A 109,357-nucleotide genomic window follows, 5' to 3' on the forward strand; every position below is an offset into this window, starting at 1 on the left:
TCCACCGTCTTCTTGGCATCGAGCTTTTTGGCATCGACCAGCTTCTGGATCATGCCCAGGTTGACGATGGCAAAATCCTTGCCGAAGATATTGTTGAAGCCGCGCTTCGGAATGCGCATGTGGAGCGGCATCTGGCCGCCCTCGAAGCCGTTGATCGCGACGCCGCTGCGGGCCTTCTGGCCCTTCTGGCCGCGCCCGGCGGTCTTGCCCTTGCCCGAGCCGATACCGCGGCCGACCCGCATCCGGCCCTTGCGGGCACCGGCGTTGTCACGAAGTTCGTTAAGCTTGATCGTCATTTTGCACTCGCTTTCGCTTTGTTCGCGCTGGGAACCGCCCTGTCCGTTTGGGACTAGTCCGGTTCGATTTCACTCGACGGTTGAAAGCCGGGGTACGCCCCGGCCTTGTCCATCACGATGGCCTGGGCGACATAGCCCCGACCGTCGACGCAGGTGATCGACGGGCTGCCGTGAAGTTGCCACCCCCGGTTGAGCAGCCCTTCGACGCGCGCACAAAAGGCGGCGTCATCGGGACCGGTCAACAGGCGGTAGAGCTTCATTCAGCCCTCGACGACTTCCACCATGTGCGGCAGCTTGCGGATCATGCCGCGCACTTCCGGGGTGTCGACCAGTTCGACCTCGCGGTGCATCTTGCCGAGGCCAAGCCCCGTCAGGATGGCGCGCTGGCTCTTGGGACGACGGATCGGCGAACCGATCTGGCGGATCTTGATCTTCTTGTCGGCCATCGTCTTACTCCGTCACCGCCGCGGCTTCCGCCTCGGCCGCACGGTCGGATGCACCGCCGCGCTTGATCAGATCCGACACCTTCTTGCCGCGACGCTGCGCGACCGACTTGGGGCTGGTCTGTTCGCCGAGCGCCTCGAAGGTCGCGCGGATCATGTTATAGGGGTTCGAGGTGCCGTTCGACTTGGTCACCACGTCGGCAACGCCGAGCGATTCGAACACGGCGCGCATCGGACCACCGGCGATGATGCCGGTCCCGGCGGGCGCCGAACGAACGGTGACCAGACCGGCGCCAAAATGACCGCGGCCATCATGGTGCAGCGTGCGGCCGTCGCGCAGCGGAACGCGGATCATCGACTTCTTAGCCGCCGCAGTCGCCTTCGAAATGGCTTCGGGCACTTCGCGCGCCTTGCCATGACCGAAACCGGCGCGGCCCTTGCCGTCGCCGACGACGACGAGCGCGGCGAAACCGAAGCGCTTGCCGCCCTTCACCGTTTTCGACACGCGGTTGATGTGGACGAGCTTTTCGATCAGCTCTTCGCCGCCGTCCTCGTCGCGCGGGCGACGGTCGTCGCGGCGACCACGGCCACCGTCACGTCCGCCACGTCCGCCGTCGCGACCGCCGCCACGGCCGCGGCGCGGCGCCTGGCCCTCGGTGGCTGCCTCGGGGGCGCCTTCGGCGTTCTGAATTTCGTCTGCCATGATTAGAACTCCAATCCGCCTTCGCGTGCCGCGTCGGCCAGCGCCTTGATGCGCCCGTGGAACAGGAAACCGCCGCGGTCGAACACGACCTGCGTCACGCCCGCTTTCTTGGCGGCAGCGGCAAGGCGCTTGCCAACGTCAGCCGCAGCTGCCGTGGTCGCGCCGGTCTTGCCACGAACATCCTTGTCGAGCGTCGAAGCCGAAGCGAGCGTCTGCCCGGCCGCATCGTCGATAAGCTGCGCATAGATGTGGCGGCCCGAACGGTGAACCGACAGACGCGGACGCCCGGCGGCGCGCTGGCGAAGGGCGGTACGGACGCGCTGGCGGCGTTTTTCGAATTGGGTAAGATGTGCCATGGCTTACTTCTTCTTGCCTTCTTTGCGGAAGATGTACTCGCCGCGATATTTGATGCCCTTGCCCTTATAGGGCTCCGGCTTGCGCCAGCGGCGGATTTCCGCCGCGACCTGGCCGACCTGCTGCTTGTCGATGCCGCTGATCTCGATCGTCGTATTGTCCGGCGTCTTGATCTCGATGCCTTCGGGCACCGCGAAATCGACATCATGGCTGTAGCCGAGCTGCAGCTTGAGCGTCTTGCCCTGCGAGTTGGCACGATAGCCGACACCGGTGATTTCGAGCACCTTGGTGAAGCCTTCGGTCACGCCGGTGACCAAATTCTGCACCAGCGTGCGCTGCATGCCCCAAAAGGCGCGTGCTTCACGCGTGTCATTCGCGGGCTGCACCGAGATGCTGCCGTCGCCGACTTCATATTTGATGTTGTCGGCGAGCGGCATCGCGAGCGTGCCCTTCGGGCCCTTAACCGACAGCTGGCCGCCGTCGATCGCGGCGGTGACGCCGCTGGGGATCTCCACAGCCTTTTTACCAATGCGCGACATCAGAACACCTCCGCCAGCACTTCGCCGCCGACATTATGCTCGCGGGCTTCGGCATCCGACAGGACACCGCGCGGGGTCGACACGATGGTGATGCCCAGGCCGTTGCGCACGATCGGCAGCTCTTTCGAGCCCGAATAGATGCGGCGGCCCGGCTTGGACACGCGGGCCACGTGGCGGATCGCCGGCTGGCCTTCGAAATATTTGAGCTCGATGCGGATGCCCTTGTGTTGGCCCTTCGCGCCCAGCGCTTCTTCGCTGTAGCCGCGGATATAGCCTTCGCGCTGGAGGACGTCGAGCACACGGACGCGCAGCGTCGAGGCGGGCGTCAGGACGCTGTCCTTCTTCGCCTGCTGGCCGTTGCGGATGCGGGTGAGCATATCACCCAGGGGATCGGTCATTGCCATCTTCTAGTCCCTTACCAGCTCGACTTCACAACACCGGGGATCAGGCCCTTGTTGGCCAGATCGCGGAGCTGGATACGGCACAGCCGGAATTTGCGATAATAAGCGCGCGGGCGCCCCGTCAGCTCGCACCGGTTGCGGATGCGGGTCGGGTTGCCGTTGCGCGGGATTTCCGCCATCTTCAGACGCGCGATCAGACGCTCGCTCTCGTCGAGCGAGCTATCCGCCGCAATCGCCTTCAGCTTCGCATAACGGCCGGCATATTTCTTCACCAGCTGCTTGCGACGCTCGTTCTTGTTTACCGAACTCAGTTTCGCCATGACTTAAGTTCTCTTTCCTTCTTGAAAGAGCCTGCCTGGTCCCTTGCGGGAATCAGGCGGCTTCCTTTTCCTGCGCTTCGATCGGGAAGGGGAAGCCGAACAGCTTGAGCAGTTCGCGGGCCTCTTCGTCGGTGCGAGCGGTGGTGGTGACGATCACGTCCATGCCGCGCACCTGGTCGATGCGGTCATAGTTGATCTCGGGGAAGATGATCTGCTCTTTCAGGCCCATGGCATAGTTGCCACGGCCGTCGAAGCTGGTCGCCGACACGCCGCGAAAGTCGCGGATGCGCGGCATGGCGATCGTGATCAGCCGGTCGAGAAATTCATACATGCGTTCGCGGCGCAGGGTGACCTTGCAACCGATCGGCATGCCTTCGCGCAGCTTGAACTGGGCGATCGACTTCTTGGCCTTGGTCACGACGGGCTTCTGACCGGCGATGAGTTCCATCTCGGCAGCGGCCGCTTCGACCTTCTTCTTGTCCTGCGTGGCTTCGCCGACGCCCATGTTGAGCACGATCTTTTCGATCTTCGGCACTTCCATCGCATTTTTGTAACCGAATTTCTCGGTCATCGCCTTGACGATCACATCGTCATAGCGCTTGCGCATGCGCGGGGTGTAGTTGTCAGCCATTGATCGTCTCCCCGGACTTCACGGCCACGCGGACCTTCTTGCCGTCCTTGGTTTCAAAGCGCACGCGCGTCGGCTTGCCGCTTTTCGGGTCGGCCAGTGCGACCTTGCTCGCGAACAGCGGCGCTTCCTTGCGTTCGAGACCGCCCTGCGGGTTCTGCTGGGTCGGCTTGCGGTGGCGGGTGATGACGTTGACGCCCGCGACGACGACTTTACCGTCCTTCGGCAGCGCCTGCGTCACTTCGCCGGTCTTGCCCTTGTCCTTGCCGGACAGGACGACGACGGTGTCACCCTTCTTGATCTTGCTCGCCATGGTCAGAGCACCTCCGGCGCCAGGCTGATGATCTTCATATAGCCGCGGCCGCGCAGTTCGCGGACGACGGGGCCGAAGATACGGGTGCCGATCGGCTCTTCATTCTTGTTGACGAGCACGGCGGCGTTGCTGTCGAAACGGATCACCGACCCGTCGGCGCGGCGCACGTCCTTGGCGGTGCGGACGATGACGGCGCGATGCACGTCGCCCTTCTTCACCTTGCCGCGCGGCTGGGCTTCCTTGATCGACACGACGATCACGTCGCCCACGCCGGCGGTGCGACGCTTCGATCCGCCCAGCACCTTGATGCACTGGACGCGCTTGGCACCGCTGTTGTCAGCGACTTCCAATTGTGACTGCATCTGAATCATCGATGCACTTCCTTCTTGTTTGGCCTACCGGGATGCCCCGGCGGTTCCGTGAAACTCAGCTCAGGCGTCAGCAGCCGTTTCGGGCTTGCTGTGGGTGTCGACCTTGTCGAGCACCTTCCACGTCTTCAGCTTCGAAATGGGCTTCGTTTCCTCGATGCGGACGGTTTCGCCGGCCTTGACGGCATTGTCCTCATCATGGGCGTGATACTTCTTCGAACGGCGGATGATCTTGCCGTACAGCGGGTGCTTCACCTTGCGTTCGACTTTCACCACAACGGTCTTGTCGCCCTTGTCGGACACCACCGTACCGGTCAGAATGCGCTTCGGCATCGACAGTCTCCTTATTTCGCGGCCGAGCGCGCGCGCTCGGTCTGCTGCGTCTTGATGCGCGCGATCGAGCGGCGCACTTCCTTGACGCGTGACGCTTTTTCAAGCTGGCCGGTGGCCGCCTGGAAACGGAGGTTGAACGCCTCGCGCTTCAGTTCGCCAAGCTGTTCGGCGAGCTGGTCGTCGGTCTTGGCCTTGAAATCTTCGGTCTTGGCCATGTCCTTAACCCTCCAGGTGCGAGGTGTCGCCGAGGCGGGCGATCACCTTGGTCTTGATCGGAAGCTTCATCGCGGCGCGTTCGAACGCCAGCGCGGCCACGGGGCCGGGAACGCCGTCGAGTTCGAACAGGATGCGACCCGGCTTCACCCGCGCGGCCCAATATTCCGGCGAACCCTTGCCCTTGCCCATACGGACTTCGGCCGGCTTCGACGACACGGGGACGTCGGGGAAGATGCGGATCCACAAACGGCCCTGACGCTTGATCGCACGGCTGATCGCACGGCGCGCCGCTTCGATCTGGCGTGCGGTAATGCGCTCGGGTTCCATCGCCTTCAGCCCGTAGGAGCCGAAGTTCAGGCTGGTCCCACCCTTGGCATTGCCATGGATGCGGCCCTTGAAAGCCTTGCGAAACTTGGTTTTCTTCGGTTGCAACATGTCCGTTGTCCTTAGCGGCGGTCTTCACGAGCCGGACGCACGCCGGTCGTCTGTGCGTCGAGCATCAGACGGTCGGTCGCCATCGGGTCGTGGCCCAGAATCTCGCCCTTGAAGATCCACACCTTGATCCCGCACACGCCATAGGCGGTGTGCGCGGTCGATTCGGCATAATCGACATTGGCGCGCAGCGTGTGCAGCGGCACCCGGCCTTCGCGATACCATTCGGTGCGCGCGATTTCCGCGCCGCCGAGACGGCCGGCGCAGTTGATGCGGATGCCTTCGGCGCCCAGACGCATCGCCGACTGCACCGCGCGCTTCATCGCACGGCGGAACGCGACGCGGCGTTCGAGCTGGTCGGCAATGCCCTGGCCGACGAGCTTGGCGTCAACCTCGGGCTTGCGGATTTCGACGATGTTCAGCGACACATCGCTGCCCGTCAGCTCGCCGAGCTTCTTGCGCAGCTTTTCGATGTCCGCGCCCTTCTTGCCGATGATGACGCCCGGACGGGCGGCATAAATCGACACGCGGCACAGCTTCGCCGGGCGTTCGATCACGACCTTCGAGATCGCTGCCTGCGGCAGGGTCTTGAACACAAACTGGCGGATTTTCAGATCCTCGACCAGCATGCGGCCATAGTCCTGGCCTTCGGCGAACCAGCGGCTGTCCCAGGTGCGGTTGACCTGCAGGCGCAGGCCGATCGGATTGCTCTTCTGGCCCATATTACGCCTCTTCTTCCTGTTCGCGCACAACGATGCGGATGCGGCTGAACGGCTTGACGATCCGGGTCGACTTGCCGCGGCCGCGGGCGTGCCAGCGCTTCATCGAGATCGACTTGCCGACGCTGGCTTCCTTGATGACCAGCGCGTCCACGTCGAGGTTGTGGTTGTTTTCCGCGTTGGCGACGGCGCTGGCGAGAACCTTGCGCACGTCGACAGCCATCGCCTTCTTCGAGAAAGCGAGGACGTTCATCGCGTCTTCGACCTTGCGACCGCGGATCAGCGCGGCGACGAGGTTCAGCTTCTGCGCCGAACCGCGAATCTGCGTGCCGACCGAGAGAGCCTCGTTATCCGCAACGCGGCGGGGGGATTTTGCCTTGCCCATTAGCGTTTGCCCTTCTTGTCGGCAGCGTGGCCGGGGAAGAAGCGCGTCGGCGCAAATTCACCCAGCTTCATGCCGACCATGTCTTCGTTGACCGACACCGGCACGAACTTGCGGCCGTTGTAGACGTTGAAGGTCAGCCCCACGAACTGCGGCAGGATGGTGGACCGGCGCGACCAGGTCTTGATCGGGGCAGAGCTGCCGCCGTCCTGGGCCGTTTCGGCTTTCTTGAGCAGATGGAGGTCCACGAACGGACCCTTCCAGACCGAGCGAGCCATGGCTTACCTCTTCTTCTTCGCGTGACGCGACCGGATGATCATCTTGTCGGTCGACTTGTTGTGGCGGGTACGGGCACCCTTGGTCGGCTTGCCCCACGGGGTCACCGGATGACGGCCACCCGATGTGCGGCCTTCACCACCACCATGCGGGTGATCGACCGGGTTCTTCGCAACACCGCGCGTCAGCGGACGCTTGCCGAGCCAGCGGCCGCGACCGGCCTTGCCAAGGTTGGTGTTCTGGTTGTCGGGGTTCGACACCGCACCGACCGTGCCCATGCACTCGCCGCGGATATAACGCTGTTCGCCCGAACCGAGACGCACGATGACGAGGCCGCGGTCACGACCGACGACCTGGGCATAGGTGCCAGCCGAACGGGCGATCTGGCCGCCCTTGCCCGGCTTCATCTCGATATTGTGGACGATCGTGCCGACCGGCATCTGCGACAATTCCATCGCATTGCCCGGCTTCACGTCGGTCTTTTTGCCCGCGACGATGGTGTCGCCGACCGCCAGACGCTGCGGCGCCAGAATATAGGCCTGCGTACCGTCTTCATATTTCACCAGCGCGATGAAAGCCGTGCGGTTGGGGTCATATTCCAGCCGCTCGACGGTGGCCGGCATGTCCCACTTGCGACGCTTGAAGTCGATGAAGCGGTACTTCTGCTTGTGGCCGCCGGCGATGCCGCGCGAGGTCACATGACCCTTGTTGTTGCGGCCACCGGTCTTGCGCTTGCCTTCGGTCAGCGCCTTGACGGGCTTGCCCTTCCACAGCGCCGACTTGTCGACGAGGATCAGGCCGCGCTGTCCGGGGCTGGTCGGATTATAGGATTTAAGTGCCATTGTTCCTGCCTCTTCCTACAATCAGACGCCGGTGGTGACGTCGATCGACTGGCCTTCGGCCAAGCGAACGATCGCCTTCTTCACGTCGCTGCGGGTGTAGGGCTTGCCCTTCCAGCGCTTGGTCTTGCCCTTGGTGACGAGCGTGTTCACGCCGATTACCTTGACATCGAACAGCGCCTCGACGGCGGCCTTGATGGCGGGCTTGGTCGCATCGTTCGCAACCTTGAACACCACCGCGTTATTTTCGCTGAGCAGCGTCGACTTTTCGGTGATCACCGGAGCCAGGATCACGTCATAGTGACGCGCATCGACGGTTTTTGCCTTAGCCATTGCAACGTGCCTCCAGCTTTTCGACCGCCGCGCGGGTCAGGACCAGCGTGTCGGCACGGATGATGTCATAGACATTGGCGCCGATCGCCGGCAGCGCATCGATGCCGACCAGATTGGCCGACGCCATCGCGAAGCTTTCGTGCACCGCGTCGCCGTCGATGAAGAGGGCGCGGTTGCCGAGGTCCATCTTGCCGAGCTTGCCGGCGAGCGCCTTGGTCTTCGCGTCCTTGATCTCGAGCGTGTCGAGAACGACGAGCTTGCCGCCCTTCGCCTTGTCGCTGAGCGCCATCTTCAGGCCGAGGGTGCGGATCTTCTTGTTCAGCGCGTGGCCAAAGGTGCGGGCACGCGGGCCGTGCGCCTTGCCACCGCCGATGAAGATCGGCGCCTTGCGGTCGCCGTGACGCGCGGTACCGCCGCCCTTCTGGCGACCGAACTTCTTGCCGGTGCGGGCGACGTCGCTGCGCTCGCGCGCGGCACGCGCCGGACCGCGGCGCTTTTCGAGCTGCCAGGCAACGACGCGGTGCAGGATGTCGGCACGGGCATCGACGCCGAACACATCGTCATTGAGATCGATGTCGGTGCCGGCTTTACCGTCGAGGGTTTGAACCTTGACCTTCATGATCAGGACTCCTGTGCGCCGTCGGTGGCCGCGGTGTCGACGACGGTTTCTTCGACCGGCGTTTCGACCGGCGCGTCAGCCGGGGCTTCGTTGGTGTTGGCCGCGCTCTTGATGCCCGCCGGATAGGGGGCATCGGGGTGACGCGGCAGCTTCACCGCATCGCGGACGAGCAGCCAGCCGCCCTTCGAGCCAGGGACCGAGCCCTTGACGAAGAGAAGGCCGCGCTCGGCGTCGGTGCGGACGATTTCGAGATTCTGCTGGGTGCGATTGCGCGCGCCCATGTGGCCGGCCATCTTCTTGTTCTTGAAGACGCGGCCCGGATCCTGGCGGTTACCGGTCGAACCATGCGCACGGTGGCTGATCGAAACACCGTGGGTCGCGCGCATACCGCCGAAACCCCAGCGCTTCATCGCACCGGCAAAGCCCTTGCCCTGCGTCACACCCTGGATGTCGACGATCTGGCCGGCGACGAAATGGTCGGCCGACAGTTCGGCGCCGACGTCGAGCGTCGCGTCGTCAGCGACGCGGAATTCGACGACCTTTGCCTTCGGTTCGACTTCGGCCTTGCCGAAAGCGCCACGCTGCGGCTTCGCAACATTCTTCGCCTTCGCCGAGCCGGCACCGAGCTGGACGGCCACATAGCCGTCGCGTTCCTGTTCGCGTACGGAGACGACCTGACAGCCTTCGAGGCTCAGGACGGTGACGGGCACGTGGCGGCCGTCGTCCTGAAACAGGCGGGTCATCCCCATTTTCTTCGCGATCACGCCAGTCCGCATGATCATACTCCTCAACAGAGGCCGGGCGGACCATTCCGCACGGCGTGTGGGACTCCCTCGGGGCAAACCCCGGTGGAAACCCTCCCAGCCCAAAATTTCGATGGTCGCCCCGTCCGGGCTGAGGTGCCGCCTTCCCGAAGGAGAGCGGCGAGACGGGGGACGCAGCCCGGTCTGTCTGTTTCCGAAGAAACAACCGGCGGTATCCACCCTATCGTCGGTCCGGATCGCTCCGGACAATGCAGCCACCGAAATGGCTGCCGATAGAGACCCCGACCTTCGCCGGGGCTGCGCTGGCTTAAGCCAGCTTGATTTCGACGTTCACGCCCGCGGCAAGGTCGAGCTTCATCAGCGCATCGACGGTCTGCGGGGTGGGCTGCACGATGTCGAGCAGCCGCTTGTGGGTACGCACCTCGAACTGCTCGCGCGACTTTTTGTCGATGTGCGGGCCGCGGTTCACGGTGAATTTTTCAATGCGCGTCGGCAGCGGGATCGGGCCGCGAATAAGCGCTCCGGTACGACGCGCCGTGTCGGCGATGTCGGTGGTGGCCTGATCGAGCACGCGGTGATCAAAGGCCTTCAGGCGAATGCGAATATTCTGCGTTTCCATGACTGTTCCAGTCGAATCCCGTCTGACGATGCGAAAGAGCCGAAATGGCCTGCTCCGACCTCCGCATGGAAGCCGGACCGGCCATTAAAAATCTTTAAGCTACGAGCCGCCCGAATCGCTTCCGAATCAGGCGGCTCGCGGCCCTATATTACTTTGTGATCGTCGCCACAACCCCTGCGCCGACCGTGCGGCCGCCTTCGCGAATGGCGAAGCGCAGACCCTGGTCCATCGCGATCGGGGCGATCAGCTTGACCGACAGCTGGACGTTGTCGCCCGGCATGACCATCTCGGTGCCCTCGGGGAGGATAACCTCGCCGGTGACGTCGGTGGTGCGGAAGTAGAACTGCGGACGATAGTTCGCAAAGAACGGCGTGTGACGGCCGCCTTCGTCCTTCGACAGGACGTACACTTCCGAAGTGAATTCGGTGTGCGGGGTGATCGAGCCGGGCTTCGCCAGAACCTGGCCACGCTCGACTTCTTCACGACCGACGCCGCGGATCAACGCACCGATGTTATCGCCGGCCTGGCCCTGGTCGAGCAGCTTGCGGAACATTTCGACGCCGGTGACGACGGTCTTCTTGGTGTCCTTGATGCCGACGATTTCGACTTCTTCACCCACCTTGACGATGCCGGTTTCGACGCGGCCGGTGACAACCGTACCACGACCCGAGATCGAGAACACGTCTTCGATCGGCATCAGGAAGGGCTTGTCGAGCGGACGTTCCGGCTGCGGGATCCATTCGTCGACGGCGGCCATCAGCTTCAGGATCGCGTCCTTGCCGATGTTGTCGTCGCGACCTTCGAGGGCGGCGAGCGCCGAACCCGGGATGATCGGAATATTGTCGCCGTCGAAATCGCGCTTCGACAGTTCTTCGCGGATTTCGAGCTCGACGAGTTCGAGAAGTTCGGGATCGTCCAGCTGGTCGACCTTGTTCAGGAAGACGACCATGGTCGGCACGCCAACCTGCTTGGCGAGCAGGATGTGCTCCTTGGTCTGCGGCATCGGGCCGTCAGCGGCCGACACCACCAGGATCGCGCCGTCCATCTGGGCGGCACCGGTGATCATGTTCTTCACATAGTCGGCGTGGCCCGGGCAGTCGACGTGCGCATAGTGGCGGCCTTCGGTTTCATATTCGACGTGCGCGGTCGAAATGGTGATGCCGCGCTCGCGCTCTTCCGGAGCCTTGTCGATGTTCGCGAAGTCAACGGCGGCGTTGCCCGCGACGTTTTCGGCGAGCACCTTGGTGATCGCTGCGGTCAGCGAGGTCTTGCCATGGTCGACGTGACCGATGGTGCCGATGTTGCAGTGCGGCTTGTTCCGCTCGAATTTAGCCTTTGCCATGTGTTTGAACCTTCTTGTTCGATGTTTGGTTGATCAGTTCCGGGCGGAGCCTACCTGAATCAGGCGCCGCCCTTAGAGGGTCTTGCCGCGCGGTGCAAGCCCGCGCGGTTTCAACCCTGTCAGGCCATCTTGGCCTTCACTTCTTCGGCGACGTTGTTCGGCACTTCTTCATAGTGCGAGAACTGCATCGAGTATTGCGCGCGGCCCTGGGTGAAGGACCGCAGCTGGTTGACGTAGCCGAACATATTGGCAAGCGGGACCATGGCTTCAACCACCTGGGCGTTGCCCCGGCTGTCGGTGCCCTGGATCTGGCCACGGCGGCTGTTGAGGTCGCCGATGACGTCGCCCATGAACTCCTCGGGAGTCACGACTTCGACCTTCATCACCGGTTCGAGCAGCTTGATGCCGGCCTTCGCCGCCACTTCGCGCATCGCCGCGCGGCCCGCAATTTCGAACGCCAGCGCCGAGGAGTCGACGTCGTGGTAGGCGCCGTCGGTCAGGCGGATTTCGAAGTCGATGATCGGGAAGCCGATCATGTGGCCGTTTTCGGCCGACTCGCGCATGCCCTTTTCGACCGACGGGATATATTCGCGCGGAATGTTGCCGCCCTTGATCTCGTCGATGAAGGTGATGCCCGAGCCGCGTTCGCCGGGGGCGACGCTGACCTTGACGCGGCCGAACTGGCCCGAGCCGCCCGACTGCTTTTTGTGGGTATAGTCGACATCGACCGGCTTCGCGAGCGATTCGCGGTACGCCACCTGCGGCGCGCCGACATTCGCTTCGACCTTGAACTCGCGCTTCATGCGATCGACGAGGATGTCGAGGTGAAGCTCGCCCATGCCCTTGATGATCGTCTGGCCCGATTCATGGTCGGTCGACACGCGGAACGAGGGATCTTCGGCAGCCAGACGGCTGAGCGCGATGCCCATCTTTTCCTGGTCGGCCTTGGTCTTCGGTTCGACCGACAGCTCGATCACCGGCTCGGGGAATTCCATCCGCTCGAGGATGATCGGCGCGTTGCTGGCGCAGAGGGTGTCCCCGGTGGTGGTTTCCTTGAGGCCCGCGAGCGCGACGATGTCGCCGGCGAACGCTTCCTCGATGTCTTCACGCGAGTTGGCGTGCATCAGGAGCATACGGCCGATCTTTTCCTTCTTGTCCTTGACCGAGTTCAGATAGCTGCCCTTGGTCAGGGTGCCCGAATAGATACGGGCGAAGGTGAGCGAACCGACGAACGGGTCGTTCATGATCTTGAACGCGAGCATCGACAGCGGCGCCGAATCGGCGGTCGCGCGCGAATCGGGTTCGTTGGTGTCGGGGTTGATGCCTTGGACGTCTTCGATGTCGAGCGGCGAGGGCAGATAGTCGACGACCGCGTCGAGCAAAGTCTGGACGCCCTTGTTCTTGAACGCCGAACCACACAGCACGGGGACGAACGCCTGATTCAGCGTACCCTTGCGGATCAGCGCCTTCAGCGTCGCGACGTCGGGAAGATTGCCTTCGAGATAGGCTTCCATCGCATCGTCGTCCTGTTCGACGGCGAGCTCGACGAGCTTTTCGCGATATTCGGCGGCCTTGTCGACGAGGTCGGCGGGAATTTCCTCATAGAAGAATTCGGCGCCGAGGCTTTCGTCCTTCCAGATGATCGCGCGCTCGTTGACGAGGTCGACGAGACCCTTGAAGTCCGATTCCGCGCCGATGGGGAGGTACAGGACCGCCGGAACCGCACCGAGGCGATCGATGATCGTCTGGACGCAATAATAGAAATTGGCGCCGGTGCGGTCGAGCTTGTTGATGAAGCACATCCGCGGAACTTTATACTTGTCCGCCTGACGCCACACGGTTTCCGACTGCGGCTCGACGCCGGCAACGCCGTCGAATGCAGCGACCGCGCCGTCGAGGACGCGCAGCGAGCGCTCGACTTCGATCGTGAAGTCGACGTGGCCGGGGGTGTCGATGATGTTCAGGCGATGTTCCGGACCCTGGCCTTCATCGGCCTTCCACAAACAGGTCGTCGCGGCCGACGTGATCGTGATGCCGCGTTCCTGCTCCTGCTCCATCCAGTCCATCGTCGCGGCGCCGTCATGGACTTCGCCGATCTTGTAGGACTTGCCGGTGTAATAGAGGATACGCTCGGTCGTCGTGGTCTTGCCGGCGTCGATGTGCGCCATGATACCGAAATTGCGATAGCGTTCGAGCGGATGGCTGCGTGCCATGGTCTTTTCCTTGGGCTTTGGGGGAGGCCGTTGCGGCCGCCCCCGATATAGGAAGTTTTGTTGCGATTGCGAGACGCCCCCGTAACACGGGGAGCGTCGCCGCAATTACCAGCGATAGTGGCTGAAAGCGCGGTTGGCTTCGGCCATGCGGTGCGTGTCTTCGCGCTTCTTCACCGCGTTGCCGCGGTTGTTCGACGCGTCGAGCAGCTCGCCCGACAGGCGCGCGGCCATCGTCGTTTCGCTGCGGTTGCGCGCGGCGGTGATGAGCCAGCGGATCGCGAGCGCCTGCGCACGATCGGGGCGGACTTCGACGGGAACCTGATAGGTCGCACCGCCGACGCGGCGGCTGCGCACTTCGATGTTCGGGCGGATGTTCGCCAGCGCTTCGTGGAACACGCCGAGCGGTTCCTTCTTCGCACGGGCTTCGACCGATTCGAGCGCACCGTAAACGATGTTTTCGGCGACCGACTTTTTCCCGTCCAGCATGACGCTGTTCATGAATTTCGACAGCACGACATCTCCGAAACGGGGATCGGGCAGGATTTCGCGGCGTTCAGGACGACGACGACGAGCCATGGGTAATTCCTTTTACAACAGCATCCCGGCGCATGGGCGGCTCGGGATGATCAAATAGCCGAAAAAGCGGTCCTTACTTCGGACGCTTCGCGCCGTATTTCGAACGGCTCTGCTTGCGGTCCTTCACACCCTGCGTATCGAGCACGCCGCGCAGGACGTGGTAACGCACACCGGGAAGGTCGCGGACACGGCCGCCGCGGATCAGCACGACGCTGTGTTCCTGGAGGTTGTGGCCTTCGCCGGGGATATAGGTGATGACTTCGCGGCTGTTGGTCAGGCGGACCTTGGCAACCTTGCGGAGCGCCGAGTTCGGCTTTTTCGGGGTCGTCGTATAGACACGGGTGCAAACGCCGCGCTTCTGCGGGTTTGCGTCCATCGCCGGGACCTTGGACTTCACCTTCTGGGGAGTCCGGCCCTTGCGGACCAGCTGGTTGATCGTGGGCATGAATGCTTCACCTTTATGTGTTCGCCCATCAAAGCGAACGGTTACTGTACCGCGGTGGATGAAGCATCGGTCCGAAATCCACGGAAATCCACGGAAAACGGGCAACCTTGTAACAGCAAAAGACCCCGGCAGATCAGGGCGATCTTCCGGAGGCTCCATCCGCGCCAGCAATGTTCAAGCGCTGTTGCAACCGGAAGAGGCGGTTAAGCGCCGCTTTCGATCGTCGCGGCCCCTAGCGGCGATTCCCCTGACGGTCAAGAGGCGGGCAAGATTGTTGCGCGACCGTCGCCGAGCTATCGGTGACCGATGGCCACCCTTCGTCACGCCAGCTTCGCGCCCCATGTCGCGCGCGACACCCGGCTGCTGATCCTCGGCAGCCTGCCCGGCGCGCGGTCGCTCGCCGAGCGCCAATATTATGCGCATCCGACAAACCAGTTCTGGCGGCTGGTCGGCGACGTGATCGGCCAGCCGCTCGCGGCGCTGTCCTATGACGACCGGCTGGCGGCGCTGCGCGCGGCGCGCGTCGGCCTGTGGGACGTGATCCGCACCGCCGAGCGGCACACAAGCAGCGACTCGCAGATCCGCGATGCCGAAGCGCACGACCTCGCCGCGCTGGTCGCCACCCTGCCCGACCTGCGTATGATCGCGTTCAACGGCGGCAAGGCTGCTGCGATCGGGCGGCGGCAATTGCCGATGCTGGATGGCGTCGATGTCATCGACCTGCCGTCGAGCAGCGCTGCGAATACGATCGGCTATGCGGGGAAATGGAAACAATGGCAGCGCTTGGCCGCGGCGCTGGACAACAACTGATCCTCCCTGTGGCGAAGCCATGGGGAGGTGGCAGCGCGAAGCGCTGACGGAGGGGCGACAACGCCAACGTCGCTGCCCCTCCACCACGCCCTGCGGGCGCGGTCCCCCTCCCCACGGCTTCGCCGCAGGGAGGATAATTTCAGTCAATCGACCACTTCCCCCCGCGCCATCACGAAATCGACCTTTTTCAGCACCCGCACATCGGCGAGCGGGTCGCTGGCGACGGCGATGATGTCGGCGCTCTTGCCCGGCGCGATGCTGCCGATCTGGTCCGACAGGCCGAGCAGGTCGGCGGCGTTCACCGTCGCGGCTTTCAGCGCCGCGACCGGGGTCATGCCGTGCTGGACCATCAGTTCGAATTCGTCGCCGTTGCGGCCGTGCTTCGATACCCCGGCATCGGTCCCAAACGCGATCTTCACCCCGCGCGGCACCAGCTGTTCCAGGCTCTTGCCGGTGATTTCGATCCGCCATTTGATCTTGGCCAGCACATCGGGCTCATAGGCGCCCGGGTTCGCGGCGATGCGTTCCTTGTACCCGTTCACGGTCGAGAGCGTCGGGACATAATAGGTTTTCGATTTCGCCCATTGGCTGATCGTCGCTTCGTCGAGGATCGTGCCATGTTCGATTGAATCGGCGCCCGCGGTCAGCGCGAGGCGGATGCCGTCGGCGCCATGCGCGTGAACCGCGACCTTTTTGCCGAACAGCCGCGCGGTTTCGACGATCGCCTGCGCTTCATCGTCGAACATCTGTTTGCCCAGCCCCGCCCCGATGCGGCTGTTGACCCCGCCGGTTGAGGCGAATTTGATCACGTCGGCACCGCGCCCGATTTGCAGCCGCACCGCGCGACGACAATCGTCGGCGCCGTTGCACGTATTGCCCGCGCCCGCAAAGAAGGGCCGCAGCTCGTCGCGATAGCCAAGCGAACCATCCATATGCCCCGCGCTGCCCGAAATGCTCGCGCCCGCATCGACGATGCGCGGCCCCTGTACCTTGCCCGCCAGAATCGCATCCCTGAGGGCAAGCGTCGCGCCGTCACCATCACCGAGATTCCGAACGGTAGTGAAACCGGCACGCAGCGTTTTCATCCCGTTGACCTCGGCATTGAACGCCTGCGCCGCGGGGCTGAGCGTCACATCCTCCAGCTGCCCGGCAATTCCGCCCGCGTCGCTGGTCAAATGGACATGGCTGTCGATCAGGCCGGGCAGGACATATTTGTCCCTGAGGTCGATCAGCGTCGCGCCCGCTTCGGCGGGCTGATGGCCGTCGGCGATGCTGACGATCTTGCCGCCCTCGACGACGATCGTCGACGGCCCGCGCACCGGCTTGCCGGGTTCGGCCAACAATTGCCCGGCGTGGATCACTGTGCGCGCGGGCGCCTGCGCGGCGAGCGGCGCGGCCAGCGCGGCGCCGAGCAGCGCGAGCGGAAGGCAATGGATCGGTTTCATTCTGGCATCCCCTGATTTGATGTCGGGGGCGGTTAAAGCCGATCAGAAGCCCATCGTAAAGCGCAGTGCCGCGCCCCGGTCGTCGGGCAAGGCGGCGATATGGCCGGGATCCTTGCGCCACCAGCTGTTGGCGACCAGGTCGCCGCCGAACAGCGGCACCGCATAGCTTGTCTCGACCACCAGTTCGCGGCCCGTCGGCGCAAGATTATAGCTGCGGCGACCAAAATCGGTGCGCCCGCTGGCATAGTCGTGCGCTACCGGCAGCATCAGGTCGATGCCGCCGCGCGCGACGCGCATCGGCTGGGCAAAGCGGAGCGCAGCGCGGTCGCCGGGACGAAGCAGCGCGGTCCTCGCGACGTCGAGCGAAAAGGCCGACGACCACAGCGTCCCGCCCGCAACCAGCCCGCCGCGATCGGGAAGCGTCCACATCTGGCGCCAGGCGCCCGACAGATTCCAGCCGTCCGCAAGCTCGATGCCGATGCTGGCATCACCGACCAGGCTGGTCGCGCCGCCGGAGCCGAAAACCGGGCCGAGGCGCGCGCCGAGCAAGCTGTCCGATTCGCGCAGCCAGCTGCCTCCGAGCGCGGCGCGCGCCGCACCGAAGCGGCCGTCCCACGCGGCGCCGATCCGTTGGTAGCGGCTGTCGCGACCCGAACGATAGCGCAGTACCGGATCGTCCTGCCAACGCGCACCCGACACCCAGCCATCCTCCATCAGCAGCGTGACATGATGGCCGCCCGCAACGCGACGGCGCAGCATCGCGGCGATCCCCGGCTGCGCGGCGAAACCCAGGCCTTCGTGGGCGCCATCGCCAATCAGCATCGCGTGGCCGCTGTCGCCGCGCTCGCCCGCCAGCAAGCCCCCCGTGCCGCGCCCGGCGGCAAAACCGATCCGCGTTTGCGCGTCGAGGCGCGTCACGACCGATGCGGCCAGCGTCCGCGCGCGCGCCGCATCGTGGAACGACAGGCCGGCCAGCGCATCGCCGCCGCCCGCCCCCGGCGCCGTCACAAGCGACAGCGCCGTCGCGCGGCTGGCGGCGCTTTGCTGGCGGACCAGCCCGCCGATCGCCCCCGACAACTTGAAATCGGGTCGGCGCAGTGCGAGCGACTGGCCGAAATCGACATTGAAGGCGCGGCCGAAGCCGTCGGTGACCAAGCCGGTCACCGTCCCCGCCCGGCCCGCCCCCGCATCACCCATCGGCCCGCCGAGCATTCCGAGCGCGCTGCCGAGATCGACCGCGGTCGCGGTGCCGGCGAGCGTCGTCGGGCCCATCGGCTGGAAAGCGCGCGCGATGTCGAGGATGCCGCGACCGAAGACCGCATCCTCGCCCGCCGTCCCGGCGTCGCGCGCCGATTGATAGAGGAGCTGGACGATCTGTGGGCTCGACAGGTTCGGAAACGCTTGCGCCAGCAACGCGACCGCGCCGGCGACCTGCGGGGCGGCAAAGCTTGTCCCGTTGAGCAGGAAAACAAAATTGCCCTGCGTTTTGAGCACCCCATTTTCATACGCGCAGCACACGCCTTCGCCCAGCGCCGACAGATAGGATGCCGAATAGGTACCGGCACGATTGCTGAAAGGCGAATTGGCGCCGTTCCTGTCGACCGACCCGACGATGATCACCAGCCCGCCCCCCGCATCGCGCATCCCCTGCGCAAAACGCCCCGGATTGTTCGGATCGTTGCCGTTCGCAGTCGTGTCGCCCTCGTTGCCCGCCGACAGGATGATGATCACCCCGGCGGCGGTCGCGCGCTGCACGGCGCTGCGCAATGTCGCGCCCGGCGGATCGTCGCCGCCGAGCGAGATGTTGACGACGCGCGCGCCCGCGGTGACCGCGCGATCGAGCGCGGCGGCGATGGCGCTGCCGGCGAATTGACAGCCGCTTTCCTCGGTGCCGGGATTCTCCGTCGCGCAACTGCCCGGCCGGTCGGCGCGCAGAACGAGCAGCCCGGCGTTATAGGCGATACCCATCGTCCCCGCGTCATTCTTTGCGCCCAGCAATACCTGCGCGACATTGGTGCCGTGATTGCCTTCACCGTTGATCCCGCGCGATCCCGCGACGTCAGCGGAGAAAGGCGAGATGCGCCCGGCAAATTCGGGGCTGTCCTCGTCGATTCCGTCGTCGATAACGCCCGCCAAAATCCCCTGCCCTGTCGCCCCCGCCTGATAAGCGGTGATCGCTCCATGGAAATTGACCCCGTCAGATCGCCGCACCTCCGCGGTGTTAAAATTGCCCGTCGGTGGCGGCGTAGGGGGTGGCGTCGGGGTTGGGGTCGGGGTCGGCGCGGGCGCCGACGGCGGCGCCGGGGTCGGCGAGGGCCGTGCCCCGCCTCCACCGCCGCAACCGGCGAGCAAGCTAGCGGTCAGGCCCAACAGAAGCGGCAGCGGGCGTTTCGCGATTCGCCGCTTGCTGCCGCGTTGACGCTTGTGGGTCATCACCTTCCCCTTGTCCCGATTGCTGCCTTGTAGCGCAGCGACGGTGACGACCATAGCGCTTTGCGGTTAATCGGTAGTTTGGCGGTGCGTCACTTTTCCGCCCGTCGCCGCGGCGGCAAGTCAGCCTTGCCGCCGCGCACCCCAGCCTTTATGCGGCGCCCCGCCATGTCCGTTTCGCTCGACCATATCGATTGCTGGATCTTCGATCTCGACAACACGCTCTATTCGCCCGACGCGCGGCTGTTCGACCTGATCGACGAGCGGATGGGCGCGTTCATCATGCGGTTGCTGGGTTGCGACGCGGCCCAAGCGCGGCGGGTGCAGAAGCAATATTTCCACGATCACGGCACGACCATGGCGGGGCTGATGCGCCACCACAGCGTCGATCCCGAGGATTTTCTGGTCGATGTGCATGATATCGCGCTCGACCGCATCGCGATCGATGCGCGGTTGCGCGACGCGCTGACCCGGCTTCCCGGTCGCCGGCTGGTCTTCACCAACGCCGACGCCGATTACGCGGCGCGCGTGCTCGATGCGCGCGGGATCGCCGACCTGTTCGACGGCATCTGCGACATAAGGATCACGCGCTACACGCCGAAGCCCGAGGCCGCCGCCTATGAGATGATGATCGCGCATCTGGGCGTCGATCCGGCGAAGAGCGTCTTCGTCGAGGACATGGCGCGCAACCTGACCCCGGCAAAAGCGCTGGGGATGACCACCGTGTGGCTGGACAACGGCAGCGAAAGCGGCCATCGCGACCACCTGCCGGATCATGTCGATTTTCATGTGCGCGACCTTGCCGACTGGCTCGACAGCTTGCCTGCACCCTGGGGGATTTCATGACGACCGACCTGCAAACGACGATCGACGCCGCGTGGGAAGCGCGCGACACGCTTGGCCTGACCACGGCCGGCGCGGTGCGCGACGCGGTCGAAACCGCGATCGAAGGGCTCGATGACGGCAGCCTGCGCGTAGCACAGCGCGATGCGGACGGGACATGGCAGGTCAACCAGTGGCTGAAAAAGGCGGTGCTGCTGTCGTTCCGGCTCAACGACATGGAATTGATCGACGGCGGTCCCGGCGGCGCGACCTGGTGGGACAAGGTGCCTTCGAAATTCGTTGGCTGGGGCGAAAACCGATTTCGCGATGCGGGTTTCCGTGCCGTGCCCGGATCGATCGTCCGCCGCGGCGCTTTCATCAGCAAGGGCGCTGTCCTGATGCCGAGCTTCGTCAACATCGGCGCTTATGTCGGCGAAGGGTCGATGGTCGACGCCTGGGCCACCGTCGGCAGCTGCGCGCAGATCGGCGCCAACGTCCATCTGTCGGGCGGCGCCGGGATCGGCGGGGTGCTCGAGCCGCTGCAGGCGGGCCCGGTGGTGATCGAGGACGGCGCGTTCATCGGCGCGCGTGCCGAAGTTGCCGAGGGCGTGATCGTGCGCGAGGGCGCGGTGCTGTCGATGGGTGTGTACCTCGGCGCATCGACCAAGATCATCGACCGCGCGACGGGCGAGGTGTTCATGGGCGAAGTCCCCGCCTATGCGGTCGTCGTCCCGGGATCGCTGCCGGGCAAGCCGCTGCCCGACGGGTCGCCCGGCCCGTCGCTGTACTGCGCGGTGATCGTCAAGCGCGTCGATGCGAAGACGCGCGCCAAGACCGGGATCAACGAGCTGCTGCGCGATTGATCGCGGGTCGGCGTGTCTGCTGATCGATCCTCGTACGCCGTTGGTGGATATTGTGACATAGTTCCGCGGCAGCGTCCCTTATGAAGGCGACAGCGCAATTTTGTTTTACTGCGCCAGTGCGGGGGGGGGTTATGCGGGCGATTGCCTGGAAACTGTCGGTCGGGATCGCGGCTGTCTGGGCCAGCGCACCGGCGCTGGCGAATGAAGAACCGATTGCGGCAGATTCCGCCGCACCGGCGACCGGTGGCCAGCGCTATACGCCCGCCGATTTTACCCGCTTTGCACCGCGGACCGCGCTCGACATGGTCGAGAAGGTGCCCGGGTTTGTCATCGTAACGGGCACCAACGGCGGCGATCGCGGGCTGGGGCAGGCGACGCAGAATGTCCTGATCAACGGCGAGCGGATCGCCAACAAATCAACCGATGCGCGCAGCGCGCTGCAGCGGATCGCCGCACCGCAAGTCGCCTATGTCGATATCGTCGACGGCGCGAGCCTGAACGTGCCGGGCCTGACCGGCCAGGTCGCCAATGTCGTGCTGGTCGCGGGCGCCGCGGCGGGCGGATTCCGGACCACGATCCGCTGGCAACCCGAATGGCGCCCGCGGCTGGAGAATAACTGGCTGAACGGCGAAATTTCGACCACCGGCAAGGTGTCGGGCACGCAGGTGACGCTGAGCCTGAAGAACGAAGCGAACCGGCAGGGCCATTGGGGCCCCGAACGACGGTTCGACAGCGACGGCAATCTGTCGTTCGTCCGCGACGAATTTGCGAGCTATTACGGCGACCGGCCGCGGCTGGCGCTGGCGCTGGCACGCACGACGCCGGGCGGCGACAAGTGGAACGTCAATCTGGGCGGCCAGCTACAGCAGATCGACCAGCGGGTCCGCGGTACGTCGGTGCAGCCCGGTACGGGGCAGGTGAACGAGGATTTCCGCTTTGCCGAGGACGAAGTCAATTACGACATCGGCGGCGACTATGAGCTGGGGCTTGGCAAGGGGCGGTTGAAGCTGATCGGCCTGTACCGGTTCGAACACAGCCCCTTTGTCGATACTTTCATCGTCGACCGCGCGGTCGGCGGGCGCAGCGGCGAACGGTTCAGGCAGACCGCCGACGAAAGCGAAGCCATCCTGCGCGGCGAATATGGCTGGCGGAGCGCGGGCGGCACCGACTGGCAGGTCGCGCTGGAAGGCGCGTACAACATCCTCGACGTCGATGCCGAGCTGGCGGTGCTCGATCCCGGCGGCAGCTTTCGGCCCGTCCTTTTCGGCGGCGAACGGACCAGGGTCGAGGAAAAACGCGGCGAAGCGTCGCTGACCTGGGGCCGGGCGCTCGCGCCCAATCTGACCGCGCAGATCAATCTGGGCGCCGAATATAGCGAGCTCGGCTCGTCGGGGCCGGGCGGGCTGACGCGCCGTTTCGTGCGGCCGAAAGGCAAGCTCGCATTGGCGTGGAAGGTCGCGCCGCGCACGACGATCAATTATCAGCTCCAGCGCCGCGTCGACCAGCTCAACTTTTATGATTTTGCGAGCTCGGTCGATGTCGCGAACGGGCAGGGCAATGACGGCAACGGGTTGCTGGTGCCCCCCATCCTCAACCGGACCGAACTGGAAGTGGTGCAGGACATGGGGGGATGGGGCAATGCGTCGATCGCCGCCGCCTATGCCTATGCCCAGGATCTGGTCGACCAGATCCCGCTGTCGCCGACCACCGAAGGACGCGGCAATCTGCCGCCCGCGCATCTGTACCGGATCAGTTCGAAGGCGACGCTGCTACTCGACCGGCTCGGGTGGAAGGGCGCGCGGATCAACAGCGACCTGACCTGGCGCCGCAATCGGGTGCGCGATCCGCTGACCGGCGCGTGGCGGAACCAGAGCCGCGGGCAGGAATATCTGGTCGACGTCAGCCTGCGCCACGATATTCCGGGGTCGCAGCTGGCGTGGAGCGCGGGATATTTCGACGAGCGCTACAGCGCCAATTTGCGGCTGGGCGCGATCGAAGAGGATTACACCGACGGCGCCTTTGTCACCGCCTTTGTCGAGCATAAGGATGTCGCGGGCTTCACCGTGAAGCTGTCGTACCGCAACCTGGCCGGGATGAAGGACGCGTTCGACCGCACGGTCTTTGTCGCGCGCCGCGACGGTCCGGTCGCATTCAGCGAAAGCCGGTTGCGCCGGTTCGGCCAGTACTTCCAGCTAACCGTGACAGGGACAATATAGGCATCGTCATTGCGAGCGAAGCGACGCAATCCAGGGCGGTTTACGCTACCCTGGATTGCCGCGTCGCCTGCGGCTCCTCGCAATGACGAAATCTGTTACCGTTCGCTGAGATAATAACGATCGCCCGGCGTCAGATCGTCGGCGAGATCATAGACGATGGGCTGGCCGGTCGGGATTTCGAGGCCGGTGATATCGGCGTCCGAAATGCCCGACAGATGCTTCACCAGCGCGCGCAGACTGTTGCCGTGCGCCGAGATCAGCACCGTTTTGCCCGCGGCGAGTTCGGGGACGATCGCGCTGCGGTAATAGGGCAGGACGCGCTCGATGGTGTCCTTCAGGCTTTCGGCCGCGGGAATTTCGATGCCGGCGTAGCGCGGATCGGTCGACAGATCCCATGGCGATCCGGCGTCGAGCGGCGGGGGCGGGATGTCGAAGCTGCGACGCCAGATCTTCACTTGGTCTTCGCCATGCTTGGCCGCGGTCTCGGCCTTGTCGAGCCCGGTCAGCCCGCCATAATGGCGTTCGTTGAGCCGCCAGTCCTTGGTGACGGGGAGCCACAACCGCCCCATCGCTTCCAGCGCGAGGTTCAGCGTCTTGATCGCGCGCGTCTGCACCGAGGTGAAACAGCTGTCGGGGGCGACGCCTTTCGCTTTCATCAGCTCGCCCGCGGCCCAGGCTTCGGCCACGCCCTTTTCGGTGACGTCGACATCCCACCAGCCGGTGAAGCGGTTTTCGAGGTTCCACTGCGACTGGCCGTGACGGATGAGGATGAGCTGCGGCATGTTTCGTCCTTCGGTTGGAGCGGATTTGCCGCCCCTTAACCCAGCTTTCGGGCAAAGGCCAACGTCCCCCTTGAAATGGTTTCAGGCGCCACCAAATCTTGGTCATCCGGCCGCCAAAACGGGGCCGGGTGGCGATCGCGGCGCGGTGCCGCGGTCCCTTTGCTTCGCTTGTTCAAAGGAAGGAATGACCCATGCGTAACAGCTTTGACTGGACCCCCTATCGCCGTTCGACCGTTGGTTTCGACCGCCTGTTCGACTTTCTGGAAACGAGCGGTTCGGGGGCCGAGAACTACCCGCCGTTCGATATCGAAAAGGTCGCCGACGATCATTTCCGGATCACCGTCGCGGTCGCGGGTTTCAAGAGCGACGAAATCGATATCACGGCGCAGCAGAACATGCTGACGGTCAGCGGCCGCAAGGCGCCGGCGCCGGAAGGCGAAGGACGCCAGCTGCTGTACAGCGGCATCGCGACGCGCGCGTTCGAGCGCCGCTTTCAGCTGGCCGACTTTGTGCGGGTGAGCGAGGCCGACCTGGCTGACGGCCTGCTGACGATCGATCTGGTGCGCGAAGTGCCCGAGGCGATGAAGCCGCACAAGATCGCGATCGGCGGCAGCGCGCAGCCGGTGATCGAAAACAAGAAAGCGGCCTGAGCGTCGCCCTGACCCGGATTGAAGACGGGTTTGCGCGGGGTCCGAAGTCCCTTTCGGACCCCGTTTTTGCGCCCGCCCTTTTCTCGGGTGTCAGATTTCGCGCGTCATGAAGCGGCTGAACGGATCGAACTTATAGCAGGCGAAGGGCGGGCAATCGGCGAAGCCATAGCGGCTGTACAGCGCGATCGCCGGTTCGAACGCCGCGCCCGATCCGGTTTCGAGGCTGAGCCGGCCGACACCGCGGTGCCGCGCTTCGGCAATGATATGGTCGAGCAGGCGCGCAGCAACGCCGCGGCGCAAAAAGGCGTCGGCGGTGCGCATCGACTTGATCTCGCCATGCGCCGGATCGAGCATCTTGAGCGCTCCGCATCCGGCGAGCCGGTCGCCCTCGTGGATCGACCAGAAGGTGACATCGGGGGCGTTGAGACCATCGAAGTCGAGGAAATGACAACTGCCCGCCGGTGAATTGGCGAGCATGCCTGCGAAATGCTGTTCGAGCAGCGCCCGGATCGCGGCGCCCGACAGATCGTCCTTGACGATCCGCCAGCCCCGTTCCCCGGCGCCCGCGGTCACAGCATCTGGTCCAGCGTCTGGAGGCAGGCGTGGGCGAGCAGTTTCGACCGCTCGGGCGACCAGCCGGCGACAGGATCGGGCAGGTCGTCATTGTCCTTGAATGGCATTTCGAGCGTCATCGACACCGCGCCGAACCGTTCGGCAAGCTGCGTCGTCGACATCGACAGATTGGCTTTTCCGGGCGCCGATTCAGCATAGCCGAGCGCGACCTGGAAATCGGGCGTGTTCACCGCCAGCGCCGCCTGGAACGCCTTATATTTGTCCATCTGTTCGGGCTTGAGCGACGGGATGCCTTCAAAACCCGCAAGGAATACCGCCGGAATCGCCTCGTCGCCGTGGACGTCCATCGCCCAGTCGACGCCCGTCTCGTCCATCGCACCCAGAACGCACAGCACTTCGGGACTGCGTTCGGCGGTCGGATTGTCCCATTCGCGGTTCAGGTTCACGCCGGCATAATTGGTGCGCAGATGGCCGCGGCACGATCCGTCGGGATTCATGTTCGGGACGATGTGGAACCGGCATTTCTTCAACAGCGATCGCGCGTGCGGATCGGCCGGATCGGTCAGCTTTTCCAGCGCGCCTTCCATCCACCATTCGGCCATGCTTTCGCCGGGATGCTGGCGCGCATAGAGCCAGACCTGGGTGTGGCCGCTACCCATTTCGAGGCAGTCGATCGGCTGCCCCTCGAGGCTCGTCCCGAGACAGCGATAGGTCACGCCGTCGCACTCGGCGACGCTGGCGACCAGATCGTGATGGCGCTCCATCGAATAGGGAGCAAAATAGGCGATCCACAGGATCGGGCTTTCGGCGGTGTGCCGGATCGTCAAGGTTCCTGCTTCATAGCTGGTGTCGAGGCGAAACCAGTTTTCGCGATCGAAACTGCCGCAGGCGGCATAGCCGGGCCAGCCGTCGGGATAGGCGGAGCGGTCGAGCCCGGTGATCGCCAGCTCGAGCGGGTCGCCGACGGCGCAGGCCACGCGAAAGTGGAACCACTGGAAAAAATCCGATTCGCGGTCCTTGCGAATCGACAGGCGGGCCGACGTGCCGTCGATCGCGTCGACGACGATATTGCCGCTGTCGAAGGCGGCGTTGATGGAGATTGTCATGGGACGCTGATAGTGCGTCCCGATTCGCCGGGAAAGTCCCTGAATAACGCTTCGGCCAATTTTGCCGCGGCCAGCGACGGCTGCGCGGCCGGTGCCTTGACCGGTACCGCGGTCAGCGCGCGACCTTCCCACAAGGCCTGGCCGCTCGCCGAATCGTCGATGCGGACCGCCAGCTGCAAGTCGGCCATCGCCTTGGGTCCGCCGCCTAGATTGATGCCGAGGCCAAGGCCGACCCCCGAACCATAGCTGCCGGTCGAACCGCCCACCCCGACCGACACCGGCGACCGCCGCGCAGCGCCGCGTTCCTCGCTGCGATCGAACGAGACGCGGACCAGCAACGGTGCGCGCTCGTTGGCGCCCGCCGCGACAAGGCCGAGCCGCTGCAACTGCTGATCCACCGCGGCGCGATAGCTGTTCCATTCAAGCGAGGGCATCGCCGCGCCAGGCCCGTCGAGGGGGGTGGTCGCAACGGCATAGCGCGTCCCTGGCGCCCAGCCTGGAACGGCGTTGTGGAAACGCGTCACCTCCACCGGGGGGACGGCAGTGGCGCAGCCACCCAGCGAAAGCGCCGCTGCAGCGAGCAGGGCGACGGAAAAAGGACGCGTCATCGCCCTATCATGCGCCACATAATATGGCTTGGCAATGAACGGGGTTTCGCGAACCCCGGTGGCCAAGCCGCCAAGGGGGATCGCGAACCGGTACCCGTCAACGATAGAAAATGTGATTGTCGATCTGCGCGATACGCGTCTTGCGCCAGTTCGGCGACACATAACGCGCGTGGAAGAACAGCGCCCCCGGCGCGTGATTGTTCCAGCTGCCGTCGCGGGCGATCTGGGCGATCGCAATCGCGTTCGACCATTGCGCGCCTTCGCGCACGGCGGGCATCCGCCCGCCGCGAACAAAGCTGAACTGGCTTTTCTGGTGGACCACGCCGCACAGGCTTTTCGGAAAACGACCCGACTGGGCGCGATTGATGACGACATGCGCGACGGCAAGCTGGCCAACGAGCGATTCGCCGCGCGATTCGAAATAGACCGCCCCGGCAAGGCAGCGCAGTTCGGGATCGAGCGTCGCGGGCCGCGGCGTTGCCGCCACCAGTTCGGCAAGCGATTCGGCGGTAACCGGTTCCGGCTTTTCATCTGCCGGCGGATTTTCCGCGCTGTCGAGATCAACAGGGTCGACGGGCGTTTCCGCCCCGGTCGATAGCTCCGCCGCTTCGTTTGCGACCGGCGCGTCGGCACCGGGAACGATCAACGCGGGGAGGCTGGCGTCGGCAGCCAGATCGCTGGCAAAGCCGGGTTCGGCCAGAAAAAGCATGGTTGCGGCAGTCATGCCGACGGCGGCCACGCTGGCACCATTCAAAATGCGACTCATAATGTCCGTCAAACGTGCGGCCGATAAACCGAACCTCTCAAAACAGGCGGGGGACTATCGTCCGGTACATCGCCTGCGGTCATCGTCCGACTGCGTGTCCACTCCGTTTCATCGGGGCATGGTGAAATCCATGCAACCCGCGGAACGACCTACGCGTTATCGAATGCGCGCCACTTATTGTGCGCTGCAACAGAGTCAAGTTAACGCAGCCCACTCCGCGACGAGTCGTGGCGCATCTGCGATATCCAGTTCAACGATCCACAGGTCGGGATCGGCCCTTTGCCGCCGTTCGCGATAGTTTGCGCGCGATTCACCATCGTCGGGGTCATCGGGACCGACTGCTTCCCAGACATAATCGCCGGTCGGCGAAAAACGCCGTTCGAGCAACGGGCCGGGCCGACCGCGTTCGGCGCATTGGACCAGGATCGATCCGGCATGGTCGTCGCCGCGGACCAGCACCGCAGCAAATCCCCCCGCCGCTTCGGTGCGGCGAATGAGCAGATCGACAAGAAAGCGACTGGTCAGCCGCGCCATAAGGATACTCCCTGTCGCGCAGCGATGGGGAGGTGGCAGCGGCAAGGCCGCTGACGGAGGGGCAAATGACGCGACGTTGCTGCCCCTCCACCATTCGCTTCGCGAACGGTCCCCCTCCCCATGCCTACGGCACAGGGAGGATTCAGATCATGCGCCGCAATGCCTTATCAGGCCGCGTCACGCGTTTCAGTATCGGCGAGCAGCGCATAAAGCGCTTCGTCATTCTTGGCGCCGCGCAGCCGTTCGGCCACCGCCTCGTTGCGCAACATGCGCGACACACCCGCCAGCGCCTTCAGATGATCGGCGCCGGCGTCGAGCGGCGACAGCAGGACAAAGAGCAGGTCGACCGGAAGACCGTCGACCGCGCTGAAGTCGATCGGCCGCGCGAGTTGCAGGAACAGCCCGCGGACCCCGGTCAAATCGGCCATCTTGGCATGCGGCAAGGCGATGCCGCGGCCGAAGCCGGTCGACCCCAGCCGTTCGCGTTCGAGCAGCGCTTCGCTGACCTCGCCCGCGTCGAGGCCGAGCGAGCGGCTGGCCAGATCGCCGACGAACGGAAACAGCGCCTTTTTCGAATCGATCTGGACGTGCGCGCGCACCGTGGCCGGATAGAGGAGGGAGGAAAGGTTCATGGGTCTGGTCAAATCTGTATAGCCGCCGGGCAAGCGGGCCGGGCGTTCCCGAACAATGTTTGCGGATCGGTTGAACCGGCGCCCCGCCGGACCGGCATCGGACGTGTTGGGCGCGGCCCTTATGCCGGTTGGCGGAGAAAATCCAGTCCTATCGTGGTTCGACCCAGCCGATCGTCCCGTCGTCGCGGCGATAGACCATGTTGTGCGACCCGGTCTTGCTGTTGACGAACAGCAGCGCGTTGGTGTTCCGAAGGTCGAGCATCATCACCGCGTCGGACACGCTGCTGGTCGGGATATCGACGCGCGTTTCGGCGATGATCGCGGGGGCATCGCCCGCCTCTTCCTCGCCGCCGCCGTCGAACACGATATAGCTCGCATTCTCCTCGATCTCGTCGACCGTCGGCGATGGCTGGGCGGGGCCGTTGTTGCGGTCCTTCAATCGCCGCATATAGCGCCTGAGCTGCTTTTCGATCCGTTCGGCGGCGCCTTCGAACGCGACATGCGCGTCCTGCGCCTGGCCGTGCCCTTTCAGTACCAGCCCCTGCATCACATGCGCGACGATGTCGCACTGGAAACTGTCGTGCGGACCCTTGCCAAAGGTCGCATGCGCACCGATCGCGCGCGAGAAATATTTGTCGGCAATCGCGTTCATCCGGTCCGCGACATGCGCCTGCAGCGCTTCGCCGGTTTCGATCTGGTGGCCAGAGACGCGGATTTCCATTTTTCTTCTCCTTCTTGGCCGGTGCGTGACGTCATGGGAGGGCCATCACACCGTATCGAGCCACAGCGGCTGGTTCAGCCCTGCGACAAATTGAGCGTGGCGCGCCAGTTCGGCGGCCGAGGCGACATGGGGCCGGGGTTCGCGAAACGGTCGGCCGGAACGCGCCGCCGTCGGGGGCGCAGCGCCGGGCGTCGCGGGACTGCCCGAGGCGGCAAGTCCCAGCCCGATCTGCCGCCCGCCGGTCATTTCGATATAAAGATGCGCGAGCAGTTCTGCGTCGAGCAACGCGCCATGTTTGACGCGGTGGCTGCGGTCGATGCCATAGCGCGTGCAGAGCGCGTCGAGGCTGTGCTTGGCGCCCGGATGGAGTTTGCGCGCCATCTGGACGGTGCAGCACATGCGCGCCATGTCGAGTGCGGGGCGGCCGATGCGCGCCAGTTCGGCGTTGACGAAGCCAAAGTCGAACGCGGCATTGTGCGCGATCAGCGGCGCGTCGCCGAAAAATTCGAGCAGCTCGTCGACGCGAGTCGCAAACAGCGGCTTGTCCGACAGAAACTGCGCCGACAGGCCATGTACCGCCTCGGCGGCAGCCGGCATGTCGCGTTCGGGGTTGAAATAGGCGTGAAAGGTGATGCCGGTTTCGCGGCGGTCGATCAGCTCGACACACCCGATTTCGACCAGCCTGTCCCCGCTTTTGGGGTCGAAACCCGTGGTCTCGGTATCGAAAATAATCTCGCGCATCGAACCGATAATCTGGACCCTAACGCGCGCGGAAACAAGAGGCGATGAAGCGAATCTGGCGGTGCGTCGCGCTTTTAGGTCGGCCCGTTTCGATGATGAAATCGGCGCGCGCGCGTTTGACGCGGTCGGGCACCTGCAGGCGGCGGATCGCCTTGAGCTTTGCGGCAGTCATGCCGGGGCGGCGCATCACCCGCTTGCGCTGCATCCAGGCGGGTGCCGAGGCGACCGCGATCGCGCCGACGCGCCGCCAGCCGCCCTTTTCGAACAGCAGCGGAATATCGAGCACGACGACATCGCGCGAGCGGTGCCGCGCCAGAAAGCGCTTCTGGGCGCGGAACACCGCCGGATGGACGATCGCCTCGAGCGCCGCCAGTTCGTGGGTGTTGCCGAGCACCAGCGCCCCCAGCTTTTGCCGGTCGACGCCCTCGGGGCCGGTCGTTCCGGGAAAACGCGCCTCGATCGCGGCGACCAGCGCGCCGCCCGGTCCCTGCAGCCGATGCACTTCGGCGTCGGCGTCGAATACCGGCACGCCTTCGGCCTGGAACATCGCCGCCGCGGTCGATTTACCCATGCCGATCGAGCCGGTCAGGCCAAGCAGGAAGGGGCGACGGAGCGGCAGGTGGGGGCGCTTGAAGTGACTCATGCAACCAGCAGCGCCCGCAATTCGTCGTCGCGCCCCTCCGGCGGCGACGCGCCGAAGAACAGTTCGAACGCGAGCGCCGCCTGACCGATCAGCATGTCGAACCCGTCGACGGTGTCGAGCCCACGCGCATCGGCGGTCTCGAGGAGGCCCGTCCGGAGCGGCGAATAGACAAGGTCATAGACGATCGCGTCGTCCGGGAGCGGCGACAGGTCGAGGTCGAGCGGCGGCTGGCCCTTCATGCCGAGGCTGCTCGAATTGACCAGCAGCGCGGCGGGAGGCAGCGGGGCATCGAGCGCCACGACCTCGCCTTTGAGGCCAAAGGTTGCAAGCAGGCCCATCGCTTTGAGCGGCGAGCGGTTGAGGATGGTAACATGGCCGACGCCAGCACGCGCCAGCGCAAACAACACCGCCCGCGCCGCGCCGCCCGCGCCGACGACCGCGACCGGCGCGCCTTCGAGGTCGAGTTCGGCCAGCGGAGCGTAGAATCCTGCCGCATCGGTGTTGGTTCCGATCACTGATCCGTCAGGCTGCCGCACGATCGTGTTCATCGCGCCGATCGTGCCGCGGATATCGCCGGGGTCATCGACCAGATCCATCACCGCAACCTTGTGCGGAATCGTGACGTTGCACCCGCGCCAGTCGGGATCGGCGCGACGCTGTTCGATATAGGCAGCCAGCGCGTCGGGCTTGATATGCGCGCGGCGATAATCGGCCGCGATGCCCAGCGCGTCGAGCCAGAATTTATGGATCAGCGGCGATTTCGAGTGCGAAATCGGATCGCCGATCACTTCGGCATAGGGCAGCGCGCTCATTGCGGCGCCAGCCCGGTGGTACGTAGCCACGCCAGCAAAGGCAGCATCGGCATGCCGATGATCGTCCAGGGATCGCCCTCGACCCGTTCGAACAATTGCACGCCCGCTCCCTCGATTTCATAACAGCCGACGGTCCAGCGGATGCTGTCCCAATTTTTGGCGACATAGGCGTTGATAAAGGCATCGGACAAGGGGCGCATCCACAGCTTCGCCTCGCCGATCGCGCGCCACATCGGGGCGCCATCGCGCGCCGCGACCGCCGCGCTGAACAAGCGGTGGCGCGTTCCCGCCATGCGGCGCAGATGGTCGGCCGCCTCTTCGGGGGTCGACGGCTTCGAAAGCATCGTGCCATCGTCGAGCGCGAGGGTCGAGTCGGCGCCGATCACCGTTACCCCGGGCAAGCGCGACGAGATTTTGACCGCCTTTGCCTCGGCCAGCGCGTCGGCAACGTTGCGCGCGCTCTGCCCCTCGGCCCGGAGCGCGGCGGTCAGTCCTTCCTCATCGACATGCGCAGCAGTGGTTTCGAATCTGAGCCCGGCGGCCCGCAGCATCGCGGCGCGGCCGCTGCTTTGCGAAGCGAGCAGCAAGGTCATGCGCTCGCCCGATCCTCGACCAGCTTGATCACTGCCGCGGCGGTTTCCTCGATCGAGCGGCGCGTTACGTCGATCACCGGCCAGCCATTGTCGGCGAACATCCGCCGCGCATAGGCAAGCTCGGCCTTCACGCGTTCGTCATCGACATAGCTCGTCTCGGGCGCCTGGTTGAGCGACAGCAGCCGGTTGCGCCGTACCTGGACGAGCCGGTCGAGCCCGGTCGTCAGCCCGACGACCATCGGGCGCTTGAGCCGGAACAAGGCGTCGGGCGGCGGCGATTCGGGGACGATCGGGATGTTGGCGGTCTTGAATCCGCGGTTGGCGAGATAGATGCTCGTCGGGGTTTTCGACGTCCGGGAGACGCCTGCCAGCACAATGTCGGCTTGCTCCCAATTTTCCCAACCGATGCCGTCGTCGTGCGCGACGGTAAATTGAATGGCTTCGACCCGCGCAAAATAAGCCGCATCGAGCTGGTGCTGGCGCCCCGGCCGCGCTTTCGCTTCCTGGCCGAGCATCCGTGACAGGGCGTCAGTCACCGCGTCGAGCGCGGGGACGAGCGGCAGGTTGAGCGCCCCGGCGCGGCGTTCGAGACTGACACGCAGGTCGCCGTTGACCAACGTGAACAGGATCATCCCCGGACTGGCCTGCACCTCGGCCATGATCCGGTCGAGGTGCGATTCCGATCGTACCATCGGCCAGAAATGGCGCACCACCTCGACATCGTCGAACTGCGCAATCGCCGCCTTGGCGATATTTTCGAGTGTCTCGCCCGTGGAGTCGGATATGAGATGAAGGTGAAGCCGGCCCATCACGGCACCATGGCGGGAAGCCGCTGAAAAAGGCAATCCCGGAACCGGTCGGCAATGTCAAAAAGGCGCTTGTGGATAAGTTTTGGACAAGCGCGGGGACGGAATCGGGAGGGAGGATTCATCCCCGAGGCTGCCGATTCCGCTCTATCCCTTGTCCACAGGGGAGAGAATTTATCCACAGGCTGTGAATTGCGGGCAAAGCGGGCAACGACTCTGCGGCATCGAACGCTGCCCGCGGAGTCAAGCTGTTGGCAAAAACGACGCTCGCGCCTAAAGCCGCGCTGTCCGCCGACCAACAAACCACCACAATTTTATTTAATATTATATTGAAGAGAGAAAGAGGGGCCGTGTGAAGGCGTCACCGAAGAGCTTGCTGGCAGTGCTGCACGGGGCGCGGCAGGAACACCCGCCCCTGTGGCTGATGCGTCAGGCCGGACGCTATCTCCCCGAATATCGCGCGCTGCGGGAGACCAAGGGCGGCTTCCTCGAGCTATGTTACGATCCCGAAGCTGCGGCAGAAGTCACCCTGCAGCCGATCCGGCGCTTCGGGTTCGACGGATCGATCCTCTTTTCCGACATTTTGATCGTTCCCCACGCATTGGGACAAGATTTGTGGTTCGAGGCGGGCGAAGGGCCGCGGCTCGCCCCGCCGCTCGTCGACAGCGCGCTCACTACGTTGCAGGCGGCGCCCGCACGGCTCGATCCCATCTATGCGACGGTGGCGCGCGTCGCGGCTTCGCTGCCTCGCGAAACCACCTTTCTGGGCTTTGCCGGCAGTCCGTGGACGGTTGCCACCTATATGGTGGCGGGGCAGGGGTCGAAGGATCAGGCGGCGGCGCGGCGGATGGCCTATGGCGATCCGGCAGCCTTCAAGGCGATCATCGATGCGATCGTCGATGTTACGGTAAATTACCTGGCGGGCCAGATCGAACATGGCGTCGACGCGGTGCAATTGTTCGACAGCTGGGCGGGCAGCCTTTCGCCCGCGCAATTCGAACGTTGGGTGATCGCGCCCAATGCCGAAATCGTCCGCCGTCTGAAGGCGATCCATCCCGATACCCCGGTGATCGGCTTTCCGAAGGGTGCGGGCGGCAAGCTGCGTGCCTATGCCGACGAAACCCGTGTCGATGCGATCGGGCTCGACGAAACGGTCGATCCGGGCTGGGCCGATGCCGCGCTCCCGCCGCATCTCCCGGTACAGGGCAACCTCGATCCGCTCGCGCTGGTCGCCGGCGGTGACGCACTCGACGCCGCGATCGACCGCATCCTTGCGGCTTTCCCCGCGCGTCCCCATATCTTCAATCTGGGTCATGGCATCGTGCCCGACACGCCGATTGCCCATGTCGAACATCTCATCAGGCGCGTTCGCGGCGGATAATCTATGGAACTGGCTGTTTCGAGTCTGGCGGGATTTCTGGGGGCGACGATGCTTTGGGTCAAAGCGGCGCATATCATTTTTGTCATCTTCTTGATGGCCGGATTGTTCATGATGCCGCGCTTTTTCGTCTATCATCACCAATGCCCGGTCGGGTCGGACGAAGACAAAAAGTGGATCGAGCGCGAGGACCGCTTGCGCCGGATCATCCTGAACCCGTCGCTGACGATCGTCTGGCTGCTCGGGCTGTTGCTCGCATTCAACGGCAATTATTGGGGCGAAACCTGGTTCATCGCCAAATTCATCCTCGTGCTCGCGCTGTCGGGCTATCACGGCTGGATGATCGGCTATTTCAAAAAGCTGCAGCAGGGGTTGCGGCCGCTGACCGAAAAGCAGCTCCGGCTGCTCAACGAGGTTCCCGGCGTCGCCGCGGCGATCATCGTCATCCTCGCGGTTGTTCGCCCCTGATCCTGCCCGGTTCGGGTCAGGCTGATTGACTTGACGCCGAGCGGGGGATAGGGGCCGTGGCAATCCCGCCAGTCGGGCGGCGCTTCCCCAGCGTCCGAGCTATCGCAAACGGTCGTCCCCCGACCGGATAGGCACCCCAGCGGTGCATCGAAACATGTTTGCTTTTTCCTGAATATCACCCGGAATCCATCCCATGCATCTTAAAGAACTCAAAACCAAAGCGCCCGCCCAGCTGGTCGAAATGGCCGAAGAACTGGGGGTCGAGGGCGCCTCGACGCTGCGCAAACAGGATCTGATGTTCTCGATCCTGAAAGAACTTGCCGAAGAGGGCGAGGAAATCATCGGATCGGGAACGATCGAGGTTTTGCCCGACTCGTTCGGCTTCCTGCGCTCGTCCGAAGCCAATTATCTCGCCGGTCCCGACGATATCTATGTCTCGCCGAACCAGGTCCGCAAATATGGCCTGCGCACCGGCGATACGGTCGAGGGCGAGATTCGCGCACCGAAGGACGGCGAGCGCTATTTCGCGCTGACCAAGCTGATCAGCGTCAATTTCGACGATCCCGATGTCGTTCGCCACCGCGTCAATTTCGACAACCTCACGCCGCTTTATCCGAACCAGAAGCTGTCGCTCGACACCGTCGATCCGACGGTCAAGGACAAGTCAGCACGCGTCATCGACCTCGTCAGCCCGCAGGGCAAGGGCCAGCGCGCGCTGATCGTCGCGCCGCCACGCACGGGCAAGACGGTGCTGCTGCAGAATATCGCCAAGGCGATCACCGACAACCACCCTGAGGTATATTTGATCGTCCTCCTCGTCGACGAACGCCCCGAGGAAGTCACCGATATGCAGCGCAGCGTGAAGGGCGAGGTCGTCTCCTCGACCTTCGACGAACCCGCGACGCGCCACGTCCAGGTCGCCGAAATGGTGATCGAAAAGGCCAAGCGCCTGGTGGAGCACAAGAAGGATGTCGTGATCCTGCTCGACTCGATCACGCGCCTCGGCCGTGCCTACAACACCGTCGTCCCCTCGTCGGGGAAGGTGCTGACCGGCGGTGTCGATGCCAATGCGCTCCAGCGCCCGAAGCGGTTCTTCGGCGCCGCACGCAACATCGAGGAAGGCGGGTCGCTGTCAATCATCGCCACCGCGCTGATCGATACCGGCAGCCGCATGGACGAGGTGATCTTCGAAGAGTTCAAGGGCACCGGCAACTCCGAAATCGTGCTCGACCGCAAGGTCGCCGACAAGCGCATCTTCCCGTCGCTCGACGTCGGCAAGTCGGGCACCCGCAAGGAAGAATTGCTGGTCGAAAAGGACAAGCTGTCGAAAATGTGGGTGCTGCGCCGGATTCTCATGCAGATGGGTACCGTCGACGCGATGGAATTCCTGCTCGACAAGATCAAGGATTCCAAGACAAACGAAGATTTCTTCGATTCGATGAACCAATAACGATAGTCGGCGTTCCGGCTTTTTGACGATGACGCCCGATATTCCCTTCCCTCTGCCAAAGCGGTGGCGATCGGGGGTCGGGCGATCGGGGACAATGGAAATGGAAATCCGGCGTGATTGATCTTCTTTCGGTCCTGGCCAGCGGCACCGCCGCGCAACCCATGGATCTTGGCGGCCTCAGCGGAATGTGGGGTCATATCGTCAACGATTTTTCGAACATCACCGAACCTTCGAACCTGAAGGCGTTTTTCCTGGTGATCGCGATCGACCTGTTGCTGGCGGCGGACAATGCCATCATCGTCGGCGCGCTCGCGGCCGGCCTGCCGCCCGACCAGCGCCGCAAGGTGATCATCATGGGTGTTCTCGCGGCATTGGTGCTGCGCATCGCCTTTGCGCTGGTCGTCGTCCAACTGATGAGCATCATCGGCCTGATCTTCATCGGTGGCCTGCTGCTGCTTTGGGTTGCGTTCAAGATGTGGCGCGAGCTGCGTCATGTCGGCGGCGTCCATTCGCCTGGATCGCCGGAGATCGGCGGCGACGAGCATTCGGGGCTCAAGCCCGCCAAGAGCTTCTGGGGCGCCGCTTGGGCGGTTGCGGTGGCCGACGTGTCGATGAGCCTCGACAATGTGCTCGCGGTCGCCGGCGCGGCGGGCGAGCATCCGGGCATCATGATCGTCGGGCTGGTCTTTGCCGTCGCGTTGATGGGTGTTGCGGCCAATTTCCTCGCGCGCCTGATCGAACGCTACAAGTGGCTCGCCTATCTGGGTTTGCTGCTGGTGCTCTATGTCGCGCTCAAGATGATGTACGACGGCTGGGTCAACCCCACCGTCGGCGTCGGAACGCTGTTCGGCTAGACAGGCATCGATAAACATTGCATCGTCGGTCCATGTCCGACGATGCAATGGTTCCCATTGCCCATGTACTGGGCCGCGGAGAAGCATTGACGGTGGCGGCCATGCTCGATGCTGCCGGGATCATCGTCCATCTTGGTGGAGAGCATTATACCAGCGTATCCCCGCATGTCCTCGCAATCGGTGGGTTCTGCCTGACGGTTCCGGCGTGGCAGCATCAGGATGCTTCCGAGGTTCTCGCAGAGATGCTGGCGGAACCGGACCCGCCGCCATCGTCATGGATACGCCGCGCGATCCTCCGGCTGGGGCTGGCGTGGGCAGGATCCGTTGCGATGATCTCCGCTCCGTGGGTCGCGATGACCGGTTTCACCGCGCTGATCCCTGTGCTTCTCTCGCCCTTGTTCCTGCTGACGGTTCCGGTGAATCCGCAGGGTCGTGGCGATTATTATCTATTCACAGCGCAAACCGACTGACGGCTTGAACCAGGGATGGGGCTGCCCATCTCCCTGATATGCCCCCACTTCACATGACCCGCGTCGCCGTCGGCTGTGCCGATTATCCGTCGCTCGCCGCGCGAATCGCTGCCTATGCGCGCGACGGCGAAGTCCGCTTCACGACGCGGTTCAGGCCGAAGCGCGCCGACGCGCTGGTCGGCGGCAGGCTGCACTTCATCGTCAAACATATGCTGGTCGGGCGGGTGGAAATTCTGCGCTTCGACGATCGCGACGACGGGCGGATCGATATCGTCTGCGTCGCCAATCTCGAGCGCGTGCATCCGATGCCGAAGCGCGCGCATCAGGGGTGGCGCTATTTGGCCGCTGCCGACGCGCCGCGCGCAATCGACGACAAGAGCGGTGTCGCCGACCTGCCGCCCGAACTTTATCGCGAACTCGCCGAGCTCAGTCTGATCTAGGCTTTACCGAAACAGCGTTTAGTCCGCCTGCGCGGCGAGCATCGCTGCCATTTTCTCCCAGACCTTGTTGATCGCCTTCAGCGGGCGGACCATCACCTTGAAATCCTCTATCTGGCCCGCGTCGTTCCAGCGGATGATGTCGACGCCATTGATCTGGATGCCATCGAGTTCGGTCTGAAACTCGAGCACGGCCTGATTACCGTCGACGATTTCGCGAAGGTACCGGAAATGGTCGCCGCCGAGGACTTGGCTGGCCGCGTGGAGGTAGGCGAAGACCTTGTCGCGGCCCTGTTGCGGCGTGTGGACGACCGGCGAATGAAATACGGCGTCGTCGGCGAGCAGGTCGCGGAGAGCCTGCGGATCGCCGCCGGCCGCCATATAGGCGTGCCAGGCGGCAAGACCCGGATGCGCGCTCACGCCAGATGTTCCGCGAAAAACGCCCTGGTGCGGCTATCCGCCAGCTGCGCACCCGCTTCGTCGCGGCGGTTGCCGCTGGTGGCGGCGAAACCGTGGTCGAGCCCTTCATAATCGTGGAGCGTGACCTTGGGGTGCGGGTCGAGGCCTTCGTGCATCTTGGCTTGCGCTTCGGGCCCGACCAGATGGTCCGCCGTGGGGATATGCAGCATCAAGGGATGCGCGATCGCATGGCTCTCGTTCAGCATCTGGTCGATCATCACGCCATAATAGCCGACCGACGCGTTCACGTCGGTGCGCGCCGCCGCCATATAGGCCAGCCGCCCGCCGAGGCAGAAGCCGACGCAGCCGACCTTGGTCGCCCCCTGCGCATGCAGCCAGCGGATCGCCGCCTCGATGTCCTTGACCCCGTCGTCGGCGTCATATTGGCCGAAATAGCCGAAGGCTTCCTGCAACTGGGCCTCGACATCGGGGTCGAGCTCGACCCCGGGGGCAAAGCGCCAGAACAGGTCGGGGGCGATCGCGAGATAGCCCTGCGCCGCCCAGTCGTCACATTTTTCGCGGATGCCGGCATTGATACCGAAGATTTCCGGGATCACGATGATGGCGCGCGGTGAATCGGCGTCGGGCCGCGCGACATAGGCGGGAATGTCGCCTGCGCCGTTCAACGCGGGGATCGAGGTGTTGGTGGCGGCCATGCGGGGCTTCTCCTGCTCTTGCTTCTTTCGTGTGAAAGCGCGAAGCTAGCGGGGCTGCGGGCACGGCTCAAGCGGCGAACCGGCATTTGGGGCGGGAGACAGGCATGAAATTCAATATCGAGATCGACTGCACGCCCGACGAAGCGCGGCGCCTGTTCGGCCTGCCCGATCTGGAACCGCTGCACGACATCTATCTTGATCGCGTCAAGGAGCTGATGGCGAAGGGGATTACCCCCGACATGGTCCAACAGATGGTCAAGACTTGGGTCCCGATGGGCGGCAGCGGGCTCGAACTGGTCCAGTCGCTGCTCGGCCAGTTCGGCGGCGGGCTGATGGGCCACGGCGCGAAAGCGGCCGATAAGGGCGATGACGACAAGTCCGCCAAGGGACGCAAGAGCTGAACCCAACGCACGCAAGCGACACGATTTTTGCGTTGTCGAGCGGGATGCCGCCGGCGGCGATTGCCGTCGTACGGGTGAGCGGTGCGCGGGCAGGGGAGGCGCTGCGGAAGCTGGCCGGGCGCTTGCCGTCACCGCGGCGGGCGACGTTGGTCGGACTCAGGACCGTTGGTGGCGAACCGCTCGACCGCGCGTTGATCCTCTGGTTTCCCGGACCGGCGACGGCGACGGGCGAGGATCTGGCCGAGCTGCACCTCCACGGCGGCCGCGCGGTCGTGGCGGCGGTCGAGGCCGCGCTCGCCGCACTGCCCGGACTACGCCGCGCCGTGGCCGGGGAGTTTACCCGGCGAGCGTTCCTGAACGGGCGGATCGATCTGGCCGAAGCAGAAGGTCTGGCCGACCTGCTCGCCGCGGAGACCGAGAGCCAGCGCGTGCAGGCGCTGGACATGGCGAGCGGGCATGTGTCGCGCGCGGTGGCGGGATGGCAGGACCGGCTGTTGACGTTGATGGCGGGGGCCGAAGCCGAGCTGAATTTTGCCGACGAAGATGATGTCGAAGTTGGCGAAGTTGTCACTCGAAAGTTGATCGCCGGCATGACCGTGTTGTCGGATGAACTGGCGAAGTGGCTGGCGCGGCCCGCGGCGGAGGTGATTTCGGAAGGGTTGTCGGTGGTCATCGCGGGGCCACCAAATGCCGGAAAATCCACTTTAATCAATGCTTTAGTGCAAAGAGAATTGGCGATCGTGTCGCCCGTGGCGGGGACGACGCGCGATGTGATCGAGACATCATTGGCGCTCGACGGGATTGCGATGCGCTTTTCCGACACCGCGGGGCTGCGCGGGGAAATTGCCGACGAAATCGAGATGATCGGGATCGACCGCGCCAAGGCGGCGGTCGCGGCGGCGGACATCCTGTTATGGCTGGGGCGGCCGAAGGCGGCACCCGTCCATCCGCGCACGATCCTGGTCGCGGCGCAGGCCGACCGCTGGCGCGGCGATGCCGCCGCCGAAGCCGAGGCGGCGCGGTGCGACCTGGTGCTGTCGGCGCGGACGGGTGAGGGGATGGAGCGCCTGCACCGCATGATCGTCGAAATGGCGCGGACGCTGCTGCCGCGCGAGGGCGAAGCCGCGTTGCGCCAGCGCCAGCGCGCGGCGCTGGCCGAGGCGACGCACTGGCTGGAGGTCGATCCTGGATCGCGCGAGGCATCGGACCTGATCCTTCTCGCGGAACGGTTGCGGTTGGCGAGCGGAGCGCTCGACCGGATCACCGGGCGCGCCGGGGTGGAAGATATGCTCGACACGCTGTTCGGGCGCTTTTGTATAGGGAAGTGATGTTTCACGTGAAACGTCACTCGCGTCGTGTCGCGGTGGATTTGCCGCTGCATTTGGGCTAATGGCGCCGCCATCATGCCCAGCAGCACAGTATATGATGTCATCGTCGTCGGCGGGGGACATGCCGGAACCGAGGCCGCGGCGGCTGCGGCGCGGCTGGGTGCGCGCGTCGCGCTGGTGAGTTTCGACCCCGCGCTGATCGGGACGATGTCGTGCAACCCGGCGATCGGGGGGCTCGGCAAAGGGCATTTGATGCGCGAGGTCGACGCGCTCGACGGGTGGATGGCGCGCGCGGCGGATAGTGCCGCGATCCATTACCGGATGCTCAATGCATCGAAGGGTGCGGCGGTACAGGGACCGCGCATCCAGGCCGATCGCAAACGCTATCGTGACGCGATCCAGCAACTGCTCGCGGCGGAGGACGGCATTACAGTGATCGCGGGCGAGGCGGCGGCGCTGCGACTGTCGAGCGATGGTGCCACCGTAGAAGGCCTCGATCTTGCCGATGGCACCACTCTGTCGGCACCAGCGGTGGTGCTGGCGACCGGCACTTTTCTCGGCGGGCGGATGTTCCGCGGTGAGGAGCAGATGGTCGGTGGGCGCATCGGCGAGGCTGGCGCACACCGCCTCGCCGAGCAATTACGCGCGGCCGGTTTGCCGATGGCGCGGCTGAAGACGGGAACACCGCCACGGCTCGACGGGCGGACGATCGACTGGGCGCGGCTGGACGAGCAACTGTCTGACAGCGGCGAATGGACCTGTTCCACGTGGAACAAGGCGCGGACGGTACCGCAGATTTTCTGCGCGATTACGCGCACCAACGCCGAATCGCACGCGATCATCGCCAACAATTTGCATCGCTCGCCGCTGTTCACCGGTGCGATCGGCGCGGCGGGGCCACGCTATTGCCCGTCGATCGAGGACAAGATCCACCGCTTCGCCGACCGCGACGGGCATCAGGTGTTTCTTGAGCCCGAGGGGCTTGATACCCATCTCGTCTATCCGAACGGCATTTCGACCTCGCTGCCTGCCGACGTGCAGCTCGCGATGTTGCGCACGATGGACGGGTTGGAGGCGGTCGAAATGGTCGTTCCCGGCTATGCGGTCGAATATGACCATATCGACCCGCGCGCGCTCGACCGGACGTTGCAGGTTCGCGCGATGCGCGGGCTTTATTGCGCGGGGCAAATCAACGGCACGACCGGATATGAGGAGGCGGCGGCGCAAGGGCTGATCGCGGGGGCTAATGCCGCGCTCGCAGTAAAGGGGCGCGACCCGTTGATCCTCGACCGGAGCGAATCCTATATCGGCGTCATGGTCGACGACCTGGTGTTGCAGGGCGTGACCGAGCCGTACCGTATGCTCACCGCGCGCGCCGAATATCGGCTGCGGCTGCGCGCCGACAATGCCGCGACGCGGCTGACGCCGAAGGGGATTGCGCTCGGGCTTGTCCGTCCGGCGACGGCGGCGCTGTTCGCGGCGCGACAGGCCGAGCGGACGCGGGCCGAAAACCTGCTCGACGTCGCGGTGAGCACCGCCGATTATGCGGCGGTCGGGCTCGCGCTGCCCGGCGACGGGCTCGCGCGCAAGCGGATTGACCTGCTGCGCTATCCCGAGATGACGATGGCGCGCCTCGCACGCCTCGCGCCCGAACTCGACGCTGTCGACCCGGCAATTCTGTCGGAGGTCGCCGAGGATGCGCATTATGCGCCCTATATCGCGCGGCAGGATGCCGAGCTCCGCTCGCTCGCTGCGAATGAAGCGATCAGCCTCGATCCCGCGCTCGATTATGCCGCGATCGGCGGCCTGTCGCGCGAGATGGTCGAACGGCTGGGCAAGGCGCAACCCGAAACGCTGGGCCAGGCGGCGCGGATCGACGGGGTAACCCCGGCGGCGTTGACCGCCATCATGGTGCATAGCCGGCGGCGCGCGGCCTGAATTGGCAGCGAGCGTGGTCGCGGACTCAGACGTCCGCTTTGGGGTGGGGAGCTGCTATCCCCCTCTCCCGTCGGGAGAGGGATACGCAGGCTTGGTTGCGCAGCAACCTAGCCGAAGTTGGGTGAGGGGATCACCCGTCCACCCTGAAATCTAACCTCAGACACCCTCACCCAACCCTCTCCCAAGGGGAGAGGGCTTTACATCCGCAATCGGTCGCCTCCAGACCTTCGTGAATCCGACGACCATGACAAAAGACATCGTTTATCCCCTGATCCTGCGCGCGCAGGGCTTTCAAAACCTCACGCAAAGGCGCAAAGGCGCAAAGGCGCGAAGAAGAATAGAACGCGTGAAAGAACGAAGTGACGGGTGCCGAACTGTTGAATGATGAAAGCGCAGCGCGCGACTGGCTGGAACGGACGTTCACGCCCACGGCGGTGCAATGGGCGCGGCTGGGGCGGTTCGCGGCGATGCTCGTGGCCGAGAATGACCGGCAAAATCTGATCGCAGCGTCCACGATCCCGGCCTTGTGGGTGCGCCATATCGCCGATAGCGCGCAGCTTCTGGCCCTCGACATGGACGGCGAAGGACTCTGGGTCGACCTGGGGAGCGGGCCGGGGTTGCCCGGCCTGGTCGTGGCCATATTGTCGGAACGGCCGATGCTGCTCGTCGAATCGCGGCGGCGGCGGTGCGATTTCCTGCGTGCGGTGGTGGCCGAACTCGGACTGGGTCATGTCGAAGTGGCCGATGTCCCGCTCGAGCGTGTCGCAACGCGGCCGGCGGCGACGATCAGCGCGCGGGCATTCGCGCCTCTCGACAAGCTCATCGACTTATCCGCGCGTTTTTCCACCGAATCGACGCGCTGGCTGCTGCCAAAGGGCCGAAATGCGGTTAAGGAACTGGCGTTGTTGCCGCCGCCGTGGCAGAATCTGTTTCACGTGGAACAAAGCTGTACCGACGCCGACAGCCAGATTTTGGTCGGAACCGGGAAAATCACGGATAAGAAACGAGGAAAAGCATGATCCGCATTGCCGTGGCGAACCAGAAGGGCGGGGTCGGCAAGACGACGACCGCGATCAATCTGGCGACCGCGCTCGCGGCGACGGGCTGGCGGACGCTGATCATCGACCTCGATCCGCAGGGCAATGCGTCGACCGGGCTGGGCATCAAGCAGGCACAGCGTGAATCTTCGAGTTACGAATTGCTGCGCGGCGACGCGCCGCTCGCCGATTGTGCGATTCCCACGGCGGTGCCGCGGCTCGACATCGTTCCGGCGACGGTCGACCTGTCGGGCGCCGAGATCGAACTGATCGAATTTGCCGACCGGCTCCACCGGCTCGAACAGGCGTTGACCGGTGCCGAGGCGGGGCAGTGGGATATCTGCCTGATCGATTGCCCGCCGTCGCTCGGCATGTTGACCCTGAACGCGCTGATCGCCGCCGAATCGCTGATCGTGCCGCTGCAATGCGAATTTTTTGCGCTCGAGGGGTTGAGCCAATTGCTCACCACGGTCGAGCGGGTGCGCGAGCGTTTCAACCAGAAATTGTCGATCCTGGGGGTCGCGCTGACGATGTTCGACCGCCGCAACCGGTTGACCGACCAGGTGTCGGACGATGTCCGCGACGTGCTGGGGCCGGTGGTGTTCCAGACGGTGATCCCACGCAATGTCCGCCTGTCCGAGGCGCCGAGCCACGGCCTGCCGGCGCTGATCTATGACCATCGCTGCGCCGGGTCGGCGGCGTATATCGCGTTGGCGCGCGAGCTGATCGACCGCCTGCCCAACGTCCGCAAGGCCGCTTAAATGACTGAAAAAAAAGAAGAAAATCAAACTTCTCCGGCGCGGAAGCGACCGTCGGGACTGGGGCGCGGGCTGAACGCGCTGTTCGGCGACGTCGCCGCCGAGGCACCCGTGCTGGCGAGCCCCGGCGCGGCGGCGAAAGCGGCGCCGACGACATCGGGCGATGCGGTCCAGCATGTCGCGGTCGGCGCGATTCGCCCGCTGCCCGGCCAGCCGCGGCGCCATTTCGACGAGACCGCGATCGCCGAACTGGCCGATTCGATCGCGCTGCGCGGCCTGTTGCAGCCGGTGATCGTCCGGCGCGCGCCCGATGGCGAGGGTTATCAGCTGGTCGCGGGCGAGCGGCGCTGGCGTGCGGCGCAGCGCGCCGGGCTCCACCAGATTCCGGCGCTGGTGCGCGATCTGGACGACGCGGCGACCTACGAGATTGCGCTGGTCGAAAATATCCAGCGGCAAGACCTGAATGCGATCGAGGAAGCGGGTGCCTATCGCCGCCTGATCGACGATTTCGGGCATAACCAGGAAGCGCTCGCCAAGCTGGTTGGCAAATCGCGCAGCCATGTCGCGAATCTGATGCGGCTGCTCGACCTGCCCGCCGCGGTGCAGGCGCTGGTCGGTGACGGATCGCTGGCGATGGGGCATGCGCGCGCGCTGATCGGCGCCGCCGATGCCGAAGCAATTGCGCGGCGTGTGGTCAAGGAAGGCCTGTCGGTGCGCGCGGTCGAGGCGCTGGTGCGCGAGGATAAGGGCGGCGGGCGCAAGGCGCCGCTGGAATATAAGAGCATGGACGGCGTAGGCGGGCGCGATCCCGACATTGTCGCGGTCGAGCGCCATCTGTCCGAACTGCTCGGGATCGGGGTCGGAATTCACTATGCGGGCGGGGGCAAGGGCAATCTGACGCTGAAATTCGCGTCGCTCGACCAGCTCGACATGATTTGCCAGCGGCTGAGCGGCGAGGGGATTTGAGCCGATATTGGTCTGAAATTTGATTCGCGCGGAGGCCGCAGAGAACACAGAGAGACTGTTTCAGAATCTCTGTGTTCTCTGCGGCCTCCGCGCGAAATCTTCTTTTTGGCGAATCGATCGGGCGCTACCCGCTTAATTTGTGCCAGTCCGGGCCGTTAAACTATGGTGGGCGGTTCCTATGACCTTTCCAGAATCAGGCTAAAACCCTGATTTCTCTCGCTTACTGTCGGTAAGGCGGGCCAATTCCTACTGCGTCGTTAACCAAGCTTGCTGGCAAAAGCTGAACGGGTCCCCGGCTAACAGGGTCGGCGAATGGGGTGGGATATCCATTCGCGTTTCGACAATCTGTCTTTGAATTCAAGGGACCAAACATATGCGCAAATTTGGAATGAAGCGCGCCGTCCTCGGCGCCGCGATTGCTGCCCTCGCCATGAACGCTTCGGCGGCGCATGCGGCAACGGCGACGGGTACGGCCACGGCCAAGATCCTGCGCCAGATCACGCTGACCAACACCAGCGCGCTGCAATATGCGACGATCATCAGCGGCGCGACCGCCTCGACCGTGTCGGTTTCGACCAGCGGCGCGGCGACCTGCGGCGCGGGCCTGACCTGCACCGGCACGACCACGGCGGCGAACTTCGACGTCCAGGGCACCAGCGGTGCCGTCGTCCTCGTCGGCGGCGATTCGAGCGTGACGCTCAATGGCTCGCTGGGCGGCACGATGACCTCGTCGCTGACCTATTCGTCGGCGAACATCACGCTGGGCGCGACGGGTGGCAGCTTCCAGGTCGGCGGCACGCTGAACGTCGGCGCCAACCAGACCGCGGGCGACTATACCGGCACGTTCAACGTCACCGCCAATTATCAGTAAGGCGGCGGACTTGGTGGGCTAAACCCCGCCGACACCGAAAAGGGTCGCCGGGCGCAGGTCCGGCGGCCTTTTTTGTGCGCGCGCAAGACGTACCGCCATCATGGTTAGCGAAATATCAACCATGTTGGCGCAGGCAGGACGGGACCAAGCGGGACGGCGTACGCCGTGCCGGGACCAACGATTGTGGGGATCGTATCCATGCCTGATTTTCTGAAGGGCTTCGGCCTGTTTTGCGTCGCATTGTGCGGTTTTGCGGCGTCACCCGTCCATGCCGCGGGCGATCTGCTCGTCGCGCCGACGCGCGTCGTGCTCGACGGATCGCGCGGTACCGAAGTGGTACTGAACAATATCGGCGCCGAACCCGCGACCTATCGCATCAGCCTCGAGATCAAGCGGATGACCGCCGCGGGCGGGCTCGACGAAATCGCCGAGGCCGATGCCACGCCCGCCGAGCGCGCCGCGCTCGACATGATCGCGTTCAGCCCGCGCCGCGTGACGCTGCCGCCGAACCAGCCGCAGGTGATCCGCGTCGGGGTGCGCATTCCCGAAGGCACGCCGCCCGGCGAATATCGCGCCCATATGCTGTTCCGCGCCGTGCCCGATGCGGCCCCGGCCACCGCAAGCGAAGTCGCCAAACCTGCCAGCACGGGCGTGTCGATCGCGCTGACGCCCATCTATGGCATCACCATCCCGGTGATCGTCCGCGTCGGCAATCTGGGCGCCGAAGCGTCGATCGGCGAGGCGTGGGTCGCCGATACCGCCGACGGACCGGCGTTCAATTTCGGACTGACGCGGACAGGCAATCGCTCGGTCTACGGCGACATCGAAGTGACGCGGCCGGGGGTCAGCGAGCCCCTGCTGGTGGCGCGCGGCATTGCGGTCTATCCCGAGGTCGGCGCGCGCGCGGTGTCGCTGCGCGTGCCGCCCGAACTCGCGGAAAAGCTGAAAGGGCCGGTGCGCATCCGCTATAGCGAGGACCGCGAGGTCGGCGGCGGGACGATCGACCAGGTCGACCGGGTGGTCAAGTGACGCGATAGGGGCGGGGCGAAAGCCGGGGCCGTGATTCGCGCGGCGCTGACCCGATGGAAACCGGCGATCCTCGCCGGACTGGCGCTGGCGGGACTGGTTCCCGCTGGCGCGCAGGCCGTTGATAAAGAGCCGGTTTCGCTGGTCGCCGACGGCTGGGCCCCGAACGAGGATGACAGCTGGCTGTTCGACCTGCGGTCGGGGCAATATCGGCTGGGCGACGGGGTGCGCGGGTACCAGACGCCGCAGGGGATGTGCGTCGATCTGGCCGACGTCGTGCTCGCGCTCGACCTCGCGGTGCGCGTGGACAAGAAGTTGCGCCGCGCAACCGGATGGGTGTTCGACGAGCGGCGCAGTCTGGTGATCGACCGCGACGCGGGCGAGGTGCGCGCGGGCAGCCAGAGCTATCGGCTGTCGGCGACGACGATTCGCGACACCCCGGCGGGCTGGTGCGTCGATCTGGACAGCCTGACCAAATGGCTCGGCGTGCCGATCGTCGCCGACCTGTCGAACGCGGTTTTGCGGATCGACAGCAAGGAAAAATTGCCGTTCCAGCTCGCCGCCGAACGGCGCGCGCGCGCCGCGGCGATCCGCCCGGCGGCGCAGTTCGATCTTGCGAGCCTGCCGCAGGCGTCGCGGCCGTATCAAGGGTGGGCGACCCCATCGGTCGATGTCGTTGCATCGGCGGGGTTTGTGTCGGACCGGCGCGGCGGCTCCTATGTCCAAGGGCGCTACGAGATTTTCGCCGCGGGCGAGGTGCTGAAACAGAGTTTCGATGCACGGCTGTCATCGGACAATGAAGGCGTCCCCGACAGCCTGCGGATGCGGCTGTATCGCACCGATCCCGAAGGGCGGCTGCTCGGGCCGCTGAAGGCGACGCATTACGCGGCGGGCGATGTCAGCCTGTTGTCGACCGGCATTGTCGCGTCGTCGGCGCCGGGGCGCGGCGCGGTGCTCACCAACCGCCCGATCGAACGTCCCGACAGCTTCGACAAGACGAATTTTCGCGGCGACCTGCCCGCCGGGTGGGACGCCGAATTGTATCGCAACGGCCAGTTGCTGGCCTTCACCAGCCCCAATCGCGACGGCCGCTACGAATTTCTCGATGTGCCGCTGCAATATGGCGCGAACCGCTTCGAAATCGTGCTTTACGGTCCGCAGGGCCAGATCCGGCGCGAAATCAAACAGGTGCAGGTAGGGATGGATTCGATCCCGCCGCAAAAGACATGGTATTGGGCCGGCTTCGCACAGGAAAATGCCGACCTGATCGAGTTTGGGGGGCGGCGGCGCGGGCCGTTTCGGCGCGGCTGGCGCGGGACGCTGGGCATCGAGCGCGGCCTCGATACGCGCACCTCGGTGGCTGCCTATGCGCACAGCCTGGTGATCGAGGATGTGCGGCGCAATTATGCCGAGGCCGCGCTGCGCCGCTCGATCGGGCCGACGTTGCTCGAGGTTGGCGGCAGCTATGCGCATGACGGGGGCGGCGCAGTGCGTGCGAGCTGGCTGGCGGGCTTCGGCGAAACCTATGTCCGCGCCGACGCGATGCGCGGGTGGAACGGTTTCGTGTCCGACCGTTTTCTCAGCAATATCAACGGGATGTATTCGATCTCGGTCGACCAGTCGGTCAAGCTGGGGCGGACCGTGTTGCCGCTGCATTTCGACCTGCGCCAGATCGATCGTCGCTCAGGCATTTCCAGTTTGGAAGCGAGCGCGCGCGCATCGGCGAGTTTCCGCGCGCTGACCTTTACCGGCCAGCTCGACTGGGCGCGGACCAAGGTGCCGATCGGCCCCGATCCGCCCGACAATCTGACCGCTACCCTGCTCGCCAATGCCCGCATCGGGCGTGTGCGTCTCCGCGGCGAGGCGCGCTTTGCGCTGTCCGGCGCGAACAGCGACACGCGCATGGCGTTGGTCGGCGAATGGGCCGGAAAGGGTGATGCCGAATGGCGCACCGAGCTCGGCTACGACCGCGGGCTCGAACGCGCGCGGGTCGGCGCCGGATATACGCGCCGTTTCAATCGTTTACAGCTGAGCGGTTTCGGCGAAGTGGCGAGCGACGGATCGGTCGCGGCGTCGCTGTCACTCGCCTTCAGCCTGGGACCGAAACCGCACGGCGGCTGGCGCGTGTCGAGCGAAAAGCTGGCGAGCCGCGGCCAGGTTATCGCCGACGTGTGGATGGACGATAATGGCGACGGCGTCCGTCAGCCGGGCGAGGCGGCGCTGGCGGGCGTGCCGCTGACCGCGGGGCATGCCTATGTCGAGCGGGCGACCGGCAAGGACGGCCAGGGGACGATCGATGGCCTTGAACCTTTCCGGCCGGTCCTGATCGGCATCGACGCGGGCAGCTTGCCCGATCCCTATGTCCAGCCCGCGCTGCCGGGCGTGGTGGTGACGCCGCGCCCCGGGGTCGCGACGCGGGTCGCCCTGCCGATGGTGGCGGCGGGCGAGATCGAGGGTGTTGCGCGCCGCGACGGGGGTAATCCGGTCGAAGGGCTAGCGCTCGAACTGGTCGATTCCGAAGGCCGGGTGCGCGCGACCACGCTGACCGAATTCGACGGCTATTTCCTGTTCGAAGGCGTCGCCTACGGGCGTTACAAGGTGCGACCGGGCAAGGCGTCCGCCGCGGCATCGCGGCTCGACAGCGGTTTTGCGATCGCCGCGGTTCCGGGCAAGGCAACGCCGCGGGTGCGGCTGGGTACGTTGACGCTGAAACCGTTGCGGCGCGATGTGGTGGCGCAGGGCGCGGCGGTGACGGGCGAGGGCAATGGCGCGCGGGCGCCGCCGACGCCATCGCCTGACGCGGAGGTGGTCACGCCGGATGTGCTGGCGCTCCCAGTCGCACCTTGATCGGCTAGAGATATAAAGAAATCTTTATGTCCGATTGACACGCCGGGCCGCGTCGCTAGGATGGCGATCGTCGAGGTTCTTTGCGGCGCCGGTGCGGCGCAAAGCTAAGACGGGAAGCCGGTGCGCCCGAACGGGCAAGGCCGGCGCTGCCCCCGCAACTGTAAGCGGTGAGCGGCGGTCGATACGTGTCACTGGTTCGCAAGGAACCGGGAAGGCCAGACCGCTGCGCTGATCCGCGAGCCAGGAGACCTGCCTCGTCAGATACGTCCTCCGGCGGGGTGTCCGGTCAGGTCGCATGCATGGCTGCGCCCGACCCTTGCTTCGTGGGCGCGGATCCCCGTGTTCGTGCGTCTGCCTGTCGCCCTTGCCCTTTTGCAAGGTGCCAATCATGACTGTCAGCGTCGCCACCCTCGGCTTTCCCCGCATCGGCCTGCGCCGCGAACTCAAATTCGCGCTCGAAAGCTATTGGGCGGGAAAATCCTCGCTTGCCGAACTCCAGACTGCTGCGGCCGGGCTGCGCGCGCTCCACTGGACCCGCCAGAAGGCCTTGGGCGCTGACATTCTGCCGTCGAACGACTTTTCGCTCTATGACCATGTGCTCGACACCAGCGCGCTGATCGGCGCGGTCCCCACGCGGTACGACTGGACCGGCGAAACCGTCGATACCGACACCTATTTCGCGATGGCACGCGGGACGCAGGGCGCGGCGTCGTCGGCGGGATGCGGCCATATGCACGATACGACGGCGCAGGAAATGACCAAATGGTTCGATACCAATTATCATTTCCTGGTCCCCGAACTCAGCGCGGGGCAGACGTTCCGGATCGCGTCGACCAAGATTTTCGACGAGTTCGAGGAAGCGAAAGCGCTCGGTTATATGACCCGGCCCGTCCTCCTTGGCCCGGTCAGCTATCTGATGCTTGCCAAAGCCAAGGCGGTCGAGCCGTTTGCGCTCCTGCCGCAGTTGCTCGAAGTTTATGCCGAGATTCTCGCCCGGCTCGCCAAGCTGGGGGCGGAATGGGTGCAGATCGACGAACCCTGTCTGGTGCTCGATCTTAGCGAAACCCAGCGCACGGCGTTTGCGCGCGCCTATTCCGCCTTGGCGACCCGCGGCCCAAAACTGATGCTTACCACCTATTTCGGCGGTTTGGACGACAATTTCGATCTGGTTACCGACCTGCCGGTCCACGGCCTGCACCTCGACCTTGTTCGCGCGCCGGACCAGCTCGAGCTTGCACTGGAAAAGCTTCAGCCGCACGTGCTGCTCTCGCTGGGTGTCATCGACGGGCGCAATATCTGGCGCGCCAATCTTCCCGATCTTTACTGGCGGCTCAAGGAGATTGCCGCGAAACGCGATCTCGTCCTGGCGCCCAGTTGTTCGCTGCTTCACGTCCCGGTCGATCTGGCGCTCGAGACGTCGCTCGATCCCGAAATCGCGCAATGGCTAAGCTTCGCGGTCCAGAAGATCGAAGAACTCGCCGCGCTGGCCAGAGCGCTGAACGAGGGCGAGGATGCCAGCTTTGCGGCCTTTTCCGCGTCGCGGATCGCCGCGGTCGCGCGCCAAACATCGCCGAAAATCCACGATCCCGCGGTCGCCGCGCGCCTCGCCGCGCTCGACGACACGGCGATCCACCGCCCTTCGCCCTTCGCCACGCGCCGCGCGGCGCAGCAGGAGCGGCTGGCGCTGCCTGCCTATCCGACGACGACGATTGGTTCCTTCCCGCAGACCCCCGAGGTCCGCAAGGCGCGGGCCGCCTTTATCAAGGGCGAGATCGACGCGGCCGCTTATGACCAATATCTGCGCGTCGAAACGCGCGCCGCGGTCAAATGGCAGGAGGAGATTGGCCTCGACGTCCTGGTCCACGGCGAGTTCGAGCGCAACGACATGGTGCAATATTTCGGCGAGCAGCTGTCGGGTTTTGCGTTTACCCGTGCGGGCTGGGTGCAAAGCTATGGTTCGCGCTGCGTCCGTCCGCCGATCCTTTACGGGGATGTTTCGCGCCCGAAGGCGATGACGGTTGACTGGTGGCGCTTTGCCCAGGACCAGACCGAGTTGCCGGTGAAGGGTATGCTCACCGGTCCGGTGACGATCCTCAACTGGTCGTTCGTCCGCGACGACCAGCCGCGCGAGGCGAGCTGCCGCCAGATCGCGCTGGCGATCCGCGACGAGGTGCAGGATCTGGAGGCCGCAGGCGCTGCGATCATCCAGATCGACGAGGCGGCGCTCCGCGAAGGCCTGCCGCTGCGTCGCAGCGCATGGCAGTATTATCTGGACTGGGCGGTCGAATGCTTTCGCATCACGGCGAGCGGCGTGCGCGACGACACCCAGATCCACACGCATATGTGTTATTCGGAGTTCAACGACATCATCCGCGCGATCGGCGCGATGGACGCCGATGTCATCTCGATCGAGACCGCGCGTTCGCAGATGGAGTTGCTCGACGCCTTTGCCTCCTATGCGTATCCGAACGAAGTCGGCCCCGGCGTCTATGATATCCACAGTCCGCGCATCCCCGCGACAAGCGAGATGACCGACCTGCTGACGCTGGCGGGCAAACATTTGCTGCCGCCGCAAATCTGGGTGAACCCCGATTGCGGGCTCAAGACGCGCAAATGGGACGAGGTGCGTCCGGCGCTGACGGCAATGGTTGCGGCGGCGCGCACGATGCGCATCCGGGGCGCCTATGATGGACAATGAAAAGATGCCCGCGACGCAACCCGCTGTGCGCGTCACCGCGATGCCCGCCAACGCCAATGTCTATGGCGACATTTTCGGGGGATGGTTGATGGCGCAAATGGATCTTGCGGCATCGTCGGTGGCGTCGCGCCACGCCCGCGGCCGCGCGGTGACGATTTCGGTGGAAGGCATGACCTTTCACCGGCCCGTCTTTGTGGGCGACGAGGTGTCGGTGTTCGCCCGGCTGGTCAAGGTCGGACGCTCGTCGATGCAGGTCGAGGTCGAAGCCTGGGCGCGCGAACGTCATGTCGACGAGAACAGCCGTGTCACGCAGGCGCGGTTCATCTTTGTTGCGGTCGGCCCGGACCGCAGACCGCGCGCCGTCCCGCCGCTGATCGACGATCACGGTTGCGAAGCTGGCGGCAGATAATTCGCCGACGGAGAATTAACCATTTCTTATCCATGATTGGCCACAGCGGGCAGGAGCATGAATTGCCTGTGGGGAAGCCAATCAATGTCCGTCGCTACGAAACCGAAAAACCGCCCGACCAGCGCCGATGTCGCGATCATCGGCGCTGGACCGGCGGGGCTGACCGCCGCCTATCTGCTGACCAAGGAAGGCTATTCGGTCACCGTGATCGAAAAGGACCCGGTCTATGTGGGCGGGATCAGCCGGACGGTCGAGCATGAAGGCTTTCGCTTCGATATCGGCGGGCACCGCTTTTTCTCGAAAAGCCAGGAGGTCGTCGATCTGTGGAACGAGATTCTGCCCGACGATTTCATCCAGCGTCCGCGGATGAGCCGCATCTATTATGAAGGCAAATTCTATTCCTATCCGCTGCGCGCGTTCGAGGCGCTGTGGAATCTGGGCGTCGTCCGCTCGACCTTGTGCATGGTCAGCTATGCCAAGGCAAAGCTGCTGCCGAACAAAAATGTCCGCAGTTTCGAGGACTGGACGATCAACCAGTTCGGGCGGAAGCTTTATTCGATCTTTTTCAAGACCTACACCGAGAAGGTGTGGGGTATGCCGTGCGACGAAATGTCGGCCGACTGGGCGGCACAGCGCATCAAGGGGCTGAGCCTCGGTGCGGCGGTGCTCGACGGGCTGAAGCGCAGCCTGGGCCTCAACAAGCGGCCCAATGACGGGATGGCGACCAAGACCCTGCTCGAAACCTTCCGCTATCCGCGGCTTGGCCCGGGCATGATGTGGGACGCGGCGCGCGACAAGGTTATTGCGGGCGGCAACCATGTGTTGATGGCGCACAGCTTCAAGCAGCTGACGCAAGATCAGGTCAGCGGGCGCTGGCGGTTGACCGCCAACGGGCCCGACGGTGATGTGGTGATCGACGCGGCGCATGTGATCAGCTCGGCGCCGATGCGCGAGCTGGCGGCGCGCATCCATCCGCTGCCCGCCTGTGCGCTGAACGCAGCGCCGAATTTGAAATATCGTGATTTTCTGACCGTTGCGCTCAAGATCCGGTCGGAGGATCTGTTCCCCGACAACTGGATCTATATCCACGACAGCAAGGTGCAGGTCGGCCGGGTGCAGAATTTCCGCAGCTGGTCGCCCGAAATGGTGCCCGATCCGGCGATCGCGTGTGTGGGTCTGGAGTATTTCTGTTTCGAGGGCGACGGGCTGTGGGCGTCAAGCGATGACGATCTGATTGCGCTTGCGACAAAAGAAATGGCGATCCTGGGGCTCTGCGATCCCAAGGATGTCGTTGGCGGCGCCGTTGTGCGGCAGGAAAAAGCCTATCCGGTCTATGACGATGATTATGCCGCGCATGTCGAAACAATGCGCAGCGAGCTGGAAGCGCGCTATCCGACGCTGCACATGGTCGGGCGCAACGGCATGCACCGCTATAACAACCAGGATCATGCGATGATGACCGCGATGCTGACGGTGCGCAATATCGTCGCGGGCGAGCGGGTGTACGACATCTGGGGCGTCAACGAGGACGCCGAATATCATGAGAGCGGCACCGAGGGCGAACAGGCGGCGCTGGCGTCGGTCCGCGACGTCCCGGCGCGCGTGAGCAAGGCCGCCTGAGCGTTTTGGCCGGAGGGGTCTTCGCCATGCTCCCTGTCACCAAACTGGTCGGAGCGGTACGCCGCGGCGAAATCCGCTGGGTGAATTATTTGCTCGCGAGCGTACTCGCACTGGGCAGCGATGCGGCGCTATTCCTGTTGCTGCTCGATTCGGGGCTGGCCCCGATGTCGGCATCGGCGGTCGGCTATTGCACCGGAATCCTCGTTCATTGGCTGGTGTCGAGCCGCCTTGTCTTTGCCGACGGCGCCGCGGCGCGCGGCACCGGTGAGCGCCACCGCCAGAAGATGCTGTTCGTCGGATCGGCGCTGGTTGGTCTTGCCGTGACGACCGCAATCGTCGGTACCGGCAGTGCGTTCGGGCTCGATCCGCGGCTTGCCAAGCTGGCGGCGATCGTCGTGAGTTTCCAGACGACCTATCTGCTCCGCCGCCATATCGTCTTCCGGGCCGCAGCCTGATGACGGAGCTGGCGGCGCCCGTTCCCGGCGGCGTGGCAGCGCAGGGCGACGCACCGGCGTCCGCCGACGCGACCGCGCTGCACCGCTGGTTCACCCCCGTCCGCATCGCGCTGCTGGTGTGGGGCGCGATGAGTCTGATCGCGATCGTCGGCAAATGGCAGGCGATCGGCGCGCTCGACCTTGCCGACACCGACGATGCGATGCGCATGGCGCAGGTGCGCGACTTGCTCGCCGGCCAAAGCTGGTGGGATCTGACGCAATATCGGGTCAATCCTGCCGGCGGCGGGGTTTTGATGCACTGGTCGCGGATCGTCGATGCGCCGCTGGCGCTGGGCATTTTGCTGCTCGAGCCGCTGTTCGGCGCGGCCATCGCCGAACGGATCGTGATGGCGCTGTGGCCGCCGCTGCTCGGCGCCGCGCTCAGTGTTGCGTGCGTGCTGGGGTACCGGCGCCTGTCGGACCCGCGGATCGCCTATGTCGTGCCGCTGTTCCTGATCATGTCGGGTTATATATTGGCGCAATTCCGCCCGCTGCGCGTCGACCATCATGGTTGGCAGATTTTGCTCGCGATGTTGATCATGGCGCAGGCGTTGCGCCCGGCGGGGTGGCGGCCGGGGCTGCTTGGCGGCCTGTTTGCCGCGGCTTTGCTGTCGGTATCGATCGAGGGCTTGCCGGTCGTCGCGCTGTTCGCCGCGCTGGCGGCGCTGCGCTGGGCCTTGCACGGCCACGGCGACGACCGTGCCTGGCTGGCTGGCTATCTGGTCGCGCTGGCGGGCGGGGCGATCCTGTTGCAGTTCGCGACGCGCGGCCCCGTCGGACTGGTCGGAACCTGGTGTGATTCGCTGTCGGCGCCTTACATGGCAGCCTTTGTTGCCGCAGCTGCGGCGGTTCTGGGCATCACGCACGCCGATCCGGCACGGCCGTGGGCGCGGCTTGCGCTGCTCGGTGGTGCCGGGCTGGCGGCAGCCGGAGCTTTGGTGTGGACCGAACCGCAATGCGCGAACGGGCCTTTCGCTTCGCTCGACCCGATCGTGGTCCAATACTGGTACCGAAATATTCTCGAAGGTCAGCCGGTCTGGGCATCGGGTGCCTATGACGCCATCTTCGTACTCGTGCCGTCGTTGATGGGGCTGGCGGGGTCGTTGCTGGCGTGGCGCGCCTCGGCCGATCACGTCGATCGCCGCAACTGGGTGACGGTCATTGTGGCGCTGACCGGGGCCACGATCCTGTCGGTGCTGGTGCTGCGCAGCGTATCGACCGCGCATCTGTTTGCGTTGCCTGGCTGCGCCTGGCTGGGCATTCGGGCCTGGCAATGGGCCCGGACGATCCCGGCCGCGCTGCCACGGGTGCTGGCATCGACGCTGGCCGCCTTGTCGCTGCCGCTGCTAGGCAGCATTGCGGCGTCAATCCTGCTCGGCGCGCTGTTTCCGATGTTCAAACCCGATGAAAGGCGTGGTGATGCGGCATCGCCCTTTGCGCAGAACTGCCTCGATCCGGTGGCCGTCGCGGCACTGAACCGGATACCCGCGACCACGATCATGACCCCGATCGACCTTGGCGCACCGTTTGTTTACTGGACGCATCACGGCCTTGTCGCCACCGGCCACCATCGCAACAAGGAAGCGATGGCGAACACGCTGCGCGTCTTTGTCGGCGATCCGGCCAAAGCCGAAGCGCTGGTGCGCAAGGAGCAGGCGGGGCTGGTCGTGATCTGCCGCACCGCCAACGATCTGCTGCGCTACCGCCGCGCACACCGCGACGCGCTGGCGGCACAGCTTTATGCCGGAAAGGCGCCCGCATGGCTGGAGCCGCTGCCGATCGCGTCGCGTGCGGGACTGGCAGTGTGGCGGGTCAAGCCCGCGTCGTGAACCGGCGCAATCAGGCAGGCCGGAAGCGCATCGCCGCGCCGTTCATGCAATAACGCTTGCCGGTCGGCTTCGGCCCGTCGTTGAAGACATGGCCAAGGTGACCGCCGCAGCGTGTGCAATGCACCTCGGTCCGCGGATAGCCGAGGTCATAGTCGGTCGCGGTGCCGATCGCACCCTTCAGCGGCGCCCAGAAGCTGGGCCAGCCGGTCTTGCTGTCATATTTGGTCTTGCTCGAATAGAGCGGCAGCGCGCAGCCGGCGCAGACAAAGGTGCCGGCGCGCTTTTCCTTGTCGAGCGGGTGGCTGAACGGACGCTCGGTCGCCGCTTCGCGCAGCACGCTATATTCGAACGGGGTCAGCCGCTTTTTCCATTCGGCTTCGGACAGGCGCCAGCCGGGCGCCGCCTGCGGTCGCGTCGATTTGGCGAACAGCAGCGGCGCGGCGATCACCGCGCCGCCGAGGGCGAGGCCAGCGAGGAGGTAACGGCGGTCGATCATCACGGACTCCCGGCCCGCAATCCGGGCCTGTGCGTCAGATACGTCGCATGCCGCCGCGAGGTTTCAGCCGGCGTCAATATTTCTCGAGCACCACCGGCATATGGCGATAGCCGTGGACGAAGCTGGCGTGGACGCGTTCGGGTTCGGCGAGCACATTGACGCGCAGCCGGCGCTTCTGCATCTCCGAAATCAGCGAGGTCAGTTGCAGTTCGGCGACGCGCGCACCGACGCAGCGGTGGATGCCGTAACCGAAGGCGAGGTGGCGGCGCGCATTTTCGCGGTCGACGATGATCCGGTCGCCGTCAGGAAACACGCTCTCGTCGCGGTTCGCCGACGCGTACCAGAGCGCGATCTTGTCGCGCGCCTTGATCTGGTGGCCGAACAGCTCGGTATCCTCCATCGCGGTGCGCCGCATATGCGCGAGCGGGGTCTGCCAGCGGATGATTTCGTGCATCGCGTTGACCGCGAGGTCGTGGTCGTGGTTTGCCTCGAGCTTGGCGCGCTCTTCGGGGAAACAGTGCAGGCCATAGGCATAGGCCGACATCGAATTGCGCGTCGTATCGTTGCCGCCGACGATCAGCAGGATGAGGTTCCCCATGAACTCTTCATGGCTCATATGGCTCATTGCGTCGGACTGGAGCATGATCGAGATGAGGTCGTGCTTGCCCGGGTTTTTGGCCTTGTGATCCCACAATTCCTTGAACGCGGCGCCCATTTCAAAAGCGGTGGCGAGGCGTGCCTGGCGTTCCTCGAGCGTGTTGAAGCTTTCGATGTCGCCGAGCGCGTCCGACCAGCGGGTCAGATTGTGGCGGTCGGCCCAGGGAAAGTCGAACAGGATGGCGAGCATGTCGGTGGTGAGTTCGATCGACACTTTTTCGACCCAGTCGAACGTCTCGCCGACCGGCAGCGTGTCGATCAGCGCCGCGGTGCGCGCCTGGGTGTCGGCGCGCATCCGTTCGATCTCCGACGGGCCGAAGGCCGGGGCGACGGTGCGGCGCTGTGCGGTGTGCTGGGGCGGGTCCATCGCGATGAACATCGGCATCGGGATCTCGCCCTCTTTCAGATGCTCGATCCCGTCGCCGGCGACAGTGATGCCGCCATATTCCCAGCTCGACGAGAAAATCTTGGGCAGCGCCTCGATATGCTGGATCGGCTTGTAGGTGGTCACCGACCAATAGGGGCCGAACTTCGATTCGGGGCAGTAGTAGATTGGCGACTCGGCGCGGAGCTGGCGCATCGGTTCCTGCCAGCGGTCCTCGCTCCACAGCTCGGCGCGCGAAACATCCAGCGGATTGGCGACTTCGGGGGCGACGCGAATCTGGGTGGCCATCGGGGCTGCTCCTCTCAACGGCCGTCGGGCGCGGCCTGATCAGTTGCAGAATGCCACTATTTACAACTTTGTCAACGAGGCTCGGTTGCCTGCGCGGCCCGCGTCTTGCGGCGCCAGAATTTCCAGCCGCGGCCGCCGCCGAGCACGCCGGAACGGAACAGACGGACCGACAGGAAGATCACCAGCGCGACCCAGATCGCCTGCCAGCCGAGCGCGAGGAAATGGACGGCGATATTGTCGTCGGTCGCGGCGCGCGCCGCCATGGCGAGCGGCGATGAGAAGGGGAAGACCTGCGCAAAGGCCGCGAGCGAACTGCCCGGCGCGCTCGCGGCGGCGGCGGACAGGCTGAACATGCCGACCTGGAAGATCGTGATCGGCAGGCTGAGCATCTGGATTTCGCGTACCGTCGCCGCCTGCGCCCCGACGCCGAGGAAAACCGCGCCGAGTAACAGGAAGGACAGGATGAAATAGACAAAGCCGATGCCGAGAAAAAAGCCCCAGCCGGTCGCGGGCATGGCGCCGAGCGCGGCGGTCGCCTTGTTGGCATTTTGCGTCGTCGCCAGCGTCGTCGGGTCCATCTGGACCATCGCGACGAAGCCGCCCACCATCGCCATTGCGAGCCAGAAGACGATGAACAGCACCGCGACGCCGAGAAAGCCGAGCAGCTTGCCCAGAAAGACGCTTTCCAGCGGAACCGCCGCGGCAAGGATCTCGATAACCTTGTTGCCTTTCTCCTCGGCGAGCGAACTCACCGTCTGGCCGGCGAGCAACAGGGTGAGCAGAAAGATGACGAAGACGGCGCCGAAGCCGAGCGATTGCTGGAGCGCGATGCTCGACCCGCCGTTGCGGACGCTTTCAAAGCGCGGCGTGGCGGGTGCAACATCGCCCGCGGCACGGTCACGCAGCACCTGATTGGCGAGCAGCGCGAGATAGCGGCCCGCGCTGCCTTCGGCATTGCGTTCGACGATGCGCGGACTGTCGAACGGCCCCGACAGGACCGCATAGGTGTCGGTGCCCTTTTCGCGCGCGATCGCTACGGGATCGGGGGTAGCCGGACTGTTGATCCGAAATTCCAGCGGCGGCGGGGCATCGCCGCGCGAAAAGGCGGGACGCAGCCGGTCGTCGGCGGCGCGCAGAGCCTCGATATCCGCCGCCTCGACGATCGCGACGATTCGCCCGGCGCCACGCGCGCTGTCGGCGAGTTGCGACGCCCCCATGCCTCCCGCAAGCCCCATGGCGATCATGAACAGCGGCGCCAGCAGGAACAACAGAAAGGTCGGGGTCGCGACGATCGCGAGGAAATCGCGGCGCGCGATGACGAACATGTTGCGGAGGAACGGCGTCATGCGAGCGCCTCCTCGACCGCGTCGGCACCGGCGTCGGCCTCGAAACCGGCGTCGACCTGGCGGACGATATGGACGAAGGCGTCGTGCAGCGCCGGGCGCGTGATCGACAGGCCGACAACGCCAAGCCCGCTGCCGGTGATGCGGGCGAGCAAGGGCTCGACCCCGGCATCCTCGACCGGAAAGAACCAGCTGTCGCCGCGATGCTCGGCGCCGGTCGGCAAGAGCGCCGCGACCGACGCCGGGTCGGAATCGGCGCGCGGGGTGTAACGCACCTGCATCGGTAGCAGCCCGCGCGCTTCGTCGACCGTCCCTTCGAACCGGCGCTGCGAGCGCGCAATGATCGCCAGCCGGTCGCAGAGCCGTTCGGCGTGCGCCATGACATGCGTTGAAAACAGCACGGTAGCGCCGCGGTCGCGTTCGCGGCGGACGAGCATTTCGAGCCGTTCCTGGTTGACGGGGTCGAGTCCCGAAAAAGGTTCGTCGAGGACGATGAGGTCGGGGGCGTGGACGATCGACCCGATCAGCTGGATCATCTGCGCCATTCCCTTCGACATTTTGCGCACCTTTTCGTCGATCACGCGTTCGAGGCCGAGTTCGGTCATGAAGGTCGCGGCGCGGCGGCGGCCTTCGGACCAGTCGAGCCCGCGGAGCGCGCCCATGAAGGCGATCGCCTCGCGCGCCTTCATGCCGGGGTAGAGGCCGCGTTCCTCGGGGAGGTAGCCGATGCGGTGGCGCACGGTTTGCGGGCGCTCGCCAAAGATGCGGCTCGACCCTTCGTCGGGGTCGATGATGCCCAGCGTCATGCGCAGGCTGGTGGTCTTGCCCGCACCATTGGGGCCGAGCACGCCATAAATGCTGCCCGCGGGCACGGTCAGGCTCACATTATCGACGGCCTTGAAATCGCCGAAATATTTGCTGAGGCCGGTCGCCTCGACGCTGAAATCGTTCAAACCTCGGTCCCTGATCTGTGCGTCCGTCACCTATGGCACGAACCGGCGGCTCGCGTATAGAGCAGCAATGGTTGCCGAAGCCTTGCCTGCCGAAATGCCGTCGCTGGAAGACCGTCTGGAGGCGGTGGCGCGCGCGCAGGGCTTTGTCGCGTTCGGGATCGCCGATGCCGATGCGGCGCCGCAGACGGCGGCCCGCCTGCACCAGTGGCTGGCTGAAGGGCGCCACGGCGACATGATCTGGATGGAAAGCCGCGCCGCGCAGCGTGGATCGCCCAAAGGGTTGTGGCCCGAGGTACGGTCGGTGATCGCGCTGGGCATGAGCTATGCCCCGGCGCACGACCCGCTGGCGCTCGCCGATCGTCCGACGCGCGGCCGGATTTCGGTCTATGCGCAGGGCGGCGATTATCATGACGTCGTCAAAAAGGCGCTGAAGGCGGTCGCGCGGTGGCTGGTCGCCGAAGTCCCCGGAACCGAACTCAAGGTGTTCGTCGATACCGCGCCGGTGATGGAAAAGCCGCTGTCGGCGGCGGCGGGGCTTGGCTGGCAGGGCAAGCACAGCAATCTGGTCAGCCGCGAGCATGGCAGCTGGCTGTTTCTGGGGGCGATTTATACGACGCTGGCGCTGGCCCCCAATGTGCCGGGGCGCGACCGCTGCGGAAGTTGCACCGCGTGTCAGGACGCTTGCCCGACGCAGGCCTTTCCCGCGCCTTACCGGGTCGATGCGCGGCGCTGTATCTCGTACCTGACGATCGAGCATGACGGACCGATCCCGCACGAGCTGCGCCGCGGGATCGGCAATCGCGTCTATGGCTGCGACGATTGTCTGGCGGTGTGTCCCTGGAACAAATTCGCCGACACCGCGCATGCGCACCGCGCCTTTTTGCCGCGCGGCGAACTCGTCGCCCCCTCGCTCGCCGACCTGCTCGCGCTCGACGATGCCGCGTTCCGGCAGGTGTTTGCCGGGTCGCCGATCAAGCGCATCGGGCGCGGGCGGATGGTGCGCAACGCGGCGATTGCCGCCGGGAACAGCGGCGACGCGCGGTTTCGGCCACTGCTGGAGCGGCTGACGGAGGATGACACGCCGATGGTGGCGGACGCGGCGCGTTGGGCGCTGGATCAATTGACGTCGTGACGTCATCGACAATCCTCCCTGTCGCGAAGCGATGGGGAGGGGGACCGTCCGCGAAGCGGATGGTCGAGGGGCAGCAACGTCGCGTTGAAAGCCCCTCCGTCAGCGCTACGCGCTGCCACCTCCCCATGGCTTCGCCACGGGGGGGATTAGTATCACCGCCGCAGCGCGTCGATACAGCTCGGGATATTGGCGTCGCGACCGTCGGGGGTCCGCGCATCGACATGCGTCGCGAGCGGATCGGCACCCTGGCGCGGCGCGTAATAATAAATGTCGAGGATGCAGGCGCTACCGCCGAACTGCAGCTTGCGGCCGCCGCCTTCGGTGACGTCGAGCCGCGGTTTTCCGAACAGCCCCAGCGCGGCGTTGGCGGGGTGGCCGATCAGGCTGTTGTTCTGCACCGGTCGCGGCGCGGGGATGGTCGTGGCGGGCAGTCCACCCGGCGACGGCGCGGGGCGCGGGATGGCGCTGCCGGCACAACCGCCAAGCAGCAGGGCAAGGCTGGCGATCGTAGCCAGACGGCGGTTTTGGTTCATATGTTCCGGTCCCCGCTCCGCAAATGGAGCATATGGACCGCCATAGCCGCGCTGACGATCGGCGCCAACAGATTGGCGACGGGCACCACAAAGCTTGCGGCGGACAGCAGCCCGAGCGACCAGCGCGTCGGCCGGTCGAACCGCGGCCGGTCGGGGTGGCGCGCGCGCACCATCGCCTCGAGATCGCGGCCGAGCAGTAGCGCGTTGACCAGCAGCGCGAGGATCGGCGTACCGATGCCGGTGACGAGCAACAGAATATAGAAGGGCAACGCAAGCAGATTGCCACCGATCAGCCGTGCCAACGACGCAAGCGCGAGGCGGATATTCTGTCCCCACCCGACATCGACGGCGCGCGCTGCCGCGGCGGGATAATGGCGCTCCTCGACATCGGCGACGATCGCGTCGGCGAACAGCCCGACAACGACGATCGCGACGGCGCGGAACAGCAGCCAGCTGCCCGCGATGATGAGGAGGATCACGAGCACGCCTGCCATGTCGCGCTCGGCGGTTCCGAGCCACTGCCAGTGATCGAACGCCCAGTGCGCGGCAACATAGATCGCAATCCCCGCCGCGACGAGCAGCAACAGGGTGAGCGCCAGGCTTTGCGCGAGGATTTTGAGGACGCGCGGCTGCGGCAGGTCGCGGAGTGCGAGCAGCAGGGCGTGGAAGGCGCGGGTCATCGCGCCGGGATGCGAGGGCGTGGCGCGTGCGTCAAGCGTCGCGCTTGCCTTGACCCGTCCGCATCCCTAAAGCGCGGCAGCTTTTTTCACGCATTACAGGATATTTTATGGCCGCCACCGCCCGTTTCGACGTCGTTGCCATCGGCAATGCGATCGTCGACGTCCTCGCCCGCGCCGACGACGCGCTGATCGAAAGCGAAAACTTGGTCAAGGGATCGATGCGGCTGATCGATGCCGACGAGGCCGAGCGGCTTTATGCCGCGATGGGACCGGCGATCGAAATGTCGGGCGGCAGCGCGGCGAACACGCTCGCCGGGATGGCGGCGCTCGGGCGGCGCTGTGGCTTCATCGGCCAGGTCGCGCAGGACCAGCTGGGCCAGGTGTTCACCCACGATCTGACCGCGCTCGGCGTCGCGTTCGACACACCGCCGTCCGACAGCGGCGCGCCGACCGCGCGCTGCCTGATCTTGGTCACGCCCGACGGCCAGCGCACGATGAACACCTTTCTGGGGGCGTCGCAGAACTTGGGCCGCGAATCGCTCGACGCGGCGCTGATCGCCGATGCCGACATCCTCTATCTCGAAGGTTATTTGTGGAACGCCGACGCGTCGCGGGCGGCGATGGCCGAGGCGATCGGCATGGCCAAGGCGGCGGGCCGCCGCGTCGCTTTCACCCTGTCGGACACATTCGTCGTCGCGGGGCATGGCGAGGATTTCCGCCGCATGATGGCGGCGGGCGAGATCGACATCCTGTTTGCCAACGAGGCGGAGCTCCTCGAACTGGCGCAGCACAGCGATTTCGAGGCGGCGCTCACCCAGGTTGCTGCCCAGGTGCCGCTGCTCGTCGCGACGCGCGGCGAAAAGGGTGCGGTTGCAGTGACGAACGGCGAGCGCGCCGAAGTCGCTGCCGAGCCGATTGAAGAGGTGGTCGACACGACCGGCGCGGGCGACCTGTTCGCCGCCGGTTTTCTGGCGGGATTGGCCGAAGAGCGCCCGATCGCCGACTGTCTGACGATGGGCGCGGTGTGCGCGCGCGAAATCATCGCACAGGTCGGCCCGCGGGCGCAGACCGACCTGGGAGCCAAGGTCGGCGCCCGGCTCGGCTAGGAACTTTCGGTCAGCCGACGCGTCCTATGCGCCAGAAGAATGGCACAGGAGGACGAGATGGCCGACGAGATTCACGAAACCCGCGCGCCCGACGGGACGACGCACACGACGAAGATCATCGATCGCGAACCGCGGCGCGGCGGCGGACTTGGCATGGGCCTTATCCTGCTCGTTGTGCTGGCGTTCGCCGGCTTTTTTGCGTTCCAGTTCCTCGCCAACGACAGGGCGGAAACGGGTGCGATCACCGAAGCGGCGCAGAAGGTTGGCGATGCTGCCCAAGATGTAGGCGATGCGGCACAGGAAGCGGTGAAGTAAGGTCGTTTTAACCGTAGCCCTGAGCCTGTCGAAGGGCGCCTATCCGGATAAGTGCCCTTCGACAGGCTCAGAGCTACGGTCAACTGGCTAACCCGACGCTTCCGCCGCTTCGGGATGTTTCTTGAACAGCGCGCGATCGGCGGGGCCGAAACCGCGGGTCCAGATCAGCCAGGCATAGATGCCGAGAATGAAGGGGACGCCGATCAGCAGCTCGGCCCATTCGGGGAGCTGCGTCGCGCCCCAGCCGAGAATGGCGGCGCCTGCGGTGGCCCAGACGAGCGCCCAGCGCAGGCTGTTCACCGGCGCACCAAGGACGCGCGCGAGCAGCCGCGCCTTGACCACCGAAGCAAAGCCGAGCGCGAGCATCAGCGCCAGTGCGACCGCGGCGGCGTAGGTGATCGGCGGCAGCCCCATCGACTGCGCTATCAGGATCAGCGTGACGCTGAGCACCGCCTGCAAGGCCAGCGTCGCGATGCTGATCAAAAGGTTACGGTGGCGTGCGACATAGACAAGCGCCGCTTCGCTGACGACCGCGGTGGCCGCGACGACTTCGGCGGCGAGCAGGAAGGCGAGCGCTGCGGTACCGCTGACGAATTCGGGGCCGACGAGGCCCATCACGGCTTCGCCCGGAATGCCGAGAGCGAGCGCGACCCCGGCCTGCGCGGCGATGATCCAGAAACCGACCTGGCTGACCTGTGCCGCCACGGCGGCAAAGCGCTTTTCGGCCAGATTGCGCGTGATCACCGGGCCGAGGATCGGTTCGAAGCTGGTTTTCAGCTTTTGCGGCAGCGACGCAACCTGCTGCGCCATATAATAGATGCCGTAAATTGTCGGCGACGTGAACTGGCCGAGGATGAACAGGTCGAGGCGGCGCGTACCCCATTCGATCGCATCGGCGGCGGCGAGCGGCGCGTTGCGCCGCGCCACCGTGATCAGATGGGCGGGGTGCGGCTGCCAGCCGCGCGGCCCGCCATAGTGGCGCAGCATCGGGATCAACGCGGTCAGGAAGGCGCCGAGCATCGCGGCGGCATAGGACAGCATCAACCCGTCGCTGACCGACACGAACCAGAAGCCGGCGGCGGCGGCGCTGATCACCCAAGGTTCGACGATCGCGCGCGCGCGCACCGTCGCACCAATGTCGAAACGATAGGCGCAGGCGGCGAGCGCGATATCGGTCCCGGCGATGGCAAAGACCAGCAGCGCCATCCAGCGGTCGGCACCGCCGATATCGCCCGCGGGATACATCAGCTGCGGAAAAGCGAACAGCAGCGCCGATCCGGTCGCCGACGCGAGCAGCGCCACAAACATACCGTCCCAGACGACGGTGCGCTGGTCGGCGCCGGCGACGCTCAGCTGTTCGGCCAGGCCGCGTTTAAGGCCCAGCGTCGCAACCTGCGCGACGAGTTCGATGACCAGTACGGCGAAGGCGAAACGGCCGACGGCTTCGGGGCCGTACCAGCGCCCCGCGACATACAGGAACGGCAGGCGCGCGACCAAGCGCAGGATGAAGCCGAAGAAATTGGTGCGTCCGCCCTTGGCGAGCGCGGCGGTGTCGGCGTCGCCCGACGGGGCGGCAGCCGATGCGGGCGCGGATGCGCTGTCCGTCTGGCTCAAGCCCGCCGCCCCTTCTGCTGATCCCCGCCGCGCATCTTAGCGCGGAGCGGGGAGGCAGGCAAATCCATGCAATCGATCACCGGCCCTCGGCTCGCAGCGGGCGGCTGAGCAGAGCCTGAATGATGTCGGCCACCTGCGCTTCGCCCGCGACCAGCCGCGCCACCGCGTCGGTGATCGGCATATCGATGCCGTCGGCGCGCGCCGCGGCGGCCACCACCGGCGCACTGAATGCGCCTTCAGCGACGGTGCGGCGGTCGGCCATCAGCGTGGCGGCGGGCTCGCCGCGCCCCAGCCCCTGGCCGAGCGCGAAGTTGCGCGAATTGGCCGAGGTGCAGGTGAGGACAAGGTCGCCGAGCCCGGCGAGCCCCGCAAGCGTGTCGGCCTGCGCGCCGCGCGCGAGGCCGAAGCGCGTCATTTCGGCAAAGCCGCGGCTGATCAGCGCGGCGCGGGCGTTGAGCCCAAGCCCGGCACCGTCGACGATGCCGCAGGCGATGGCGAGGATATTCTTGATCGCACCGCCAATCTCGGCGCCGATGACGTCGGCCGAGACATAGGGGCGGAAATGCGGGCGCGCGATCGCGCGGGCGAGATCGGACGCGAGGTCGGGATCGGCGGCGGCGAGGGTGATTGCGGTCGGCAGGCCCGCAGCAACTTCGTGCGCAAAGGTCGGGCCGGACAGCACCGCATGCGGTCGCTGCGGCGCGAGGTCGCGCGCCATGTCGACCGGGAAGGCAAAGCTGCCTGCCTCCATCCCCTTGCTGCAAAAGATCAGCGGCGCGTCGCCCGCGGGCAGCTCGGCCAGCACCGCGCGCAGGAACGGCACCGGCACGACGACGAGCAGCGCGTCGAGGTTGGCCATGTCGGTCAGTGCGCCGGTCGCGGTCAGCGACGCCGACAGCGCCGCGCCGGGCAGGAAGACCGGGTTGCGATGCTCGGCATTGATTGCCGCAACCACCTCGGCTTCGCGCGCCCACAAGCGGACGGGCGCGCCGTCGGCAGCGAGCATCTGGGCCAGCGCGGTGCCCCAGGCGCCGCCGCCGATCACGCCGAAATTGCGATATGACGTCATGCTTTCACGCGTCATGCCTTGACTCCGGCGCCGCGCACGGTTCCGGCCGCGGGATCGAGCGGCCAGCGCGGGCGGGCGGCGACCGACAGGTCGTCAAACAGCCCCGCGGCGAAGCGCTCGGCCCCGGCCCAGGCGATCATCGCGCCATTGTCGGTACACAGCCACAAGGGCGGCGCGACAAAGGGACGGTCGAAGCGCGCCGCGAGATCGGTGAGCGCGGCGCGGATTGCGCCGTTGGCGGCGACGCCGCCTGCGACGACGAACGCCGTTGCATCAGGGCAAGCGGCCAGCGCGATGCGGCTGCGATCGACGAGGCAGTCGACGACCGCTTGCTGGAACGACGCGGCGAGGTCGGCGATCCTGTGCGCGTCGCTGGCGGCGGCACGCGCGACCGCGCTTTTGAGGCCCGCGAAGGAGAAATGCGGTTCGGCGCTGCCGACGAGCGGGCGCGGCAGCGGCACGGCATGAGGATTGCCATCACGCGCGATGCGTTCGACCGCGGGGCCACCGGGATAGCCCAGCCCGAGCAGCTTGGCGGTCTTGTCGAACGCCTCGCCCGCGGCATCGTCGATCGTGGTGGCGAGGCGGCGATAATCGCCGACGCCCCTGACCAGCAGCAGCTGGCAATGGCCGCCCGAGACGAGCAGCAGCAGGTAGGGAAATTCAAGATTCGGCTCGACGAGTCGCGGCGACAGCGCATGGCCTTCGAGATGGTTCACTGCAATCAGCGGCTTGTTCGCGGCGTGCGCGAGCGCCTTGCCGGTGACCAGCCCGACCATCACCCCACCGATCAGCCCGGGGCCGGCGGTTGCGGCGATGGCATCGACGTCGGCGAGCGATACGCTCGCATCGGCGAGCACCCCGGCGACAATCGGCGCAAGCCGGTCGACATGCGCGCGCGCCGCAATTTCGGGCACAACCCCGCCGAACGGCCGATGCTCGGCCTCCTGCCCCGCGACGCGGTGCGCCAATATGCGCCGATCGCTATCGACAAGCGCCGCCGCGGTTTCGTCGCAGCTCGATTCGAGGCCAAGGATGAGAGTCATAATCTTGCGCATCCTTTACCCGCCCCTTTATCGGCAGGGCAAGCCGCGCTAGCAGCATCGCGATGACCGAACTTCCTTCAATCGATAATCCGCTGCGCATCGGCACCCGCGCATCGCCGCTGGCGATGGCGCAGGCGCAGATGACGGTGGCGGCGCTGATCGTCACGCACGGCATAGCAGCCGAAGCGCTCGAGATCGTGCCGATGACCGCAACGGGCGACCGGATCCAGGACCGTGCGCTCGCCGAGGTCGGCGGCAAGGCCCTGTGGACGCGCGAGCTTGATGCGGCGCTCGACGCCGGTGTCATCGACATCGCGGTTCATTCGCTGAAGGATGTCGAAACGATCCGCGATGCGCGCTTTGCGCTGGGTGCGATGCTCGAACGCGCCGATCCGCGCGACCGGCTGGTGGTGCGCGAAGGGATAGCGGCGGCGACGATCGCCGAGCTGCCGCACGGCGCCCGGTTGGGAACGAGCAGTCCGCGCCGCGCGGCGCAGATCCGGCGAATCCGCGCCGATCTGGCGCCGGTGCTGCTGCGCGGCAATGTTGCGACGCGGCTGGCGAAGCTGGCGGCGGGCGAGGCCGACGCGACCCTACTCGCCGCGGCGGGGCTCGACCGGCTGGGGATGCACGCGGTCGGTATCGCGCAGGACTCCGCGGTGCTGCTGCCCCCCGCCTCGCAGGGCGCGATCGGGATCGAATGCCGCGCCGATGACGGCGCCGCACTCGCGCTGCTGCGGGCGATCGATCACGAACCGACGCACCGCGCGGTCGCCGCGGAGCGCAGCTTTCTGGCGGCCCTCGGCGGTGACTGCCGCTCGCCGGTGGCGGCGCATGCGCATTGGCGCGAAGACGGCATGCTGCAGCTCGACGCCGAAATTTTCTCCGACGACGGCGCCGATCACGCCGCCGGTCATGCGCTCGTCGATCATGACGACGCCGCCGCGGCGCTGGCGCGGCGGTTGCTGGACGATGCGCCCGACAGCGTTCGGCGGCTGTTCGCCGCATGACGCGCGGCTTGCCGCTGATCGTCACCCGCCCCGAACCGGGTAATGCCGCGACGGTCGCGCGCGCCGCGGCCCTCGGTCTCGATGCCCGCGCGATGCCCTTGTTCGCGGCGCGCACATTGCCCTGGACGCCGCCCGCCGCCGATGATTACGACGTCATGTTGCTGACCAGTGCGCAGGCGGTGCGGCTGGCGGGACCGCAGCTCGCCGCGCTGGCAGCGCTCCCGGTCTATGCGGTGGGCGATGCGACCGCAGCGGCGGCCGCGGGCGCGGGGCTGACGGTCGCCCGGACCGGCGAGGCGGATGCCCAAGCCCTTCTTGACGTCATGGCCTCAGGGAAAATTGCCCGGATTTTATGGCTTTGTGGCCGCGACCGGTCGGCGTTCGATCCCCGTGGCATGACGCTCCAGCCGCTGCCTTGCTACACGGTGGACCCGGTCGATCCGCCGTCCGAATGGTCCGGACTGATCGCTGCGCCGGCGGTGCTCCTTGCGCATTCGGGCCGCGCGGCGCGCCGGATCGCCGCGCTGGCGGGACCACCGCGCGCGCATCTGGCGCTGGTCGCGATCAGCCCTGCGGTCGCGGCCGCGGCGGGCGCCGGTTGGGCCGAGCGGACCGCAAGCGCGCAGCCAACGGACGCTGGAATGTTGGCACTGGCGGCCGCTTTGTGCCACAAGGGCGAAAAATAGGGTCGTTCGAAAGAGACATATGGCAATCGACAATATCGACAGCCCCGCGCCCGTCGAGGCGGCGGCCGCGGCCAGGGGGCCATCCTTTCGTCTGCTGATGATCGCTGCCCTGTTGCTACTGCTGATCGGCGTGATCGGTGGCGGCTGGGCGGCGAGCCGTTGGTTGGCGGGCGATAGCGCTGCGCCGGCGACAAAGACGATCGACCCGGCAGCGGCGGGCGCAATGGTCGATCCGCTGCTCGTTGCGGGGGCTGTTCCCAAGGATGCTGCGCCGGAACAGCCGCTATTGATCGCGCCGGTCGATGGCGCGAACGCCCTGGCAGCGCGGGTTGCCGAGCTCGAACAACGGCTGTCGCGGATCACGCTGGAGGCCCAATCGGCATCGGGCAATGCCTCGCGCGCCGAAGGACTGCTCGTCGCCTTTGCGGTACGGCGCGCGCTCGATCGCGGGCTATCGCTTGGCTATCTTGACGCGCAGCTGCGGCTGCGTTTCGGCGACGACCAGCCGAATGCGGTCAAGACGATCATCGAGACGTCGCGCGATCCGGTGACGCTCGAACAGCTGCGCACCGATCTCGACACGCTGGCGCCGCAGCTGGTCGGGCGCGGCAGCGATGATAGCGGCAGCCTGTGGACGGCATTTCGCCGCGAGATGGGCGAATTGTTCGTCGTGAGGGCGGCGGGAACGCAATCGCCGCGGGCGTCCGAACGGCTGGAGCGGGCGCGTCGCTATCTCGCCGCCGGACAGGCCGACCGGGCGATCGCCGAGGTCGAGGCGATGCCGGGGGCGGCGGTCGCCAATGCGTGGCTGATCGATGCGCGGCGTTACCATGAGGCGCGGCGGGCGCTTGACCTGATCGAGACCGCGGCGATATTGGAACCGCGCGACAGTCCCGCTGCCGCAATTGCCCGCAGCACCGCGGCACCGACCCCCTAGCGCGCGTCCCGAAAGGGCTGCTCGCCATACAGAGAAAGCCCGTTTCCATGGCCCTCGCCGATCCGCAGCGCATCGAAGCGCTCGACCCGCTCGACCCGCTTCAGCTTGACGCCGAACTCAGCGACGAGGAGCGGATGGTCCGCGACACGGCGCGTTCCTATGCTACCGATGCGCTGTTGCCGCGCGTCACCTCGGCCTTTCTGGACGAGCGGTTCGACCGCGAGATCATGTCGGAAATGGGCCAACTCGGCCTGCTCGGTGCAACGATCGACCCCGAATATGGCGGCGCCGGGCTGAACTATGTCAGCTACGGGCTCATCGCGCGCGAGGTCGAGCGGATCGATTCGGGCTATCGTTCGGCCTGTTCGGTGCAGAGCTCGCTCGTGATCCACCCGATCAACGCCTATGGCAGCGAAGAGCAGAAGCGGAAGTATCTGCCCGGACTGACCTCGGGCGAACTGGTCGGCTGTTTCGGGCTGACCGAACCTGACGCCGGCAGCGACCCCGGCGGGATGCGGACGCGCGCCGAAAAGATCGCAGGTGGCTATCGCCTCAAGGGCGCGAAGATGTGGATCACCAATTCGCCGATCGCCGACGTGTTCGTCGTGTGGGCGAAGTCGGAAGCGCATGACGGCGCGATCCGCGGCTTTGTGCTCGAAAAGGGCATGAAAGGCCTGTCGGCGCCCAAGATCGAGGGCAAGGTCAGCTTGCGTGCGTCGGTGACCGGCGAGATCGTCATGGATTCGGTCGAAGTCGGGGAAGACGCGCTGTTGCCGCATGTGTCGGGGCTGAAAGGCCCGTTCGGTTGTCTCAACCGCGCGCGCTACGGTATCGGCTGGGGCGCGATGGGCGCGGCGGAGTTCTGTTACGAAGCAGCGCGCAATTATACCGGCGAGCGCAAGCAGTTCGGGCGCCCGCTCGCGGCGAACCAGATCGTCCAGCTCAAGCTCGCCAATATGCTCACCGAAATTGCGCTCGGGTTGCAGACGGCGCTGCGCGTCGGGCGGTTGATCGATGATGGGCGGCTCATTCCCGACGCGATCAGCCTGCTCAAGCGCAACAATTGCGGCAAGGCGCTCGATATCGCCCGCGTCGCGCGCGACATGCACGGCGGCAACGGTATCTCGGCCGACTATCATGTGATCCGCCACGCGGTGAACCTGGAAACGGTGAACACCTATGAAGGGACGCATGACGTTCACGCGCTGATCCTGGGCCGCGCCATCACCGGCATCTCCGCTTTTGGCGGCTGACAGCGCGAAGCCGCTCGCAGGCATCCGCGTCGTCGAACTGGCGCGGGTGCTCGCGGGGCCATGGTGCGGGCAATTGCTCGCCGACCTCGGCGCCGAGGTGGTCAAGGTCGAGCGACCGGGGGTTGGCGATGACACGCGCAGCTGGGGGCCGCCGTTTGTCACTGGCACCGACGGCGCGAATCTGGGCGCCGCCTATTTTCACAGCACCAATCGCGGCAAGTCCGGGGTGGCGATCGATATTGCGACGACCGAGGGGCAGGCCGAGGTCCGAGCGCTGATTGCCGACGCCGATGTCGTCATCGAAAATTACAAGGTCGGCGGGCTCGTCAAATATGGCCTCGATCCCGCGACGCTGATCGCCGATTTCCCGCGGCTGATCGTCTGTTCGATCACCGGCTTCGGCCAGACCGGCCCCTATGCCCACCGCGCGGGCTATGATTTCATCATTCAGGCCATGGGCGGAGCGATGTCGCTGACCGGCGAGCCGGACGGCGCGCCGCAAAAGGCGGGGATCGCTTACGCTGACATCTTTACCGGCATGTATTCGGCCGTCGCGATCCTTGCCGCGTTGCGCCGCCGTGACGTCACGGCGGCCGGTGCGCATATCGACATGGCACTGCTCGATTGCCAGGTCGGCGTGCTCGCCAATCAGGCCGCCAATTATCTCGCGAGCGGCGCGGTGCCGCGCCGCATGGGGAACGGCCACGCCAATGTCGTCCCCTATCAGGCGTTCGCCACCGCCGACGGCCAGCTGGTGATCGCGGTCGGCAATGACGCCCAGTTTCGTAAATTATGTGTGATCCTGGGCGAGCCGAACTGGGCCGATGACGCGCGTTTTGCGACCAACGCGGCGCGGTTGGCGAACCGCGGTACGCTGATTCCGCTACTGGCAGCGCGGATCGCGGGCTGGGAGGCCCAGCCACTGGCACTCGCGCTGGAGGAGCAGGGGGTTCCGGCGGGGCCGATCAACGACATGGCGGCGGTGTTCGCCGACCCGCAGGTGGCGGCGCGCGGAATGCGGTTCCGGCCCGAGGGTGCTTTCGTCGACGGGCTGGCGAGTCCGATCGTCATTGACGGCGAACGCATGGTGGCGTCGTGCGGCGCACCGGGGCTGGCGGGATAGGCTGGTTTCGACCGGTAGCGGGCATCTAGCCCCTCCCCTTCAGGGGAGGGGTTGGGGTGGGGTCCATCGGCCTTGCGCAAGGCCGATGGACCCCACCCGCTGCGACTAACCAGCAAGCTGGTAAGTCTCGCTGCCCTCCCCTGAAGGGGAGGGCGTAGTTCTACGCTACCGTCCGATCCCCACCCCAAACCAGCCACTCCAGCTTCAACTTCTCACCAACAAAAAAGGGGCGCCACTCCGGACGCCCCTTTCCCCATTTTTATCGATCGCCGGTGGTTCAGAACTTGACCGTGCCGGTGACGAAAATCTGGCGCGGGTTGCCGTAAAAGGCGGTCAGCGTGCCTTCGGTGCCGAGCGCCGAGGTCGGCAGGCCGTTGCCGCCGAGGATGGGCACACCGGTAGTCGGATTGACGTTGATGAAGGTATAGCCCGACGTTTTATATTTCTTGTCGGTCAGATTCTTGCCGAACACCCCCAGGCTCCAGCGGCCTTCGGGTGCGGTATAGACCAGGCTGGCATCCCACAGCGCGAAACCCTTTTGATCGATATAGGGATTGGGGATTTCGAACTGATAGGTTTTGCTGCGGTACGACAGGGTGGTGCCGAAACTGATGTCGCCGTCGCCGACCGGGGCGCTATAGGCCAGCGTGCCGCTGGCGGTCCATTTGGGTGTGTTCTGCACCTCGCGGAACGCCGCGACATCGGTCGGTTGACCGCCGATGTTGGTCACATATTCCTTGTACTGCGCGTCGATATAGCCAAGCGCGGTCGAAAAGGTCAGCCGGTCGCCAGCGGCTGCCATGTCTTCGCCCAGCCGCGCCCGCGCTTCGAATTCCAGTCCCTTGAACGTCGCCTTGCCGGCATTCGCGACGACACCGCAGAAGCTGGGCAGACCGCCGACGGTGCAGGCGACCGAGCCGGGGATCTGGACATCGGTATAGTCGGCATAGAAGCCGGCGAGCGCGACATTAAGCGCGCCGTCCATCAGGCTGCCCTTGTAACCAAGTTCGTAGCTGTCGACCTTTTCGGGCCGGAAGCTGAGGAAGGCGGCGATTTCTGCTTCGGTCGGCGCGCCCGGGATCGCGCCCGGCGCGTTGACGCCGACGCCGCGCGGGTCGAAGCCACCGCCCTTGAAGCCCTGCGAATAGCTGGCGTAGAGCGTGTGGTCGCTGTTCGGTTTGAAGGTCAGCGAAGCGCGCGGGGTGAATTTTTCAAAACTGCGGCTGCCGTTGAAATTGGTGCCCGGTGCGCCGAACGGCACCCCGGCGCCGCCGAATACCGGTGAGCCGCCGCCGAGATAATTCTGGCGCAGGATTGACGCCTCGCGCTTGTCCCAGGTGTAGCGGCCGCCAAGCGACAGGCTGAGCTGGTCGGTAAAGTCGAAGGTCGCGTCACCGAACACCGCGAACGTCCGGGTATCGACGTCGGCCCGCGTAAAGGCGGTCAGCCCGGCAAAGGTGTTGAAGATGCGCACGTCGAACAGCGTGTCGGCGGTTGCGTCGAGATAATAAAAGCCGAGCAGGCCTTTGAGGCGGTCGCCCTCGTACAGCAGCTGGAATTCCTGGCTGATCTGTTCGTTGAAATAGAAGCCGGGAACATCGACATCGACCGCGGGCAGCGCATCGAAATCGATCGGGGTCGCCGACTTGTCCTTGCGCCAGGCGCTGATCGAGCGGAGCGTGAGCGTGTCGGTGAGCGACGCGCTGACATTCATCGCCAGCCCATAGGCCTCGATTTCCTGTTTCGGATCATTGAGTCCGCCGCGGCTGTCGAACACCTTGCCGAGAACGGGCGCGCCGGTGACCAGCGACGGGATCAGGCGGTGACCGCCGCGCGGCGCGCTCTTGTCCTTGGTATAGTCGCCGGTGATCCGGATCAGCACCGGTTCGCCGTAACCGCCGAGCTCCACGGTGCCGCGACCGGCCCAGATATCCTTGTTATAATTGTCGAGCCCGGTGGTCAGGTTTTTGCCGAACCCGCCGCGCGACAGCCGCGCGACTGATCCGCCGACCCGCAGCAGGTCGCCGACCGGCGCGCTGGCGGTGACGACCAGGTCGGCTTGTTCGTAGGTGCCGAGCGTCCCCTTGATCTTGAGCGAAAAATCCTGCGGCAATTGCCGGGTCACATATTTGACCGCGCCGCCGATGGTGTTGCGGCCATACAGCGTGCCCTGCGGCCCGCGCAGGATTTCGATGCGTTCAACATCATAGATGTCGAGCACCGCCGCCTGCGGGCGGTTGAGATAGACATCGTCGAGATAGAGCCCGACCCCCTGTTCGAAACCCGACACCGGATCCTGCTGGCCGACACCGCGGATGAAGGCGCTGAGCGTCGAATTGGTGCCGCGCGATACTTCGAGCGTGGTGTTGGGGGTGGTCTGGCCGACCTCGGTGATGTCGATGGCGCCTGCCTTGGCGAGCGCGTCGCCCGAATAGGCGGTGATCGCGACCGGTACGTCGATCAGTCGCTCGTCGCGGCGGCGGGCGGTGACGATGATTTCATCGTCGCTTGTGTCGCTGCTCGCGCCCGTTTCCTGCGCGAAGGCGGCCGGGGCAAAGGCGAGCATCGGAATGGCGCTCGAAGCGAGAATGGCGCGGCGTAGCGGACGAGCGAAAGAACGCATGAAAACTCTCCCAGATAAAGAGCGGCAGCGGCCACCCCGGTCGTTTTTTTGGGCCTGATGCTTGCCAAGCCGCGATTCACCCAATAATGAAACATGAACCAAGTTTCAACTTGGAATATCATCCTGACGTTTTTTGCTTGCCAGTGGTGCGAAAAAGCCACGATGCAGGGGAAGCCGAGCGGAAGGGAGACGGGAGAGGTCATGGATCAGCCGCCAAGCGCAACCGGTGACAGCGTCGGCGATGCGCGCGACAAGACGCCGCGCACCGATCGCGGGCGGCGCACCCTGCGCAAGCTGCTCGACGCGGCGGCGGTCGAATTTGGCGAGCGCGGCTTTCACGAAGCGTCGATCAGCGGCATCACCCGCCGCGCCGGGACCGCGCTCGGCAGCTTCTACACCTATTTCGATTCGAAAGAGGAAATCTTTCAGGCGCTCGTCCGCTATATGAGCGAGCAGCTTCGCGACCATGTCACCCCGCTGGTGCAGGCGGCGCCCGACGAGATCAGCGCTGAACGCATCGGGCTCGAGTCTTTCCTCGGTTTCGTGCGCGAGCATAAGGAAATCTACCGGATCATCGACGAGGCCGAGTTCGTCGATTACGCCAGCTATCGCCGCCATTATGAAACCACCGTCGCGCGCGTGCGCCAGCGGCTGGAAGCCGGCGCGGCGCGCGGCGAGATTCGCGCCGATGTCGGGGAGATTCATGCCTGGGCGATCGGCGGGATGAACGTGTTTCTGGGCATGCGTTATGGCCTGTGGGACGCCGATGCCGACATTTCGGAGATTGCCGCGATCGCGAATGATTTTGTCGCGAACGGGCTGAAGAAGCGCGACTGAAACGCTCGCCCCAAATTGGTTGGAGTAATTTGATGTCTTACGCTTACTCGGCGCGAACAGTTTTTACCGACATGCTCGGTTCGCTTGATCATCTCGTCAGCAAGGCCATCGATGCCGGGATGACCGACGATGTCCTTGCGACAAAGCTGACAGACGATATGTTCCCGCTTGAGCTGCAATTTCGCGTCGCACTCAATCAGGTGCTGCTGGCGCTCAATCAGGTCGGCGGACAAGCGGTGCCGCTAGAAGAAAACGCGTACGGCTCGCTCGCCGAGGTTCGTCGGCGTATCGCCGCGGTTCGTTCACTGGTCGATCAGGCGGACCCTGCCGGATGGGCGGATGCTGACGGGCGCGTTGATTTGACGTTGCCGAATGGGGTGCGATTTCTGATGTCCGCCGAAGCGGATGTTCGGGACTGGATCATGCCGAATTTCTATTTTCATGTCACGATGGCTTACGCCCTGTTGCGCGATGCGGGGCTGGTCATCGGCAAGATGGACTTCATTCCGCATATGGCGCGTCACACCGTAACTGCCGCCAACTAGCGACGTCGGTCACATGCCTGTCCGATCGACTGCAACGACAGGGTTCAGGTACGCGAGACCAGAAAAATCGCGTGTTCGGCGCGCCATGTCGCGGCTGCGGCGCTGGTCGGCTTGTCGCCCGACAAATACCAGGCTGCCTCGACCCCGATCTCCTTGGCGCGCAGCAGGTCGCGAAAATCGCTGACCGTGACATGGTGGATGTTGGGGGTTTCGTACCAGGCGACGGGCAGCAACCGCGTCACCGGCATCCGCCCTCCCCACAAGAGGTCGAGCCGCACGCGCCAGTGCGCAAAATTGGGGAAGCTGACGAAAGCGCGCGGCGCGATGCGCAGCAGTTCGTCGACGACCCTGTCGGGTCGTTCGGTCGTTTGCAGTGTCTGCGACAGGATCGCATAGTCGAACGCGTCATCGGGATAATCGGCGAGGTCGCGGTTGGCGTCGCCCTGGACCACCGACTGCCCGCGCGCGATCGCGGCAGTGACATTGGCCGGGTCGATTTCGAGCCCGCGCGCATCGACGCCTTTGGCGCGCAATGCCGCCATCAACTCGCCATCGCCGCAACCGACGTCGAGCACGCGCGCCGATGACGGCACGGCGTCGGCGATGATCGCAAGGTCGGGGCGCAGCGCCATCAGAAACCCGATCCGAGCGCGCCCGCAACCAGCCGGTCTAACGCGGGAACATCGAGAAGGAAGCTGTCGTGTCCGAAGGGCGCCGACAGCTCGACGAAGCTGGCCGCGGCACCGACGCTTTGTAGCGCCTGCACGATGCGGCGCGATTCCGACGTGGGATACAGCCAGTCGGTGTCGAAGCTGACGAGGGTGAAGCGCACGTCTCTGGCGCGGGCAAAGGCACCCGCGAGCCGCCCGTCGTGCGGCTCGGCAAGGTCGAAATAATCCATCGCACGAGTGATATAGAGATAGGCGTTGGCGTCGAAGCGGTCGGTGAACGCCAGCCCCTGGTGCCGCAGATAGGATTCGATCTGGAAATCGGCATCGAAACCAAAGCTCTTGATATTGCGCGCCTGCAAACGGCGACCGAATTTTTCGGTCAGCCCGGCTTCGGACAAATAGGTGATATGTGCCGCCATGCGCGCGACTGCGAGCCCTTTCGTGGGCGCGCGCGCGCTGGCATAATATTGGCCATCCTGCCAGTCGGGGTCGGCCATGATCGCCTGTCGCCCAACCTCGTGAAATGCGATATTCTGCGCCGAATGCCGCGCGGCGCTGGCGATGACCAGCGCCGCGCCAAGCCGTTCGGGATAGGTCGCCGCCCAGGCGAGCGTCTGCATGCCGCCCATCGACCCGCCGACGACGGCATGAAGCCGCGATATGCCAAGGTGATCGAGCAGCATCGCCTGCGCGCGCACCATGTCGGTGATCGTGATGACCGGAAATTCCATGCCGAGCGGCGCGCCGGTCGCCGCGTCGGGACTGGCCGGGCCGCTCGACCCCATGCAGCTGCCCAGCACATTGGCGCAGATGACGTGAAACCGGTCGGTATCGATCGGCTTGCCGGGGCCGACCATGCGCGCCCACCAGCCCGGTTTTCCGGTCGCGGGATGGTCGCTCGCGACATATTGGTCGCCGGTCAGCGCATGGCAGATCAGCACCGCGTTCGACCGGTCGGCATTGAGCGCGCCATAGCTTTGATAAGCGATCGTCACCGACGGCAGTATCTGCCCGCTGTCGAGCGGCAGCGGGGCGTCGATCGTGACGCCCTGGTGCTGGATATGGTGGAGCAGGCTGGCCATGGTCCGCGCGGGGCTAAGCGGGCGCGCGAAGCGTGTCAACGTGCTGGACTAGACGCTGGACTCGGGGCGCACAGCCGTTAAACGGCGCCGCATGACCGACACGACGCAAACGCTCAGCCCAAAGCCGTGGATCAGCGGCATCGCTCCCTATGTTCCCGGCAAGTCGGCGGGGGCCGACGGTCGGCCGCTGATCAAATTGAGCGCCAATGAAAACCCGCTCGGTACGGGTGAAAAGGCGCGCGCCGCCTTTGCCGCGGCGCAGGCCGCCGCCGATGCGCTGTCGCGCTATCCCGATCCCGGTTCAAACGAGCTGCGCGCGACGATCGCGGCAAAGTTCGGGCTCGACCCGGCGCGGATCATCTGCGGCAACGGGTCGGACGAGCTGCTCCACCTCGCTGCGGGCACCTACGCCGGGGCGGGCGACGAGATCTTGTACGTGCGCTACGGCTTCGCGGTCTATGAAATCGCGGCGCGGCGCGTCGGCGCGGTGCCGGTCGAGGCCGACGACCGCGACTATGCGACCGACGTCGATGCCTTGCTCGCAGCGGTGACCGAAAAGACGCGCGTCGTCTATCTGGCCAATCCGAACAATCCAACCGGCACCCTGGCGTCGCGCGACGAGGTTGCGCGCTTGTACGCGGGTCTGCCCAGGAATGTGCTGTTCGTCATCGACCAGGCCTATTCGGAATATCTGTCGGAGGCCGAGGATGACGGCGGGCTGGAGCTCGCGAAGACGCAGCCCAATGTCTTCATCACCCGCACCTTTTCAAAGATTCACGGGCTCGCCGCCGAGCGGATCGGCTGGGGCTACGCCGCTGCCGAGGTGATTGCGGCGCTGCATCGCATCCGTTTGCCGTTCAACGTCACGCGCGCGGGGCAGGCGGCGGCGATCGCGGCGATCGGCGACGAGGAATTTGTGACTGCCAGCCGCGAACATAATGCCAAATGGCGGACTTGGTTGGCGGCGGAACTCGAAAGCCTGGGCAATCATGGCGTGCGCGTCGTGCCGTCGGCGTGCAATTTTCTGCTCGTGCTGTTCGAGGGCGAGATCAGCGCCGAGACGGTGTATAACCGGCTGATGGACGCAGGCTATATCGTCCGCTGGCTCCCGGGGCAGGGATTGCCGCACGCGCTGCGCATGACGATCGGCACCGAGGACGAGACGCGCGGGCTGGCGGCGGCGATCCGCGCCGCGCTGAACGGCTGATGCCAACGGCGGCGAGCGTCGAACGCGTCGCGATCATCGGCCTGGGGCTGATCGGCTCGTCGGTCGCGCGCGCCATCGCGGCGCGGCTGCCCGACACGGTGGTTACCGGCCATGACGCCAGCGCCGAAGTGCGCGACGAGGCGCGCGCGCTCGGCCTGTGTAACACGATCGCCGACGATCCGGTGGTTGCGGTCGCCGGTGCCGATCTGGTCATCCTCGCAGTCCCCGTCGGGCGCATGGCCGACGCGGCCGCGGCGATTGCCCCCGGACTGAGGGCAGACGCCATCATATCCGACGTCGGCTCGTCCAAGGCCGGGGTCGCCGATGCACTCGCCAAGACGCTGCCCGATCATGTCGTGATTCCGGCGCATCCGGTGGCGGGCACCGAAAACAGCGGTCCCGCCGCGGGCTTTGCAACGTTGTTCGAGGGGCGCTGGTGCATCGTCACCCCCGCCGCCGACGCGCCGGGCGACGCGGTCGCGGCGCTGACCGCCTTTTGGGAAGCCTTGGGGGCAAAGGTCGACGTCATGGACGCCGCGCACCACGACATGGTGCTCGCGGTAACCAGCCATTTGCCGCACCTGATCGCCTATACGATCGTCGGCACCGCCAGCGAGCTGGAAGAGGTCACCGAAAGCGAGGTGATCAAATATTCGGCGGGCGGCTTCCGCGATTTCACCCGCATCGCCGCGAGCGACCCGGTGATGTGGCGCGACGTGTTCCTGGCGAACAAGGATGCGGTGCTCGCGACGCTCCAGCGGTTCAACGAAGATCTGACCGTGCTGCAGCAGGCGATCCGCCGCGGCGACGCCGCCAAGCTGGAGGACTGGTTCACGCGGACGCGCGCGATCCGCCGCTCGATCATCGAACAGGGGCAGGACGACGCCGCGCCAGATTTCGGGCGGAAGCACTAAACCACACGCCCAACCTCCGTTCGTATCGAGCGAAGTCGAGATACGCACGCCCTGCGAAGCCTCCACGTGTCTCGACTTCGCTCGACACGAACGGGAATTAGGGGGCTTTATAGCCTTCGAGCAACGCCTCGGGCGGGTTCAGCGCATTGATCGCGCGCCAGACGCTTTCCTCGGCTTCTTCGCGCGGCAGTCCCGCCGGGATCGTCTCGCCGACCTTATAGGTGATCGTCCCGGGCCATTTGACCCAGCGGCGCGGCGGATAGGCGATGCCGCTGTTCACCGCGACCGGGATCACCGGCACGCCGAGGAGGCGGTAGATGCCGGCGAATCCCGAGCGGAGCGGCGGCGCCAGCCCATGCGGTATCCGCGTTCCCTCGGCGAACAGCACCAGCGGGCGATCCTTGGCCAGCGCGGCCTTGGCGGCGTTCAGCATCGCGCGCATCGCCTTGCCGCCGCCGTCGCGGTCGACGGGGATCAGGCCGTAGAATCGCGCCGCCTGCCCCCAGACCGGGATGTTGAACAGCTGTTCCTTGGCAAAGACGGCCGGATGCTTGAACAGGCCGGGCTGCTCGATCGTCTCGAACGCGCCCTCATGCTTGAAGACATAGAGCACCGGAATGTCGGGCATCTCGCCCTCGACGATGATCTTCTGGCCCAGCACGAAACGGCAGATCAGCCGGTGGAACTGCGCCCAGATGCGCACGAAGCAGATCGTCGCGCGGTGGGAGATCGGCAGCGAAATCACTGCACCGATCGAGCTGAAACTGCTCATCAGCACGAACAGGATCCAGAACAGGATCGAACGGATCAGGGCGATGGTATAGCGCATCGGCGTCGGTTACAGCCCGAGGAGGCCGCCGGCCAGCCCCGCCAGATATTTGTGATATTCGCGAAACAGCGTGGCGAAATTGGGTTCGCTGCGCACCGCGTCGGGCACGATCGTCACCGCGTCGCCGACCGCGCGGCCGATTTCATACTGCGCGCGGCGCATGTGCCAGTCGGTGGTGACCAGCCGCACGCTTTTATAGTTGCGCCGCGCAACCCAGGTCGCAACCTCGGTCGCGTTCGAGCGCGTATCCTCGGCCTCGAACCCCAGCGCGATGCAGCAATCGAACAGGGCTTGCGGGCGTTTATATTCCGCCGCCAGCTCGCGCGGTTTCACCTCGCGCGCGACGCCGCTGATCAACAGCCGCTTGGCGTCGCCTGCCTCGAGCCGCTCGAGCGCGCGGTCGATGCGTCCCGGGCCGCCGGTCAGCACGACGATCGCATCGGTCTTTTGTGCCGCCGCGGGCAAGGGCGGCAGCAGCGCAAACCACGCAAATCCGAGCACCCAGGCCAGGAAAATAAGGGATATCAGGCGCTTGATCATAAAATCTTCTTGAGCGCAGCGAGCAATGTCTGGCGCGCCGTCAGGGCTGCGAGCGCGATAGCCAATAGCGGCAGCGCCAGCAAGAGCACCCAGCCGGTCGGCCCCAGCGACGCGGTCGCCGCCAGCCCCGAGGTGACCCCCGACCATTGCCATCCAATCAGCAACAATAGCGCCGCGGCGACCGCGGTGCCCAGCGCAATGCCATAAGCGGTGTCGATCGCGATGCGCCGCTGGAACAGCCGGGTGATCTGGCGGTCGGTGGCGCCGATCAGGTGGAGCATCTCGATCGTCGCATAGTGGGTACCGAGCGCGGCGCGCGCGGTCATGATGACGACGGCGGCGCTGGCCAGCGTCATCAGCACGACCAGACCGCCGGCGATCCACGCCAGCGAGCCGATCAGCCGCGCGACCGGGCCCAACCATTCGGCGTGGGGGATGATGCGCGCGCCTGGCGCTTCGGCGGCGACGAGCGTACGCAGCTGCGCCATATGGCCGCTGCGGTCTTCGCCGACAAAATCGATATCGACCAAGGCCGGCAGGGGAAGCGAATTCAGCACCGGATCCGCGCCCCCGTCGCCGCTTGCTTCGCTGCCGAACCATTGGCCGAGCGTCGCCTGCAACTCCTCGCGGTCGACCGCGCGCGCCGCCAGCACAAAGGGCTGCGCTGCCGCCGCACGGCGCAGCGCCGCCGCCTGTTCGGCGCGCGTCACCGGATTGGCGGTGACGATCTGGACCGTGACGCGCCCGGCGATCGCGCTGCCGATCGCATCGGCCGATCGCGCCAGCCCGACCCCGGCGGCGGCGGCGAGCAGGGTCAGCATCATCAGGATTGCGACCACCCATGGCGTCGGCCCCGACAAACGGCGGTCGGGCAGCAGGCGGCGGTGCTGGACGGGGACGCGCGGGATCAGCATGGTCGGCGCGCCCCTATACCCGGTTCGCCGGCGGGTAGCGCAGCGCGCCGGTCGGGTCGGACAAACGTCCCTTTTCCAGCCGCATCATTTGTGCATTTTCAATCCGGCTGATCAGGTGGATGTCGTGGGTGGCGACGACGACGGTCGTGCCCAAGCGGTTCAAGGCCTCGAACAATCCCAGCAGGCGCATCGCCATGTCGGGATCGACGTTGCCCGTCGGCTCGTCGGCGACGAGCAATTGCGGGCGCGCGATCACCGCGCGGGCGATCGCGACGCGCTGCTGCTCGCCGCCCGACAGCGTCGCGGGATGCGCCTCGGCGCGGTCGCCGAGCCCGATCCAGCTCAGCATCTCGCCGACCGGTCCGGCCAGATCCTCTTCGTTGACCCCGGCAATGCGCAGCGGCAGCGCGATATTGTCGCGCGCACTCAAATGCGGAATCAGCCGAAAGTCCTGGAAAACGACGCCGATCCGGCGCCGGAACCCGGGCAGCCGGTCGCGTGGCATCGCGACCAGATCCTCGCCGAACAGGCGGACGATGCCGCGGCTCGGCCGCTGCGCCAGATACAGCATCTTCAGCAGCGAGGTTTTGCCCGCGCCCGACGCGCCGGTCAGGAAATAGAAGCTGCCGGGCTGCAGGTTGAAGCTGATGTCGCGCAAAATCTCGGCATCGGGGCCATAGCGCAGGCCGACCCCGTCGAATTCGACCATGGCCCCGGCCGCACGCGGCGCGCCCGCGGTCATGACGTCAAATGCGCGCCGAACGGCGCTTGGCGGACGGGTCGAAACGGGGGAGCGGCGGCGCTCATGCCCCGCCTGTTGCACGGCTGCCCGGCCAGGTAAAGCCGCGAGTGTGCAGGCTCCGGCGACGCGGCGCTTGCCACACCGCGAATCAGCGTGTTTAGAGAAGCACCATGATCCTTGCCTGCCCGTCCTGCCACACGCGCTACGTCGTGCCCGATACCGCCATCGGACCGGCGGGACGAACGGTGCGCTGCGCCAATTGCCGCCACAGCTGGTTCCAGGAGCCCGCGGTGCGCACCGCAGAGGTGCCGGCGCCGCCGGTCGAGGTCGGTGTTGCCGCCGCGCCGCCGCCAAGCGAACCCGCTTCGCCTGCGCCTGTGCCTGCCGACGTTGCGGTTCCCGAAGCCGCGCCGCCGCCGCCCGAAGCTTTTGCGGCCGATCCGCCGGCAGCGGCACCCGCTCCCGCTGTCGGTGATGCGCCGCTGCCATTTCGCCGCCCGCGCCGCAATCCGGCGAAGCGCTGGACGCTGATCGCCGCGAGCGCCGCGGTGCTGATGGTCGCGGCGACAGGGGGACTATATTATTTCGGTTTGCCCGGCTGGGCGCAGGGGCTGGGGCTGCCCGGGATGGCGGGTGAGCCCGACCTGGTCATCGAACTGCCGCCCAACCAGGATCACCGCGAGCTGGCCGACGGCACCATCTATTTCGCCGCCTCGGGGGTGATCATCAACCCGACCGATCGCGAACAACGCGTCCCGCCGATCCTTGCCGAACTGCGCGATGCGCAAGGGACGATCGTGTACAGCTGGACGATCAAGCCGCCGGTGCGGATGCTGCCGCCGAATGAAAAGGTCAATTTCAGCGAGGCCAAGCTCGACATCCCGCGCCGTGCGACGCAGCTGACGGTCAGCTGGGCTTTACCGAAAAGCTAAATCTTACAAGATGATCCTGTGACGTCACGCCGTCACAGACTTAGCGCCGCTGCCAGCGACAGCGCGAAGCTCGTCAGCGTCGCGACGATGATCGGGGCGAAGCTCCGCCATCCCTGATCGAGCAGCAGGTGCAGCCGCGCCTTCATCGCGGTGGCGACGATCGCGAGCAGGAGCAGCGCCTGCGCGCCGGTTGCGGCGCCGTCCTGCAGCGGCCGGGGAATGGTGACGAGCGAATTGAGCGCGGCGATGCCCAGAAAGCCGACGATAAACCACGGCAGCCGCAGCGGGATCCTGCGTGCGCCGTCGCCTTCGCCGCGCCGCCCCAGCCACAGCGCCACCAGCATCAGCATCGGCGCAAGCAGCGCGACGCGGGTCAGCTTGACGATCGTCGCAACCTCGCCCGCCGGCGGCGAGAAGGAAAAGCCACCGCCGATCGCCTGCGCGACGTCATGGATCGACGCGCCGATCAGGAACCCCGCCTGCGCATCGGTCAGGTCGAGTTCGGCGGCGAGCACCGGATAGAGCGTCATCGCAAAGGCGCTGGCGACGGTGATGCCGACCAGGGTCAGCGTGAAGCGCGCCTGGTCGACGCGCTTGTCGCCGATCAACGACCAGAGCGCGAGCGCCGCCGACGCGCCGCAGATCGCGGTCGCTCCGCCCGCGAGCAGCGCCGCGTGGCGATCCTGCGCGAACCACCGGGCGGTCGCGACCGTCACCACGATCACCGCGAGCATGATCAGCACGAGCAAGGCAAAGGGCAGCGGCCCCAGTTCGGCGATTTGGTCGGCGGTGATCCGCGCGCCGACCAGCACGATCCCGATGCGCAGCGCCGTCTGCGACATCAAATCGAGTCCGGCGTGGGTGCGGCGGTCCTGCGACAGGAAGCTCATGGCGAGGCCGATCAGCAGCCCCATCAGCACGATCGGCGCGGCATAATGGTCGGCGAGCCAGGCGGCGGCGAGTGCCGCGATACCGGTCACAAGCACCCCGGGCAGAAAGTCGCGCCAGCGCCGCCGTTGCGGCGGATGCGCTTCGAGCTGCATCTCGCCATACAGGTCGGCGGCCATCGGCCAGCCCGGTTCGGTTTTGGTCACTCCGGCATTCCCCATTTGCTTGCCGCCCGCGTCGCACATCGCCGCGCGATGGTCGATAGGCCATTGCTGCCGGGCCGCGCTCTTGCTAGAGGCCGCGCTCTATTTGGCACCCGTAGCTCAGCTGGATAGAGCGCTGCCCTCCGAAGGCAGAGGCCAGGGGTTCGAATCCCTTCGGGTGCGCCATTTCCCTCCCATCCTTATCGATCCCGCACGCTGGGGTTCTACGCCGCAGCGGTGATGGCGGGCGTCGACGTGCAGCGCGCGCTCGTCGCGGCGTCGACCGCGTCGCAAACGGCGCTCGCTACGAGGACGCTCTCGGAGAGTTTTGCCGCGATGATGGCGGCCGTCGGGGCGTCGAGATCGTCGAGCGCTGCTTCGACATGAAGCATGCCGCCGCGCCGCTGCGAGGACAGGGCCACCGGCACCAGCGTGCGTTGCGCAAAGACGCCGAGGATCCTGGGCAGTGCCTGCGGATCATAAGCCGCGACGATCCGGAAGCGCTGTCTCACGCCGCGAGCTGCCCGGCGCTTGCGATCAGCCGTTCGGCGGTTTCGTCGGCGGGCAAGCGACCCGAAAATGGCACAACCATGGTGGCCTCCTGTTCTGCGTCGCTTATCGCAGCGGTGGCGAGGTCAATCTTGCTCGATATTCCGATGCTTTAGCGTTATGCCGGTCAATATGTTGTCGTTATCGTCATCATGAGGATAAAATGACCGGACTTGATCCATTCGAGAAAAATATCATCCGCGAGCTGCAACTCGATGCCAGCCTGACCACCGCTGAACTCGCCGAGCGTGTCGGGCTGTCGCCGTCGCCATGCTGGCGCCGCGTCGACCGGCTCGAACGCGATGGTTATATCAAGGGGCGCGTCGCGGTCATCGACCGGCGCAAGGTCGGGCTCCACGCGCATATTTTTGCGCAGGTCAAGCTCAACGCGCACGGGCGCGCCAACCTCGACGAATTCAGCGCTGCGATCGCGGCCTTTCCCGAAGTGCTCGGCGCCTATGTGCTGATGGGCAATATGGATTTCATGCTGCGCATCGTCGCCAAGGACATTGACGCCTATGAGGCGTTTTTCTTCGACAAATTGAGCAAGCTGCCCGGGGTGCAGGAAATCAACTCGACGGTGGCGCTGTCCGAGATCAAGTCGACGAACGAGCTGCCGATCTTTTAGGTTCGGCGCCGCGCCGGTTTGACTCGGGCTGCGGGGTGCGCCAGATGCCCCGGCGTGGCGCTGGGGCCGAAGATCGGGGAGGAACAGGAGCGGATGTACGACCTGCTGACCGGCCTTTCGGTGATCGAGGCCTCGTCCTTCGTCGCCTCGCCCACCGCCGGGCTCTATTGCGCGCAGATGGGGGCCGAGGTGATCCGCGTCGACCAGATCGGCGGCGGTCCCGACTTCCGCCGCTGGCCGGTGACCGACGGCAATGACTCGCTTTATTGGGAAAATCTCAACCGTGCGAAAAAGTCCGTCGCGCTTGATTTGAGCCGGGCCGAGGGGCGCGAGCTGCTCCAGGCGCTGGTGCGCGCGACGGGGCAGTTCATCACCAATTTCCCGGTCGACGGCTTTCTGGCGCATGAAGCGCTGGCCGCAGGGCGGGCGGACCTGATCACCGTGCGCGTGATGGGCTGGGCAGACGGCTCGCCCGCGCTCGATTATACGGTGAACAACAGCGTCGGTTATCCGATGCTCACCGGCGCCGGTCCCGAACCGGTCAACCATGTGCTGCCTGCATGGGATCTGCTCAGCGGCGCCTATGCCGCCTTTGCGCTGCTCGCTGCGATCCAGCGGCGCACGGCCACCGGCGAAGGCGGCGAGGTGCGGGTGCCGCTGTCCGATGTCGCGATCGGCACCGTCGCCAATCTCGGCGGGGTGGCGGAGGTGCTGTATAGCGGCGCCAACCGGCCGCGGCTGGGCAATGCGGTTTACGGCCTGTTCGGGCGCGATTTCGTCACCGCCGACGGCCAGCGGACGATGATCGTCGTCGTCACGCCGCGGCAATGGGCCAATCTGGTCGCCGCGCTCGGACTTGGCGAGGCGATCGCGGCGGTCGAGGCGGCGCGCGGGGTCTCCTTTGCGACCGACGACGGCCTGCGCTTCACCCATCGCGACGCGCTCTATCCGCTGTTTGAGCGCGCGATCGCTGCCCGCAGCCATGCCGATCTCGCCGCCGCGTTCGACGCGGGCGGGATCGTCCATTCGCCCTATCGCACAATGCTGGACGCGGTGCAGGATCCGGCGCTGGTCGCGGGCAACCCGATCTTTGGCGCCGCGGACAACCCCAGCGGTTTCGCCTATCCCGCCGCGGGCGCCTTTGCGACCCTGCCGCAGGACGCGCGCCAGCCGCCACGCCCCGCGCCGCGCAATGGCCAACATAGCGAAGAAATTCTGGCGGACCGGCTGTCGCTGCCGTCGGGCGAGCTTGCCCGGCTGATCGATGCCGGTATCGTCGGTATCGCCTGAAACCTGGAGAATGATATGACCCTGCGCCGCGCCGCCATCGTCGCCCCGATCCGCACCGCCGTCGGCAAATTCGGTGGCGCGCTCGCCAGCCTCGATGCCGGACAGCTTGGCGCCGTGGTGCTGAAGGCGCTGATCGAGCGCACCAAGATCGATCCGGCGCGGGTCGACGATGTCGTGTTTTCGCAAGGCTATGGCAATGGCGAGGCGCCGAGCATCGGCCATTGGTCGTGGCTCGCCGCGGGACTGCCGCTCGAAGTGCCGGGCTATCAGCTCGATCGCCGTTGCGGCTCGGGGCTGCAGGCGATCGCCAACGCCGCGATGATGGTTCAGACCGGCATGTCCGACGTCGTCGTCGCGGGCGGGGTCGAATCGATGTCGAACGTCGAACATTACAGCATCGATGTCCGCAAGGGCGTGCGCGCCGGCAATCTGGTGCTCCACGACCGGCTGACCCGCGGGCGATTGATGTCGCAGCCCATCGAGCGTTTCGGGGTGATCAGCGGGATGATCGAGACTGCCGAAAATCTGGCGAAAGATTATGGCATCACGCGCGAGGCCGCCGACGCCTATGCGGTGCAGAGCCACCAGCGTGCCGCGGCGGCATGGGCGAAGGGGCTGTTCGACGACGAGCTGGTCCCGGTCGCGGTGCCGCAGCGCAAGGGTGATCCGGTGATCTTTGCGCATGACGAGGGGTACCGCGCCGACGCTACGCTGGAATCGCTCGGCGCGCTGCGCGCGATCGAGGCAAAGAATATCCCCGGCGCGGTGGTGACCGCGGGAAACGCCAGCCAGCAGAATGATGCCGCCGCCGCGTGCCTGGTCGTCGCCGAGGACAAGCTCGACGAACTCGGGCTCGAACCGATTGCCTGGTTCCACAGCTGGGCGGCGGCGGGCTGCGACCCCAGCCGGATGGGGATCGGCCCGGTTCCCGCGGTTAAACGGCTGTTCGCGCGGACCGGGCTTGGCTGGGGCGATATCGACCTGGTCGAACTCAACGAGGCGTTTGCGCCGCAGGTGCTCGCCGTGCTCAAGGGCTGGGGCTGGTCGGACGACGACAGCCGGAACGACATTCTCAACGTCAACGGGTCGGGGATTTCGCTCGGCCATCCGATCGGCGCGACCGGCGGGCGCATTCTCGCCAATCTGACGCGCGAGCTGGTGCGCCGCGACGGGCGCTACGGGCTCGAGACGATGTGCATCGGCGGCGGGCAGGGCATCGCCGCGATTTTCGAGCGCGCCGTCTGATGGATTTGCGGTCCGCGCTGCAAGCCGCCGATGCCTATCGAGCGGCGGCGGCGGATGCGCTCGCCGCACGGCTGGCGGCGCGGCCGATCGATCATGAGCAGCGCGCCGCGCATGGCTTCGCCTGGGTGGCGACGACGGTGGCGGCACTCGAAGCGGTACAGGGCTGGGTCGAGAGCGGGCGGGGTGCGAATCCACTCGACGCCAGGATCGCGACGCTCGCCTTCGCCGAAGGAATTGGCCAGCTCGTTGGCGGCCTGCCGATGGGGCAGAACGAGATGTTCCGGCCGGTCGACCTGGGGATCGGCGCGGCGGCGCGGACGCTTGCCGAAAGCTGCGCCGACCTGCTCGACACCGACCTTGCCGCCGTACGCGCCGAAGTGGCGGCGGCGCTCGCCGACGGTCACTGGCCCAGCGAGACGCTGCACGACGCCGACCTCGATGCGATCCGCGACCAGTTTCGCCGCTTTACCGACGCCGAGATTATCCCGCACGCGCATGGCTGGCACCTCGCCAACGACCTGATCCCCGACGCCACGGTGCGTGCGATGGCCGACCTCGGCACTTTCGGCGTCTGCATTCCCGAGGCGTTTGGTGGGCTGGGGCTGTCGAAGCTGGTGATGTGTATCGTCACCGAGGAACTGTCGCGCGGCTGGATCGGCGCTGGATCGCTCGGCACGCGATCCGAAATCGCCGGCGAGCTGATCGCGATGGGCGGCACAGCGGAGCAAAAGGTCGAATGGCTGCCCAAGATTGCCAGCGGCGCGGTGCTGCCGACCGCGGTGTTCACCGAACCCGATGTCGGATCGGACCTCGGCGCGCTCCAGACGCGCGCGCGGCGGGGGGGTGATGGCTGGATTATCGATGGCGCCAAGACGTGGATCACCCACGCCGCCCGGTCCGACCTGATGACCTTGCTCGCCCGCACCTTGCCCGATGCGAAGGGCTATGCGGGGCTGTCGATGCTGCTGGTCCCCAAGCCGCGCGGGAGCGAGGCCGACCCCTTTCCGGCCGACGGAATGACCGGCAGCGAGATCGAAGTCCTCGGCTATCGCGGCATGCGCGAATATGCGCTTCAGTTCGATGCGATGGCGGCGCCGGCCGACGCGCTGCTCGGCGGTGAGGAGGGGCAGGGGTTCAAGCAGTTGATGCGCACCTTCGAGGGCGCGCGCATCCAGACTGCGGCGCGCGCCGTCGGCGTAGCGCGGCGCGCGCTCGAACTGGGGCTCGATTATGCCTTGAACCGCAAGCAGTTCGGCAAGGCGATCGTTCATTTCCCGCGCGTCGCCGACAAGCTGGCGATGGGCCTCGTCGACTTCGTCAAAGCGCGCGAACTGAGCTACGCCGCGGCGCGCGCCAAGGACAGCGGCAAGCGCTGCGATATCGAGGCGGGGATGGCGAAGCTGCTCGCCGCGCGCGCCGCCTGGTCAAACGCCGACGCGAGCCTGCAAATCCACGGAGGCAACGGCTATGCGCTCGAATATGAGATCAGCCGCATCCTGTGCGACGCGCGTATCCTCAACATCTTCGAAGGCGCGGCCGAAATCCAGGCGCAGGTGATCGCGCGCGGGCTGGTCGAGCGGCGCAATTAGGCAGGGCGCGACGCACCGATCCCGCGATGGGACGGATAAGTTTGTCCGTTTACCGTAAAAAATAATTTGCTTTGCATCATGGTTAATGCCAAGCGCGCCAACCGCCACGAAGCGGGCATTTGGAGGGGTAAGACGCCGTTTCGGCAGCGCTGGACGCGGCCGAATGTTACCCCTGTCAAACTTGATTTCGACTCGTGATGCTCTATTCCACCCCGGTGCACGGCGATCCGGACAATTACATCAGCCTGCTGTCTGCCGCGCAGATTGAAACGTTGCGGCACGTTTATGAGCACAAAAATTCCAAACAAATCGCCCGCCTGATGAATGTTTCGCCGCATACGGTGGACGAACGGGTGCGGCGCGCGCTAAAAAAACTCAATGCTTCCAATCGGATAGAGGCAGCGCGTATCCTGGCGGTTAACGGTGTCTTCGATCATGTTACCCCTTATCAGCCTTTGACATATCAATTGATCGACCTAGGCGACGCTGCCCCGCCCCCCGATGCCGAAACGGGGCGCAGTTCGTTTCGGCGATTATTCGATATCGGTACGCCGTTCCCGACCGCGTCCCAGCCGGCCAACCGGCATGGGTTGATGGAAAGGATTATCTGGCCAATCTTGATCGCCTTCGCGACCATCTTGGCGTTTTCCGCTCTTTATTCGATCCTTGTCGGACTTGGTCAGCTGATGTCCTGAATGTCCGAACCGAATGCTGCGGGGGGGAAACCGGTAGCATTCTTTTTCAAGGAAAAAGAACATGCTGAATGAACGAGTTTCGGCCGCCAAGAAAATCGCAGCCGACCTGCACCAGGCCGAAGACGCCATCGACGAGGCGATGATCCGCATCGCACAGCTTGCCGCCACCCTGCCCACCGCGCGCCGCGAAACCAACATGTCGGCGATCGTCGGCCAGTCGGCGATGGCGAAAGTGGCGCACGCGCTGGCCGCCGCCGGCGAAGTCCGCCAGCTCCTGACCGACGCGCATCTGGCGCTGACGGTCACGCAGAAGGAAGTTGGTCTGGGGACGCGCATGTTCGGCGCCGGGGTGAAGCCGGCGAGCGCCCGACTGGTCGAAGACGGCAGCAACGACCAGGTCGCGGACGAAGTCGCAGTGACGCCGTTGGCGCAAGCCGTTTAACATCAGCAAGGGTTGACAGCCACAATGTGGTCCGTGGCGATCTATTATATTGTTCTGCTCATCACAGTGGCCGTCGCCATCAGGCGCGGCGGCCCCTTTGAGCGGTGGGCGGCCTATACCGCCCTGATCGCCTCGGTCCTCACCAGCGCGGTGTCGCCCTTTCCGACCTGGACCGATATAGAATTCAATATCTTCGTCATCGACGTGTTCGTTCTGCTCAGCTTCTGGTACATCGCCCTGAAAACGCAGAGTTTCTGGCCCTATTGGATCACCGGCTGGCAATTGATTGCCATCTTTGCCCATATCCAGAAATACATGTTTGCGGAGATACTGGCACGGCCTTATTCGCTGCTGTCCGTCTATATCTCGTATCCGATCCTGCTGCTTATCATCTATGCTGCGGGATCGTCCAACCGGAAAGCCGATGCCGCCGCCTGATGCTTGTGGCCCCGACGGGGTATGGCTGAATGCAGCAGTTTTCGAACCGAGAAGTTGCCGAGCTCAAGTCGCGGATCGACGAGATCCACGAATTGCTGGCCGCGCGTAGCGGAGAGCCGTCGTCCGCTTCCGGAGTTTCGCGGGGCGAGCCGCCGTCCGCGGCGCTGGTCCAGCAATTGTCGCTCAGCATTCACATCCGCCGTATCCGGCGCACCCATTTTGGCGATGCCGAAATGGCCGGGCCGATATGGGATATGATGCTCGATCTGATGATGGCGCAAAGCCGCGGCCGGTCGCTGAGCGCCAGCGATCTCGCGACCGGGGCCGCGGTGCCCTTGTCTTCGGGGCTCAGGATGATCGCCGCGCTCGAGCGTCAGGGCCTTGCCGAGCGCTCGATCGACGAGCGCGATCGCCGACGGACGATCGTTCGCCTGACCGAGCATGGCAACGAGCGAATGGCGAGCTATTTCGAGAAGATCGGCGCGGCGTCGCAGAGCCACCGGACGCTTGCCGCCTAGGGTCGGGAATCCTCGATTGCTCGAATCCGGCCCGCGGGGCCGCGCGATAGAACGTCATTCGGTCATCTGGCGCATCATCTTGTCGATCTTGGCCATCGCCTCGCGCTTGATCTGGCAAATGCGCGCCGCACTGACGTCGAGCGTCAGGCCGATCTCGTGCAGGTTGAGCTCTTCGAAAAAATAAAGCTGAAGCACCATCTGTTCGCGGTCCGACAGGCAGGTGATGCACTGGCGCAGGGCGCCGATCATATCCTCCTGCTCGCAGGCCTCGGCGGCGCCGACCCGTTCGTCGGCGACCAGAAACGCCCCCGTGTCACCAAGCTCGTCGAGCGATGTCGAGCGACCATGCGTTGCGTTGCGCTCCAGCGCAAAATAATCCTCGGCCGACAGTCCCATGGCTTCAGCCATTTCGGCGGTTGTCGGCGCGCGCCGCAATTGCTGTTCCAGCCCGGCGCGAGTCGCCCGAACCCGTTTGGCGGCGTCGATCGCCGACCGGCCGACATCGGCCTCGCGGCGAAGCTGGTCGATCATGGCGCCGCGGATGCGCGTGGTGGCATAGGTCGAAAAGGCAAAGCCGCGTTCCTCGTAGTTCCGGCTCGCCTCGATCAAGGCGATCAACCCCGTCTGGATCAGATCGTCGAGTTCGCTGGTCCGCGCCACCCGCGAGAACACCTGCCAGGCGATCTTGCGAACCAGCGGTGCATATTCCTCGACCAGCGCTTCGACATTTTCGCCATAGCCACGCGCGCGGGCGGCGCGGGGTGCCGATGCGGAAAATTGCTCGGCGGGCTCAATTCTCATGGGGTTGATCCTCCATATGCGCGTCGGGACCGGTCGCGAGGCGCGGCATTTCGGCGCCGATCGTCGCGACGATTTCGGTCTGCTTGTTGGCCGGGATTTCGAGGTACGAGATCACGGCGACGTCGGGGAATGTCGCGCGCACCAGCCGCGACAGCGCCGACCGGCAGAGCGGCGAGGCGACCAGTGCAAAGCTGCGCGTCTGGAGCAGCAGCGGTTCGACTGCCTGGCCGACCTGTTCGATGATCTTCATCGCCATGCCATGCTCGAACGGCCATTCGGCCCCCGGATTGGCGCGCACCGACTGGTTGAGCAGCATTTCGATGTCGGGGCTGAAGGTCACGACGGGCAGCGGCATCCGGCTGGGCACGATGGTCTGGACGATCAGCGCGCCGATGCGCTGGCGCACTGCCTCGACCAGATCGACTTCGTTCAGCTGCTGCGCCGCCAGCGTGACCATCGCCTCGGCGATCTTGCGGAAATCGCGCAGCGGCACGCGCTCGACGAGCAGCGCCTTGCACAGGCCGGCGACCCGCGGCAGCGCATAGCCCTGCGGGCTCAGATTCTGGGCCAGCTGCGGATAATGAATCTTCAGATTGTCGATCAGCGCCTGCGCATCGTCGATGCCGAACAGTTCGGCGGCCGACCCGACGATGCTGTTGTTCAGGTGCGTCGCGACCACGGTCGCCGGATCGACGACGGTATAGCCGGCGGCGATCGCGTCGTGCTGCGTCGCCTTCGGTATCCACAGCGCGTCGAGTCCGAAGGTCGGATCCTTGCACGGGCGTCCGGCCACCTTGGTGACGAGGTCACCCGAATCGAGCGCGAGCATTTCGTTAGGGAACACCTCGTCCTCCCCGACGATCACCCCGGCGACCGAGATGCGATAGACATTGCCGGGCAGCGACAGGTCGTCGCTGACCTTGACCGGCGGCACGACAAAGCCGAGTTCTTTCGACAACTGGCGGCGAATGCCGGTGATCCGCGTCATCAGCGGCGCACCCTTGCGTTCGTCGACCAGGCTGACCAGCGCATAGCCGATTTCCAGCTGGCACGCGCTGGCGTCGCTGACGTCGGCCCATTCGATGTGGTGCGGATCGAGCGCCGGTGCGGCCGGTTCGGGCGTTGCGGCGACCGCGGTTGCCGAACGACGCAGGTGCCAGCCGACGGCAAAGGACAATGCTGACGCAGGCAGGATCAGCATCTGTGGCATCGCCGGCACGAGTCCGAGAATGAACAGGATGCCGCCGACCGCCATCCAGACCGACGGCGCCGAGAACTGGCTGCCGATCTGGCCGCTGAGGTCGAAAGGCGACGCGACGCGGGTTACAATGGCGGCAGCGGCGATCGACAGCAACAGCGCCGGGATCTGCGCGACCAGCGCGTCGCCGATCGCGAGCGTCACATAGGTGCTGCCCGCGGCGGAAAAGCTGAGGCCATGGCTGAACATGCCCAGGATCAGCCCGCCGACAATGTTGACGAACAGGATCAGCAGGCCGGCGATGGCATCGCCCTTCACGAACTTCGAAGCACCGTCCATCGAGCCATAGAAATCGGCTTCGGTCGCCACTTCCTGGCGCCGCGTTTTGGCTTCCTCGGGCGTCAGCAACCCGGCGTTGAGGTCGGCGTCGATCGCCATCTGCTTGCCGGGCAGCGCGTCGAGGGTGAAGCGCGCCGACACTTCGGACACACGGCCTGCACCTTTGGTGATGACGACCATGTTGATGATCATCAGCACGAAGAACACGAACAGCCCGACAACATAGTCGCCGCCGATCAGCACCTGGCCAAAGGCCTCGATCACATGGCCTGCTGCCGCGGTACCCTCGTGGCCGTTGACCAGAACGACGCGTGTCGACGCGACGTTGAGCGCAAGGCGGAACAATGTCGCGAGCAACAAAACCGTGGGGAAAGAAGAGAAATCGAGCGGTTTGGCGGCCGACAACGCGACCATCAGGATCGCGAGACTGATCATGATATTGCCGACAAAGCTGATGTCGAGGATCAGCGGCGTCACCGGGATCACCATCAGCGCGACCAGGATGAGCATCCCGAGCGGCAGGGCCGAGGCGCCGGCAATGCGCCCGAGGTTGCGAAGGTTCAGCGCGGAGGTCATATGGCGCCGCCCGACAGCGAGGCCAGCCGCCGATACGCATCGGCGGCAAAGCCCATCGAAAGTTTTTTCGGCATGGGTTGAATATCCATCATGGGGAGGGGCGGGCGGTTGCCGCCGCCGGCGAGGCCGCTGTCACTGCGGCTGTGCGCCGCCCAGCCCGCCGGCGCGAAGGGTTTCATATTCTCGGTCTTGCCGCCGTTCTCCAGCTTGGCGCGGAAACGGTCGCGGATCTCGCCAAGGCTGCGCATGCTGCCGTCGGGGGCGTAAAAGACCGAGCGGTTGGCGGCGGCGGCTTCGGGCATCATCGGCGCGCCGGGCTGGTCGGGATTGGCGTCGAGCGCGGCCAGGAAACGGGCGGCGCCGCCCGATCCCAGAAAATGTGCGAGATACAGGTCGACGGGTTCGGCGCTGCGGCCGATCCGGCTTTCGAGATAGGCGCGGTTGTCGCCGGTCAGTGCCGCCGCCATCGTCGACGCCGCAAACGGATCATCGCGCAGATCGAATATCTGTTGCCGCAACGCCGGGTCGGCGACAGTCAAGCGTCCCGACGCGTCGCGGCCGATCGCCTCGGCCGCCCAGGCCAGACCATGATTGGCTCCGTGGCGGTCGAGCGTCGCGAGCCACGTCTGTTTGGTGAACTGATACAGGCCGCGCGCCGACGAGGTTGCCGCTTTGGCGGTCGGATTATAGCCGCTCTCGACCCGCGCGACGTCGACCAGATAGTCGAAATCGATGCCCGTGCGCGCCGATGCCATTTGCACCGCGTCCACAACGGGTGCGGCGATGTGGCGGCCTGGCTGGGAATTGCTGACGACGTTCATAATCTGGTTCCGCTGGTTCGGCGAAACCAAAGCAATCATCGTGCCATTTAGGGTTAATGGCAGATATGCAACGATTTATCAGTAGCTTAATGCAGCTCCACGATGATGGGTGCCGCGAATTTCGTGGTTCCTGTCAATCCGCTGACGCGTCCAGTCCTTCAGCACGTTGACGCGGATCGCTGCCGCTTCGAGCTGGCGCAAGGTTTTTCCGATCAGCAACTGGGCACGCTGTTCGCTGCCGGCCGGAATGCCGGTGCCGCGAAACAGGATAACCGCCGTGGCCAGCTCTTCGGTCGCCGCGATGATGGCGCCTGCGTCGTGGCCGTCGAGCGCGTCGACCAGCGTGTCGAGCCGCGATTGCACATCGTCCAGCATCATTCGCCCCCGCCATTGTGATAGTCGATCATGGCGCTGGCAATGATCGCGGGATGCACACCATAGTTGCCGCTGGCGATTGCGGTGCGCAACGCGGCGACGCGGCCGACATCGACGGGCGGCGCTTCGGTGGCGAGCGCCGCCGACAGCCGGACAAGGCGCGCGACCGGCACATGGTCGGCGACCGGCTGCGCCGACGCTGCGGCGCGCGTCTGCGGCGCCCCGGCGTCGCGCGTGACGCTGCGCGGCGGGGCCGCGCGGACGATGCCGCCGACGGGTCCGATCTTGCTGCTGTCACCCGACATAAATGCCTCCATCCGATGCCGTCAGAAAGATGACGGCGCGGTTCACGAAGGTCTTAACGGATGCTTGCCGCGACGATTAAGGCGGTTCGCCGATTTTGGCAAAAGAATGGCCCGGCGATGTCGGAATGCCGAGCATCACCGGGCCAGGGGCAGGGTAGGTTGCTGAGGAGAGGTGCGCGCGTTGCGACGCCGGCCCGTCTCAGTCGATCAGGCGGGCACGACCGGGACCGGTAACGGTGGCGCTGAGCGCCGACTTTGTGTGACTGCCGCGCAGGCCGATGGTCTCGCCGACGCGGCCATCCTGGGTCGCGACGGCTGTGTAGCTGACCGAATAGCTGTCGGTATCGATGGTGACGCGAACATTGTCGCCGCGGCGGATGACGGGCGCCGCAACCGCCGGCCTGGCAAGGCTGGCCGGGACGGCAACCGCGCCGTCTGGGGTGGATAGCGGAACGCGCAAGCGCCAGCCGATCGTGGCACAGCGGACCGCCAGCGCATTGGCGTCGATCGCGGTCACCGACACCTGTTCGGGGCAGCGTGCAAGTTTGATCCGGCGATCAATCGGGGTTGCGGTGCGGCCGAGCGCGCTGGCCACCATCGCGGTCAGCGCGTCGATGGTCTGCCAGTCCTCGCTGGCCTGTTCGGCGCGGGCGGGCGTTGCCGCGGCGGTTGCCAACGCCGCACCGGTGGCAAGGCACAACGCCCGGCGTAGGAAAGTGGTGGCGGACAAGATCGATCTCCTTATGCTCCGACGGACTGTTCCTGCCCGGTGCAGGAAGCGTGCCAGTCGCGCTTTGGGGCGCGTGTCCGTCAGCGGAAAATAGCGCGCGTCGGATTTTTGACGTCGATGCCCGGCAGCGCGGCCGGCAGGCCATCAACCCCATATAAATGCGTGATTTTCCGATTTTGGCACGGTGATTGCTTCATTCCTTGTGTCTTCCGCGCGCCTGCACCGGTTCCGGTCGGTCGGGCAAGCGGCGAAGGAAGGATAGTGATGATGGCATCCGAGAAACTCTTTGGCCTGCATGCGACAGCGCTCCAGCTGCGCAGTCAGCGCATGATGATGCTCGCGTCGAACATCGCCAATGCAGCTACGCCGGGTTACAAGGCGCGCGACCTGGATTTTGCCAAGGCGCTCGATCTTGCCAAGCGGGGCGCCGCGACCGAGGGCGCGATTGCCTATCGCGTGCCGGTGCAGGCGTCGCTCGACGGCAATACCGTCGAAATGGCGACCGAACAGACGGCGTTTGCCGAAAACGCCCTCGCTTACCGGTCCAGCCTCGCCTTCCTCAACGGCCGCGTCAACACTTTGACGCGCGCGATCAAGGGCGAATGACGATGAACGGCAACTTCTCCGTCTTCGACATCAGCGGTCGCGCGATGTCGGCGCAGCTCGTCCGGCTCAACACCACCGCTTCGAACCTGGCCAACGCCGGGACGATCGCGGGCAGCGAGGCCGAGGCCTTCCGCTCGCTCAAGCCCGTCTTTCGTACCGTCATGGACGCCCACGGGCGCGCGACGGTGCAGGTCGACCAGGTGACGACCTCGAAAATGGCGCCGTCGAAACGGCACGATCCGTCGAACCCGCTCGCCGACCAGGACGGCAACGTCTGGCAGGCCGCGGTCGATAGCGCGGCCGAGATGGTCGAGATGGTCGAAACGGCGCGCCAGTATCAAAGCAACGTCCAGGTCCTCGAAACCGCCAAGGGTCTGATCAACGAAACGCTGCGGTTGGGACAATAAGATGAGCATCAATGGAATCAGCAACAAGGACCCCGTGTTCCATCCCCCTGGCACCAGCCAGCAGATGGGCCAGCGCGATTTCCTGCGGCTGATGACGGCGCAGCTGTCGCAGCAGGATCCGTTCAATCCCGTCGATAACCAGCAGATGGTGGCCCAGATGGCCCAATTCTCCAGCCTTGCCGGGATCAACGAGACCAATGTGACGCTGCAGAAAATTTCCGAACAACTGTCGGCACAGACGCAGCTGCTCAAAGACATCAAGGCCGCCACCCCGGCGCCGACTCCCGCCGCCTAAGGAAGGAACAACCCATGTCATTCTATATCTCGCTTTCGGGCCTCAAGGGCGCCCAGACCGACATGTCGGTCATCTCGAACAACATCGCCAACGCCGGATCGGTCGGCTTCAAGCGCAGCAAGGCGCAGTTCGGCGACATTTTCGCCTCGTCCCCGACCCAGTCGACCAAGATGATCGCGGGTCAGGGCCAGCGGCTGAACGGCATCACGCAGCAATTCACGCAGGGGTCGTATGAATCGAGCGAAAAGACGCTCGACATGGCGATCGTCGGCGAGGGCATGTTTGTCGTGAAGGGCGCGCCGCCGCGCGAACAGGTCACCTATACGCGCAACGGTGCTTTCACGGCGACGCCGGACCGCAACGTCATCGATACGACGGGGCAGAAACTTCAACTGTTGCCGGTCGATGCTGCCGGCAATGTGACCGACAACTCGCTTGCCGGAATGTTCGATTTCGTGCTGCCCGAAGGCGCGCCGGGCGATCCCACCGCGCAGCTGGTCAATGTGTCGATCGGCCTCGACGGGCTGGTCACCGCGACCTTTGCCAATGGCGAAGCCCAGACGCTGGGCAAGATTGCCATGGCGACCTTCCCGGCAATGGAGGGGCTGCGCCCTGTCGGCGACGCGCATTGGCAGTCGTCGGGCGAAAGCGGCCCGCCGACCATCGACGCCGCAACCAACGGCCCGATGGGCGCAATCCGCTCGGGCGCGCTCGAACGCTCGAACGTCGACATCACCGAAGAACTGGTGATGCTGATCGGCGCGCAGCGCAACTTCCAGGCGAACGCCAAGGCGATCGAGGGCGCGTCGCAGCTGACCCAGACCATCATCAACATGCGTTGATCCTGCGCGATTGACCGCCTGCCCGGAGCTCTGCCATGGACCGCCTCATCTATACCAGCCTTACCGCGATGCGGGGCAGTCAGGCCCGGCAGACGGCGATCGCCAACAATCTGGCGAACGCGCAGACGCCCGGGTTTCGGGCCGACATGGCCGAGGCGCAGGCGCTGTGGCTGAACGGCAGCGGCGCCAATGCGCGCGCCATGTCGTCCGAGGAAGTACTCGGCGCCGACATGCGCGCCGGCACCATCACCGCAACCGGCCGCGATCTCGACATTGCCGTCCAGGGCGATGCGCTGCTGGTGGTGCAGGCCAAGGACGGCACCGAGGCCTATACACGCCGCGGCGACCTGCAACTGTCGCCCAGCGGGCTGCTCACCACCGGCGACGGTCACCCGGTCCAGGGCGGCCAGGGTCCGGTCACCATCCCCCCCGCCGACGCGGTTACGATCGACGTCGAGGGCCGGGTATGGATCGTTCCTGCGGGCGGCGATGCCGAAAATCCGCAGGAGGTTGACCGGCTGCGGCTGGCGACCCCGGCGGGATCCGACATCGTCAAGGGGCTCGACGGCCTGTTCCGCGTCAAGGGCGACGGCATCCTGCCCGACGACCCCGAGGCGCGGCTCGTGACCCGCTCGATCGAAGGATCGAATGTCGCCGCCACCACGGCGCTGGTCGAAATGATCGAAGCGAGCCGCAGCTGGGACAATCAGCTGAAACTGATCAGCGATGCGCGCGAGATGGACAGCGCCACCGCCAGCCTGATGCAGCTTCCCCGTTAAGGAGACAATGACATGAGTTTCGGTGCCTTGCACGTCGCGCGAACCGGTCTGGATGCCCAGAGCTTCCGGATGCAGGTGATCGCCAACAACCTCGCCAACGTGAACACCACAGGGTTCAAGCGCGACCGCGCCAGCTTTGAAACGCTGAGCTATCAGATGATGACCGCGCCGGGTGCGCCGTCATCGGCGGAAAACCGCTATGCGACCGGGCTCAACCTCGGCACCGGCGTGTCGCTGGGCGGCACGTCGCGCATCGATACGCAGGGGACGTTCGCCACCACCGGCAACGCGCTCGACATCGCGATCGACGGCGCCGGCTATTTTCAGGTCGAAATGCCCGACGGGCGGACTGGCTATACCCGCGCGGGGAATTTCGGCCGCGCGTCTGACGGTACGATCGTGACCTCTGACGGCAAGCCGCTGACCCCCGCCATCCAGATTCCTGAAGATGCCACCAACGTGTCGATCGGCGCCGACGGCACCGTATCGGCCACGGGGGCCGATGGAACGCTGACCGAACTCGGCCGGATCGAAATTGCGCGTTTCGCCAACCCGGCGGGGCTGCAGGCGATCGGCGACAATCTGCTCGTCGAAACCCAGGCATCGGGCGCCCCGCAGGTCGGCGGCGCCGGCGAAGAGGGCCGCGGATCGCTCCGCGGCGGGATGCTTGAGGGATCGAACGTCAATGTCGTCGAGGAACTGGTCGACATGATCGAGACGCAGCGCGCCTATGAGGTCAATTCGAAGATGATCCAGGCCACCGACGAGATGATGAAAAATGCCGCGCAAACGCTCTGAACTTTTGCTTGGCGCGGTCATCGCCCTTGCGCTCGTGCCGTGTGGCGCGGCGGCAAAGGACAAAATGCCACCCGACGCCTTCGCCGCGACCGCGCCGGTTCCCCCGCCGCCGTTGCCGGCCAACGGCGCGATTTTTCAGGGCAGCTACGCGCCGTTGACCTCGGGCGGGCGCGCGAGCCAGGTCGGCGATCTCATCACAATCCAGCTGGTCGAGCGCACCGCCGCAACCAAAAGCAATGCCGCGGGGACGCAGCGCGACGGCAATGTCGGGCTGACCCCGCCATCGACCGGGCCGCTGTCGCTGTTCAACCCCAGCGATATCGCGATGGGCGGCGGGCAGAAATTCAAGGGCAAGGGCGACGCGTCGCAGTCGAACGCGCTGTCGGGCGAGGTCAGCGTGACGATCGCCGAAATCTATCCCAACGGGACGATGCTGGTGCGCGGCGAAAAGCTGCTCACGCTCAACCGCGGCGATGAACGGGTGCAGATCGCCGGCATCGTCCGCGCGATGGATATCAGCCCCGACAATCGCGTCCTGTCGACCCGCGTTGCCAACGCCACCATCCGCTACGTCGGCAAGGGCGAGATCGCCCGCGCCAGCCAGCAAGGTTGGCTCCAGCGCTTCTTCTCGATCATCAGCCCGTTCTGAAAAGGAATATGTCCGTGACCCAGCGTCCCATCCTGTTCACCCTGTTCGCGCTGCTGATCGCCAGCCTTGCCTTCGCGGCACCGGCGCAGGCGCAGCGGATCAAGGACATGGGCCAGTTTCAGGGGCTGCGCGCCAACCAGCTCACCGGTTATGGCATCGTCGTCGGGCTGGCGGGAACGGGCGACGACAGCCTCGATTACTCGACCTTGGGGATGAAGGGCGCGATCTCGCGTTTCGGCCTCACCCTGCCGCCGGGGGTCAATCCGGCGCTGAAGAACGCCGCGGCGGTGATGATCACCGCCGAACTGCCGCCCTTTGCCAAACCCGGCCAGCGCCTTGACGTCACGGTGTCGGCGATCGGCAAGGCCAAGAGCCTGCGCGGCGGGACATTGGTGCTCGCGCCGCTTTATGGTGCCGACGGCCAGATTTACGCGATGGTCCAGGGCAATCTGGTCATCGGCGGGCTGGGGGTGAACGCCGCCGACGGATCAAAGCTGACCGTCAACGTCCCGTCGAGCGGGCGTATCGCCGGCGGCGCCACGGTCGAGCGCGCGGTCGATACCGGCTTTGCCACCGGCGACTGGCTGACCTTCAACCTGCACCAGTTCGATGCGACCAATGCCAAGCGCGTCGCCGACGCGATCAACGCGGCGATCCCGAACAGCGCATCGATGATCGACGGCGCCAGCATCGCGATTCGCGCCAGCGGCAACGGCGACGACCGCATGCGGTTGATGTCGCAGATCGAAAATCTGAATATCCAGCGTTCCGAACCCTCGGCGAAAGTCATCGTCAATGCCCGCACCGGCACGGTGGTGATCAACGGCGCGGTGCGCGTCGGCACCGCCGCGGTCAGCCACGGCAAGCTCACCGTGTCGGTGAAGGAATCGCCGACCGTGGTCCAGCCCGCGCCGTTCAGCCGCGGGGAGACCGCGATCGAACCGTCGAGCGACATCGAGGTCGCCGAGGATGTTCGTCCCGCCTTCCTGATGAAACCCAATGCCTCGCTTTCCGAACTGGTCGACGCGATCAACCGTCTGGGCGTGTCGCCCGGCGATCTGGTCGCGATCCTCGAGGCGCTGAGCCAGGCCGGCGCTCTCACAGCAGAACTGGTGATCATATGACGATGCCCATCTCTTCCACGCCCGCTACGCGCCCGGTCGTCCCCGCTTCGGCCAGTCCCAACCTGACCGGCGGAGGCGGCGACGGCGGACTGCGCAAGGCCGCCGAACAGTTCGAAGCGGTCATCCTGCGCCAGCTGATGGCGACGATGCGCCAGGCCAAATTGGGTGACGATGTGTTCGGATCGAGCGCGACGGACAATTTCCGCGAAATGGCCGACGCGCGCACCGCCGAATCGCTCGCCGCGATGCGCCAGTTCGGCATTGCCGACCTGATCGAAAGCCAGCTTCGTGGTCGCTTGGGCGGCGCGGCGGGAGGTGTCCAGTGAGCGATCTTCTCGGCATCGGTTACAGCGGGCTCAAAGCTTATTCGCGGGCGCTATCGACGGTCGGCGACAACATCGCCAACGCCCAGACGCCGGGCTATGCGCGGCGGCGGCTGGAGATGATGGAGCCGGTCAGCGGCAGCGATTCGGTCTTTTATCGCGGCAACGTCAATCCCGCGGGGGTCGAGATTCGCGGCGTCAGCCGCTCGGTCGATGCCTGGTTGATCGCGGATTCGCGTCTGTCGTCTGGCGATTCGGAACGTGCCGCGACCAAACTTGGCTGGCTCGGCAAGGTCGAAGGCGCGCTCAGCGACGAGAGCAATGGCATCAAGACCGGACTGACCCGGCTGTTCACCACTGCCGACCAGCTGACCGCCGACCCGGGCAACCGGACCCTGCGCAGCCAGTTCCTGCAGGCGGTCGACGAGGTCGCGTCGGGCTTTCGCACCGCCGCCGGCCAGCTCGACCGGATGAGCGAAGGCATCGGCGGCGCGGCGACCAGCACCGTCGACCAGTTCAATGCCAATCTGCAGGCGCTCGAACAGATCAACATCGGGCTGCGCAAGGCACGGCCGGGTTCGACGAACGAAGCCAGCCTCCTCGACGAACGCGACCGGTTGCTCGACAAATTGTCGTCGCAGGCCGGGGTCAGCGCCACCTTTGAAAACAACGGGTCGGTGACCTTGCGGGCGTCCGGTTCGGGCGACCTGCTCGTCGGCGGCGGCGTGGTCAACCCGATCGCGGTGACTGCGGCAGCCGACGGCCGGCTGTCGTACAGCATCGGCGGATCGCCGCTGACGATCACCACCGGTTCGTTGGCCGGGCTGTCCGAAGCCGCCAATCATGTCGCCGACCAGCGCAGCGAACTCGACGCGCTGGCGGTATCCTTTGCGGCGCAGTTGAACGCGGCGCACCAGGCCGGCACCGACGCCAACGGTAACCCGGGCGCGCCGTTGTTCACCGGCACCAGCGCGGCGACCCTGACCGCGGCGGCGCTGACCCCCGAACAGGTGGCGGCGGCGGATGCCTCGGGCAGCAACGGCAATATGCTGGCGCTCGGCGCGATGCGCGGGGCGGCCGATCCCGAAGCGCGCTGGTCGGGGCATCTCGCCGGTCAGGCCCAGGCGACGGCGTCGGCACGCGCGCAGGCGGCGGCGGCGGAAACACGCGCCGATGGCGCCGCGGCCGCGCGCGACGGGGTCAGCGAGGTCGATCTCGATCGCGAGGCCGCCGACCTGCTCCGTTTCCAGCAGGCCTATCAGGCCGCGGCGCGCACGATTCAGGTCGCGCGCGAAACGATGCAGACGCTGTTGAATTCGATCTAGGAAGGCGACGCAGATGATTAACGCCGTGGGCAACCGGATGACGCGCGAAATTGCGCGCCAGCAAAAACTCGCCGACCAGCTCGAGCGCACGCTGACCCAGATTTCCAGCGGCAAGCGGTTACAGCGCATGTCGGACGATCCGGTCGCGGCGCGGCGCATCGCAACGATCGGCACCACACAGGCCAGCATGGTCGCCTGGAACAGCAATATCACCACGGCCAACGCGCTCGTCGCGCAGGCCGATGGCGTCATGAAGTCGGTCAACAATCTGATGGCGCGCGCGCGCGAGCTCACGCTGGCGGCCGCGAACGATTCGGCCAATCCGGCCGACCGCGCGGCGATCACGAGCGAACTGGGGGCGATTGCGGATGAAATCGACAGCCTGTCGGCATCGCGCGACGCCAATGGCGATCCCTTGTTCGCCAGCGGAAACGCCAGGATCATGCGGTTCGACTCCGACATCAGTTTTGCGCCGGTCCCGGCTGCAGCCGATGTGTTTGTCCTTGGCGGCAACAGCATTTCGGTTGGCGTTCGCGATGCCGCCGCCGCCGTGGCCGCAGGGGACAAGCCCGCGATGGGTGCGGCGCTGACCGGCTTGTCGACCGCGATCGGGCATCTTGCCGACCGGCATGCCGAAATCGGTCTTTCCGGCGGGCGCCTCGAACGCATCGGCGAAACGCTGGCGGCGCGCGACATTACCCTGAAGGACGAACGGTCGTCGGTCGAGGACACCGATCTGACCGTCGCGATCGCGCAGCTCAATGCCCAGGATCTGACGCTTGGCGCCGCCCAGGCGGCCTTTGCCAAGATCAACCGGCAGACATTGTTCGATCTTTTGCGCTGATCGGCTCAATCCGGCGGCGCTGCTGCCGTTAATCATCAAAGACGTCATGGAATTTGGGGCTTCTGGCCCGAATGGAGTTGCCCCCGCATGTTTCCCGCTATCGGCATTGTCGTACTGATCCTGCTGGTGTTCGGGGGTTTTGCGCTGGCCGGCGGTAACCTCGGCCCCGTCATGCACGCCTTGCCGCACGAGATGCTGATTATCGGCGGCGCGGCCATGGGCTCGCTCATCATCGGCAATTCAGGTGCCGATCTGAAGGCGCTCGCCGGCGGGCTCGCCAAAGTATTCAAGGGGCCGCAATATAAAAAGCAGGACTATCTCGACTGCATCCTGCTGGTCTCGACCCTGATGAAGATGATGCGGACCGAAGGCCCGGTGGCGGTCGAACCGCATATCGAGGATCCGAAAAACTCGGCGCTGTTCCAGCAATATCCCAAACTGCTGAAGGACGACACGCTGGTCCACCTGATCTGCGACACGCTGCGTCTGGTCGTCGTGTCGTCGGGGACGCTCGACCCGCATGCGGTCGAGGACGTCATGGACAGCGCGCTCAAGAACCATCACCATCATGCGATCAAGCCCGCCGACGGCTTGCAGAATCTGGCCGACGCGCTGCCGGCGCTCGGCATCGTCGCGGCGGTGCTCGGGGTCGTGAAGACGATGGGGTCGATCGACAAGCCACCCGAGGTGCTGGGCGGTATGATCGGCTCGGCGCTGGTCGGCACGTTCCTGGGTGTGTTGCTGGCTTACGGCTTTGTCGGCCCGTTCGCGACGCGCGCGCGGACGGTGATCGAAAGCGACGGCGCGATCTATCATACGGTGAAACAGCTGATCATCGCTTCGCTGCACGGCCATCCGCAGCCGCTGGTGATCGAGGCGGCGCGGTCGGGGGTCGAACATTCGAACCAGCCGAGCTTTGCCGAAGTGTTTGACGGGATGAGAGGCCGCTGATGGCTGCGCGTCCCAATACCCCGCCGCGCCCGATCATCGTCAAAAAGGTGATCGCCGAAGCGCATGGCGGCCATCACGGCGGCGCATGGAAGGTCGCTTATGCCGACTTCGTCACCGCGATGATGGCCTTTTTTCTGCTGATGTGGCTGCTCGGTGCGACGACCGAAAAACAGCGCAAGGCACTCGCCGACTATTTTGCCCCGACCATCGTCCAGTCGAAACAGGATACCGCCGGATCGAACGGCTTTTTTGGCGGCGATTCGCTCGTTGCCGTCGACAAATATCCGCACGGCCCTGGACAGACCGGGACCAAAACCATGACCATCCCCCGCGATGCCGTCGGCGGCCCCAAGGAAGCGTCGGGCCGCGAACGCGAACGGCTGAGGTTCCAGCAAATCGCCCGGGCGTTGACCGAGCGCGTTCAGGCGAAGGGCGAACTGAAACGGCTCGCCCGCAATCTGCGCTTTACCGAAACCGTGGAGGGACTCCGTATCGATGTTGTCGACGATGCCGATTTTTCGATGTTCGCCATCGGAACCAGCCAGCTGACGCCCGCCGGCGCGCGACTGTTCGGCGAGATTGCGGGACCGGTTGCCGAAATGCCGAACCAGATCATGATCCGCGGCCATACCGATGCGGCGCCCTGGTCGGCTGCGTCGGGGACCAACAACTGGCGGCTGTCGGTCGACCGGGCAGAGGTCACGCGCCACTTTCTCGAGTATCGCGGCATCGACAAGACGCGCTTCCAGCGCATCGAGGGGGTCGCCGATCGCGAACCCTATATCCCCTCCGACGGATTCGATCCGCGCAACCGCCGCATCTCGATCACCCTCGGCTGGCGCACAGCGGTCGGCAATTAGTGCCAGTTTGGCGGTATATCCGATCGTTAATGACGCGAATGC

General features: G+C 65.5%; 126 protein-coding genes, 1 tRNA gene and 1 riboswitch (1 of these 128 running past the window's edge). Of the genes, 60 read left to right on the forward strand and 67 right to left on the reverse strand.

What is annotated here, in order from left to right:
- From rplO to rpsL, 26 genes are all read right to left on the reverse strand, one after another.
- Positions 1-296: the 5' portion of a 50S ribosomal protein L15 gene (gene rplO, locus IR187_RS02260; RefSeq protein WP_228765489.1), read on the reverse strand. It extends 232 nt beyond the left edge of the window; only the first 296 of its 528 coding nucleotides appear in the window; the start codon lies at positions 294-296; its stop codon lies off the left edge, out of view.
- Between the two features lie 53 nt (positions 297-349).
- Entirely contained in the window at positions 350-556 is a 207-nt protein-coding gene (locus IR187_RS02265) for a DUF1737 domain-containing protein (protein WP_194953093.1), read from the reverse strand.
- Complete coding sequence (rpmD, locus tag IR187_RS02270) at positions 557-742, reverse strand: 50S ribosomal protein L30 (RefSeq protein ID WP_037515666.1); 186 nt, start codon at positions 740-742, stop codon at positions 557-559. It abuts the gene before it with no gap.
- Between the two features lie 4 nt (positions 743-746).
- Positions 747-1,442, reverse strand: coding sequence for a 30S ribosomal protein S5 (rpsE, locus tag IR187_RS02275; protein WP_228765490.1), 696 nt, complete (start codon positions 1,440-1,442; stop codon positions 747-749).
- Positions 1,443-1,444: 2 nt separating this feature from the next.
- The gene (gene rplR / locus IR187_RS02280) at positions 1,445-1,798 is read right to left on the reverse strand and encodes a 50S ribosomal protein L18 (RefSeq protein WP_194953094.1); all 354 of its coding nucleotides are present in this window, start codon (positions 1,796-1,798) and stop codon (positions 1,445-1,447) included.
- A 3-nt stretch (positions 1,799-1,801) separates the two neighbouring features.
- Entirely contained in the window at positions 1,802-2,335 is a 534-nt protein-coding gene (gene rplF / locus IR187_RS02285) for a 50S ribosomal protein L6 (RefSeq protein ID WP_194953095.1), read from the reverse strand.
- Positions 2,335-2,739: a 30S ribosomal protein S8 gene (gene rpsH, locus IR187_RS02290; RefSeq protein ID WP_037556380.1), complete on the reverse strand. Its 405-nt coding sequence runs from the start codon at positions 2,737-2,739 to the stop codon at positions 2,335-2,337. Before rpsH ends, rplF begins: the two co-directional genes overlap by 1 nt.
- Before the next feature lie 11 nt (positions 2,740-2,750).
- Positions 2,751-3,056, reverse strand: coding sequence for a 30S ribosomal protein S14 (gene rpsN, locus IR187_RS02295; protein WP_194953096.1), 306 nt, complete (start codon positions 3,054-3,056; stop codon positions 2,751-2,753).
- Positions 3,057-3,108: 52 nt separating this feature from the next.
- Positions 3,109-3,687 carry a 50S ribosomal protein L5 gene (rplE, locus tag IR187_RS02300; protein ID WP_194953097.1) on the reverse strand — a complete coding sequence of 193 codons (579 nt, stop codon included), beginning with the start codon at positions 3,685-3,687 and terminating at the stop codon, positions 3,109-3,111.
- Positions 3,680-3,997 (reverse strand): 50S ribosomal protein L24, encoded by a 318-nt coding sequence (gene rplX / locus IR187_RS02305; protein WP_194953098.1) that lies wholly within the window; start codon positions 3,995-3,997, stop codon positions 3,680-3,682. Before rplX ends, rplE begins: the two co-directional genes overlap by 8 nt.
- 2 nt (positions 3,998-3,999) lie before the next feature.
- Positions 4,000-4,368, reverse strand: a complete 369-nt coding sequence (rplN, locus tag IR187_RS02310) for a 50S ribosomal protein L14 (protein WP_011543078.1) — start codon at positions 4,366-4,368, stop codon at positions 4,000-4,002.
- A 60-nt stretch (positions 4,369-4,428) separates the two neighbouring features.
- On the reverse strand, positions 4,429-4,698 hold the full coding sequence (gene rpsQ, locus IR187_RS02315) for a 30S ribosomal protein S17 (protein WP_194953099.1): 270 nt from the start codon (positions 4,696-4,698) through the stop codon (positions 4,429-4,431).
- Positions 4,699-4,709: 11 nt separating this feature from the next.
- Positions 4,710-4,913, reverse strand: coding sequence for a 50S ribosomal protein L29 (gene rpmC / locus IR187_RS02320; protein ID WP_037556372.1), 204 nt, complete (start codon positions 4,911-4,913; stop codon positions 4,710-4,712).
- Positions 4,914-4,917: 4 nt separating this feature from the next.
- On the reverse strand, positions 4,918-5,349 hold the full coding sequence (gene rplP / locus IR187_RS02325) for a 50S ribosomal protein L16 (RefSeq protein WP_011543081.1): 432 nt from the start codon (positions 5,347-5,349) through the stop codon (positions 4,918-4,920).
- 11 nt (positions 5,350-5,360) lie between these two features.
- Complete coding sequence (gene rpsC / locus IR187_RS02330; RefSeq protein ID WP_088439836.1) at positions 5,361-6,068, reverse strand: 30S ribosomal protein S3; 708 nt, start codon at positions 6,066-6,068, stop codon at positions 5,361-5,363.
- Position 6,069: 1 nt separating this feature from the next.
- Positions 6,070-6,450, reverse strand: a complete 381-nt coding sequence (rplV, locus tag IR187_RS02335) for a 50S ribosomal protein L22 (protein ID WP_194953100.1) — start codon at positions 6,448-6,450, stop codon at positions 6,070-6,072.
- Positions 6,450-6,725, reverse strand: coding sequence for a 30S ribosomal protein S19 (rpsS, locus tag IR187_RS02340; protein ID WP_037556370.1), 276 nt, complete (start codon positions 6,723-6,725; stop codon positions 6,450-6,452). The genes rplV and rpsS overlap by 1 nt, the downstream gene beginning before the upstream one ends.
- A 3-nt stretch (positions 6,726-6,728) precedes the next feature.
- On the reverse strand, positions 6,729-7,565 hold the full coding sequence (rplB, locus tag IR187_RS02345) for a 50S ribosomal protein L2 (RefSeq protein ID WP_194953101.1): 837 nt from the start codon (positions 7,563-7,565) through the stop codon (positions 6,729-6,731).
- Between the two features lie 21 nt (positions 7,566-7,586).
- On the reverse strand, positions 7,587-7,895 hold the full coding sequence (locus IR187_RS02350; protein WP_058806667.1) for a 50S ribosomal protein L23: 309 nt from the start codon (positions 7,893-7,895) through the stop codon (positions 7,587-7,589).
- Positions 7,888-8,514 carry a 50S ribosomal protein L4 gene (gene rplD, locus IR187_RS02355; RefSeq protein WP_194953102.1) on the reverse strand — a complete coding sequence of 209 codons (627 nt, stop codon included), beginning with the start codon at positions 8,512-8,514 and terminating at the stop codon, positions 7,888-7,890. Before rplD ends, IR187_RS02350 begins: the two co-directional genes overlap by 8 nt.
- A 2-nt stretch (positions 8,515-8,516) precedes the next feature.
- Positions 8,517-9,290 carry a 50S ribosomal protein L3 gene (rplC, locus tag IR187_RS02360; RefSeq protein WP_194953103.1) on the reverse strand — a complete coding sequence of 258 codons (774 nt, stop codon included), beginning with the start codon at positions 9,288-9,290 and terminating at the stop codon, positions 8,517-8,519.
- A gap of 295 nt (positions 9,291-9,585) precedes the next feature.
- On the reverse strand, positions 9,586-9,897 hold the full coding sequence (gene rpsJ / locus IR187_RS02365; protein ID WP_011543089.1) for a 30S ribosomal protein S10: 312 nt from the start codon (positions 9,895-9,897) through the stop codon (positions 9,586-9,588).
- Between the two features lie 148 nt (positions 9,898-10,045).
- Positions 10,046-11,239, reverse strand: a complete 1,194-nt coding sequence (gene tuf / locus IR187_RS02370) for an elongation factor Tu (protein ID WP_194953104.1) — start codon at positions 11,237-11,239, stop codon at positions 10,046-10,048.
- Positions 11,240-11,358: 119 nt separating this feature from the next.
- Entirely contained in the window at positions 11,359-13,452 is a 2,094-nt protein-coding gene (fusA, locus tag IR187_RS02375; protein WP_194953105.1) for an elongation factor G, read from the reverse strand.
- A 105-nt stretch (positions 13,453-13,557) separates the two neighbouring features.
- Positions 13,558-14,028 carry a 30S ribosomal protein S7 gene (gene rpsG, locus IR187_RS02380; RefSeq protein ID WP_194953106.1) on the reverse strand — a complete coding sequence of 157 codons (471 nt, stop codon included), beginning with the start codon at positions 14,026-14,028 and terminating at the stop codon, positions 13,558-13,560.
- 73 nt (positions 14,029-14,101) lie between these two features.
- A complete protein-coding gene (rpsL, locus tag IR187_RS02385; protein WP_058805196.1) occupies positions 14,102-14,473 on the reverse strand; it encodes a 30S ribosomal protein S12 in 372 nt (123 codons plus the stop codon).
- 306 nt (positions 14,474-14,779) lie between these two features.
- Between rpsL and IR187_RS02390 the strand changes: the two genes are divergently transcribed.
- Positions 14,780-15,283: a DNA-deoxyinosine glycosylase gene (locus IR187_RS02390; RefSeq protein WP_194953107.1), complete on the forward strand. Its 504-nt coding sequence runs from the start codon at positions 14,780-14,782 to the stop codon at positions 15,281-15,283.
- Positions 15,284-15,426: 143 nt separating this feature from the next.
- Here the strand turns inward: IR187_RS02390 and IR187_RS02395 are convergent, their stop codons facing one another.
- Both IR187_RS02395 and IR187_RS02400 read right to left on the reverse strand, forming a co-directional pair.
- Complete coding sequence (locus IR187_RS02395) at positions 15,427-16,728, reverse strand: metal-dependent hydrolase family protein (protein WP_194953108.1); 1,302 nt, start codon at positions 16,726-16,728, stop codon at positions 15,427-15,429.
- Positions 16,729-16,770: 42 nt separating this feature from the next.
- The gene (locus IR187_RS02400) at positions 16,771-18,939 is read right to left on the reverse strand and encodes a S8 family peptidase (protein ID WP_194953109.1); all 2,169 of its coding nucleotides are present in this window, start codon (positions 18,937-18,939) and stop codon (positions 16,771-16,773) included.
- A 387-nt stretch (positions 18,940-19,326) separates the two neighbouring features.
- Here IR187_RS02400 and IR187_RS02405 point away from each other — a divergent pair, with 387 nt between their 5' ends.
- The 3 genes from IR187_RS02405 (at position 19,327) to IR187_RS02415 (ending at position 23,059) form a co-directional block, all read left to right on the forward strand.
- Positions 19,327-20,004, forward strand: a complete 678-nt coding sequence (locus IR187_RS02405; RefSeq protein ID WP_194953249.1) for a pyrimidine 5'-nucleotidase — start codon at positions 19,327-19,329, stop codon at positions 20,002-20,004.
- A complete protein-coding gene (gene dapD / locus IR187_RS02410; protein ID WP_194953110.1) occupies positions 20,001-20,843 on the forward strand; it encodes a 2,3,4,5-tetrahydropyridine-2,6-dicarboxylate N-succinyltransferase in 843 nt (280 codons plus the stop codon). Before IR187_RS02405 ends, dapD begins: the two co-directional genes overlap by 4 nt.
- Before the next feature lie 131 nt (positions 20,844-20,974).
- Complete coding sequence (locus tag IR187_RS02415) at positions 20,975-23,059, forward strand: TonB-dependent receptor (RefSeq protein WP_194953111.1); 2,085 nt, start codon at positions 20,975-20,977, stop codon at positions 23,057-23,059.
- A gap of 95 nt (positions 23,060-23,154) precedes the next feature.
- Here the strand turns inward: IR187_RS02415 and gpmA are convergent, their stop codons facing one another.
- Complete coding sequence (gene gpmA, locus IR187_RS02420) at positions 23,155-23,841, reverse strand: 2,3-diphosphoglycerate-dependent phosphoglycerate mutase (RefSeq protein ID WP_194953112.1); 687 nt, start codon at positions 23,839-23,841, stop codon at positions 23,155-23,157.
- A gap of 191 nt (positions 23,842-24,032) precedes the next feature.
- Between gpmA and IR187_RS02425 the strand changes: the two genes are divergently transcribed.
- Entirely contained in the window at positions 24,033-24,491 is a 459-nt protein-coding gene (locus tag IR187_RS02425; protein WP_194953113.1) for an Hsp20 family protein, read from the forward strand.
- Between the two features lie 90 nt (positions 24,492-24,581).
- Here the strand turns inward: IR187_RS02425 and IR187_RS02430 are convergent, their stop codons facing one another.
- The 12 genes from IR187_RS02430 to IR187_RS02485 form a co-directional block, all read right to left on the reverse strand.
- On the reverse strand, positions 24,582-25,064 hold the full coding sequence (locus IR187_RS02430) for a GNAT family N-acetyltransferase (RefSeq protein WP_194953114.1): 483 nt from the start codon (positions 25,062-25,064) through the stop codon (positions 24,582-24,584).
- A complete protein-coding gene (locus IR187_RS02435; protein ID WP_194953115.1) occupies positions 25,061-26,170 on the reverse strand; it encodes a M14 family metallopeptidase in 1,110 nt (369 codons plus the stop codon). The genes IR187_RS02430 and IR187_RS02435 overlap by 4 nt, the downstream gene beginning before the upstream one ends.
- Positions 26,167-26,778, reverse strand: a complete 612-nt coding sequence (locus IR187_RS02440) for a DUF4136 domain-containing protein (RefSeq protein WP_194953116.1) — start codon at positions 26,776-26,778, stop codon at positions 26,167-26,169. The genes IR187_RS02435 and IR187_RS02440 overlap by 4 nt, the downstream gene beginning before the upstream one ends.
- A gap of 97 nt (positions 26,779-26,875) precedes the next feature.
- The gene (locus tag IR187_RS02445) at positions 26,876-27,502 is read right to left on the reverse strand and encodes a cell wall hydrolase (RefSeq protein ID WP_407699062.1); all 627 of its coding nucleotides are present in this window, start codon (positions 27,500-27,502) and stop codon (positions 26,876-26,878) included.
- 237 nt (positions 27,503-27,739) lie between these two features.
- Positions 27,740-28,078: a DUF1491 family protein gene (locus tag IR187_RS02450; protein ID WP_194953118.1), complete on the reverse strand. Its 339-nt coding sequence runs from the start codon at positions 28,076-28,078 to the stop codon at positions 27,740-27,742.
- Positions 28,079-28,245: 167 nt separating this feature from the next.
- Positions 28,246-28,710: a PTS sugar transporter subunit IIA gene (locus tag IR187_RS02455; protein ID WP_194953119.1), complete on the reverse strand. Its 465-nt coding sequence runs from the start codon at positions 28,708-28,710 to the stop codon at positions 28,246-28,248.
- A 148-nt stretch (positions 28,711-28,858) separates the two neighbouring features.
- On the reverse strand, positions 28,859-29,431 hold the full coding sequence (gene hpf, locus IR187_RS02460) for a ribosome hibernation-promoting factor, HPF/YfiA family (protein WP_194953120.1): 573 nt from the start codon (positions 29,429-29,431) through the stop codon (positions 28,859-28,861).
- A gap of 45 nt (positions 29,432-29,476) precedes the next feature.
- Positions 29,477-30,172 (reverse strand): DNA polymerase III subunit epsilon, encoded by a 696-nt coding sequence (gene dnaQ, locus IR187_RS02465; protein WP_194953121.1) that lies wholly within the window; start codon positions 30,170-30,172, stop codon positions 29,477-29,479.
- 19 nt (positions 30,173-30,191) lie between these two features.
- Positions 30,192-30,815, reverse strand: a complete 624-nt coding sequence (gene coaE / locus IR187_RS02470; RefSeq protein ID WP_194953122.1) for a dephospho-CoA kinase — start codon at positions 30,813-30,815, stop codon at positions 30,192-30,194.
- Positions 30,812-31,627 (reverse strand): shikimate dehydrogenase, encoded by an 816-nt coding sequence (gene aroE / locus IR187_RS02475; RefSeq protein WP_194953123.1) that lies wholly within the window; start codon positions 31,625-31,627, stop codon positions 30,812-30,814. Before aroE ends, coaE begins: the two co-directional genes overlap by 4 nt.
- On the reverse strand, positions 31,624-32,220 hold the full coding sequence (locus IR187_RS02480; RefSeq protein ID WP_194953124.1) for a Maf family protein: 597 nt from the start codon (positions 32,218-32,220) through the stop codon (positions 31,624-31,626). Before IR187_RS02480 ends, aroE begins: the two co-directional genes overlap by 4 nt.
- Positions 32,217-33,029, reverse strand: coding sequence for a pyruvate, water dikinase regulatory protein (locus IR187_RS02485; RefSeq protein WP_194953125.1), 813 nt, complete (start codon positions 33,027-33,029; stop codon positions 32,217-32,219). The genes IR187_RS02480 and IR187_RS02485 overlap by 4 nt, the downstream gene beginning before the upstream one ends.
- 349 nt (positions 33,030-33,378) lie before the next feature.
- Between IR187_RS02485 and hemE the strand changes: the two genes are divergently transcribed.
- The 6 genes from hemE (at position 33,379) to IR187_RS02515 (ending at position 38,086) form a co-directional block, all read left to right on the forward strand.
- Positions 33,379-34,407, forward strand: coding sequence for a uroporphyrinogen decarboxylase (gene hemE, locus IR187_RS02490; protein ID WP_194953126.1), 1,029 nt, complete (start codon positions 33,379-33,381; stop codon positions 34,405-34,407).
- A 3-nt stretch (positions 34,408-34,410) separates the two neighbouring features.
- A complete protein-coding gene (locus IR187_RS02495; protein ID WP_194953127.1) occupies positions 34,411-34,872 on the forward strand; it encodes a CopD family protein in 462 nt (153 codons plus the stop codon).
- A 193-nt stretch (positions 34,873-35,065) separates the two neighbouring features.
- The gene (rho, locus tag IR187_RS02500) at positions 35,066-36,322 is read left to right on the forward strand and encodes a transcription termination factor Rho (protein ID WP_194953128.1); all 1,257 of its coding nucleotides are present in this window, start codon (positions 35,066-35,068) and stop codon (positions 36,320-36,322) included.
- Positions 36,323-36,483: 161 nt separating this feature from the next.
- Positions 36,484-37,176, forward strand: a complete 693-nt coding sequence (locus IR187_RS02505; protein WP_194953250.1) for a YjbE family putative metal transport protein — start codon at positions 36,484-36,486, stop codon at positions 37,174-37,176.
- 32 nt (positions 37,177-37,208) lie between these two features.
- Positions 37,209-37,646 (forward strand): hypothetical protein, encoded by a 438-nt coding sequence (locus IR187_RS02510; protein WP_194953129.1) that lies wholly within the window; start codon positions 37,209-37,211, stop codon positions 37,644-37,646.
- Between the two features lie 38 nt (positions 37,647-37,684).
- Positions 37,685-38,086, forward strand: a complete 402-nt coding sequence (locus tag IR187_RS02515) for a DUF1489 family protein (RefSeq protein WP_194953130.1) — start codon at positions 37,685-37,687, stop codon at positions 38,084-38,086.
- Positions 38,087-38,104: 18 nt separating this feature from the next.
- Here the strand turns inward: IR187_RS02515 and IR187_RS02520 are convergent, their stop codons facing one another.
- Both IR187_RS02520 and IR187_RS02525 read right to left on the reverse strand, forming a co-directional pair.
- Positions 38,105-38,464, reverse strand: coding sequence for a nuclear transport factor 2 family protein (locus IR187_RS02520; RefSeq protein ID WP_194953251.1), 360 nt, complete (start codon positions 38,462-38,464; stop codon positions 38,105-38,107).
- A 35-nt stretch (positions 38,465-38,499) separates the two neighbouring features.
- Positions 38,500-39,198, reverse strand: coding sequence for a dienelactone hydrolase family protein (locus IR187_RS02525; protein WP_194953131.1), 699 nt, complete (start codon positions 39,196-39,198; stop codon positions 38,500-38,502).
- A gap of 104 nt (positions 39,199-39,302) precedes the next feature.
- Here IR187_RS02525 and IR187_RS02530 point away from each other — a divergent pair, with 104 nt between their 5' ends.
- The 14 genes from IR187_RS02530 to IR187_RS02595 all read left to right on the forward strand — a co-directional run bounded on the left by IR187_RS02530 (position 39,303) and on the right by IR187_RS02595 (position 57,420).
- Positions 39,303-39,599 carry a DUF6489 family protein gene (locus IR187_RS02530; RefSeq protein WP_194953132.1) on the forward strand — a complete coding sequence of 99 codons (297 nt, stop codon included), beginning with the start codon at positions 39,303-39,305 and terminating at the stop codon, positions 39,597-39,599.
- A 44-nt stretch (positions 39,600-39,643) separates the two neighbouring features.
- Entirely contained in the window at positions 39,644-40,927 is a 1,284-nt protein-coding gene (mnmE, locus tag IR187_RS02535; protein ID WP_194953133.1) for a tRNA uridine-5-carboxymethylaminomethyl(34) synthesis GTPase MnmE, read from the forward strand.
- A 75-nt stretch (positions 40,928-41,002) separates the two neighbouring features.
- A complete protein-coding gene (mnmG, locus tag IR187_RS02540) occupies positions 41,003-42,865 on the forward strand; it encodes a tRNA uridine-5-carboxymethylaminomethyl(34) synthesis enzyme MnmG (protein ID WP_194953134.1) in 1,863 nt (620 codons plus the stop codon).
- Between the two features lie 359 nt (positions 42,866-43,224).
- Positions 43,225-43,884 carry a 16S rRNA (guanine(527)-N(7))-methyltransferase RsmG gene (rsmG, locus tag IR187_RS02545; RefSeq protein ID WP_194953135.1) on the forward strand — a complete coding sequence of 220 codons (660 nt, stop codon included), beginning with the start codon at positions 43,225-43,227 and terminating at the stop codon, positions 43,882-43,884.
- Positions 43,881-44,663, forward strand: coding sequence for a ParA family protein (locus tag IR187_RS02550; protein WP_194953136.1), 783 nt, complete (start codon positions 43,881-43,883; stop codon positions 44,661-44,663). The genes rsmG and IR187_RS02550 overlap by 4 nt, the downstream gene beginning before the upstream one ends.
- A complete protein-coding gene (locus IR187_RS02555) occupies positions 44,664-45,626 on the forward strand; it encodes a ParB/RepB/Spo0J family partition protein (RefSeq protein ID WP_194953137.1) in 963 nt (320 codons plus the stop codon).
- A 388-nt stretch (positions 45,627-46,014) separates the two neighbouring features.
- The gene (locus IR187_RS02560; RefSeq protein WP_228765492.1) at positions 46,015-46,497 is read left to right on the forward strand and encodes a DUF4402 domain-containing protein; all 483 of its coding nucleotides are present in this window, start codon (positions 46,015-46,017) and stop codon (positions 46,495-46,497) included.
- A 198-nt stretch (positions 46,498-46,695) separates the two neighbouring features.
- Entirely contained in the window at positions 46,696-47,526 is an 831-nt protein-coding gene (locus IR187_RS02565) for a fimbrial biogenesis chaperone (RefSeq protein ID WP_194953139.1), read from the forward strand.
- 30 nt (positions 47,527-47,556) lie between these two features.
- On the forward strand, positions 47,557-50,370 hold the full coding sequence (locus tag IR187_RS02570; RefSeq protein ID WP_324187628.1) for a carboxypeptidase-like regulatory domain-containing protein: 2,814 nt from the start codon (positions 47,557-47,559) through the stop codon (positions 50,368-50,370).
- A 56-nt stretch (positions 50,371-50,426) separates the two neighbouring features.
- Positions 50,427-50,641, forward strand: a riboswitch (cobalamin riboswitch).
- A 117-nt stretch (positions 50,642-50,758) separates the two neighbouring features.
- A complete protein-coding gene (gene metE, locus IR187_RS02575) occupies positions 50,759-53,068 on the forward strand; it encodes a 5-methyltetrahydropteroyltriglutamate--homocysteine S-methyltransferase (RefSeq protein ID WP_194953140.1) in 2,310 nt (769 codons plus the stop codon).
- Positions 53,055-53,477 (forward strand): acyl-CoA thioesterase, encoded by a 423-nt coding sequence (locus IR187_RS02580; protein ID WP_194953141.1) that lies wholly within the window; start codon positions 53,055-53,057, stop codon positions 53,475-53,477. The genes metE and IR187_RS02580 overlap by 14 nt, the downstream gene beginning before the upstream one ends.
- Before the next feature lie 84 nt (positions 53,478-53,561).
- Positions 53,562-55,097, forward strand: coding sequence for an NAD(P)/FAD-dependent oxidoreductase (locus IR187_RS02585; RefSeq protein ID WP_194953142.1), 1,536 nt, complete (start codon positions 53,562-53,564; stop codon positions 55,095-55,097).
- Between the two features lie 26 nt (positions 55,098-55,123).
- Complete coding sequence (locus IR187_RS02590; protein WP_194953143.1) at positions 55,124-55,552, forward strand: GtrA family protein; 429 nt, start codon at positions 55,124-55,126, stop codon at positions 55,550-55,552.
- Positions 55,552-57,420, forward strand: coding sequence for a hypothetical protein (locus tag IR187_RS02595; RefSeq protein ID WP_194953144.1), 1,869 nt, complete (start codon positions 55,552-55,554; stop codon positions 57,418-57,420). Before IR187_RS02590 ends, IR187_RS02595 begins: the two co-directional genes overlap by 1 nt.
- Before the next feature lie 10 nt (positions 57,421-57,430).
- Here IR187_RS02595 and msrB read toward each other — a convergent pair whose 3' ends face one another.
- The 4 genes from msrB to IR187_RS02615 form a co-directional block, all read right to left on the reverse strand.
- Positions 57,431-57,916: a peptide-methionine (R)-S-oxide reductase MsrB gene (msrB, locus tag IR187_RS02600; protein WP_194953145.1), complete on the reverse strand. Its 486-nt coding sequence runs from the start codon at positions 57,914-57,916 to the stop codon at positions 57,431-57,433.
- Positions 57,917-57,989: 73 nt separating this feature from the next.
- On the reverse strand, positions 57,990-59,246 hold the full coding sequence (locus IR187_RS02605) for a cytochrome P450 (RefSeq protein WP_194953146.1): 1,257 nt from the start codon (positions 59,244-59,246) through the stop codon (positions 57,990-57,992).
- 71 nt (positions 59,247-59,317) lie between these two features.
- Positions 59,318-60,592, reverse strand: coding sequence for an ABC transporter permease (locus IR187_RS02610; protein WP_194953147.1), 1,275 nt, complete (start codon positions 60,590-60,592; stop codon positions 59,318-59,320).
- A complete protein-coding gene (locus IR187_RS02615) occupies positions 60,589-61,542 on the reverse strand; it encodes an ABC transporter ATP-binding protein (RefSeq protein ID WP_194953148.1) in 954 nt (317 codons plus the stop codon). Before IR187_RS02615 ends, IR187_RS02610 begins: the two co-directional genes overlap by 4 nt.
- A 67-nt stretch (positions 61,543-61,609) precedes the next feature.
- Here IR187_RS02615 and queG point away from each other — a divergent pair, with 67 nt between their 5' ends.
- A complete protein-coding gene (gene queG / locus IR187_RS02620) occupies positions 61,610-62,674 on the forward strand; it encodes a tRNA epoxyqueuosine(34) reductase QueG (RefSeq protein WP_407699063.1) in 1,065 nt (354 codons plus the stop codon).
- Positions 62,675-62,826: 152 nt separating this feature from the next.
- Here queG and IR187_RS02625 read toward each other — a convergent pair whose 3' ends face one another.
- The gene (locus tag IR187_RS02625; protein WP_194953149.1) at positions 62,827-63,207 is read right to left on the reverse strand and encodes a hypothetical protein; all 381 of its coding nucleotides are present in this window, start codon (positions 63,205-63,207) and stop codon (positions 62,827-62,829) included.
- A complete protein-coding gene (locus IR187_RS02630; RefSeq protein WP_194953150.1) occupies positions 63,204-63,887 on the reverse strand; it encodes an EI24 domain-containing protein in 684 nt (227 codons plus the stop codon). The genes IR187_RS02625 and IR187_RS02630 overlap by 4 nt, the downstream gene beginning before the upstream one ends.
- Before the next feature lie 107 nt (positions 63,888-63,994).
- Between IR187_RS02630 and IR187_RS02635 the strand changes: the two genes are divergently transcribed.
- Together IR187_RS02635 and IR187_RS02640 are read left to right on the forward strand one after the other, a co-directional pair.
- Positions 63,995-64,993, forward strand: a complete 999-nt coding sequence (locus IR187_RS02635; RefSeq protein WP_194953151.1) for an adenosine kinase — start codon at positions 63,995-63,997, stop codon at positions 64,991-64,993.
- 39 nt (positions 64,994-65,032) lie between these two features.
- On the forward strand, positions 65,033-65,308 hold the full coding sequence (locus tag IR187_RS02640; RefSeq protein ID WP_228765493.1) for a hypothetical protein: 276 nt from the start codon (positions 65,033-65,035) through the stop codon (positions 65,306-65,308).
- Positions 65,309-65,395: 87 nt separating this feature from the next.
- Here IR187_RS02640 and IR187_RS02645 read toward each other — a convergent pair whose 3' ends face one another.
- The 3 genes from IR187_RS02645 to tsaD form a co-directional block, all read right to left on the reverse strand.
- Complete coding sequence (locus IR187_RS02645) at positions 65,396-66,922, reverse strand: lipopolysaccharide biosynthesis protein (protein WP_194953152.1); 1,527 nt, start codon at positions 66,920-66,922, stop codon at positions 65,396-65,398.
- A 76-nt stretch (positions 66,923-66,998) separates the two neighbouring features.
- Positions 66,999-68,006 carry an NAD(P)H-dependent glycerol-3-phosphate dehydrogenase gene (locus IR187_RS02650; RefSeq protein ID WP_228765494.1) on the reverse strand — a complete coding sequence of 336 codons (1,008 nt, stop codon included), beginning with the start codon at positions 68,004-68,006 and terminating at the stop codon, positions 66,999-67,001.
- Positions 68,003-69,037, reverse strand: coding sequence for a tRNA (adenosine(37)-N6)-threonylcarbamoyltransferase complex transferase subunit TsaD (gene tsaD, locus IR187_RS02655; RefSeq protein ID WP_194953153.1), 1,035 nt, complete (start codon positions 69,035-69,037; stop codon positions 68,003-68,005). The genes IR187_RS02650 and tsaD overlap by 4 nt, the downstream gene beginning before the upstream one ends.
- A 62-nt stretch (positions 69,038-69,099) precedes the next feature.
- On the opposite strand from tsaD, the gene hemC reads away from it, so the two are divergent.
- From hemC to IR187_RS02680, 5 genes are read left to right on the forward strand one after another with little or no spacing between them, the layout of a single operon-like run.
- Positions 69,100-70,047: a hydroxymethylbilane synthase gene (gene hemC, locus IR187_RS02660; RefSeq protein WP_194953154.1), complete on the forward strand. Its 948-nt coding sequence runs from the start codon at positions 69,100-69,102 to the stop codon at positions 70,045-70,047.
- Positions 70,044-70,733 (forward strand): uroporphyrinogen-III synthase, encoded by a 690-nt coding sequence (locus IR187_RS02665; RefSeq protein ID WP_194953155.1) that lies wholly within the window; start codon positions 70,044-70,046, stop codon positions 70,731-70,733. Before hemC ends, IR187_RS02665 begins: the two co-directional genes overlap by 4 nt.
- Before the next feature lie 19 nt (positions 70,734-70,752).
- Entirely contained in the window at positions 70,753-71,670 is a 918-nt protein-coding gene (locus tag IR187_RS02670; protein WP_194953156.1) for a mitofilin family membrane protein, read from the forward strand.
- Between the two features lie 47 nt (positions 71,671-71,717).
- On the forward strand, positions 71,718-72,923 hold the full coding sequence (locus IR187_RS02675) for an acyl-CoA dehydrogenase (RefSeq protein ID WP_194953157.1): 1,206 nt from the start codon (positions 71,718-71,720) through the stop codon (positions 72,921-72,923).
- Positions 72,913-74,046, forward strand: a complete 1,134-nt coding sequence (locus tag IR187_RS02680) for a CaiB/BaiF CoA transferase family protein (protein ID WP_194953158.1) — start codon at positions 72,913-72,915, stop codon at positions 74,044-74,046. The genes IR187_RS02675 and IR187_RS02680 overlap by 11 nt, the downstream gene beginning before the upstream one ends.
- A gap of 277 nt (positions 74,047-74,323) precedes the next feature.
- Here the strand turns inward: IR187_RS02680 and IR187_RS02685 are convergent, their stop codons facing one another.
- Entirely contained in the window at positions 74,324-76,612 is a 2,289-nt protein-coding gene (locus IR187_RS02685) for a TonB-dependent receptor (RefSeq protein WP_407699065.1), read from the reverse strand.
- A gap of 258 nt (positions 76,613-76,870) precedes the next feature.
- Here IR187_RS02685 and IR187_RS02690 point away from each other — a divergent pair, with 258 nt between their 5' ends.
- Complete coding sequence (locus IR187_RS02690; RefSeq protein WP_194953160.1) at positions 76,871-77,506, forward strand: TetR/AcrR family transcriptional regulator; 636 nt, start codon at positions 76,871-76,873, stop codon at positions 77,504-77,506.
- A 32-nt stretch (positions 77,507-77,538) separates the two neighbouring features.
- Complete coding sequence (locus IR187_RS02695; RefSeq protein ID WP_194953161.1) at positions 77,539-78,051, forward strand: DUF1993 family protein; 513 nt, start codon at positions 77,539-77,541, stop codon at positions 78,049-78,051.
- Positions 78,052-78,095: 44 nt separating this feature from the next.
- Here the strand turns inward: IR187_RS02695 and metW are convergent, their stop codons facing one another.
- Positions 78,096-78,683, reverse strand: a complete 588-nt coding sequence (gene metW / locus IR187_RS02700; RefSeq protein ID WP_194953162.1) for a methionine biosynthesis protein MetW — start codon at positions 78,681-78,683, stop codon at positions 78,096-78,098.
- Positions 78,683-79,804 carry a homoserine O-acetyltransferase MetX gene (metX, locus tag IR187_RS02705; protein ID WP_194953163.1) on the reverse strand — a complete coding sequence of 374 codons (1,122 nt, stop codon included), beginning with the start codon at positions 79,802-79,804 and terminating at the stop codon, positions 78,683-78,685. The genes metW and metX overlap by 1 nt, the downstream gene beginning before the upstream one ends.
- 91 nt (positions 79,805-79,895) lie before the next feature.
- Between metX and hisC the strand changes: the two genes are divergently transcribed.
- Both hisC and IR187_RS02715 read left to right on the forward strand, forming a co-directional pair.
- Positions 79,896-81,011: a histidinol-phosphate transaminase gene (hisC, locus tag IR187_RS02710; RefSeq protein ID WP_194953164.1), complete on the forward strand. Its 1,116-nt coding sequence runs from the start codon at positions 79,896-79,898 to the stop codon at positions 81,009-81,011.
- Positions 81,008-81,925, forward strand: coding sequence for a prephenate/arogenate dehydrogenase family protein (locus IR187_RS02715; RefSeq protein WP_407699066.1), 918 nt, complete (start codon positions 81,008-81,010; stop codon positions 81,923-81,925). Before hisC ends, IR187_RS02715 begins: the two co-directional genes overlap by 4 nt.
- Positions 81,926-82,022: 97 nt before the next feature.
- On the opposite strand, the gene IR187_RS02720 is transcribed toward IR187_RS02715, so the two are convergent.
- From IR187_RS02720 to ftsE, 4 genes are read right to left on the reverse strand one after another with little or no spacing between them, the layout of a single operon-like run.
- Positions 82,023-82,754: a lysophospholipid acyltransferase family protein gene (locus IR187_RS02720; protein ID WP_194953166.1), complete on the reverse strand. Its 732-nt coding sequence runs from the start codon at positions 82,752-82,754 to the stop codon at positions 82,023-82,025.
- A gap of 9 nt (positions 82,755-82,763) precedes the next feature.
- A complete protein-coding gene (locus IR187_RS02725; protein WP_194953167.1) occupies positions 82,764-83,294 on the reverse strand; it encodes a YdcF family protein in 531 nt (176 codons plus the stop codon).
- On the reverse strand, positions 83,291-84,208 hold the full coding sequence (locus tag IR187_RS02730) for a cell division protein FtsX (RefSeq protein ID WP_194953168.1): 918 nt from the start codon (positions 84,206-84,208) through the stop codon (positions 83,291-83,293). Before IR187_RS02730 ends, IR187_RS02725 begins: the two co-directional genes overlap by 4 nt.
- Positions 84,209-84,221: 13 nt before the next feature.
- Entirely contained in the window at positions 84,222-84,917 is a 696-nt protein-coding gene (ftsE, locus tag IR187_RS02735; RefSeq protein ID WP_228765495.1) for a cell division ATP-binding protein FtsE, read from the reverse strand.
- Between the two features lie 203 nt (positions 84,918-85,120).
- Between ftsE and IR187_RS02740 the strand changes: the two genes are divergently transcribed.
- A complete protein-coding gene (locus IR187_RS02740; protein ID WP_194953170.1) occupies positions 85,121-85,882 on the forward strand; it encodes a zinc-ribbon domain-containing protein in 762 nt (253 codons plus the stop codon).
- A gap of 32 nt (positions 85,883-85,914) precedes the next feature.
- Here the strand turns inward: IR187_RS02740 and IR187_RS02745 are convergent, their stop codons facing one another.
- Positions 85,915-86,949, reverse strand: coding sequence for a YeiH family protein (locus IR187_RS02745; protein WP_407699067.1), 1,035 nt, complete (start codon positions 86,947-86,949; stop codon positions 85,915-85,917).
- Between the two features lie 133 nt (positions 86,950-87,082).
- Here IR187_RS02745 and IR187_RS02750 point away from each other — a divergent pair.
- A tRNA-Arg gene (locus tag IR187_RS02750) sits at positions 87,083-87,159 on the forward strand.
- 38 nt (positions 87,160-87,197) lie between these two features.
- Here the strand turns inward: IR187_RS02750 and IR187_RS02755 are convergent.
- A complete protein-coding gene (locus IR187_RS02755; RefSeq protein ID WP_194953172.1) occupies positions 87,198-87,485 on the reverse strand; it encodes a hypothetical protein in 288 nt (95 codons plus the stop codon).
- Positions 87,486-87,685: 200 nt separating this feature from the next.
- Here IR187_RS02755 and IR187_RS02760 point away from each other — a divergent pair, with 200 nt between their 5' ends.
- The 8 genes from IR187_RS02760 to IR187_RS02795 all read left to right on the forward strand — a co-directional run bounded on the left by IR187_RS02760 (position 87,686) and on the right by IR187_RS02795 (position 94,367).
- Positions 87,686-88,150, forward strand: a complete 465-nt coding sequence (locus tag IR187_RS02760; protein ID WP_194953173.1) for an Lrp/AsnC family transcriptional regulator — start codon at positions 87,686-87,688, stop codon at positions 88,148-88,150.
- Positions 88,151-88,243: 93 nt separating this feature from the next.
- Positions 88,244-89,440, forward strand: coding sequence for a CoA transferase (locus IR187_RS02765; protein WP_194953255.1), 1,197 nt, complete (start codon positions 88,244-88,246; stop codon positions 89,438-89,440).
- Positions 89,441-89,455: 15 nt separating this feature from the next.
- The gene (locus IR187_RS02770) at positions 89,456-90,685 is read left to right on the forward strand and encodes an acetyl-CoA C-acetyltransferase (RefSeq protein ID WP_194953174.1); all 1,230 of its coding nucleotides are present in this window, start codon (positions 89,456-89,458) and stop codon (positions 90,683-90,685) included.
- The gene (locus IR187_RS02775; protein ID WP_194953175.1) at positions 90,685-92,274 is read left to right on the forward strand and encodes an acyl-CoA dehydrogenase family protein; all 1,590 of its coding nucleotides are present in this window, start codon (positions 90,685-90,687) and stop codon (positions 92,272-92,274) included. The genes IR187_RS02770 and IR187_RS02775 overlap by 1 nt, the downstream gene beginning before the upstream one ends.
- Before the next feature lie 197 nt (positions 92,275-92,471).
- Complete coding sequence (locus tag IR187_RS02780; RefSeq protein WP_228765496.1) at positions 92,472-92,969, forward strand: response regulator transcription factor; 498 nt, start codon at positions 92,472-92,474, stop codon at positions 92,967-92,969.
- A gap of 61 nt (positions 92,970-93,030) precedes the next feature.
- Entirely contained in the window at positions 93,031-93,411 is a 381-nt protein-coding gene (locus IR187_RS02785; RefSeq protein ID WP_194953177.1) for a hypothetical protein, read from the forward strand.
- A 24-nt stretch (positions 93,412-93,435) separates the two neighbouring features.
- Positions 93,436-93,849 (forward strand): hypothetical protein, encoded by a 414-nt coding sequence (locus tag IR187_RS02790; RefSeq protein ID WP_194953256.1) that lies wholly within the window; start codon positions 93,436-93,438, stop codon positions 93,847-93,849.
- Between the two features lie 29 nt (positions 93,850-93,878).
- Positions 93,879-94,367: a MarR family winged helix-turn-helix transcriptional regulator gene (locus IR187_RS02795; protein WP_194953178.1), complete on the forward strand. Its 489-nt coding sequence runs from the start codon at positions 93,879-93,881 to the stop codon at positions 94,365-94,367.
- A gap of 54 nt (positions 94,368-94,421) precedes the next feature.
- Here IR187_RS02795 and IR187_RS02800 read toward each other — a convergent pair whose 3' ends face one another.
- The 6 genes from IR187_RS02800 to IR187_RS02825 form a co-directional block, all read right to left on the reverse strand.
- Positions 94,422-95,168 carry a sigma-70 family RNA polymerase sigma factor gene (locus IR187_RS02800; RefSeq protein ID WP_194953179.1) on the reverse strand — a complete coding sequence of 249 codons (747 nt, stop codon included), beginning with the start codon at positions 95,166-95,168 and terminating at the stop codon, positions 94,422-94,424.
- Complete coding sequence (flhA, locus tag IR187_RS02805) at positions 95,158-97,281, reverse strand: flagellar biosynthesis protein FlhA (protein WP_194953180.1); 2,124 nt, start codon at positions 97,279-97,281, stop codon at positions 95,158-95,160. Before flhA ends, IR187_RS02800 begins: the two co-directional genes overlap by 11 nt.
- Positions 97,278-98,102 carry a transglycosylase SLT domain-containing protein gene (locus IR187_RS02810; RefSeq protein WP_194953181.1) on the reverse strand — a complete coding sequence of 275 codons (825 nt, stop codon included), beginning with the start codon at positions 98,100-98,102 and terminating at the stop codon, positions 97,278-97,280. Before IR187_RS02810 ends, flhA begins: the two co-directional genes overlap by 4 nt.
- A gap of 78 nt (positions 98,103-98,180) precedes the next feature.
- Positions 98,181-98,480, reverse strand: coding sequence for a hypothetical protein (locus IR187_RS02815; protein WP_194953182.1), 300 nt, complete (start codon positions 98,478-98,480; stop codon positions 98,181-98,183).
- A complete protein-coding gene (flgM, locus tag IR187_RS02820) occupies positions 98,477-98,782 on the reverse strand; it encodes a flagellar biosynthesis anti-sigma factor FlgM (protein ID WP_194953183.1) in 306 nt (101 codons plus the stop codon). Before flgM ends, IR187_RS02815 begins: the two co-directional genes overlap by 4 nt.
- Positions 98,783-98,981: 199 nt before the next feature.
- On the reverse strand, positions 98,982-99,512 hold the full coding sequence (locus tag IR187_RS02825; protein ID WP_194953184.1) for a flagella basal body P-ring formation protein FlgA: 531 nt from the start codon (positions 99,510-99,512) through the stop codon (positions 98,982-98,984).
- A gap of 267 nt (positions 99,513-99,779) precedes the next feature.
- Between IR187_RS02825 and IR187_RS02830 the strand changes: the two genes are divergently transcribed.
- The 13 genes from IR187_RS02830 (at position 99,780) to IR187_RS02890 (ending at position 109,315) form a co-directional block, all read left to right on the forward strand.
- Positions 99,780-100,118, forward strand: coding sequence for a flagellar basal body rod protein FlgB (locus IR187_RS02830; RefSeq protein WP_194953185.1), 339 nt, complete (start codon positions 99,780-99,782; stop codon positions 100,116-100,118).
- Positions 100,115-100,525: a flagellar basal body rod protein FlgC gene (gene flgC / locus IR187_RS02835; protein ID WP_194953186.1), complete on the forward strand. Its 411-nt coding sequence runs from the start codon at positions 100,115-100,117 to the stop codon at positions 100,523-100,525. The genes IR187_RS02830 and flgC overlap by 4 nt, the downstream gene beginning before the upstream one ends.
- A 1-nt stretch (position 100,526) precedes the next feature.
- Positions 100,527-100,820 (forward strand): flagellar hook assembly protein FlgD, encoded by a 294-nt coding sequence (locus IR187_RS02840; RefSeq protein ID WP_194953187.1) that lies wholly within the window; start codon positions 100,527-100,529, stop codon positions 100,818-100,820.
- A 14-nt stretch (positions 100,821-100,834) separates the two neighbouring features.
- Positions 100,835-101,662, forward strand: a complete 828-nt coding sequence (locus IR187_RS02845) for a flagellar hook-basal body complex protein (protein ID WP_194953188.1) — start codon at positions 100,835-100,837, stop codon at positions 101,660-101,662.
- Positions 101,663-101,697: 35 nt separating this feature from the next.
- Positions 101,698-102,441, forward strand: coding sequence for a flagellar basal body rod protein FlgF (locus tag IR187_RS02850; RefSeq protein WP_194953189.1), 744 nt, complete (start codon positions 101,698-101,700; stop codon positions 102,439-102,441).
- A 12-nt stretch (positions 102,442-102,453) separates the two neighbouring features.
- Complete coding sequence (gene flgG, locus IR187_RS02855) at positions 102,454-103,239, forward strand: flagellar basal-body rod protein FlgG (RefSeq protein WP_194953190.1); 786 nt, start codon at positions 102,454-102,456, stop codon at positions 103,237-103,239.
- Positions 103,220-103,888: a flagellar basal body L-ring protein FlgH gene (locus IR187_RS02860; protein ID WP_194953191.1), complete on the forward strand. Its 669-nt coding sequence runs from the start codon at positions 103,220-103,222 to the stop codon at positions 103,886-103,888. Before flgG ends, IR187_RS02860 begins: the two co-directional genes overlap by 20 nt.
- A gap of 8 nt (positions 103,889-103,896) precedes the next feature.
- The gene (locus IR187_RS02865; protein ID WP_194953192.1) at positions 103,897-105,012 is read left to right on the forward strand and encodes a flagellar basal body P-ring protein FlgI; all 1,116 of its coding nucleotides are present in this window, start codon (positions 103,897-103,899) and stop codon (positions 105,010-105,012) included.
- The gene (locus IR187_RS02870) at positions 105,009-105,338 is read left to right on the forward strand and encodes a rod-binding protein (RefSeq protein ID WP_194953193.1); all 330 of its coding nucleotides are present in this window, start codon (positions 105,009-105,011) and stop codon (positions 105,336-105,338) included. Before IR187_RS02865 ends, IR187_RS02870 begins: the two co-directional genes overlap by 4 nt.
- Positions 105,335-106,660: a flagellar hook-associated protein FlgK gene (gene flgK, locus IR187_RS02875; RefSeq protein WP_194953194.1), complete on the forward strand. Its 1,326-nt coding sequence runs from the start codon at positions 105,335-105,337 to the stop codon at positions 106,658-106,660. Before IR187_RS02870 ends, flgK begins: the two co-directional genes overlap by 4 nt.
- 13 nt (positions 106,661-106,673) lie before the next feature.
- Positions 106,674-107,504, forward strand: a complete 831-nt coding sequence (locus IR187_RS02880; protein WP_194953195.1) for a flagellin N-terminal helical domain-containing protein — start codon at positions 106,674-106,676, stop codon at positions 107,502-107,504.
- Positions 107,505-107,591: 87 nt separating this feature from the next.
- Positions 107,592-108,455 (forward strand): flagellar motor stator protein MotA, encoded by an 864-nt coding sequence (gene motA / locus IR187_RS02885; RefSeq protein ID WP_194953196.1) that lies wholly within the window; start codon positions 107,592-107,594, stop codon positions 108,453-108,455.
- On the forward strand, positions 108,455-109,315 hold the full coding sequence (locus IR187_RS02890; RefSeq protein WP_194953197.1) for a flagellar motor protein MotB: 861 nt from the start codon (positions 108,455-108,457) through the stop codon (positions 109,313-109,315). The genes motA and IR187_RS02890 overlap by 1 nt, the downstream gene beginning before the upstream one ends.
- The last annotated feature ends 42 nt before the right edge of the window (positions 109,316-109,357 follow it).

It is taken from the genome of Sphingopyxis solisilvae (assembly GCF_015475875.1).
Lineage (GTDB): Bacteria > Pseudomonadota > Alphaproteobacteria > Sphingomonadales > Sphingomonadaceae > Sphingopyxis > Sphingopyxis solisilvae.

Bases quoted from the DNA above. Each gene is read 5' to 3' on its own strand.
- IR187_RS02265 (WP_194953093.1), bottom strand. From the start codon at position 556: ATGAAGCTCTACCGCCTGTTGACCGGTCCCGATGACGCCGCCTTTTGT.
- rpmD (WP_037515666.1), bottom strand. From the start codon at position 742: ATGGCCGACAAGAAGATCAAGATCCGCCAGATCGGTTCGCCGATCCGT.
- rpsE (WP_228765490.1), bottom strand. From the start codon at position 1,442: ATGGCAGACGAAATTCAGAACGCCGAAGGCGCCCCCGAGGCAGCCACC.
- rplR (WP_194953094.1), bottom strand. From the start codon at position 1,798: ATGGCACATCTTACCCAATTCGAAAAACGCCGCCAGCGCGTCCGTACC.
- rplF (WP_194953095.1), bottom strand. From the start codon at position 2,335: ATGTCGCGCATTGGTAAAAAGGCTGTGGAGATCCCCAGCGGCGTCACC.
- rpsH (WP_037556380.1), bottom strand. From the start codon at position 2,739: ATGGCAATGACCGATCCCCTGGGTGATATGCTCACCCGCATCCGCAAC.
- rpsN (WP_194953096.1), bottom strand. From the start codon at position 3,056: ATGGCGAAACTGAGTTCGGTAAACAAGAACGAGCGTCGCAAGCAGCTG.
- rplE (WP_194953097.1), bottom strand. From the start codon at position 3,687: ATGGCTGACAACTACACCCCGCGCATGCGCAAGCGCTATGACGATGTG.
- rplX (WP_194953098.1), bottom strand. From the start codon at position 3,997: ATGGCGAGCAAGATCAAGAAGGGTGACACCGTCGTCGTCCTGTCCGGC.
- rplN (WP_011543078.1), bottom strand. From the start codon at position 4,368: ATGATTCAGATGCAGTCACAATTGGAAGTCGCTGACAACAGCGGTGCC.
- rpsQ (WP_194953099.1), bottom strand. From the start codon at position 4,698: ATGCCGAAGCGCATTCTGACCGGTACGGTGGTGTCCGACAAGGGCGAC.
- rpmC (WP_037556372.1), bottom strand. From the start codon at position 4,913: ATGGCCAAGACCGAAGATTTCAAGGCCAAGACCGACGACCAGCTCGCC.
- rplP (WP_011543081.1), bottom strand. From the start codon at position 5,349: ATGTTGCAACCGAAGAAAACCAAGTTTCGCAAGGCTTTCAAGGGCCGC.
- rpsC (WP_088439836.1), bottom strand. From the start codon at position 6,068: ATGGGCCAGAAGAGCAATCCGATCGGCCTGCGCCTGCAGGTCAACCGC.
- rplV (WP_194953100.1), bottom strand. From the start codon at position 6,450: ATGGGCAAGGCAAAATCCCCCCGCCGCGTTGCGGATAACGAGGCTCTC.
- rpsS (WP_037556370.1), bottom strand. From the start codon at position 6,725: ATGGCTCGCTCGGTCTGGAAGGGTCCGTTCGTGGACCTCCATCTGCTC.
- rplB (WP_194953101.1), bottom strand. From the start codon at position 7,565: ATGGCACTTAAATCCTATAATCCGACCAGCCCCGGACAGCGCGGCCTG.
- IR187_RS02350 (WP_058806667.1), bottom strand. From the start codon at position 7,895: ATGGCTAAGGCAAAAACCGTCGATGCGCGTCACTATGACGTGATCCTG.
- rplD (WP_194953102.1), bottom strand. From the start codon at position 8,514: ATGAAGGTCAAGGTTCAAACCCTCGACGGTAAAGCCGGCACCGACATC.
- rplC (WP_194953103.1), bottom strand. From the start codon at position 9,290: ATGCGGACTGGCGTGATCGCGAAGAAAATGGGGATGACCCGCCTGTTT.
- rpsJ (WP_011543089.1), bottom strand. From the start codon at position 9,897: ATGGAAACGCAGAATATTCGCATTCGCCTGAAGGCCTTTGATCACCGC.
- tuf (WP_194953104.1), bottom strand. From the start codon at position 11,239: ATGGCAAAGGCTAAATTCGAGCGGAACAAGCCGCACTGCAACATCGGC.
- fusA (WP_194953105.1), bottom strand. From the start codon at position 13,452: ATGGCACGCAGCCATCCGCTCGAACGCTATCGCAATTTCGGTATCATG.
- rpsG (WP_194953106.1), bottom strand. From the start codon at position 14,028: ATGGCTCGTCGTCGTCGTCCTGAACGCCGCGAAATCCTGCCCGATCCC.
- rpsL (WP_058805196.1), bottom strand. From the start codon at position 14,473: ATGCCCACGATCAACCAGCTGGTCCGCAAGGGCCGGACTCCCCAGAAG.
- IR187_RS02390 (WP_194953107.1), top strand. From the start codon at position 14,780: ATGGCCACCCTTCGTCACGCCAGCTTCGCGCCCCATGTCGCGCGCGAC.
- IR187_RS02395 (WP_194953108.1), bottom strand. From the start codon at position 16,728: ATGAAACCGATCCATTGCCTTCCGCTCGCGCTGCTCGGCGCCGCGCTG.
- IR187_RS02405 (WP_194953249.1), top strand. From the start codon at position 19,327: ATGTCCGTTTCGCTCGACCATATCGATTGCTGGATCTTCGATCTCGAC.
- dapD (WP_194953110.1), top strand. From the start codon at position 20,001: ATGACGACCGACCTGCAAACGACGATCGACGCCGCGTGGGAAGCGCGC.
- IR187_RS02415 (WP_194953111.1), top strand. From the start codon at position 20,975: ATGCGGGCGATTGCCTGGAAACTGTCGGTCGGGATCGCGGCTGTCTGG.
- gpmA (WP_194953112.1), bottom strand. From the start codon at position 23,841: ATGCCGCAGCTCATCCTCATCCGTCACGGCCAGTCGCAGTGGAACCTC.
- IR187_RS02425 (WP_194953113.1), top strand. From the start codon at position 24,033: ATGCGTAACAGCTTTGACTGGACCCCCTATCGCCGTTCGACCGTTGGT.
- IR187_RS02435 (WP_194953115.1), bottom strand. From the start codon at position 26,170: ATGACAATCTCCATCAACGCCGCCTTCGACAGCGGCAATATCGTCGTC.
- IR187_RS02440 (WP_194953116.1), bottom strand. From the start codon at position 26,778: ATGACGCGTCCTTTTTCCGTCGCCCTGCTCGCTGCAGCGGCGCTTTCG.
- IR187_RS02445 (WP_407699062.1), bottom strand. From the start codon at position 27,502: ATGACTGCCGCAACCATGCTTTTTCTGGCCGAACCCGGCTTTGCCAGC.
- IR187_RS02450 (WP_194953118.1), bottom strand. From the start codon at position 28,078: ATGGCGCGGCTGACCAGTCGCTTTCTTGTCGATCTGCTCATTCGCCGC.
- IR187_RS02455 (WP_194953119.1), bottom strand. From the start codon at position 28,710: ATGAACCTTTCCTCCCTCCTCTATCCGGCCACGGTGCGCGCGCACGTC.
- hpf (WP_194953120.1), bottom strand. From the start codon at position 29,431: ATGGAAATCCGCGTCTCTGGCCACCAGATCGAAACCGGCGAAGCGCTG.
- dnaQ (WP_194953121.1), bottom strand. From the start codon at position 30,172: ATGCGCGAGATTATTTTCGATACCGAGACCACGGGTTTCGACCCCAAA.
- coaE (WP_194953122.1), bottom strand. From the start codon at position 30,815: ATGAGTCACTTCAAGCGCCCCCACCTGCCGCTCCGTCGCCCCTTCCTG.
- aroE (WP_194953123.1), bottom strand. From the start codon at position 31,627: ATGAGCGCGCTGCCCTATGCCGAAGTGATCGGCGATCCGATTTCGCAC.
- IR187_RS02480 (WP_194953124.1), bottom strand. From the start codon at position 32,220: ATGACCTTGCTGCTCGCTTCGCAAAGCAGCGGCCGCGCCGCGATGCTG.
- IR187_RS02485 (WP_194953125.1), bottom strand. From the start codon at position 33,029: ATGGGCCGGCTTCACCTTCATCTCATATCCGACTCCACGGGCGAGACA.
- IR187_RS02495 (WP_194953127.1), top strand. From the start codon at position 34,411: ATGGAACTGGCTGTTTCGAGTCTGGCGGGATTTCTGGGGGCGACGATG.
- rho (WP_194953128.1), top strand. From the start codon at position 35,066: ATGCATCTTAAAGAACTCAAAACCAAAGCGCCCGCCCAGCTGGTCGAA.
- IR187_RS02505 (WP_194953250.1), top strand. From the start codon at position 36,484: ATGGATCTTGGCGGCCTCAGCGGAATGTGGGGTCATATCGTCAACGAT.
- IR187_RS02510 (WP_194953129.1), top strand. From the start codon at position 37,209: ATGTCCGACGATGCAATGGTTCCCATTGCCCATGTACTGGGCCGCGGA.
- IR187_RS02515 (WP_194953130.1), top strand. From the start codon at position 37,685: ATGCCCCCACTTCACATGACCCGCGTCGCCGTCGGCTGTGCCGATTAT.
- IR187_RS02520 (WP_194953251.1), bottom strand. From the start codon at position 38,464: ATGGCGGCCGGCGGCGATCCGCAGGCTCTCCGCGACCTGCTCGCCGAC.
- IR187_RS02525 (WP_194953131.1), bottom strand. From the start codon at position 39,198: ATGGCCGCCACCAACACCTCGATCCCCGCGTTGAACGGCGCAGGCGAC.
- IR187_RS02530 (WP_194953132.1), top strand. From the start codon at position 39,303: ATGAAATTCAATATCGAGATCGACTGCACGCCCGACGAAGCGCGGCGC.
- mnmE (WP_194953133.1), top strand. From the start codon at position 39,644: ATGCCGCCGGCGGCGATTGCCGTCGTACGGGTGAGCGGTGCGCGGGCA.
- mnmG (WP_194953134.1), top strand. From the start codon at position 41,003: ATGCCCAGCAGCACAGTATATGATGTCATCGTCGTCGGCGGGGGACAT.
- IR187_RS02550 (WP_194953136.1), top strand. From the start codon at position 43,881: ATGATCCGCATTGCCGTGGCGAACCAGAAGGGCGGGGTCGGCAAGACG.
- IR187_RS02555 (WP_194953137.1), top strand. From the start codon at position 44,664: ATGACTGAAAAAAAAGAAGAAAATCAAACTTCTCCGGCGCGGAAGCGA.
- IR187_RS02560 (WP_228765492.1), top strand. From the start codon at position 46,015: ATGAAGCGCGCCGTCCTCGGCGCCGCGATTGCTGCCCTCGCCATGAAC.
- IR187_RS02565 (WP_194953139.1), top strand. From the start codon at position 46,696: ATGCCTGATTTTCTGAAGGGCTTCGGCCTGTTTTGCGTCGCATTGTGC.
- metE (WP_194953140.1), top strand. From the start codon at position 50,759: ATGACTGTCAGCGTCGCCACCCTCGGCTTTCCCCGCATCGGCCTGCGC.
- IR187_RS02580 (WP_194953141.1), top strand. From the start codon at position 53,055: ATGATGGACAATGAAAAGATGCCCGCGACGCAACCCGCTGTGCGCGTC.
- IR187_RS02585 (WP_194953142.1), top strand. From the start codon at position 53,562: ATGTCCGTCGCTACGAAACCGAAAAACCGCCCGACCAGCGCCGATGTC.
- IR187_RS02590 (WP_194953143.1), top strand. From the start codon at position 55,124: ATGCTCCCTGTCACCAAACTGGTCGGAGCGGTACGCCGCGGCGAAATC.
- IR187_RS02595 (WP_194953144.1), top strand. From the start codon at position 55,552: ATGACGGAGCTGGCGGCGCCCGTTCCCGGCGGCGTGGCAGCGCAGGGC.
- msrB (WP_194953145.1), bottom strand. From the start codon at position 57,916: ATGATCGACCGCCGTTACCTCCTCGCTGGCCTCGCCCTCGGCGGCGCG.
- IR187_RS02605 (WP_194953146.1), bottom strand. From the start codon at position 59,246: ATGGCCACCCAGATTCGCGTCGCCCCCGAAGTCGCCAATCCGCTGGAT.
- IR187_RS02610 (WP_194953147.1), bottom strand. From the start codon at position 60,592: ATGACGCCGTTCCTCCGCAACATGTTCGTCATCGCGCGCCGCGATTTC.
- queG (WP_407699063.1), top strand. From the start codon at position 61,610: ATGGTTGCCGAAGCCTTGCCTGCCGAAATGCCGTCGCTGGAAGACCGT.
- IR187_RS02625 (WP_194953149.1), bottom strand. From the start codon at position 63,207: ATGAACCAAAACCGCCGTCTGGCTACGATCGCCAGCCTTGCCCTGCTG.
- IR187_RS02630 (WP_194953150.1), bottom strand. From the start codon at position 63,887: ATGACCCGCGCCTTCCACGCCCTGCTGCTCGCACTCCGCGACCTGCCG.
- IR187_RS02635 (WP_194953151.1), top strand. From the start codon at position 63,995: ATGGCCGCCACCGCCCGTTTCGACGTCGTTGCCATCGGCAATGCGATC.
- IR187_RS02640 (WP_228765493.1), top strand. From the start codon at position 65,033: ATGGCACAGGAGGACGAGATGGCCGACGAGATTCACGAAACCCGCGCG.
- IR187_RS02650 (WP_228765494.1), bottom strand. From the start codon at position 68,006: ATGACGCGTGAAAGCATGACGTCATATCGCAATTTCGGCGTGATCGGC.
- tsaD (WP_194953153.1), bottom strand. From the start codon at position 69,037: ATGACTCTCATCCTTGGCCTCGAATCGAGCTGCGACGAAACCGCGGCG.
- hemC (WP_194953154.1), top strand. From the start codon at position 69,100: ATGACCGAACTTCCTTCAATCGATAATCCGCTGCGCATCGGCACCCGC.
- IR187_RS02665 (WP_194953155.1), top strand. From the start codon at position 70,044: ATGACGCGCGGCTTGCCGCTGATCGTCACCCGCCCCGAACCGGGTAAT.
- IR187_RS02670 (WP_194953156.1), top strand. From the start codon at position 70,753: ATGGCAATCGACAATATCGACAGCCCCGCGCCCGTCGAGGCGGCGGCC.
- IR187_RS02675 (WP_194953157.1), top strand. From the start codon at position 71,718: ATGGCCCTCGCCGATCCGCAGCGCATCGAAGCGCTCGACCCGCTCGAC.
- IR187_RS02685 (WP_407699065.1), bottom strand. From the start codon at position 76,612: ATGCTCGCCTTTGCCCCGGCCGCCTTCGCGCAGGAAACGGGCGCGAGC.
- IR187_RS02690 (WP_194953160.1), top strand. From the start codon at position 76,871: ATGGATCAGCCGCCAAGCGCAACCGGTGACAGCGTCGGCGATGCGCGC.
- IR187_RS02695 (WP_194953161.1), top strand. From the start codon at position 77,539: ATGTCTTACGCTTACTCGGCGCGAACAGTTTTTACCGACATGCTCGGT.
- metW (WP_194953162.1), bottom strand. From the start codon at position 78,683: ATGGCGCTGCGCCCCGACCTTGCGATCATCGCCGACGCCGTGCCGTCA.
- metX (WP_194953163.1), bottom strand. From the start codon at position 79,804: ATGGCCAGCCTGCTCCACCATATCCAGCACCAGGGCGTCACGATCGAC.
- hisC (WP_194953164.1), top strand. From the start codon at position 79,896: ATGACCGACACGACGCAAACGCTCAGCCCAAAGCCGTGGATCAGCGGC.
- IR187_RS02720 (WP_194953166.1), bottom strand. From the start codon at position 82,754: ATGCGCTATACCATCGCCCTGATCCGTTCGATCCTGTTCTGGATCCTG.
- IR187_RS02725 (WP_194953167.1), bottom strand. From the start codon at position 83,294: ATGATCAAGCGCCTGATATCCCTTATTTTCCTGGCCTGGGTGCTCGGA.
- IR187_RS02730 (WP_194953168.1), bottom strand. From the start codon at position 84,208: ATGCTGATCCCGCGCGTCCCCGTCCAGCACCGCCGCCTGCTGCCCGAC.
- ftsE (WP_228765495.1), bottom strand. From the start codon at position 84,917: ATGGTCGAATTCGACGGGGTCGGCCTGCGCTATGGCCCCGATGCCGAG.
- IR187_RS02740 (WP_194953170.1), top strand. From the start codon at position 85,121: ATGATCCTTGCCTGCCCGTCCTGCCACACGCGCTACGTCGTGCCCGAT.
- IR187_RS02745 (WP_407699067.1), bottom strand. From the start codon at position 86,949: ATGGCCGCCGACCTGTATGGCGAGATGCAGCTCGAAGCGCATCCGCCG.
- IR187_RS02760 (WP_194953173.1), top strand. From the start codon at position 87,686: ATGACCGGACTTGATCCATTCGAGAAAAATATCATCCGCGAGCTGCAA.
- IR187_RS02765 (WP_194953255.1), top strand. From the start codon at position 88,244: ATGTACGACCTGCTGACCGGCCTTTCGGTGATCGAGGCCTCGTCCTTC.
- IR187_RS02770 (WP_194953174.1), top strand. From the start codon at position 89,456: ATGACCCTGCGCCGCGCCGCCATCGTCGCCCCGATCCGCACCGCCGTC.
- IR187_RS02775 (WP_194953175.1), top strand. From the start codon at position 90,685: ATGGATTTGCGGTCCGCGCTGCAAGCCGCCGATGCCTATCGAGCGGCG.
- IR187_RS02780 (WP_228765496.1), top strand. From the start codon at position 92,472: ATGCTCTATTCCACCCCGGTGCACGGCGATCCGGACAATTACATCAGC.
- IR187_RS02785 (WP_194953177.1), top strand. From the start codon at position 93,031: ATGCTGAATGAACGAGTTTCGGCCGCCAAGAAAATCGCAGCCGACCTG.
- IR187_RS02790 (WP_194953256.1), top strand. From the start codon at position 93,436: ATGTGGTCCGTGGCGATCTATTATATTGTTCTGCTCATCACAGTGGCC.
- IR187_RS02795 (WP_194953178.1), top strand. From the start codon at position 93,879: ATGCAGCAGTTTTCGAACCGAGAAGTTGCCGAGCTCAAGTCGCGGATC.
- IR187_RS02800 (WP_194953179.1), bottom strand. From the start codon at position 95,168: ATGAGAATTGAGCCCGCCGAGCAATTTTCCGCATCGGCACCCCGCGCC.
- flhA (WP_194953180.1), bottom strand. From the start codon at position 97,281: ATGACCTCCGCGCTGAACCTTCGCAACCTCGGGCGCATTGCCGGCGCC.
- IR187_RS02810 (WP_194953181.1), bottom strand. From the start codon at position 98,102: ATGAACGTCGTCAGCAATTCCCAGCCAGGCCGCCACATCGCCGCACCC.
- IR187_RS02815 (WP_194953182.1), bottom strand. From the start codon at position 98,480: ATGATGCTGGACGATGTGCAATCGCGGCTCGACACGCTGGTCGACGCG.
- flgM (WP_194953183.1), bottom strand. From the start codon at position 98,782: ATGTCGGGTGACAGCAGCAAGATCGGACCCGTCGGCGGCATCGTCCGC.
- IR187_RS02830 (WP_194953185.1), top strand. From the start codon at position 99,780: ATGGCATCCGAGAAACTCTTTGGCCTGCATGCGACAGCGCTCCAGCTG.
- flgC (WP_194953186.1), top strand. From the start codon at position 100,115: ATGACGATGAACGGCAACTTCTCCGTCTTCGACATCAGCGGTCGCGCG.
- IR187_RS02840 (WP_194953187.1), top strand. From the start codon at position 100,527: ATGAGCATCAATGGAATCAGCAACAAGGACCCCGTGTTCCATCCCCCT.
- IR187_RS02845 (WP_194953188.1), top strand. From the start codon at position 100,835: ATGTCATTCTATATCTCGCTTTCGGGCCTCAAGGGCGCCCAGACCGAC.
- IR187_RS02850 (WP_194953189.1), top strand. From the start codon at position 101,698: ATGGACCGCCTCATCTATACCAGCCTTACCGCGATGCGGGGCAGTCAG.
- flgG (WP_194953190.1), top strand. From the start codon at position 102,454: ATGAGTTTCGGTGCCTTGCACGTCGCGCGAACCGGTCTGGATGCCCAG.
- IR187_RS02860 (WP_194953191.1), top strand. From the start codon at position 103,220: ATGCCGCGCAAACGCTCTGAACTTTTGCTTGGCGCGGTCATCGCCCTT.
- IR187_RS02865 (WP_194953192.1), top strand. From the start codon at position 103,897: ATGTCCGTGACCCAGCGTCCCATCCTGTTCACCCTGTTCGCGCTGCTG.
- IR187_RS02870 (WP_194953193.1), top strand. From the start codon at position 105,009: ATGACGATGCCCATCTCTTCCACGCCCGCTACGCGCCCGGTCGTCCCC.
- IR187_RS02880 (WP_194953195.1), top strand. From the start codon at position 106,674: ATGATTAACGCCGTGGGCAACCGGATGACGCGCGAAATTGCGCGCCAG.
- motA (WP_194953196.1), top strand. From the start codon at position 107,592: ATGTTTCCCGCTATCGGCATTGTCGTACTGATCCTGCTGGTGTTCGGG.
- IR187_RS02890 (WP_194953197.1), top strand. From the start codon at position 108,455: ATGGCTGCGCGTCCCAATACCCCGCCGCGCCCGATCATCGTCAAAAAG.